A 115,343-nucleotide genomic window follows, 5' to 3' on the forward strand; every position below is an offset into this window, starting at 1 on the left:
GCTATGCGTAAAGCTTTTCAATATCCACCCTATTATTTTTTAGCACTTGTAACGGTTTCTCATGAGAATCAAGTGAAAGCTGTCCAGACAACACAACAAATTGTCCAAATGCTTTCGCAGCATGTCGGAGATGGAACGGTATTATTAGGGCCGACACCGTCTCCTATTCCGCGGATCAAAGATAGATATCGCTATCAATGCATGATAAAATATAGAAACGAACCAAACTTACGAACCTATTTAAATAAATTAAAAGCTATTTTTGCAGACGACATACGGAAAAACGATTTGCTAATTACCGTCGATATGCAACCTTACCATATGATGTAAGACAAGCTATTGAATAGAAAGAAGGCTATAAAATGAAACGAATTGTTTTTATGGGTACACCGGATTTCTCTGTTCCGGTTTTACAAACACTAATTAATTCTGAATATGAAGTTGTGCTAGCTGTTACACAACCAGATCGTCCTAAAGGGAGAAAGCGTGTTATTACGCCTCCTCCAGTTAAAGTAGAAGCAGAGAAAGCAAATATTCCAGTATTTCAGCCAGAAAAACTTAAGGATGAATACGAAGAAATTCTATCCTACAATCCAGATTTGATCGTAACTGCTGCATATGGCCAGTTGCTGCCAAACGAATTGCTTGAAAATCCACCATATGGCTGTATTAATGTACATGCATCATTATTACCAGAATTGCGTGGTGGAGCTCCAATCCATTATGCAATCATGGAAGGAAAGAAAGAAACAGGAATTACCATTATGTACATGGTTGAAAAATTAGACGCTGGAGATATTCTCACGCAACGAGCAGTTCCGATTGAACGAGATGATCATGTTGGGTCAATGCATGATAAATTATCGCAAACAGGCGCATCGCTTTTAATGGAGACCTTGCCAAAGCTCTTCTTAAATGAATTGCAACCAAAAAAACAAGACAACTCAAAAGCTACGTTTGCATCAAACATTAAAAGAGAACAGGAAAAAATTGATTGGAACCAAGATAACATCGCTATTTACAATCAAATCCGCGGCATGCATCCATGGCCAGTTGCATTTACGACATATGAAGGAAATGTGATGAAAATCTGGTGGGGAAATCCCGTTGAGACACTATACGACGGAAGAACTCCGGGTGAAATTGTTGAAAAAATAGGTACAGAAGGATTTGTCGTTGTTTGTGGGAACCAAAAAGGGATAAATGTAACAGAAATTCAGCCCGCAGGCAAGAAGCGAATGTTTGTAAAAGATTACCTGCAAGCTTCAGAAGATCGTATTAAAATTGGAACGGTATTAGGTGAATAATATGACAGTATATCAGCTGCGAAACACAATTCTGGATTTATTACTTCGCATTGAGAAAGATAGTGGATTCAGCCATTTACTAATCGACAATGAGATGAAATCCAAGCGAATTGCTCCAAAAGATGAAGGGCTATTAACAGAAATTGTTTATGGTACAATTCAGCGGAAAATGACTTTAGACTATTATTTAGACAGTTTTGTGAAGAAAAATAAGAAAATGGATGCCTGGGTTCGTATGCTATTACGAATGTCTGTGTATCAAATGGTTTACCTAGATAAAGTTCCTGATTATGCAATAATTCATGAAGCAGTGGAAATTGCAAAACAGCGTGGTCATAAAGGAATTGCTTCTTTTGTTAATGGTGTATTACGTAATATACAGCGTAACGGTGTACCAGATATAAAAGGGATCAAAGATGATGCAAAAAGGCTCTCTATCGGGACAAGCCATCCCGAATGGCTTGTGGAACGATGGATGACAATGTATGACTATGAAACGGTTAAAGCGATGTGTGAAGCCAATCTGACGAAAAAGCCGATTGCCATTCGAATTCAACCGATGAAGATTACGAGAGAGAAAGCGATGCGCAGTTTAGAAGATCTTGGCTTTGAAACAAAAGCATCTCTTTTTTCAGAACAAGGTATTATTGTGGAAAAAGGGAACATTCTGCATACGGAATTGTTTCGACAAGGCTATGTAACAATTCAAGACCAAAGCTCGATGCTTGTTGCAGAAATGTTAGAAGTAGAACCAGGCATGAAAGTACTGGACGCATGTAGCGCACCAGGCGGTAAAGTAACGCACATCGCTGAAAAAATGCGGGATGAAGGGGATATTCATGCATTTGACCTGCACAAAAAGAAAGTTAAGCTTATTGATGATAAAGCGCATCAACTGGATTTGACGATTATTGATGCTAAACCTGGCGATGCTAGAAAGCTTGATGAACTCTATGAGGAAGCTACCTTTGATCGAATTTTGATTGATGCTCCTTGCTCTGGATTAGGAGTAATCCGTGGAAAGCCAGAAATCAAATATCATAAAAACGAAGAAGATATCAAAAGGTTAGCGGTAATTCAATCGGAAATACTTGAACATGTAGCACCATTGCTTAAAAAAGACGGATTGTTGATTTATAGCACATGTACAGTCGATGTGTTAGAAAATGAAAAAGTAGTGCAAAATTTCCTAGCTAATCAGCATGACTTTCAAATCGATGAAACGTTTTTTGAAACATTACCAGCTACATTAAAGTATGCACAAGGAATAACTGATATTGGTCTACAGTTATTTCCTCATGATGGGACGGATGGATTCTTCTTAACACGCTTGAAAAAAAATTAATAAATTTGGTTCTTTTATTGGGAAAATTGTGCAATACTTTAAATGACGTTTTTAACCTGAAAATAACACGTAATTTACGTATATATTACTTGAAAGCAAGGGGGGAATAAGATGGAAGGTTATTTTCTAACAGATCGTGGTAAGATTCGGGCTCATAATGAAGATTCAGGTGGTCTATTTTATAATACAGATGATCAGCTAATTGCGATTATCGCTGATGGAATGGGTGGTCATCAGGCAGGAGATGTAGCGAGTCAGCTTGCTACAAAATTAATGAAACAAAAATGGCAAACAACAGATCGCGTAAATGCTCCAGATAAAGCCGAAGTATGGCTATCGGATACCATTTCAGATGTGAATCAATCTATATATGAACATTCGTTGCAAAACAAGGAATGTGAGGGAATGGGCACGACCATTGTTGCGGCCATTTGTACAGACGAATTTTTAACCATCGCACATGTAGGTGATAGCCGTGGCTACCTTTTAAATGAGAATGGTTTTAAACAAGTGACAGAAGACCACTCATTAGTAAATGAGCTATTACGTTCGGGACAAATCTCAGAACAAGATGCAGAATGGCATCCAAGGAAAAATATAATATTGAAGGCTGTGGGTACGGAAGAAACTGTTTCAGAAGATATATTAACCGTAGAATGGGAGGCAGGAGATAAGCTACTCCTCTGTTCTGATGGTTTGTCCGATAAGCTGAGTGAACAGGAAATGGCTGCTTATTTAACAGCAACGGGAGACTTGAAAGAAACAGGCTTGGAGATGATCAGATTAGCCAATGAACGAGGCGGAGAAGATAATATTACACTTATTCTCTTACAACATGGATCTTCGTTGGAAGCGGGTGAAGATGAATGAGAAGTGGTCACCTTTTAAATGAGCGCTATAAGATAATTGAAAAAATTGGCGGAGGTGGAATGGCGAATGTATTCCTTGCACGGGATACGATTTTAAACCGTGATGTTGCAGTAAAAGCGTTGCGTATGGAGTATATCCATGATGAAGAATTTATTGCACGCTTTGACCGGGAAGCGCAGTCAGCTACAAGTCTCTCCCATCCGAATATCGTTAATATTTTCGATGTAGGTGAAGAGGATCAAGTCCTCTATATGGTTATGGAATATGTGGACGGAATGACACTAAAGGAATACATACAAAATAATGGTCCAATTGATGTGCGTGTTGCATTGGATATTATGAAGCAACTAATATCTGCAATTGCGCATGCTCATGCAAACGATATTGTACATCGCGATATTAAACCGCAAAATATTTTAATTAACAGCTTTGGCCAGGTGAAAGTAACTGATTTTGGTATTGCTATTGCGTTAAGTGCAACATCTTTAACGCAAACAAATTCAATACTCGGATCGGTTCATTATTTATCTCCAGAACAAGCCAGAGGCGGTATGGCAACAAAAAAGTCAGATATCTATTCAATTGGAATTGTTCTCTATGAGCTATTAACAGGTAAACTTCCATTTTCAGGACAATCTCCTGTATCAATTGCATTAAAACATTTACAGACGAATACACCATCTGTAAGAAGGTTTAACCAAGATATTCCACAAAGTGTAGAAAATATTGTTTTGAAGGCGACTGCAAAAGATCCATTTCATCGGTATGAAAATATTTATGAGCTAGAGGAAGCAATTGAAAATGCATTACATCCCGATAAGCTGAATGAGCCTTTATACGCTCCACCAGTCGAGGTTGGAGAAGAAACAAAGGCAATTCCGATTATTACAGATCAGCAAATAGAAGAGGATATGGATCAGGCTACATTAGTTCATCAATTCGATGATGGCACAAAAAATTATCCTGAAGATCATCCAGCAGAAAAGAATGCAGGCAAAAAGGCTAAGAAAACGAAGAAAATAAAGGACAAAAAACCAGCCAAAACGAAGCCGCCTAAGAAAAAACGTGGCAAGAAAAAATGGATTATCATAATCGTTGTGTTACTTCTTCTTGCAGCAGGTATAGCAGCAATGTTCATAATTCCCGATCTGATGCAGCCGAAGGACATTATTGTCAAGGATGTTTCGGAGATGGAAGTTGAAGAGGCACGGGAAGTACTGGAAGCAGATAAATTTATTGTTGAGGAAGAGGAGACATACTCAGATGAAATTGAAGAGGGTCTAGTCGTACAAACGGATCCAAAGGCCGGAAGATCTGCGAAAGAAGGTAGTACTGTTACACTATTTGTAAGCCAAGGAAAAGAACGTGTGACATTTGAAGACTATGTAGGACGCGATTTTAGCCAGGTGAATCGATTACTGGAGGATGAAGGCTTTACGAATATAATAACCATTGAAAAGCATTCTGATAATCCAGAGGGCGAAATTATAACACAAATTCAGCCAGAACCAGGAAGTGAAGTTGTACCAAGTGAAGAAAGAGTTATTTTTGAGGTCAGCATTGGGCCAGAAGCGATTAGATTAAATAACCTCGCAGGAATGACGGAAGATGAGGCAAGGTCTTACTTAGAAGGTGAAAATCTTGTTATGAATGTGATAAAAGAAAATTCTGAAACGGTTCCTGAAGGAGAAGTCATTAGACAAGATCCAGCCTCTGGAGCTGAAGTGGAAGAAGGTTCAACGGTTAACGTGTATATTTCGAGTGGACCTGAAGCAAGGCCACCACGATCACACACAATAAGTCTTACTGTTCCGTACAATCCTGAAACAGAGGACGATGAGGAAGACCAAGGAAACGAAGGTAATCAAGGTAACCAAGGAAACGAAGGAAACCAAGGAAACCAAGGGAACCAAGGGAACCGAGGGAACGAAGGAAATCAGGAAGAAGATTCAGAACCCGTAGAACAGATTGTTCGCATTTATATTGGAGATGCAAACAACGAAATATCAGATGTGTACAGGGAAGAAGTAATTACAGAAGATCGTGAGTTTGAGTTTACATTAACGATTGCCCCTGATAGTGAAGCGGAATATACAATTACTAGAGACGACGAAGTCATACGAAACAGAACGGTTTCCTATGATGGCGAAGAGGAGTGAATCGATGGCAGAAGGAAGAATTGTTAAAGCTTTAAGTGGATTTTATTATGTGAAATCAAATAATATGATTTACTCCTGCAAAGGTCGGGGTGTTTTTCGGAATCGGAAAATCACCCCGCTTGTTGGGGATTTTGTAGAGTTCGAGGAAAGCAATCCCGGCGAAGGATATATTATGGAGATTAAAGAAAGAACGAACGAACTCGTTCGTCCACCGATAGCAAATATCGATCAAGCGATAATTGTTAGCTCTGCTGCTTCTCCGGATTTTAGCACTCTGTTATTGGATCGTTTTCTAGTGTTAATAGAATCGAAGGAAATAGAGCCGGTTATTTTTATCACAAAGATTGATTTAGTTTCTGCAGAAGCACGTCATGACATTGAAGCATATCAAGCTATATATAAGAAAATTGGTTATGCTGTCGAATTAATTTCATCCAAGCAACAAGATTTGCTTCCTGAATTGAAGCATTACTTCAGGAATAAAGTATCTGTTTTTGCAGGACAATCAGGTGTTGGAAAATCAACGCTTTTAAATGTATTAAAGCCATCTTTATTGCTAAAGACCGCAGAGATATCTAAAAGTCTTGGTAGAGGAAAGCATACGACAAGACACGTTGAACTGATGCAGGTAAATGGTGGACTTGTAGCAGATACACCTGGTTTCAGTGTGCTTGATTTTAATGAAATCGAAGCAGAATCATTATCAGATTGTTTTCCTGAAATGAGGGAGATACAAGAGTATTGTAAGTTCCGAGGCTGCATGCATTATAAAGAGCCTAAATGTGCTGTTAAGGAAGCGGTGGAAACGAACGATATTGCGCGCTTCCGTTATGATCATTATTTAAGTTTTCTAGAAGAAATACAATCACGAAAGCCGAGGTATTAATTATGACTAAAATTGCACCATCTATTCTATCGGCAGACTTTGCCAAACTAGGTGAAGAAATAATCGATGTTGAAAAAGGCGGGGCGGATTATATCCATGTTGATGTAATGGATGGACATTTCGTGCCTAATATTACAATTGGACCGTTAATTGTCGACGCAATCAAGCCAGTTACAAGCCTGCCGCTGGATGTCCATTTAATGATTGAAAACCCGGATCCGTACATTCCTGTATTTGCTGAGGCTGGTGCTGCCATCATAACAGTACATCAAGAGGCATGTACACATCTCCACCGTACACTTCAGCTAATTAGAGCAAATGATGTAAAGCCTGGGGTAGTAATTAATCCAGCAACACCAGTAGAAATGCTTAAACCTATTTTAAATGAAGTAGAACTTATATTAATTATGACAGTAAACCCAGGCTTTGGAGGACAGTCATTTATTCACGAAGCAGTAGAGAAAATTGAAAAATTATCCATGTGGCGTAAGGAATTAAATCTAGATTTTGAGATTGAAGTTGATGGGGGTGTAAACCCAGAAACTGCAAAATTGTGTACCGATGCAGGTGCTGATGTTTTAGTAGCTGGCAGCGCTGTTTTTGGACAAGCTGATCGACGTGAAGCGATTCAAGCGATACGTAATGCAACGAAAGGGTAATTATGATGAAAGTAGTAGCAATAGTAGGGAACGGACCATCCGGTTTGGTTCCCAATCTTCATTTGTTTAAAGACAAAATCGATAGCTGGATTGGTGCTGATCGTGGTGCATATTTGATAGCTGAGCAAAAAATTCCGTTAGAATATGCTGTTGGTGATTTTGATTCAATTGATAAACATGAAAGACAAGTAATTTCCAAAAATGCTGCATACATGGAAAGGCATCCAATCGAAAAAGACGAAACAGACATGGAAATTGCATTAAATCGAGCATATGCAATGAACCCCAGTAAAATATATTTATTTGGTGTCACCGGTGGCAGGCTGGATCATGAATTAATTAATATTCAGTTGCTATATACTATTTTAAATAAGGGTATTCAAGCTGTTATTGTGGATCAATCCAATCAAATAGAAATGCTGTCTCCTGGTATACATACAATAGAAAACCATGAAGCATACCCCTATATATCTTTAATCCCTTTTACAAAAGAAGTGGAAGGGATTTATTTATCTGGATTTTATTATCCTTTATCGAATACAACTATTTCATGGGGATCAACACTTTGCATCTCAAACAAGCTTCTTTCAAAAAAAGGTACTTTTTCATTTGATAAAGGCATAGTATTACTAGTAAAGAGTGGTGATACGATTTGAACGGTATGTTTGAATTGTAAAACAGGAGGGGTCCCTACTTATGAAATTCTATACGATTAAACTTCCAAGATTTGTCGGTGGATTTGTAAAAGTTGTAATTGGGATGTTTAAAAAAGAAAAATAATTGCCTAAGCTAGAAGGTTTTCGTTCATCTTTGTACACGCACTTATAGTTTCCTAAACATTAAAAAGCACCAGGTGCATTGCATCCGGTGCTTTTGGTCGTCTAATGTTAAGCTGACGCTCTGGTATATTATACGCGCTCTACTTTACCTGACTTAAGTGCACGAGCAGAAACATAAACTTTTTTAGGTTTACCGTCTACCATAATACGTACTTTTTGTACATTAGCTTTCCAATTACGTTTGTTGGAATTCATAGCGTGAGAACGAAGGTTACCACTGCGAGTTTGACGTCCAGTTACAACACATTTTCTAGCCATAATATTCACTCCTTACTCTATCATGTGTCAGTAATTACTTATACAATTTATCACAAGTAGACTAATAATGCAACGAATCTTTTTTTAAAATGTCAGATGGAGAGAGGATTGTGTCAATGGGATAAAGCGAAAATACTTGACAGATTATACGAAATCATTCATTGTAGTATGAGGTATTTTTAATTTTATTCGTATCATATTATAGTTGCTTTTAAATATGTTCTGTGTATAGTATAATTTGCTTATATTCTGTTTAAAGGTAATAAGAAATCAAAAGTATTAAGTACTATGATTTGCTTTTCATTCGATGCTTTTTGATATGTACGTTAAGGAGGATAATTATGTCCATTGAACTTCATACAACTGATGGTCAAGTAACAATTACAAATGAAGTTATCGCTACAATTGCTGGCGGAACTGCAGTTGAATGTTATGGAATTGTAGGAATGGCATCTAAAAGCCAAATTAAAGATGGGATTGCAGAGATTCTCAGAAAAGAAAATTATGCAAGAGGAATTGTAGTTCGACAAGAAGAGGATAAGTTGCATATTGATATGTATATTATTGTAAGTTATGGGACGAAAATTTCTGAAGTAGCAAATAATGTACAATCACAAGTCAAATATACATTACATCAATCTTTAGGTTTATCCATCGACTCAGTAAATATTTATATTCAAGGAGTCCGTGTAGCAAAAGACTAGTTTTGTTTCGGGTTGTGGAGGAGGAAATTCAGTGACGGTAGAAAAGTTAGATGGCGTTACATTAGCACAGATGATACTCACTGGAGCACATCATTTAGCGAATAATGCCAAGAAAATAGATGCGTTAAATGTATTCCCAGTACCAGATGGTGATACGGGAACGAATATGAATTTATCGATAACTTCGGGTGCAAATGAAGTGAAACAACATACAAGTAATAATGCATCTGAGATAGCCAACGCTTTCGCAAAAGGACTGCTAATGGGAGCAAGAGGCAATTCTGGTGTTATTTTATCCCAAATTTTTCGTGGCTTTGCAAAAGGTATGGAAAAGAAGCAGGCATTGACGGTTGCTGATTTAGCTCAAGCATTCGATGCCGGTGTGGTTAGCGCCTATAAAGCAGTAATGAAACCTGTTGAAGGGACCATTTTAACTGTGGCAAAGGATTCAGCCAAGGAAGCTGTACGCCTGTCTGAGACAGAAAAAGATATTATTCTGTTCATGGAAAAGGTGCTTGCTGAGGCAAAAGCATCTCTAAAGCGTACGCCAGAGTTATTGCCTGTTTTAAAAGAGGTAGGAGTAGTTGACTCTGGTGGACAAGGACTTGTAACAATTTATGAAGGCTTTTTGGCTGCTTTAAAAGGGGAAGCATTACCGGCTGATACAACAGAAGTAAAGATGGAAGAAATGGTGAATGCTGAGCATCATAAAGTTAGCCAAGATTTCATGGATACGTCAGAGATTGAATTTGGTTACTGTACAGAGTTTATGGTGAAATTTGAGGATGATAAATTAGCAGAGTATCCATTTAGTGAAGAAAAATTCCGTAATGAATTAAGTGAGCTGGGAGATTCATTATTAGTAGTGTCAGATGATGAAATTGTAAAAGTTCACATCCATTCAGAAGAGCCAGGAACATGCCTAACAATGGGACAGCGTTTCGGAAGCTTGATCAATATGAAAATCGAAAACATGCGTCAGCAGCATGCGGCAATCGTTGGTGAAAAGTCACAAAATACAAAGAAGCAAAAAAGTAAGTATGGTGTTGTCACAGTAGCTATGGGAAGTGGACTAAAGGCATTATTTGAAAGTTTAGGTGTATCTGTGGTCATTGAAGGTGGACAAACGATGAACCCAAGTACACAGGATATTACGGATGCTATTCAAAAAGCAAATGCTGAGAATGTAATTATTTTGCCAAACAATAAAAATATTTGGATGGCAGCTGATCAAGCAGCAGAGCTTGCTGAGGGAAATGTAGCAGTTGTCGCGACAAAAACAATTCCACAAGGAATAAGTGCAATGTTGGCATTTAATTCGGAAGCTGGCATTAATGAGAATAAAGAAGCGATGGATGAAGCCCGTAAACATGTAAAAACTGGACAAATAACATATGCTGTAAGAGATACGCAAATTGATGGTATTACAATTGAAAAAGACAGCTTTATGGGTATTAATGAAGGTAAAATCGTTACAACACATAAAGATAAAACAGAAGCTGTTAAATTATTATTGAATGAATTAATTACAGATGAAGATGAAATATTGACTGTTTTACAAGGCGAGGATGTAGAAGAAAGTGAAGTTGCGGAGCTTGTGAACTATATTGAAGCAACATATGGGGATATCGAGGTTGAGATTCATAATGGTAATCAGCCCATCTATTCTTATATTTTCTCTGTAGAATAATGTTAAGGATTAAGATCGTGCGATAATGCACGATCTTTTATTGTGGATAAAACACTATAAAATTTGAATGCTGCGAATAATTTAGGAGCTGAGGCTTAGTTGGACTAGAAGCAGCCACACTTATGGACAGTCTGTATGTTGCAACGGCGTGTAAGGCAATAGAGGTGCATAAGACGAATCTTATCGATGAAACGATAAAACGTATCACGATTAAGGATTTTAAATTGTGCTCCTGATGCTGCTCAAATTTCTGCAGTTTTACTAAAGAGAAATGTTCAACATCAAAGAATATCGTTTTTTGTAAACGAAAAGCTTGATTTCTCGCCAAAAATCTGTATCATAGATATAGTATTGAATTAATCATATATTGATTAAAGATTTATTTACACTCTCAAACTATTTTGTCTTTAGTTAATCTACTAACAGACGAAGTAGACAAACCTCTCTTTTCGTTGTTCAGAAGATCCACCGTCTTCATCAGTCCCTAACTGAAAATGAGCGACATGTATGACAAACTTTTATAAACCATTAAAAATTAAATACAGCGTACTACGTGGTTCTCCTATGGAATCGCTTATTTGTGATTGTTTTCACATAGTTTCAAGTATGATCAATAACGATTAATTTAAATACGAAAAAAATCTACTGTCTTTGAAGGGGCCAATATGATTAAAAGATGGTTCTTTGTGAACCAAGATTTCTTACATCTACTTCTGTAAACGGTATGCCTTTTAACTCTGTTAAATAATTTAATTTATAGGTATTAAACAGTGTGAAGGTTCCCAATAATAATACAAACATATTTTTAAAATTTAGTATTTGTTTTGGATTTTGAAGAGGTGGGAAAACTGGTTATAGCACAATGATAGTAAAAGGAGGAAATGAATAGATGCAATTATTACCGCGTGAAATGGACAAGCTCTTAATTGTAGTAGCAGCTGATCTGGCAAGACGCAGAAAAGATCGAGGTCTGAAACTGAATCACCCTGAAGCAATGGCATTGATTACATATGAGCTGTTAGAGGGTGCGCGTGATGGTAAAACGGTTGCTGAGTTAATGGAATTCGGAGCAACGATTTTAACGCGCGAAGATGTAATGGAAGGTATACCGGAGATGATTGATGATATTCAAGTTGAAGCTACCTTTCCTGATGGTACAAAATTAGTAACGGTTCATCATCCGATACGTTAAAAGGAGTGACAAAATGATACCTGGTGAATTGATTTTAAAAGATGAAGAGATCATCTGTAATCAAAATAAAATAAGCTCGAAAGTTACTGTAATCAATACTGGCGATCGACCAGTACAAGTTGGCTCACATTATCATTTTTATGAAGTAAATGAAGCGTTGATATTCAATCGTGAGGAGGCATATGGAAAACGATTAAATGTACCTGCGGGTGCAGCAGTTCGTTTTGAACCTGGTGATGAAAAAGAGATCGAACTAATTGATTATGCAGGTGCGCGCGTTGTATATGGATTCACAAATAAAGTTGATGGGCCATTAGAAGGTAGGGATTCAAAATGAGTTTTAAGATGTCCAGAGAGCAATATTCACAAATGTATGGACCGACAACTGGAGACTCGGTTCGGTTAGCGGATACAGACTTATTCATACAAATCGAAAAAGATTATACGACCTATGGTGAAGAAGTAGTGTTCGGAGGTGGCAAGGTCATCCGAGACGGAATGGGACAGCATCCACTAGCTACTCGTGAAGAAGGAGTTCCAGATACCGTAATTACGAACGTGATTGTGCTCGATTATACAGGGATTTATAAAGCAGATGTTGCATTGCGAGATGGATTGATTTTTGCCATTGGAAAAAGTGGAAATCCGCTTGTTATGGACAATGTAGATATTGTTATCGGAGCTGCAACAGAGGTAATTGCAGGTGAGGGTAAAATTCTGACGGCAGGTGGAATCGATACACATGTTCACTTTATTAACCCTGCGCAAGTAGATGTTGCACTTACAGCTGGATTAACAACTTTAATTGGTGGAGGAACCGGACCTGGTGCAGGTTCGCGAGCGACTACGGTAACGCCGGGCGAATGGAACATGCATCGAATGCTTCAAGCTATTGAGGGACTTCCGATAAATATCGGTTTAACAGGTAAAGGTCACGCTGCAACAGCCGGCCCGCTTGAAGAGCAGATCCGTGCGGGAGCAATAGGTTTGAAGGTACATGAAGATTGGGGAGCAACACCATCTGCATTAGATCATTCATTAAAGGTAGCTGACGAATTTGACGTTCAAGTTGCCCTTCATGCAGATACATTGAATGAGGCAGGTTTTTTTGAAGATACGATGAGAGCAATTAAAAATCGTGTAATTCATATGTACCATACAGAGGGTGCTGGTGGCGGGCATGCACCAGATTTAATTAAATCTGCCGGTATGTTAAATGTGCTTCCATCATCGACGAATCCAACGATGCCATATACAGTCAATACAATTGACGAACACCTTGATATGCTAATGGTTTGTCATCACTTGAATCCATCTGTTCCAGAGGATATAGCATTTGCTGATTCACGCATTCGCAGAGAAACGATTGCAGCAGAGGATATCTTACAGGATATGGGTGTGTTCAGCATGATGAGCTCCGATGCACAGGCGATGGGACGTATTGGTGAAGTTGTCCTTAGAACATGGCAAACTGCTGATAAAATGAAGATGCAAATGGGGACAATGAAAGGCGATAGCAAATATGCGGATAATAATCGTGCTAAACGGTATATCGCCAAATATACCATTAACCCTGCAATTACACATGGAATTTCTGAATATGTCGGTTCGATTGAAGTAGGAAAGTCAGCCGACCTTGTATTATGGGAACCGCGCTTTTTTGGGGTAAAACCAGAGATGATTCTAAAAAATGGTCTTGCTGTACAAAGTTTGATGGGGGATGCCAATGCAACAATTCCAACCCCGCAACCAATGATTTATCGACCGATGTATGCTACAACTGGAAAAGCACTGGCAAAAAGTTCGTTTACTTTTGTATCACAAGCTGCTTATGACGATAACATTCGAGAAAAACTTGGACTGGAAAAAATGGTAAAACCGGTACGTGGGATTCGTCAGCTTACAAAGAAGGATATGAAGCTAAACACAGAAACGCCAGAAATTGATGTTGATCCACAAACGTATGAAGTACGAATAAATGGTGAAATAATTACATGTGATCCTGTTGACACGGTACCAATGGGTCAACGGTATTTCTTATTTTGAGGTGAAATGATTGATAATCGAAAAAATAGTTGGAAATATAAACGAAATGAATCAAGAAGAAATTAGTAAGCGACATAAAGAAAAGGTTTATCTTGAAAGTGCTCACCTAGTCAAGCGGATTCAACGAGTCGAAACAGATCATGGGAAAGAAATTGGAATTCGTCTAAGGGAGCCACGTGATTTAGTAGCTGGTGATGTACTATACATGGATGAAAAAAATATGATAATTATTGATGTGCTGTCAGACGATTTGTTGGTTATTAGTCCAAGAAGTATGCATGAAATGGGAACAATCGCTCACCAGCTTGGAAATCGTCATCTCCCAGCCCAGTTTGAGAAGGATGACATGCTTGTTCAATACGATTACTTAGTAGAGGAACTATTGCAAGAACTTGGCATTCCTTTCAAAAGAGAGGATCGTAAAGTGAACCAAGCGTTCCGACATATAGGACATAGCCATGATTGATCGTGCATTGGCTTTATTTCAGCTATGCGATTCAAATTTTCCTACGGGTTCTTTCAGTCACTCGTTTGGAATGGAAACATATATCCAAGAAAACCTAATTTTTGACAAAGAGTCCTTCTCCAAATGGCTAAAAGTGTATTTACATGAACAGCTCGTCTATTCAGATGGCTTAGCCTCGAAGCTTGCATATGAGGCACTAGTTGAAGACGAGTTGGACAAGGTATGGGAACTGGACCGGCTTTTAACTGTTCAAAATCTTGCGCGTGAATCACGGGTAGGTACACAGCGAATGGGAGAACAGATGATAACTATCGTAGAGGCATTATATAAAATTCCAATTACATCACAATATCGACAACGCATTAAAGAAAAGCGTTCATTTGGTCACTCCGCGCTTGCGTTTACAATCGTTGGTCATTATTTGCAAGTTGATAAGGAAATGACCATTCGATATTACTTATATTCAACCATTGCAGCGCTCGTTCAAAATGCTGTACGTGCGATTCCCTTAGGGCAAACGACAGGACAGCAGATAATCCACGAATTTCAGCAAGAGCTTAGTGTTGCAACGGCTAATGTAATGAAACTTGATAGTATTGATTTCGGAATTGTTTCACCAGGCTTGGAATTAGCTCAAATGCAACATGAACGTGTTAATATCCGAATTTTTATGTCGTAGTTTTAAGTGTGTGTTCAAGAGGAGAAAGAAAAGGTACGAGGTCGGCTAAGTCGCAACGTATTGGGATTTCGATGTTCAACATAGAATGTGGAGGTTTTTAGTCGAAGGTCCTTTGTTCTCGAACTGTCATTTTTACCGGACTTTTTGAACATCCTCTTTAATGAAATTTTATAAAGGAAGTGTTTGTATGGAACCAATTAGAATTGGAATAGGTGGCCCTGTTGGTGCAGGAAAAACGATGCTCGTAGAAAAACTTACACGTGCATTGGATGGAGAAATTAGCATGGCGGTTATTACGAATGATATTTATACGAAAGAGGATGCGAAGTTCCTTGTAGCAAATGGTATTTTGCCAGATGATCGAATCATTGGAGTGGAGACAGGTGGTTGCCCGCATACAGCGATTCGCGAAGATGCATCGATGAACTTCGCTGCAATTGAGGAATTGAAAGAAAAACATCCGGATGTTGAGCTGATTTTCGTAGAAAGCGGTGGTGATAACCTCGCTGCTACATTTAGTCCGGAGCTCGTTGACTTTTCGATTTATATTATTGATGTGGCACAAGGAGAAAAAATCCCGCGTAAAGGTGGACAAGGGATGATTAAATCTGATTTGTTTATAATTAATAAAACAGATTTAGCCCCATTTGTCGGTGCGAACCTTGAAATTATGGAGTCAGATACGAAGGTCTTCCGTGGTGATAAGCCATTTATTTTTACGAATTTGAAGGATAATGAAGGACTTGATAAGGTCATAGATTGGATTAAAAAGCATGCATTGCTTAAGGGATTGGAGCAACATGACTGATTGGACTGGGATTCTCGAGTTAGACTTGGAGAACAGACAAGGAAGAACAGTAGCTAAAAAGGTTTATTTTCAAGGTGCATTAAAAGTGATGCGCCCTGTATATCTTAATAATTATAATTTTCCTTGTTATTACTTGCTAAATCCTGGTGGTGGCTATTTGGATGGCGATACGTACCGTATGAAAGTAACACTTGATGAAGGTGCCGAGGTTACGCTAACAACACAATCTGCAACAAAAGTGTATAAAACACCGAGTAAAGAAGCATACCAGGAAACAGAATTTCATTTGAAAAAAGATAGTTATTTAGAATATCTGCCAGATCCGCTGATTGCTTACCAGGACGCGCGTTACTTTCAGAAAAATACAGTATATATGGAAAAAGGTGCAACATTGCTTTATTCCGATATTTTGACACCTGGATGGTCTCCGGAAGGGAAGCAATTCAGCTATGATCAATTACGGTTAATTAACGAGATTTATATGGATAATGAATTGATTGCCTTTGACCATATTAACTTAAATCCAGGTGCTCAAGAAATTGGTGGTCTGGGATTTATGGAAGGCTATACACATTTAGGCTCGTTAATTGTGATTGGGGAAAAGACAGATTCTGCTCTGCTTGATCTGTTATATGAAACAATTAATGAAGAAACGGCTGATATAAAAGCAGGTTTATCAGAGCTTTATGTACCTGGTTTTACTATAAGATTACTGGCTAATTCTACACAGGTTATTGAACGTGTTTTCACTGCTTGTCATCACGCAATAAGCAATCAATGGTATCAAATGAAGCCGAGTTTTCTAAGAAAATATTAACCTCGTCCGACAATCGAAAAGGTTGTCGGGCTTTTTTCATTGCATTACATTTTAGTATAGATTCATACTATTGGATAAAGAGGGCATTTCTGTTACAAGAAGCACTCTTTTTGTTATTTCAGATTAATAAACGTAAGCAACTAGTTCGTTTTTAAAACTGGTATTTCAAACTTGCTGCGCCTCTACGAACTTTTATCAATAAAGGGATACATATAACGACAACAATTCCTTAAAATAACCTTTTAAAAAATAAATTAAAAATGCGCAAACTTTTTACGCTGTTCGAACGTCTAGTATGTATAAGCTTATTAACCGCCGAAAAAGGAGCTCTTTTAGATGGGTTTGTTTAAAAAATCAAAATTAGAAAAAGAATTAATCGCGTTTATTATAGAGAATAAGGAGAGTTGTTATCGGATTGCCTATAGCTATGTGGGGAATCAAGAGGATGCGCTTGATATCGTACAGGATGCAATTCATAAATCACTAATTCGCATCAACACATTGGAAAATCAAGTTGGTTTAAAAAGTTGGTTTTATAAGATAGTTGTAAACACTTCCCTGGATCATTTGCGAAAGCATAAAAGGCTGAGTGTAGTCGATGATACTGTGATGGAGGTTTTAGCAAATGGCAGAGAAGATGAGTATCACCATTTAGATTTACAAGAGGCGATTGACCACCTTCCAGATAAGTACAAAACAATAATCATACTTAGATATTTTGAGGACATGAAAATAGAAGAAATCGCTAAAATTGTAGGGGAAAATGTTAATACGGTTAAAACAAGGCTATACAGAGCATTGAAAATACTGAAAGTTGAACTGGACGAAGATTCAACAATTGAGGAGGAGGTAAAACGTGGGAAGAAATTTTAAATCCTTAAAGAAAAGGTATGATGAAATCGCGATTCCAAAGGAGCTTGATCGTGTTGTGCAAGATACACTGAAAAAACGAAGAACTAAAAGACTTACAGCTAAATGGTCTGCTGGTGTTGCAGCAGCTGTTTTACTATTTACAATGAGTGTGAATGTCAGTCCAGCAATGGCTCAGGCTTTATCTGAGGTACCTATTGTTGGAGAGGTTGTAAAGGTCATCACAATTACACAATTTGAGGAGGAAGATGAGCTTCTATCAGCAGATATTAAAGTACCGGCAGTGACAGACTTAGAAAACAAAGAACTTGAAGATAGTCTAAATGAGGACTACTTAGAGGAAGGCAAAACCCTTTATAAAGAATTTGAAGCTATTATGAAAAAGGTTAATGAGGGGGAAACTGGGCATTATGCGATTTCTAGTGGCTTCGAAGTGAAGACAGATAATGAGCAGATCTTTGTGTTAGAGAGGTATGTTAATAGAATTGCTGGTTCAGGTTCAACGACGCTTCAATATGACACGATAGATAAAAATAATGAAATATTGCTGTCGCTACCAATGTTGTTCAGTGATGAAAGCTACATTCAGATAATCAGCGAAAATATCAAGGATCAAATGCGTGAACAAATGAATTCAGATACTAATAAAATATATTGGGTGGAAGATGCTGGCTTGGAAGACTTCGGTGATTTCTTTGAAGCAATACAAGCTGAACAGCAATTTTATATTAATAATGATGGAAAGCTTGTTATCTCTTTCGATGAATATGAAGTTGCTCCAGGATATATGGGAACCGTTGAATTCATAATTCCAACTGAAATTTTAAATGAAGTACTCGTTAGTAATGAATACATTCATTAATGACTTTGACCGTAATTGTAATCGAATTGCAAAAAAAGTATAACATGTAGGTAAGGCTATTAGCTCTGCTAATAGTCTGGTAGAAAGGATAAATATAAAATGATTAGGAGAATACGTTGGCCGGGGTGGGTATTAATTATACTTATTGCGTTAACCATTTTTTTCATTTCAGGTGGGTCCGTTGGAAGTAGTACACAAACTGTGTCAACAGTTAAAAAAGAAGCAGATCATGAGTTGAAAGAAATGGTACTGCACGACAAACAGTTTCTGGTACAAAAGGATTCCGAAGTAGTAAATAGTTTGGATCCTAACGAGAAATATATTGCACTTACATTTGATGATGGCCCTAATTCTAACGTTACTCCCCAAGTACTAGAGGCTCTTGCTGAGCATGATGCTAAAGCTACCTTTTTCATGCTTGGCAGTCAAGCGACAGCGAACCCATCGATGGCTAAGGAAATTGCTATGGCAGGTCATGAAATTGGTAATCATACAAATTCACATCAAAATTTAGTTAAGTTAGATACATATGATATTGATGAAGAAATTTCTGAATCAGCTAGAAATATAGAAGAAGCGAGCGGACAGTATCCGACAATGACTCGACCTCCCTATGGTATATTTGATGAGCGTGTTGAAGAAACAGCTACAGCATTAGGAAACTCTCTTATTTTATGGTCCGTCGATTCCCTGGACTGGAAAACGAGAAATGCGAAAAAGATAAAGGAGGAAATTCTGAACAGTATCACTCCCGGTGCAATTGTTTTGATGCACGATATCCACCAAGAAACAGCTGATGCTTTGCCTGAATTATTAACTGCACTTATCAACGAAGGTTATCATTTTGTAACTGTTAGTGAGATTTTATCTTTGCCAGTAGATGTGGGTGCTGGACCATATTACAAAGTGAAATATTAAAACTTAAAGCTAATTCTATGGGGCTGAAGATGGGAACCAATTTATGTACATTATAAAAGTTGCTGGTGCAGTTTTTTTACTTCTGATAAATAAATTACAATAATTGTCATAAATACAATACTTTACAAATGCAATTGAATAGTACATTATTGTTGTTATAAAAATATTGTTATTTAGTTTGAAAGCCGATTTTTTTTATGAGATTCGGGAATATAGTAAGTAAAGAATCAATTCGAGGAGGCGTTGGCGCTGGTCGATAATTTTGAAGTTGAACAAATTTTTGAAGATCGCACGTATGAAAGACATCAATTCAAGTTAAAAGTGCATGGAAACCAATATGTTGGTAATTTCCATGATGGTGAAATTCAATGGCTTAATCCGCATCCACAACAGGATTTGGGAGATGCGTATTTGAAAGCTGTTGAATTAGAAGTGCATCGGCTTTTAGATGAGCATGGAGTAAAAGATGAAACAGATGACATTGAAGTAAAACCCCTGTTTGCTGATCAAACGCACGATGTGCATCAGTTTAAGCTGTCGATCCAAGGGAATGAATATAAAGGAATCTTTCGAGATGATGAGATCAGGTGGTTCCATCCAAAGCCAGAGAGGCATTTAAAAGATGAGCGAGTAGAAAAAGTAGAAGTGATGGTACAAGAAAAAATTCAGAAGCATATTGAAGAATCGAGAGATGATGCGAAATAGACAAAAACCGCCCCGACTTAGAGGATTTAGGCTAATCCATCTAGCATGCCGGGGCGGTTTTTTATATGCCTGTAATTTTCAAGATAAATTCAATGAAAAACAGGGAAGAAATAATAATTAACGGCTTTGTCAATTCCTTTTGTTTTCCTAAAGCTATTTTTACAATCGGATATGCAATAAAACCGAAGGCCATTCCATCTCCAATACTATAGGTGAATGGAATCATAACAACGATTAAGAGAGCTGGAATTGAATCGGCAATGTCATTTAATGGCAAGTGCTTAATATTTTGTGCCATTAAAAATCCAACAATTATTAAGATGGGACTAATGGCAGAATTTGGAACCATTGATATCCAAGGAATGATGAAAATGGTAGCCAAAAAGAAAATACCAGCTGTAATTGCTGCTCGACCTGTTTTTCCGCCAGAAGCTATCACCGCAGCATTTTCAGCGCCAGAAACCGTTGGCGAAGTGCCTAAAAAAGCGGATGTAACAGTTGAAAAAGCAGTAATTCGATATGCCTTATTATAGCTTTCATGGCGTTTTAGCATTCCAAGTTGTCCTGTTAAAATTCCCATATTTTCAAAGATAAGAATCAATGCTAATGGAAATACCGCCAACCAGAACGCAAAGTCTCCGATTGCTGTAAACGAAGGAATAAAAAGTAACTCATTGACATGTACCTGAACCGGCTCTACTTCCGGTTGCTGCAGACCGAAAACAGCAGCAAGTATCGTACCGATAATCATTGTAATTAAAAAGTTTGCAGGTACATTTTTTACGAAAAGAAATATGGCGATAAATAAGGTAAGTAGCCCAACGATTACAGGTGTTGATGTAAAGTCACCGATAGCGACAATTGTGCTACCACCACCAATTACGATTCCGCTTTTTTCCAAACCGATTAAAATTAAGAAAAAGCCGAGACCAACTGTAATTGCATGTGTCAAGGATTCTGGAATCGCATTTTTCAAAATAACGCCGATTTTTGTAAATGCTGTTATAAGAAAGATAAGAGCTGCTACAAGTACTACAGCAAGACCTTCTTGAAACGTAAAGTCGTTATTGTTTATAATCGAATAGGCAAAAAGAGCATTGATACCCATCCCAGGAATTAAAATTAACGGCAGCTTTCCAAAAAGCCCCATCATCATCGTGCCGACAAAGCTGGCCATGATGGTGGCAATCATCCCAGTTTCGAGTGAAATACCTGCTTCACTCAAAATGGAGCCATTGACTACAACAATATAAACAGTTGTAAAATACCCGATGATACCGGCGATTATTTCATTTTTTAATGAAATTTGTTGTTTCATTTGATTTCCTCTAACATTTTACTATCCCTCTCCCACCCGATATATAGAATTGTTATCCCGTTTGAGTCGATTGGTAATACATGGTTAGACTTCTACGAATAAACAATTGTTCTATAATCCACAAATGATTATTATAAACTTTTTTGTTATACTTTACAATAGAGCAAGAACTATGCAATGAAGAGGCGGTGAAATTCATGAAATATAATTCAGTGTTCGATATTATTGGTCCTGTCATGGTTGGACCATCCAGTTCGCATACGGCTGGAGCTGCTCGAATTGGAAAAGCTGCCCGTAATCTCTTTGGTAAGCAACCAACATGGGCGAAAATTTATTTGTATGAATCTTTTGCTAAGACATATAAAGGTCATGGTACAGATTTTGCATTAGCAGGCGGGCTTTTAGGATTAGAAACGGATGACCCGGAGATAAGCAAATCTTTAGATACGGCTAAAGAGAAAGGTCTTGAAATTGAGTTTATTGAGGACAGTGCCTCCGCAGACCATCCGAATACTGCCCGACTCGTTATTGGTGATGATTCCGAACAGTTGGAACTTGTCGGCATTTCTATTGGCGGCGGGAAAGTTGAAATTACAGAGCTGAATGGATTTGCACTCCGTTTATCTGGAAACCATCCAGCTATTTTAATCATGCATAGTGACCGATTTGGTGCAATTGCTTCCGTAACAAAAATCTTAGCAAAACACGAAATTAATATTGGTCATATGGAAGTAAACCGAAAAGATGTCGGAAAAGAGGCATTGATGGTAATTGAAGTTGATCAGAATGTGGAAGATACAATATTAAAAGAGTTGGAAAGTGCTGATCATATCATTCAGATATCAAAAATTGTCAGCTAATTTCCAGAAGGGGGTTAAAGCAATGTTTCGAACAGTAGCCGAATTGGTTGAAATAGCTGAGAAGGAAAATATTTTAATTTCTGAAGTGATGATCCGCCAGGAAATGGATGTACAAGAGAAATCACGTGATGACGTTTTTGCTGAAATGGAAAAAAACCTCCAGGTGATGGAGCGCGCAATTGATGATGCGCTAAAAGGTGTGGAATCAGTAACAGGACTGACTGGTGGCGATGCTGTCCGGATCCAAACGTATATGAAGGAAAAAACACCATTGTCAGGTCATTTGCTATTAGACGCAGTAAGTAAAGCAATGGGAACGAATGAAGTAAATGCAGCAATGGGAATCATCTGTGCAACACCAACTGCTGGCAGTGCTGGCTGTGTCCCAGGCACTCTATTCGCTGTGAAAAATCAGCTGAATCCAACCAGGGAACAAATGATTCGTTATTTATTTACGGCAGGTGCCTTTGGCTTTGTAGTAGCAAATAATGCTTTCATATCTGGAGCCGCTGGTGGCTGTCAGGCTGAGGTTGGTTCTGCTGGAGCAATGGCTTCAGCAGCTATAGTTGAGATGGCTGGTGGAACACCTCAGCAATCAGCAGAAGCTTTTGCAATAACGCTGAAAAATATGCTTGGGCTTGTTTGTGATCCGGTAGCAGGTCTTGTAGAGGTACCTTGTGTCAAACGAAATGCTGCAGGCTCGTCCTTGGCAATTGTTTCAGCTGATATGGCATTAGCTGGTGTTACAAGCAAAATACCATGTGATGAAGTAATTGGAGCAATGTACCGAATTGGTAAACAAATGCCATCGAGCTTGCGTGAAACAGGTGAAGGTGGATTGGCAGATACACCAACAGGGAGATTGCTGAAAGAAAAAATATTTGGAATATCGGTTTAGTGTAACCTTATATAGAAAGAGTGATTTACTGTGCTTAATGAGCCTGTAACACACGTTAAAGGTATCGGAGAGAAGGCAGCAGAAGATTTGGCATTATTAAAAATCTACACCATTGCAGATTTACTGCTGTATTTCCCATACCGCTACGATGTGTATGAAATTAAACCACTTAGTGAATTAATACATGACGATAAAGCAACGATTGAGGGGAGGGTGGTACATGATCCTTCCCTCACTTTTTTCGGTAAGCGAAAATCCCGACTCACGTTTACAGTCGAAGTAGAAGGTGTTGCGATCAAAGCTGTGATGTTTAATCGAGCATTTGCAAAGAAACAAATTCAGGCCGGTGACACAATTACATTAACAGGGAAATGGGATGCGCATCGCCTGCAAATTACGGTTAGTAATTATAAAAAAGGTAGTGCCGATGAACAGGCTGATGTACAACCAATGTATTCAGTAAAAGGTGATGTAACCAATTATAAATTAAAAAAGTATATGCAAGCAGCATTAACAGAGTATGGTGATGCAATTACAGAAATATTGCCGGCGAACCTTTTGGTTTCCTATAAGCTGCCAAGTCGTTCAGAAGCAGTTAAGACAATGCATTTTCCTGCTGATCGAATCGCATTAAAGCATGCACGTCGTCGTTTTACATATGAAGAGTTTCTCGTTTTTCAATTGAAAATGCAGCTATTACGTAAACTGAAACGCGAAGCAACTAAAGGAAATGCGCAACACTATGACGCAGAAAAAGTGAAAGCATTTATTTCTAGTTTCCCTTTTGAATTGACAGGAGCACAACAAAAATCTTTACACCAAATAATGGCAGACTTAAAGTCTCCATATCGAATGAACCGACTGTTGCAAGGGGATGTTGGCTCAGGGAAAACAGCCGTCGCAGCAATTGGTCTCTATGCCGCAATCACAGCAGAAAAACAGGGAGCATTAATGGTCCCGACTGAAATTCTAGCAGAACAGCACTTTCAATCCTTAACAGCATTATTTGGACAGCTAGCAAAAATTGCATTGTTAACAGGTTCGGTAAAAGGGAAAAAACGAAAAGAAATGCTGCAAGCCGTCCAAAATGGAGAAGTAGATATAGTGATAGGAACACACGCATTGATCCAAGATGATGTCTTCTTTCATGATTTAGGCTTTGTTATTGTCGATGAGCAACATCGGTTTGGTGTCGAGCAAAGGAGAACATTAAGGGACAAGGGATTAAATCCGGATGTGTTATTTATGACAGCAACTCCAATTCCGCGAACTTTAGCAATTACGGCATTTGGGGATATGGATGTTTCAATCATTGATGAGATGCCTGCTGGAAGAAAAGAAGTCGAAACCCTTTGGGCAAAGGAAAACACGTTTGAAAGAATCCTGGATTTTATTGCAAAACGTATCGCGGAAGGTGAGCAGGCATATGTCATTAGTCCGCTCATTGAGGAGTCTGACAAGCTTGATATTCAGAATGCAGTAGATTTATTTCACCAGCTCGAAGCATATTATCCAGAAGAAATAAATGTTGGATTAATGCATGGTAGATTATCAGCACAAGAAAAGGATAGTGTGATGAAGGAGTTTGCTGCCAATAATATTCAGGTGCTTGTTTCAACAACCGTAGTAGAAGTTGGCGTGAATGTGCCAAATGCGACCGTAATGGTCATTTACGATGCAGAACGATTTGGTTTGTCACAGCTACATCAGTTGCGAGGCCGAGTAGGACGAGGCAGTAAACAGAGCTATTGCATTTTAATTGCTGAACCAAAAGGTGAAGTTGGAAAAGAACGGATGCGAATTATGACAGAAACAACAAATGGCTTCGAACTATCTGAACAGGACCTTCAATTAAGAGGACCAGGTGATTTCTTTGGCAGAAAACAAAGCGGTGTTCCTGAATTTAAAGTAGCGGATATGATACATGATTATCGTGCCTTAGAAACTGCAAGGAACGATGCACAGGAAATCGTGGAAACAAATCAATTAGAAGAAAATAAAGAATATCGTGCGCTAAAGCATTATTTAGAGCGCGAGTTTTCGTTTGCGGATAAAATTGATTAAAAGTATGCTTGCATAAATAAAGTAGCTATTATATATTACTATTAGTACCAAGTCATAAACGAGTAGTTCTAAAAGTCCGGTTATCCTCATTTAGAACTCTTCAATAAAGTGAAAATATGATGAATGGTGGATGGTGCGGTCAATGAGAAAAACAAAAGTGGAACGTCAGCGACTGTTAAAAGAAAAAATAGAACAGACGCCTTTTATTACGGATGAACACTTAGCAAAAACGTTTCAAGTTAGTATTCAAACGATACGACTCGATCGAATGGAATTAGCTATTCCTGAATTAAGAGAACGAATTAAATATGTTGCGACGAATCAGTGGAATGAAACGGTTAAAGCTTTGTCATTAGACGAGGTTATTGGTGAAATTATTGATTTAGAGTTGGACAAGCGTGCGATCTCTATTCTCGATATTACATCTGATCTTGTTTTCTCAAGAAATAAAATTGCTAGGGGACATCATTTATTCGCGCAGGCAAATTCATTAGCTGTTGCAGTAATTAACGATGAGCTTGCACTTACTGCAAAGTCCGAAGTTAAATTCAGACGTCAAGTAATCGAAGGAGAACGTGTGATAGCTAAGGCGGCAGTGGAAGGTAAAGATGAAAAAAGCCGGACCATTGTTGCGGTCCATAGTTATGTTGATAATGAAAAAGTATTTTCCGGTGTATTTTATATGTACCAATCAAATGAAAATAAAGGGGAAAAAAATAAATGAGATTAGCAATTGACGCCATGGGCGGAGACAATGCGCCCAAAGAAGTTGTATTAGGTGCAATGGATGCTATTTCAGAAATTAAAAATCTGAATATCACCCTTTATGGTGACGAAAAACAAATAAAACCATTTTTAACAAATGATAAAAATATTGAAATTGTACATACGGACGAAGTCATTACTAGCGATGATGAGCCAGTTCGTGCAGTGCGTCGCAAAAAGAATTCCTCACTTGTATTAATGGCGAAGGCCGTAAAAGATGGCTATGCAGATGCATGTATTTCTGCTGGTAATACGGGAGCATTAATGAGTGCGGGATTATTTGTTGTCGGGAGAATACCTGGGATTGATCGGCCTGCATTAAGCCCTACATTGCCGACCGTTGATGGAAAGGGATTTCTAATGCTAGATGTTGGGGCAAATGTGGATGCAAAGCCTGATCACTTAGTACAATATGCAATTATGGGATCCATCTATTCTGAAAAGGTACGACAAATTCAAAATCCAACTGTTGGTTTACTAAATGTTGGTACAGAAGATGGAAAAGGGAACGATCTAACGAAAAAAACGTTTGAATTGCTCGAAAAGGCACCTATAAATTTTATTGGAAATGTCGAAGCGCGTGATATATTAAATCATGCTGCTGATGTAGTTGTTACAGATGGGTTTAGTGGTAATGTCGCATTAAAAACGATTGAGGGAACTGCTCAAACTATTTTTACGTTATTAAAAGAAACCTTTATGGCTTCAGCAAAAACGAAAATTGCCGCAGCACTAGCGAAAAATGATTTACGTGGGCTCAAAGATAAACTGGATTATTCAGAGTATGGTGGTGCTGGTCTATTTGGACTCGCAGCTCCTGTTATTAAGGCTCATGGTTCATCGAATAGTAGAGCAATTTTAAGTGCCATTAAACAAGCTAGCTATATGGTGGAAAATGATGTAACAAATACAATTAAAACAACAGTTGAATCAATTGAATCAGAAAAGGAGTGATTGAATGAAGCGCGTAGCTTTAATGTTTCCTGGTCAGGGCTCACAGGCTGTTGGAATGGGAAAGGAATTCTATGATGAATTTCCACAAGTTAGAGAGCTGTTTCAGAAAGCAAATGATGTATTAGGTAAGGATATAAAGGAAATTATATTTGAAGGTCCTGCAGAAGTGCTGACAGAGACAGAAAACACACAACCAGCATTACTATTAACCAGCATTGCGATCCATCAATTACTCGAGCAGGAAAAGGTCGAAGCAGTGATGACAGTCGGCCATAGTCTTGGGGAATACAGTGCACTAGTTGCTGCAGGAGCATTAACTGTTGAAGATGCATTGCCGCTTGTTGGTGTTCGTGGCAAGTTAATGGAAGAAGCCTTCCCAAAAGGACAAGGTACAATGGCAGCAGTTCTTGGGCTTTCGGAAGCAGAGATTACAGAAGTCTTGTCTGGTATAACAGATGAAATAGCGGATATTGCTAACTTAAATTGTCCTGGACAAGTTGTTATTTCTGGTTCGCAAAAAGGAATTGAGCTTGCTTCTGATCTATTAAAAGAAAAAGGAGCAAAACGTGTCCTGCCGTTAAATGTGAGCGGGCCATTCCATTCTCGATTAATGAAATCTGCGAACGAAGAATTTGCAGGATATTTGGATAAAACACCAATTAAAGATGCTATAATTCCGGTTTTTGCCAATGTTTCAGCAGAGGCTGTAACAGATGAAGCAGCGATTAAGGATTTACTTCTTAAACAATTGTATTCACCAGTTCGATTTGAAGAATCCATTAACCATATGATTGACCAAGGTGTTGACGCATTTGTTGAAGTAGGTAACGGAAAAGTTCTTTCTGGCTTGCTGCGGAAAATTGATAAAAAGGTGAAGACATTTGCGGTTCAGGATTTGAAATCAATGAACGAGTTTATTTCGTGGTATAGGGAGGATGCATAATGTTAAAAGGGAAAAATGCGTTAGTAACAGGTGCATCTCGTGGAATTGGAAGAGCAATTGCATTAGAGCTTGCGCGTCAAGGTGCAAATGTTGCGATTAATTACGCTGGTAGTGAGCAGAAAGCACAAGCAGTTGTAGAAGAAGTTGAACGGCTAGGCGTAAAGGCCTTTAAAATACAAGCTGATGTTGCGGATGAAACTAGTGTAAAAGCTATGGTTAAAGAAGTTGTGACACAATTTGGCAGCTTGGACATCTTAGTCAATAACGCTGGTGTTACAAGGGATAATTTGTTAATGCGCATGAAAGAAGAAGAATTTGATCAAGTTATAAATACAAATTTAAAAGGTGTGTTTATTTGTACGAAAGCTGTTACAAGACAAATGATGAAGCAGCGGGCAGGTAGAATTATTAATGTAGCTTCTATAGTAGGAGTTAGTGGAAATCCTGGACAAGCAAACTATGTTGCTGCAAAAGCAGGAGTTATTGGACTTACAAAAACATCTGCCAAAGAGCTAGCAACACGGAATATTTTAGTAAATGCAGTTGCACCAGGGTTTATTGCAACAGATATGACAGACGAACTAAATGAAGAACAAAAAGCAGCAATCTTAGGAGTGATTCCTTTAGAAAAACTGGGATCACCAGAAGACGTTGCAAAAGTCGTGCGATTCCTAGCCTCCGATGACGCCAACTACATCACCGGCCAAACCATCCACATTGATGGCGGAATGGTAATGTAATTTAGTTGCAAAGGCTGTATATAAAGAAACTAGGAACCAATGTGCAATGAAGGATTTTGCGTATACCTGCTACGAAACATACAACGCTTTGCGGGTGTATACCTTTTATGAATAAAAGGGTTAAATGTGTAGGTGGTTGTTTTAATTCGGTTCCTGCTAGAATTTCTTATCCATATATTTTATACTACTTGAAGGGAGGTGAAGTAAAATGGCAGACGTATTTGATCGTGTTAAAGCTATTATCGTTGACCGTCTTGATGTTGAAGAGTCTAAAATTACAATGGAAGCCTCTTTTAAAGAAGATTTAGAAGCTGATTCACTAGATGTAGTAGAACTTGTAATGGAACTAGAAGATGAATTTGACATGGAAATTGCTGACGAAGATGCTGAAAAAATAAATACAGTGGGTGATGCTGTAAACTACATAAACAGCAAAGCTTAAGCAAATTACTCAAGCAATTACGCTTGTTCGTAATATGAACAGAAAGTCTCGCTCTTCATGCGGGACTTTCTGTATCTATATTAAAAAATGGAGGTGAAAATAATGAACGTAGAACAATTAGAAAAAGAGCTTAATCTTACATTCAATAACCATAACCTGATAAAACAGGCTTTTACACATTCATCGTATGTGAATGAGCATCGAAATGTCGTTTTTTCGGATAATGAACGACTTGAATTTCTTGGCGATGCAGTTCTAGAATTAGGTGTTTCACAATACTTATATCGAAAAAATAAAGAGATGCCAGAAGGTGAAATGACGAAACTACGTGCTGCAATTGTTTGTGAACCATCTTTAGTAAATTTTGCTCAAGAATTAAACTTTGGTAAGTATTTATTACTCGGTAAAGGTGAAGAACAAACGGGTGGGAGAGATAGACCTGCTATTTTGGCTGATGTATTTGAAGCTTTCCTTGGCTCACTTTATTTAGATCAAGGATTTGATGAAGCGATCAATTTTTTAGAAGTTCATGTATTTCCTAAAATCAAAAAAGGTGCTTTTTCGCATGCGATGGATTATAAAAGTCAACTGCAAGAGTTAGTACAGCAAAACAAAAACCAAACCATTGAATACAAAATTATAGATGAGAAGGGACCTTCCCATAATAAGGAATTTGTTGCCCAGGTTGTTATAAAAGGGAAAAATGCTGGGGAAGGAATTGGGAGAACCAAAAAAGAAGCAGAACAACGTGCAGCAAAATATGCGCTTGATTCATTTATTCCACATTAATTAAGAAAGGCTGTTATCCATCAGGTGGACACAGCCTTTTGCATTATTTATTTCCGAATTAATGAAAGTTCCTCTATAAATGCCTGTGTTTCAGATGCACTTAGTCTTCCTTTTTGATTAACCATATCATACATAAATTTTAAATCATCGTATTTTTCAAGATCGTAATCCTCTGGATCCATGATTGTCCGATTAACAACCTGCAATTTATCTGCTAAATCCTCCAGCAATATTTTCATATTTTCTACAGATGCGACTTCTAAACTCATTTTATCCTCCTTTTTTGCAAAACACTTGCGATTCGTTGAAGCCTGAAACAGTTCTGCACTTCTTTTGTTAATAAGTTTATGATAAAATAAATAAGTTAAAAAGCCAAACTATTTTTTTGTTAAGCAATTTCAAATGGAATATAACAACAATGAGAAGCAGGAAGCAGAGGATCTCATTTAAAATAATACTTAAAGTGCGTGTTCAAAAGGAAGATGAAAAGGACCGAGGTAGGCTAAAGCCGAAACGTTCTGGGGCTGCGATTACTTGTCCCACTGAAAAGCTTTGGTGCAAAGCCGACACTAGCACGCCCTTGGCGTCGAAGTTCAAGACGGCAAAGCTCCCCGTACCAGGCTTCCACAGGATATGGTGGCTTCGACTTTCGACACAGGATGGGTCGGTTTTTAGTCGAAGGTCCTTGTTCTCGATGTATGATTTTCACCGGACTTTTAGAACAACTTCTTAAAAATAAAAAAAAGAAATATAGCAAGGAACTAAGGGGAATAGGGTTCTTTTGGAATTAGGAGAATGTATATGTATTTAAAACGATTGGAAAGTGTGGGCTTCAAATCATTTGCAGAACGGATCAATGTGGAATTTGTGCCAGGAGTAACAGCTGTGGTTGGTCCGAATGGAAGCGGGAAAAGTAACATTACCGACGCAATTCGTTGGGTGCTCGGTGAACAATCAGCTAAATCATTACGTGGCTCCAAAATGGAAGATATCATATTCCAGGGCAGTGAATCAAGAAAAGCATTAAATGTCGCTGAAGTTACACTCGTACTCGATAATCAAGATAAACGAGTGCCACTTGATTATGAAGAAATTAGTGTTACACGTCGAGTTTATCGTTCTGGTGATAGTGAGTTCTATATTAATAAGCAGTCATGCCGATTAAAGGATATTATTGATCTTTTCATGGATTCTGGTCTTGGAAGAGAAGCTTTCTCCATTATAAGCCAAGGAAAAGTCGAAGAAATCCTTAGCTCAAAAGCTGAGGAAAGACGAACGATTTTTGAAGAAGCTGCAGGAGTACTGAAATACAAACAGCGCAAGAAAAAAGCGGAATATAAATTAGCGGAAACCCAGGAAAATCTTAATCGGGTTGAAGATATTATCCACGAGATTGAACAGCAGATTAATCCGTTGAAGCAACAGGCTGAAACAGCTGAGAAGTATATAGAGCTAAAAGAAATGCTTAAAGAAAAGGAAATTTCCTATCTATTATCTGAAATTGAACAGCTGCACCAGCAATGGAAAACACAATTAAAGGAGCTTGAGGAAGAAAAGTTATCCGAAAGTGCCCTTAAGTCTATGATCCAAAAAAAGGAAGATGAAATCGAGAACCAGAATAAAGCAATTCAGCATCTGGATGAAAAAATAGAGGAAATGCAAGAAAATCTATTAATTGCTACTGAGCAGCTTGAAAAGTACGAAGGCAAAAAACAACTGCTGGATGAAAGATCGAAGCATTTTGGTGAAAATAAGCATAAATTAGAAATGCAGAAAAAAGAAAGCAATACGAGAATTGCTGCGTTAGAGGATGAGCTGGCAAAAGAAAGGAAGCTACTTGTACAATTGCAGCATGATCGAAAAAAATATAAAGAACAAGCAAACGAGCTAGAAGCTAAATTAAACACAAGTAAAGAAAGTATTTCAGAGCAAATTGAAGATTTAAAATCGGATTATATTGAATTACTTAACAAGCAAGCAGCGAAAAGGAATGAAAAGCAATCTGTCGCCCAGCAATTACACCAGATAAATGGAAAAAAGGAAAAACAGTCAAATAAATTTCAAAGTCTAATTGAGCAAAGAGAGCAATTGACGGAAGAGAAGAATCGATTAGAAGCAAGCTATAGAGCGAGAGAATCTGGCTTTTCAGCAATCGAATCCGATGTCAAGCAATTAAAATTGAACTTAGAAACCGAGCGAAGCCTTTTTCAAGAATCGCAAACAAAACTATACCAAGGCTATCAATATATAGAAAAATTAAAATCAAAAAAAGAAATGCTGGAAGAAATGAAAGAAGACTTTCAGGGGTTTTTCCATGGGGTTAAAGCAATTTTGAAGGCTCGTGAAGAAAAGAAGCTGGAGAATATTTACGGTGCCGTAATCGAATTGATTGATGTTCCGAAAAAATTTATTACAGCAATTGAAACTGCTCTTGGTGGGCAAGCACAGCATATTGTTGTAACAGATGATATGGCAGCAAGAAGGGCAATCGCTTGGTTGAAGCAAACAAATAATGGAAGAGCAACCTTTTTACCGCTTGGTTCTATCCAGGAACGTTTTATTACGCAAGATATGTTAGCGAAAATGGAAGGTCATCCAGGCTTCCACGGAATAGCATCAAAACTCGTACATACAAACGCTACTTACCAGAAGGCAGTTAATCATTTAATGGGACATGTTATTATTGCTGAAAAATTAAAGGATGCAAATGAAATTGCTGCACTCGTTAACCGTCGATTTCGCGTTGTTACACTTGATGGGGATGTCGTAAATCCTGGAGGTTCCATGTCTGGTGGAGCTCAAAAGAAAACGAATCAGTCGCTATTTACAAGAGAAAAGGATTTGCAAGAAGTAACCGAAAAAATCGAAGGATTCCAGCAGAAAATATTTCAATTTGAATCAATTGTCGGGCGTAAGAAGCAATTGATTAAGCAGCTGGAAAATGATCTAAGAACGAAAGAGAGCACGATTTCTTCGGAGCAAAATGCACTACAAGAATTACACTCGGAGTGGAAACAAGTAGAGATGAGACTTTCTTCTATTAACGATAGCCTGTCAATCTATGATCAGGACAAGCAGCAGTTTGTTCAAGATAGTAAAGAACTTACTAAACGAGAGGAAAGTTTAACAGAAGAATTAACTGCACTTAAAGTACAGTTGGATTCCATTCAACAGAAAATCGACTCGCTTACGAATGAAGAAGCTGCATTTAAAGAGAATAAAAAAATGCTGCAGGATAATCTGCATCAATTACAAATCCAACTTGCTGAACAAGAAGAAAGAGTGAAGTATCAGCGCGAAAAAACAAATTCAACTGGTGAGCAATTAGATAAACTAAAAGAGCAGCATCATAACTATGCGAAGGAATTGAGCAATTTATTAGAAATTGAACAATCGAAAGAAACAGAAGAAGAGGTGGCGGCACGGATTGCGGCTGCTAAGCAAGAGAAGGAAATGTTAACGAATGAAATTCATCAGAAACGTACTGAAAGAGCACAACAAACACAGTATGTTCTAGATGAGGAAAAAGAACGGAAAGAAAAAAGTAACAGGCTTCAAATACTGCAACAATCCATTCAGCAAAAAGAAGTTCGTGCAGGTCGCCTTGATGTTGAACTCGAAAACCGATTGAATCATCTACAGACGGAATATACCATCACATACGAGAAGGCAAAACAGCAGTATCAGAAGGCAGAAAATATGATAGAAGCAAAAACAATCGTTAGTGAGTTGAAATTACAAATAGATCGTCTTGGAACCGTTAATCTTGGTGCTATTGAAGAATACGAACGGATATCGGAGCGCTACACTTTCCTGTCTGAACAGCAAAATGACCTTGTCGAAGCAAAAGAAACACTTTATACCGTTATTGATGAAATGGATGAAGAAATGAAAAAGCGGTTTGATGAAACATTTAACAAGATAAAAGATGAATTTCATGATGTATTCAAACAGTTATTTGGTGGCGGCTATGCTGAACTGAAATTAACCAATCCGAAAAATTTATTGGATACAGGTGTTGATATCATCGCACAGCCACCAGGGAAAAAACTGCAGCATTTAGGCTTGCTATCTGGTGGAGAACGTGCACTTACGGCAATTGCTCTACTATTTGCTATTTTAAGGGTAAGGCCAGTTCCATTTTGTATTCTTGACGAGGTTGAAGCAGCGCTTGATGAAGCAAATGTTGCCCGTTTTGCGAAATATGTTAAATTATACAGTGATAACACACAATTTATTGTGATTACACACCGAAAAGGTACAATGGAAGAAGCGGATGTGTTATATGGTGTTACGATGCAAGAATCAGGTGTGTCACGGCTTGTCTCGGTTCGATTAGAGGAGACGAAAGAATTAATAAATTCTTAGGAGGGAAACAAATATGAGCTTTATCAATAAGTTAAAGAATAAATTTAAACAGAATGAAAAAGAGGAAGAGGTTTCTAAAAAATACCAAGAAGGTATGACAAAGACACGTAATTCTTTCTCATCAAAAATTAATGATTTAATTGCTCGATATCGTAAAGTCGATGAAGATTTTTTTGAAGAGCTAGAAGAAGTTCTTATAACTGCAGATGTTGGTGTTACAACTGTAATGGATCTCGTTGAAGAGCTGAAGATGGAAGTGAAACGCCAGAACATTAAAGATACAAACGGGATAAAAGATATTATATCTGAAAAACTTGTGGAGATTTATTATGGTGAAGATCAAGCAGAAATCGAAAAATTGAACATCCAGGAACAAGGTCTTTCTGTTATCCTTGTGGTTGGCGTTAACGGTGTTGGAAAGACGACGTCAATCGGAAAACTAGCACACCAGCTAAAGCAAGAAGGAAAACAGGTAATCTTGGCAGCAGGGGATACATTTCGCGCAGGCGCGATTGAACAGCTGGAAGTATGGGGGGAAAGAGCTGAAGTTGATGTTATTAAACATAATGCAGGCAGTGACCCAGCAGCAGTAATTTTTGATGCAATTAAAGCAGCGAAATCACGCCAGGCAGACGTGTTAATTTGTGATACTGCAGGCAGACTTCAAAATAAAGTGAATTTAATGAATGAGCTTTCGAAGGTGAAACGTGTCATCGAAAGAGAAATACCAAATGCACCGCATGAAGTTCTCCTCGTGTTAGATGCGACAACTGGTCAAAATGCCCTAAGCCAAGCCAAAACATTTTCAGAGGTAACAAATGTATCTGGTATCGTATTAACGAAGCTTGATGGCACAGCAAAAGGTGGGATCGTACTTGCGATACGAAATGAACTTCATATCCCTGTGAAGTTTGTTGGGCTAGGGGAACAAGTGGGAGACTTGCAGCAATTTGATGCCAATGCATTTGTATATGGTTTATTCGCAGATCTTGGAACCGAAGCAAATGCAGAGTAGAATTTGAAATTCCTTGACAATAAACAAAAGCATTCGCTATGATAATGTAAAGGAATTTCACTTAACAAGGGGTGTGAATTATGATTGAAAAAACAACCCGCATTAATTATTTATTCGATTTTTACCAAGCGCTTTTGACGCCGAAGCAACGTAATTACATGGAAATGTATTACTTAGAGGATTATTCTCTCGGAGAAATCTCCGAATTGTTTCATGTGTCCCGCCAAGCAGTATATGATAATATCAAACGTACAGAGGCTATGCTTGAATCATATGAAAAAAAATTGCATTTATATGAGAAATTTGAACAGCGAGCAGCACTTATTGAAAAATTGGAGCAATCAGTTGCAGATCAGTCTGTTTTGAAAATGCTTCATCAACTAAAAGAATTAGATTAGGAGGACACCTTCTATGGCATTTGAAGGATTAGCCGACCGCCTGCAAAGTACAATCAAGAAGATAACTGGTAAGGGGAAGGTTTCTGAGCAAGACGTAAAAGAAATGACACGTGAAGTCCGCCTTGCATTACTGGAAGCGGATGTAAACTTTAAAGTGGTAAAAGATTTGATCGCCCGTATTAAGGAGCGTGCAATTGGCCAGGAGGTAATGGAGAGTTTAACACCTGGTCAACAGGTAATTAAAGTAGTAAAAGAGGAACTGACAACATTAATGGGTGGTGAGCAAAGTAAAATTGCTGTGGCTGACCGCCCGCCAACCGTCATTATGATGGTAGGTTTACAAGGTGCTGGTAAAACAACAACAACCGGTAAACTAGCTAATTTATTACGCAAGAAACATAATCGTTCGCCACTATTAGTCGCATGTGATGTGTATCGTCCTGCGGCAATTAAGCAATTAGAAACACTTGGTACACAACTTGATATGCCTGTGTTCTCAATGGGGACAGAAGCAAATCCAGTAGATATTGCAACAGGAGCGATTGAAAAGGCGAAGGAAGAGCACCGGGATTATGTTATTATCGATACAGCTGGGCGCTTACATGTAGACACAGATTTGATGGATGAATTACAACAAATTAAATCAGCTGTCACCCCAGATGAAATATTTTTAGTTGTTGATTCCATGACAGGTCAAGATGCGGTGAACGTTGCAGAAAGCTTTAATGAACAGCTTGATATTACAGGAGTTGTGCTAACAAAATTGGATGGGGATACCCGTGGCGGTGCTGCATTATCTATTAAAGCCGTTACGGACAAGCCTATTAAGTTTGCTGGGATGGGTGAAAAACTAGACCAGTTAGAGGCATTCCATCCCGATCGAATGGCCTCTCGTATCCTAGGCATGGGTGATGTGCTTTCGTTAATTGAAAAAGCACAAACAAACGTTGATGAAAAGCAAGCGAAAGAACTGGAAGAAAAAATGCGTACGATGTCCTTTACATTTGACGATTTTCTTGAACAGATGGGACAGGTAAAGAAAATGGGACCGCTAGATGATTTGATGTCCATGATTCCTGGCGCAAGTAAAATGAAGGGTCTTAAAAACGCACAGCTGGATGAAAAGCAGCTAACGCAAGTAGAGGCAATCATTCAGTCGATGACAAAAAAAGAAAGAGTAGACCCAAGCATTATTAATGGGAGTCGCAGAAAGCGGATTGCCAAAGGCTCTGGAACATCCGTATCCCAAGTGAACCGCTTGATAAAACAATTCAGTGAAATGAAAAAGATGATGAAGCAAATGACAAACATGCAAAAAGGAAAAAAAGGCAAAGGCATGAAATTTCCTTTCATGTAAATTCGGAAGCAGGAGTGCCTGAGAGGCGTATAGACTGCGCCTCGCACTTTAGGGGGATTCCGACGTTAGGCGTAGCTGATTTTAGTCAGCCATCCTTTTACTTGAAGTCGATGCCCGATTTCACCGCGAGGGTATAAATACGACTAAGCTACATGTCTTGGTAGTCGGCAAATCTTCTACAGATTATCATGAGATGAAGGAAGCCTGGCCTCTGGGAATCGGAGCTGGAAGTAATAAAAAAATACTTTTTAACGTTGTAATGTAAAAACACTTTACAGACCCATTTTTTTCTGTTAGAATCTTAAATTGTGAATAACATTTTATTGGAGGTGCAAATAATGGCTGTTAAAATTCGTTTAAAGCGTATGGGATCAAAAAGAAACCCATTTTATCGTATCGTTGTAGCTGATTCACGTTCTCCTCGTGACGGACGTCAAATCGAACAAATCGGAACATATAATCCGGTAGTCAACCCGGTTGAAGTTAAGATTGATGAAGCAAAAGCACTTGATTGGATGACAAAAGGTGCAAAACCAAGTGATACAGTTCGTAATCTTTTCTCAAAAGAAGGCATCATGAAAAAATTCCACGACCAAAAAAATCAAGTAGAGAAGTAGTGTGATATCATGAAGGCCCTAATAGAATCGATTGTTACCCCATTGGTTGATCACCCGGAAGATATCGTTGTTAAGGAGACAGAAGAAGATACAAAAATTGTATATCATCTTACTGTTCATCAGGAAGATGTCGGAAAGGTAATTGGAAAAAATGGACGTATTGCAAAGGCAATTCGTACAGTTGTCTATGCAGCAAAAACGGATGGTAATAAACGTATTTATTTGGACATTATGTAAAGGGAAAGCGGACCTCCAAAGGGTTCTTCTTTCCCTTTTACACATCTTGAAATGATTGTTTGGCAGATAGTTCTTGACTCTATAAATGCAACTAATGAATCTGTTAAAGACTCGGTGAATACTAACTTTTCACCCCCATTAACGGCAGTAATCCCCACCACCTTTAAGCATGAGAAAAATAAAATGCAAAGTTGTGGGAGGGGCACAAAACTGATCGAAGTTTCATTTTTATAACGGGAGCGAGGAAATCCAGTGAATATCATTAAAAAAGTAGTGATTAAGCAAGTTGTCACAGAGAAAAGTAAAGAAAAGATTTATCGCAATTTCCATGATCATAAATTGCGGCTTGAACAAGAGTGTCAACAGCTCCTTTTTGAAAAAAGAAAATTGCAGAATAAAGCTGGTAGTGCAAAGCAAGAAATTGAACAACGTTTCCAGCAAGAAATAAATAATCGTAAAGAAAAGATTAAACTGCTCGATTTTAAAATAAGTCAATTGGAAACGCTGGAGCTTGGAAGTGAGATTATTGAAAAAGAAGTTGAAGCTCTTGTTGAAGTAAATGTTGGTTCTAACTGGAACGAGATTATGGAAGAACAAATAATCGTCATTAAAGATGATATTGTTGTCCGAATTAATGAATGAATAATGAGTAGGTGAGAAGATGAACGAACGTATGTTTAATGTAGGAAAAATAGTCAATACTCATGGTATCCGAGGTGAAGTAAAAGTATTGCGTATTAGTGATTTTGAAGAACGCTTTGCTCCAGGTGAAAAGCTTTTTGTTGTAAAGGACGAGCAGTCCATCGAACTTGAAATTACTGCCCATCGGATGCATAAGGGTTTTGATCTTTTGCAATTCGAAGGCTACACGAATATTAATGATGTGGAAACATTCAAAGGCTGTAAATTAAAAATTAGTGAAGCGCAATTAACCGAACTACAGCAAGATGAGTATTATTATCACGAAATCATTGGTTGTGAGGTTTTTACTACTGCTGGAGAAAATATAGGAAAAATTAAAGAGATATTATCTCCTGGTGCAAATGATGTATGGGTGGTAAAGCAGCAAGCTGGTAAGGATATTCTCATCCCATATATTGATGACGTTGTAACAGAAGTAGATGTAGCAAATAAGAAAATTGTGGTTGAACTAATGGAAGGACTGCTTGACTAATGCATATCGATATTTTGACCCTTTTTCCAGAAATGTTTACCGGCGTTTTCCAATCATCAATATTAAAGAAAGCCGCTGAAAAAGAAAAGTTTAGCTATAACCTTGTTAATTTCCGAGATTATACCGTGAATAAGCATCTAAAGGTAGATGACTATCCGTATGGCGGTGGAGCAGGAATGGTATTAACCCCGCAGCCTGTATTCGATGCCGTAGCCGCTGTGAAAAAAGAGAGGCAGACAAAACCTCGTGTGATTCTCATGTGCCCGCAGGGTGAATCGTTCACGCAAAGAAAAGCAGAAGAGCTGGCTGAAGAGGAACATCTTATTTTTATTTGTGGTCATTATGAAGGATACGATGAGCGAATTCGAGAAAATCTTGTTACCGATGAAATCTCAATTGGTGATTATGTCCTTACTGGTGGAGAGCTTGGATCAATGGTCGTTGTAGATAGTGTCGTTCGTTTACTGCCTGATGTACTTGGGAATCAAGAATCAGCTCCAGAGGATTCTTTTTCTACGGGGTTATTGGAGCATCCTCACTTCACGAGGCCAGCTGATTTCCGTGGTATGAAAGTTCCAGACGTATTGCTATCAGGAGACCACGCGAGAATAAGAGACTGGCGAAAAGAAGAAGCATTAAAACGAACCTATAAGCGCCGTCGTGATTTACTTGAGCATTATGTTTTAAATGAGACGGAGCAGAAGGTAATAGATAAGCTTAGAGCAAACGAAGAGAAATAAGCATTGCTAAAAAACCTTGCAATTGTCTAAAAAGGGTGTTGAACTATCATTTTCAATATGGTATATTTATTATTGTGCTTAAGTGCGCTTAGGTACATATAAACGATGTTCCGCTTATTACAAAATGAATAATGAGCATTGGTTTGGAAGGAGTGAAGGATAATGCAACAACTTATTGCAGATATCACAAAAGATCAACTTCGTACGGATCATCCTGATTTTCGTCCTGGTGATACGGTAAAAGTTCACGCAAAAGTAGTTGAGGGGACTCGCGAACGTATTCAGGTGTTCGAAGGTGTTGTAATCAAACGTCAAAATGGTGGAATTAGTGAATCATTTACAGTAAGAAAAATTTCTTATGGTGTAGGTGTTGAACGTACTTTCCCATTACATTCACCTAGAGTTGATAAGATCGAAGTTACTCGTCGCGGTATTGTACGTCGTGCGAAACTATACTATCTTCGTAATCTACGTGGAAAAGCAGCTCGTATTAAAGAACGTCGCTAATCGACATGAGCTGACCCGAAAAACGTTATTGGAAAGGAGCTTGGCAAATGTGCGCAAGCTCCTTTTTGCTATTTAGCTTGTATGAATACGTCATGCTAGCTTAAAATAGAGTAAATACATATAGAATCGGTCGGAGGGGAATATATGGCGAAAAAAAAGAAAAACGAATGGTTAGATTGGATAAAAGCGCTATTACTAGCGTTTGGTTTGGCGTTTATCGTCCGCGCCTTTCTATTTGCTCCGATTGTAGTTGACGGACCTTCCATGCTGCCGACACTGCATGACCGAGATCAAATGATCGTTAATAAATTTTCTTACCTAATCCAAGACCCAGAACGATTTGATATTGTTGTTTTTCACGCTTCAGCTCAAAAGGATTTTATTAAACGAATAATTGGCCTGCCAGGTGAACATGTGGCGGTAGAGGATAATGTGCTCTATATCGATGGAGAGCCAGTAGAAGAGCCTTTTCTAGATGAACAAAAGGATCAAATGAAGCCTTATCAAATGCTGACAAACGATTTTACATTAGAAGAGCTTCCTGGAGGATTTGAGGTAGTTCCAGATGGACATGTATTTGTTTTAGGTGACAATCGAGGTAATTCAACAGATAGCAGAATGCTGGGTGTCATACCGATGGATGAAATTATTGGGAAGACCAGTTTAATTTATTGGCCATTCGATCGAATGCAATTAATTGGAAAGGAGGAATAAAATTATGACCATACAATGGTTTCCAGGGCATATGGCAAAAGCGAGAAGAGAAGTAGAAGAAAAGCTGAAACTTGTAGACTTCGTAATGGAATTAGTTGATGCGAGGGCCCCGCTTTCCTCACAGAATCCAATGCTCCAGCAAGTGTTACAACAAAAATCAAAAATGGTTGTTTTGATGAAGAAGGATTTAGCTGACGCCAGACAAACGGAAAAGTGGATAGCACACTTGAGAGAGAAGAAGATTCCTGCAATCGCGGTTGATGTAAATAATAAGGCAGATATTAAAAATGTTATTCAGATGGCGAAAGAACTTGGCCAAGCAAAAATGGATAAGCTTTTGAAAAAGGGAATTAAACCAAGAGCTGCAAGAGCGATGATTGTTGGAATACCAAATGTTGGTAAATCAACACTTATTAATCGGCTAGCGAATAAAAAGATTGCTAAAACTGGAGATCGGCCAGGAATTACAAAGCAACAGTTATGGATTAAAGTAAAAAAGGACTTTGAATTACTTGATACACCTGGTATCCTTTGGCCCAAATTCGAGGAAGAAGCAGTTGGCTACCGATTAGCTGCAATTGGAACAATTAAAGATCAGTTGCTTTCGTTACAAGATATTACTGCATTTGTTATTAACTATATGCAAGTACATTACCCAGTTCAGCTTGAAGATAGGTATGAAATTGACAGAAATATGAATGATATGTTAGAGATATTTAATGCAATCGGAAAGCAACGCGGAGCACTGCTAAGTGGTGGAGATATCAACTTTGATAAAGTTGCTGAAATTGTGTTACGGGATCTTCGTACAGGGAGATTAGGGAATATCACATTAGAAGCACCGCAAGAAGCATAAGGCATACATCTCAGGAGATGTGTGTCCTATTTTTTGTACAAAAGCGTGAGCAAATGCATTTAGCCGAAATAATAGGTAAATGTAAGGTACTAACCCTAAATCAAATAAGAAGATAAGCCGATATAAAAGAGAGTATGGTGATAAGGTGAAAAAGCAATCGATTACTGTTATAAGACAACAAATTAAAAATAACGAAGTAACAGACGAAATGATTCAGGAATTGAAGGCAGACGAACGAAAGGGCGTTCAGCAATTACTGAAAAGCTATGAAAAGCAAAAAGCGAAAGAGAAACAGTTAGCAGATCAGTTTGTCGAGATGTCCCATTATGAGCAAGTTGCTTATTCAAAGGGGTGTCAATACATTGCTGGGGTTGATGAGGCAGGGCGCGGACCTTTAGCAGGACCAGTTGTTGCAGCAGCCGTCATATTACCAGTGGATTTTACATTATACGGCCTAAATGATTCAAAACAGTTAAATCAAGCGACAAGAGATTATTTTTTTACAAAGATTAGAGAACAAGCTGTCAGTTACGGAGTTGCAATCATTGATAATCGAACAATTGATGAAATGAATATTTTTGAAGCGACAAAGCTAGCGATGCGCCAGGCGATAAATCAGTTGAAACCGAGTCCAGATCATGTCCTGATAGATGCTGTTGAGCTAAGGGACTTACCTTATTCTACAGAGTCGCTCATAAAAGGAGATGCCAAAAGCATTTCAATAGCAGCTGCGAGCATACTTGCCAAAGTAACTCGAGATAATTTAATGAGAGAAATGCACGAAGAATACCCTGATTATAATTTTATGTCTAATATGGGTTACGGCACAAAGCATCATCTAGAAAAACTTCGTGAGATTGGTGCTTCACCATATCATCGTAGATCTTATGCACCCGTCAGAAATAGCATTAGTTAAAGAGTTGGAAGGGATGTTCACCAATGAGTATTTATAAGCTTACTGGAGAAAAATTAGCTAAGGTTACACAGACTGAACAGCGATTGAGACCCGGACAAATTGTTCAAGGGAAAATTTTGAAAATATTTCCAGAAAATAAAGCGCAAATACAGCTTGGTGGACAAAACATGATTGCCAAGCTAGAGGCGGCTCTTTCAATTGGTAATACATATCATTTTCAAGTGCAAACCTCAGATGAAATGATTTATTTGAAAGTGCTTAGTGAATACATAAAAAAACAAACAAAAACTAGTTTAGCACCATTAATGAATCAGCTAAACGTGAAACCAAATAAGGCTAACAGTTCTTTTATACAAGCTCTAATTCATGGAAATATACCATTTGATCAATCGCAATTAAAAGAAGCGTTGCATATCTTCGAACAATCGAAGGATAGGTCAGCGGCTAAGCAAATCTTGTTAGAAATGATTGGAAGAAGGTTTCCAATTACCTGGGATGTTTTTCAGGCATTATCGATAAAAAATTCAAGTCAATTCTCGAGTCAAATGAATGAGCTATTAGAAGAAATGAAGTCAACAAACAATAAAACAGAACTTTGGACAAAGCTGGAACAACTGATATCAAGGCCTATTAGTGAAACTGCTTCTTTAACGAAACAGTTTAATCTACTAAATGGACAAAATAAGCAGCAAATATTTCACGTTGTAAAAGGACTAGGGATGCTGAATCAAGATGTTGATTTCAAGGGATGGGTCTCGGAGTGGCAACAAGTTGGACAAGTATTAAAAGAGAACCAACATAATATAAGACTGCCATTTTCTCTTCACTCCAATGATATTGTGGAAGTTTTTGAACAGCTACATTCCAACCAATCTGGATTATTGAATCACTCACAACAATTCTTACAAGCGTGGAAAAATGCGTTGAATCAACCTGTATTAGCACAGCGTGAATTCATTCAGTTAAAAGAACAACTGAATCAAAACATTCTTCCGCTTCTTCCGATTGAACAAACGAAATTTTTACGAGAACTGTCAAACAATCCAGTTCAATTAAATAGTATGATGAATTTAATAGTGTCGCTGGGTAGTCCTATTACCTATAAAGAGATAGATACGCTGCTGAAAACCGCTCAGTTTGATAAACTCTTCCTGTCAAAGGGTCCGAACGAGCAATTTATGCTGCAATTACAGCAAGTGCTCACATATACAGGACTTAATTATGAACATCAGCTTGCACAAAAAAATCTTGAGCAACAAAGTTTAAAATCACTGTTGCTTCAGTATGTACAGCAAAGTGACGGTACTGCGCACGAAAAGGCCGGACAGTTGCTGCATTTTATTAACGGCATGCAACTTAATTCCATAAACGAATCGGATAGTGTGATTCAAGCATCCCTGCAAATTCCAGCTGAGAAGCTTGGACTAGTCAATGATTTAGAGCTTGAATTTGAGAGTAGGAAAACAGAAGACGGGAAGGTTAACCCAGATTACTGTCGTATTCTATTTTATTTGGACTTACATGGATTAAAGCAGACGATTATTGATATGCATATCCAGAAACGCTCCGTTACCGTTACGATTTATAATGATATACAAGAATTAAAGCGTCAGACAGTGAAATTAATACCTGTACTAAGACAGGGATTGGAGGCTTTAGATTATAAGCTGACATCCGTGGACTTTAAAGCGCTGCAAGAATTAAAAAGTCCTGCTAAGGAAACAACAGAAAAAGTATATTCATCCTATCAAGGAGTTGATTATCGAATATGACAGAGGGACGAAAGAAGGCCGCAGCGCTCCGGTATGATCAAGGAAAAGATTTTGCTCCTAAAGTTACTGCAACTGGGAAAGGACTAGTTGCGGAAGAAATTTTAAAAAAAGCAAAAGAAAATAATGTACCGATATTAGAGGATTCTTCACTCGTTGAATTATTGGCAGAGCTAAATATTAATGAAACAATACCAGAGGAATTATTTCAGGCGGTTGCTGAAGTATTTGCATTTGTTTATCGTGCCGATAAGCAATTGAAATAGGAAGATCCAAAGAATCTTCAACTGGAGAACTTCGATTAATTGCACTTGTATGAAACGTTGAAATCAACAAATACGAGAAGCTTGAAGGGTTAGAAAACTTCTATCTTGCCTGTATTTATTTTGGCGAGGTAGAAGTCACCTTTAGCAGAAAATAAAAATAATTACCTACAAACATCCAAGAGGGTGTTTTTTATTTTGCATAAAATAAGAAGGAGGGTTGTTTTTATGCCATTTAAAGGATATCGAGTAACTTCACCATACGGATATCGAACACATCCTATCACGGGGGTAAGAGGTACCTTTCATGCAGGGATTGATCTTGTTAAATACCACAGGGCACCAATTAATGCTTTTACTGCAGGCATCGTTATATTTGCCGGAATGGGGAAAGCTGGGTCAGGCTTTGGCGGATATGGAAATGTAGTGTTTATTCAAGATAAAAATGGAAGAGGGCAGTTATACGCCCACCTGGATAGTGTAAATGTCAGAAGAGGGCAACGCATCAATAAAGGTCACATTATCGGCAGACAAGGTAATACTGGGAATTCTACAGGTTCACACTTGCACTATGAAGTAAGAAAAACGGCACCAAGTACACCACCATATGGCTATACAGCAGATAGGGCAAACGACAGTTTAAATCCTGCCACTTATCTAAAATCGTTTGGTGCATCCGATATTAAAAATAGTTCTAGTCGAATTCGAACAATCCAGTCTACTTTAAATAGAAGATATAATACGGCTTTAAAGGTAGATGGTGTGTATGGACCACAGACTAAAAGAGCGTTGGTAAAAGGCTATCAAACCGAGTTAAATGAGCAATATAATGCAGGATTACCCGTTGATGGCATATGGGGTCCAAGAACGGAAGCGGCTACGGTTACCATCAGAAGAAATGCCAAAGGAAATATAACATGGATATTACAGGCAACTCTGTATGCACTAGGATATAACCCGAATGGACTTGATGGGTTGTTTGGGCCAGGTACAGAAAAAGCAGTGCGAGACTTTCAGCGTGATAGGAAAATAAAAGTCGACGGAGAATCAGGTAAAAATACCTTCGCTAAAATGTTTGGATAAAAGATAAAAAGTGCTCAGTTAGCGACATGCAAAGGTGAGGAAAGTCTCGCTAGTCGCTAACCAGGCGCTAGAACTGGATGTGTCTTTAGCAGTGGTATTTATATATTATAATATTCTAGTGTAGTAAGAAAGCCGTCCTAAAAACGTCCTTCACGTAATTATCAATACTTTCTATAATTTAGTCATTCACACCTTTTCATCATGGACCAATCTATCTATGAAAGCTAAAGCAGACTCGAATTATTTGTTCCCTAAATCGTTTTTGTTAATGAACAAAAATGAAGCATTAAGGTTTAGCAATTCGTAACACGATTTAAACAATTTTCACTAATTCTTGTGAAATTTGTTTTTTTTTAATACAATGGAGATGCATTCAAATTGAATAGGAGGATGGAAGATGAACATTCACGAGTATCAGGGGAAAGAAGTCTTACGCAATTTTGGTGTGAAAGTTCCAACAGGCTATGTAGCGTATACAGTGGATGAAGCGGTAGAAGCAGCGGAAAAATTGGGCACATCTGTAACCGTTGTCAAGGCGCAGATTCATGCCGGTGGAAGAGGTAAGGCCGGAGGAGTTAAAGTAGCAAAAAGTTTGGAAGAAGTTCGTACATATGCGGATGAAATTCTTGGAAAAACATTGGTAACCCATCAAACGGGACCAGAAGGAAAAGAAGTTAAACGTTTACTTATTGAAGAGGGCTGCGACATTAAGAACGAATATTATGTGGGGGTTGTTTTGGACCGTGCAACTTCACGTGTCGTTTTCATGGCATCTGAAGAAGGCGGTACAGAGATTGAAGAAGTAGCAGAAGCAACGCCTGAAAAAATCTTTAAGGAAGTTATTGACCCAGTTGTTGGTTTGACACCTTTCCAAGCTAGAAGACTAGCATTTAACATAAATATACCAAATGAATTAATTGGAAAAGCAGTTCAGTTTATGACAGCACTTTATCAAGCTTTTGTAGAAAAAGATTGTTCTATTGCTGAGATCAATCCACTTGTCACGACTGGAGATGGTGAGGTTTTAGCATTAGATGCAAAGTTAAACTTTGATGATAATGCGTTATACCGTCAAAAAGATATCGTTGAATTACGAGATTTAGAAGAAGAAGATGAAAAAGAAATTGAAGCATCTAAATATGACCTAAGCTACATTTCCTTGGATGGAAATATTGGCTGTATGGTAAATGGTGCGGGGCTAGCGATGTCAACAATGGACATTATTAAGCACTATGGCGGGGATCCGGCTAACTTCCTTGATGTTGGGGGCGGCGCAACTGCTGAAAAAGTAACAGAAGCATTTAAAATCATTCTATCCGACTCGAATGTAAAGGGAATTTTCGTCAATATCTTTGGTGGTATTATGAAATGTGATGTTATTGCCGAGGGTGTTGTAGAGGCAACAAAACAAGTAGGTCTTGAAATTCCATTAGTCGTTCGCCTAGAAGGTACAAACGTGGAAAAAGGGAAGAAAATTCTTGAAGAATCAGGTTTAAATATTACATCAGCGAGTTCAATGGCTGATGGTGCAGAAAAAATTGTATCAATGGTGAACTAATCGAGAGGCTATATTAAACTTTTAATTTTGGGAGGACGGACGAAAATGAGTGTTTATATAAATAAAGATACGAAAGTAATTGTCCAAGGAATCACTGGTGCAACAGCTACATTCCATACGAAGCAAATGCTTGAGTACGGCACGAAAATCGTTGGGGGAGTGACACCAAAGAAAGCTGGTACAGAGGTTGAAGGTGTACCTGTTTTTAATACAGTAAAGGATGCAGTAGATGCAACTGGTGCAACGGCATCGGTAATTTATGTACCTGCTCCATTTGCTGCGGATGCGATTATAGAGGCAACAGATGCAGAGTTAGATTTAGTTATCTGTATTACAGAACATATTCCAGTCTTAGACATGGTAAAAGTAAAGCGTTACATGGAAGGAAAGAAAACACGTCTAATTGGCCCGAACTGTCCGGGTGTTATCACTGCAGACGAATCGAAAATTGGAATTATGCCGGGTTATATTCATAAAAAAGGACACATCGGGGTTGTCTCTCGTTCTGGAACGTTAACATATGAAGCAGTTCATCAATTAACTCAAGCTGGATACGGTCAAACAACAGCAGTCGGTATTGGTGGAGATCCTGTCAATGGGACAAACTTTATCGATGTTCTAAAAGAATTCAATGAGGATCCAGAAACAGAGGCAGTTATTATGATTGGTGAAATTGGCGGTACAGCTGAGGAAGAAGCTGCGGAATGGGTTAAAGCTAACATGAAAAAACCTGTTGTAGGCTTTATCGGCGGTGCGACTGCACCTCCAGGAAAACGGATGGGACATGCTGGTGCAATTATTTCTGGTGGTAAAGGTACTGCCGAGGAAAAGACTCGTATCATGGAGGCGTGTGGCATTACAGTTGCTGAAACGCCTGCCGTAATGGGCGAGACAATGATTAAGGTTCTAAAAGAAAATGGACTTGAAGAAAAGTGTAAAACACATTAAGAACAAAGCTTTTAGGTGAACCTAGAGGAGAGCCGGAAGAGATAGTTTCTTCAGGCTCTCCTACAATTTTAACTGGAGAAAGGATTGGTGTATGCTTGGATACACTTCGCTTAAGGTTAATACATTTGCACCGCTGTCGTGGAATTACGAGAAGGTTTATCCGTAAACTTCTTCAATACGATCCCTCGCTTGAACAGATCTATCATTTTTCTTCTGCAGAGATTACAAATCGATTTACCCTCCCAAATAAAAATGCCGCATTATTTTATTCTGATCTTCATAATTTGGCTATAAGGCAGCAAATAGTACACGATATAAATAAGTATAAAATCATCACAATAGTTGACGAAAGTTATCCTCCTATGTTAAATACAATTAAAGATGCTCCACTTGTACTGTATGCGCTTGGCGATATCTCGTTATTAGCATATAGTCCGGCAATCAGTGTAATTGGAACGAGAAATCCATCAAGTGAGGCCGCTCAAAAGATAGATCATGTAGTAAAGCCGCTTGTAAAAAATGAATGGTTAATTGTAAGCGGTATGGCTAAAGGGATTGATAGTTTAGCACATAAAATCGCCTTAACCTATAAACAGAAAACGATAGCTGTTTTAGGAGGCGGTTTCATGCATGTTTACCCTAAGCAGAATATGAGCCTGTTCCACCAAATTGTGAAACATGGTCTCGTTTTAACCGAATATGCCCCAGATGTTCGGCCAGTAAAATACCATTTCCCAGAAAGAAATCGCATTATTAGCGGCCTTGGATTTGGAACATTAGTGATTGAGGCAACTGAAAGAAGTGGCACACTAATAACAGTTGACCAAGCCCTTGATCAAGGAAGAGAGGTATATGCAGTTCCTGGATCACCTTTACTTTCACAAACAAAAGGTTGTCATCAAATGATTCAGGACGGGGCGAAACTTGTTCATAACGCACAAGATATATACGAAGATTGGATGGCTATTCATAATTTAATGACCAAATAGATTTTAATAATAAAGTATAAAATAAAGTATGTTTGACAAATTCATAGGATAAATTTAGTATTAGTAAAGATTTCAAGTGTAAATTGTCAACCTCATTCTAGGAGGCACGGATCATGTCAGATTATTTGGTAATCGTTGAATCGCCTGCAAAAGCGAAAACGATTGAACGTTATTTAGGAAAAAAGTATACAGTAAAAGCATCGATGGGACACATAAGAGATTTACCGAAGAGTCAAATGGGTGTTGACGTCGATGAAAATTATAAACCAAAATATATTACGATTCGCGGTAAAGGCGATGTATTGAAAGAGCTAAGAAAGTCAGCAAAAAAGGCAAAAAAAATATATCTCGCAGCCGACCCCGATAGAGAAGGGGAAGCAATTGCTTGGCATTTGGCACATATTTTGAGTGTTGATGAAAATTCCAAATGCCGTGTTGTTTTTAATGAAATTACAAAAGATGCAATAAAAGAATCGTTTAAACATCCGCGTGCAATCGATTTAGATTTAGTTGATGCACAACAAGCTAGAAGAATTCTTGATAGGCTCGTAGGTTATAATATTAGTCCGCTTTTATGGAAAAAAGTGAAAAAAGGGCTTAGTGCTGGTCGTGTACAGTCAGTTGCTTTAAAGATGATTCTTGATCGTGAGAAGGAAATTGAGAATTTTGTTCCAGAGGAATATTGGTCCATTGATGCAGCTTTTCAAAAGGATAAAGAAGTATTTGAAGGTTCTTTTTATGGAATTAATGGTAAAAAGACAGAGTTAAAATCGGAAGACGATGTAAAAGAAGTGAAAGCAAAAATGAAAGGGAATTCGTTTGACATTACTAAAGTTAACAAACGTGAACGAAAGAAAAACCCGGCACAGCCTTTTATCACTTCCTCTTTACAGCAAGAGGCTGCTCGAAAGCTGAATTTCCGTGCGAAGAAAACAATGATGATTGCTCAACAGCTGTATGAAGGAATTGATTTAGGTAAAAAAGCAGGCGGGATTACCGGGCTAATCACCTACATGCGTACAGATTCAACTCGTATTTCTGAAACAGCAAAGCAAGAAGCAAAAGGATATATTGAAGAAAACTTTGGTAAAGAATATCTTGGAAATGTAAGAGCTGCAAAAAATAAAGAAGGTGCACAGGATGCCCATGAAGCAATCCGACCAACCTCAACATTAAGAGATCCAAAATCACTAAAGGATGTATTATCACGAGACCAACTCCGATTATACAAACTGGTTTGGGAACGTTTTGTAGCTAGTCAGATGTCACCAGCTGTAATGGATACAATGACAGTACATTTACTAAATAATGATGTAGAGTTTCGTGCAACAGGTTCAAAGGTGAAATTTAAAGGATTTATGAGAGTTTATATTGAAGGAACAGATGACAATAAAAAAGTGGAAGATAAGTTATTGCCTGATTTAGCTGAAGGGATGGTCGTAGAGTCGAAAGAAATTACACCGAATCAGCATTTTACGCAGCCGCCACCAAGGTACACAGATGCAAGGCTTGTACGAGTAATGGAAGAACTCGGTATCGGCAGACCTTCGACCTATGCACCGACTCTAGATACGATTCAGCGCAGAGGCTATGTTACAATGGATAACAAACGCTTTGTCCCAACAGAGCTGGGCACAATCGTATCGGACTTAGTAGAGGAGTTCTTCCCAGAAATTATTGATGCTGATTTTACTGCTAAAATGGAAAACGATCTCGATTCAATTGAAGATGGAAAGATCGAATGGATAAAGATTATTGATGAATTCTATAGCGGATTTAGCAAACGGCTTGAAGTTGCGGAAGAAGAAATGGAAAAAATCGAAATTAGAGATGAACCAGCAGGTATTGATTGTGAAGAATGCGGACATGAAATGGTATATAAAATGGGTCGATATGGTAAATTCCTAGCCTGTTCCAACTTCCCGGATTGTCGTAACACAAAACCGATTTTAAAGGAAATTGGTGTGAAGTGTCCGAAGTGTAAAGAGGGCAATGTCGTTGAAAGAAAATCCAAGAAGCGAAGAGTATTTTTCGGCTGTGACAGGTTCCCTGACTGTGATTTTGTCTCATGGGATAAACCAATCTCAAGACCTTGTCCAAAATGTGAATCTTTGTTGGTAGAAAAGAAGGCTAAAAAAGAGACGCAGGTTCAATGTACGAATTGTGAATATAAAGAAGTAGCGCAAAGTTAGCTGTTCATTACTGGACAGCTAATACTTTTTTGTGCATTAAAAAATCTTCTTCTTAGCTTTTCGATTTTTTTGGATTTTAAGTTTGGTGGAATGCATCAGTACAAGAGTTTTACTTGTCTGTCAAAAGGGAATGCCATCTAACAAGGAGGCTATAATCATGACAGAAAAAAATCATTACTTTGTTGTTGTAAAGGAAAGAGAAATTAGAGAGATCCCAGTGGATGATAATGAAGAGGAATTCGAAATTATCGCAGATGACAGTGAATTAAGTGCAATGCGTGAATTATTTTTAAACATGAAAGACCATGCTAATACTGCAACAAGTTTCATCATTAAAGATCCATTTGATGATCGCAGGGCAGATAGAGAGAGAGAGGCATATGAAAGGAATCTCCAAAAAGTATATCGAAAAATATATGAACTTGGAACAAATGGAACAAAAGCAAAAATTCGAGAAACAGGAATAATTAAGTAGCAATTTGGTTATAAAGGTAATACCCATTGTTCACAAAACTTTCACTGTATTACATTTTTGCAAAAAAAATAATATTTGTTTGTTGACTATACTATTCTAAATAGATATAATTACGCATTGGAAAGGCAATTTACTTTACAGACAATATTAATTTATATTAAATTTAACGAAATAGCATGACAAATCAAATTATTGTGATATAATAAGTGTGGTTTCGATTCTGAATTTTGTTGCAATTTAGTTAAGTTTATTGCATAATTATTCGAAGTATGCTATGATTTATCCGCTGTTTGATGGGGTGAAGAATTGAATACATTCGTAGCGTACAGTGAAGCGTTCATCGAATATTTGCAGATTGAGAAAAATGCTTCACCTTATACGGTAAAGTATTATCAGAATGATCTGGAAGTATTTTTTGATTTTCTTCGTCAAGAGGGGATTGACGATCTAGATGTTGTTTCACAACGAGAAGTAAGGCTTTTTCTAACAAGATTATATGAGCAGAAATTAAACAGAAGGTCAGTTTCAAGGAAGCTTTCATCGTTGCGTAGCTTTTACAAGTTTATGGAGCGAGAGGAATGGGTGTTGGCAAATCCGTTTGTTCATATTCATTTACCAAGGACTGCTAAACCAATACCAGGCTTTTTCTACATGGAAGAATTGGAAAAGTTGTTTGAAGTAAATGATTTGAATAGTCCAACTGGCCAACGTGATCAGGCTATACTAGAAGTGTTATATGGAACGGGTATACGAGTGAGTGAATGTCAAGGTCTAAAGCTTTCGGATATTGATTTTTCGATTGGAACCATTTTGGTTAAAGGGAAAGGTCGCAAAGAGCGGTATGTCCCATTTGGCAGGTTTGCAGAAATAGCATTAGAGACATTCATTCATGACGGCAGAATGAAACTAATGGAAAAATCTCAAGTCTCTGATGCTGTCTTTTTAAATGCTCGAGGTAATCCGCTCACGACAAGAGGTATACGAGTGATTCTAAAAAAATGCGTAGAACGAGCTGCATTAACTGTGGAAATTCATCCACATAAGCTGAGGCACACATTTGCAACGCACATGCTTAATGAAGGTGCGGATCTGCGTACTGTACAGGAATTACTTGGTCATGAAAATCTATCCTCTACCCAAATTTATACCCATGTGACAAAAGATCATTTACGTGATGTGTACATGAAAAGCCACCCAAGAGCGAATGATCAATATCGTAATGAGTGAGGTGAAAGGAATGGCTACTGAAATGCACGCAACCACAATTTTTGCAATTCAGCATAATGGTCAGTGCGCCATGAGTGGAGATGGGCAAGTAACATTAGGAAATGCAGTGGTAATGAAGCATAAAGCCAAAAAAGTAAGAACCTTGTACAATGGGAAGGTGTTGGCGGGCTTTGCTGGATCCGTTGCAGATGCTTTCACACTTTTTGAGAGATTTGAAAGCAAGCTTCAGGCCTATAATGGGAATCTAACTCGAGCATCGGTTGAGTTAGCCAAGGACTGGCGCTCAGATAAGGTGCTCCGTAAATTGGAAGCAATGCTGATTGTCATGAATAAGGAAAATATGTACTTGGTTTCTGGTACTGGCGAAGTTATCGAACCAGATGATGGTATATTGGCCATTGGTTCGGGAGGTAACTATGCATTAAGTGCAGGAAGAGCTTTAGTTAGGCATTCTGGTAACTTGACTGCAAAGGAAATTGCTCAAACAGCCTTGGAGGTTGCAGGTGAAATTTGTGTATACACAAATAATCATATTACATTGCAAGTACTTGATTAATAGTGTGTGTTCAAAAGGAGGATGAAATGGACCGAGGTCGGTTACAGTCGCAACGTCCTGGGGCTGTGTTTACTCGCCCCGCAGAAAACCTTTGTTGCAACGCCGACACTAGCACGTCCTGTGCGTCGAAGTTCGAGGCGGCGAAGCTTTGAGTACCGGAACGTATGCAATTAATACGTGAGGAACGGAAAAGCAAGCCAACGGAGAAATTCGATGTGTCATTTTCACCGGATTTTTTGAACATCCTCTAAATAAGGGAGGTTTTTCCTAAGAATGGGAATTGACTACACTCCAAAACAAATTGTTGGTCAGCTAGATAAATATATTATTGGTCAGCAACAAGCAAAGCGATCTGTAGCTGTTGCTTTGAGGAATCGTTATCGACGAATGCAACTTGAAGATTCAATGAAAGAAGAAATCGTTCCAAAAAATATCTTAATGATTGGACCGACTGGAGTGGGGAAAACAGAGATTGCCAGAAGGCTGGCAAAACTTGTTGGTGCCCCGTTTGTGAAAGTCGAAGCAACTAAGTTTACAGAGGTCGGTTATGTCGGTAGAGATGTAGAATCAATGGTACGTGACCTTGTAGAAATGGCTGTACGAATGGTAAAGGAAGAAAAAATGAGTGGCGTAATGACAACAGCGGAAAAAGAAGCAAATAAACGACTTGTTAAATTGCTTGCTCCATCAGCCAAAAAGCAATCCGGTGTTAAAAATCCATTTGAAATGCTTTTCCAAAATCAAACAGTAAATGATAATGCTGAAAATGATTTTGAAAAAGATGAAGAAATTAAAAACAAACAGCAACGAATTGAACATCAGTTAGCTTTAGGTGAACTGGAAGACCGAATGGTTACCATCGAAATCGAGGAAATTCCTCCTTCCATGTTTGATATGCTGCAAGGTTCGGGTATGGAACAGATGGGAATGAATATGCAAGATGCAATCGGGCAATTCATGCCATCAAAAAAGAAAAAACGTAATCTAACTGTATCTGAAGCTAGAAAGGTATTGACACAACAAGAAGCTCAGAAATTGGTAGATATGGATGAAGTAGCCGGGGAAGCTGTTAAGCGTGCAGAACAAACGGGAATACTTTTTATAGATGAAATTGATAAAGTAGCTGGAAAGCAAGAAGCAACTGCAGATGTTTCCAGAGAAGGTGTTCAGCGTGATATATTACCGATTGTTGAAGGATCAACGGTTGTAACGAAGCACGGGCCAGTGAAAACAGACCACATGCTTTTTGTCGCGGCTGGAGCTTTCCATATGGCAAAGCCCTCTGATCTTATCCCGGAACTACAAGGAAGATTTCCAATTCGTGTTGAATTAGAAAAATTATCTGTAGGGGATTTCAAGCAAATACTTACCGAACCATCTAATGCATTGATTAAGCAATATCAATTAATGTTAAAAACAGAAGGTATAAATGTTGTTTTTACAGACGATGCTATAGAAAGACTTGCAGAAATTGCCTTTCAAGTAAACCAGGATACCGACAATATTGGCGCGAGAAGGCTTCACACCATACTAGAAAAACTTCTTGAAGATTTGTCGTTTGAAGCGCCCGAAATTACGTTGGAGGAAATAGAAATTACTCCTGCCTATGTAGATCAAAAACTCAACAGTATTGTACAAAACAAAGACTTAAGTCAGTTTATACTATAATTCATAATAATGAAATGGAGGATCATCATGGATCTATTAAATCGAGCAAGAAAAATTAACGCAATGTTACAGAAAGCAACAGGTAAATCAGTAAACTTTAATGAAATGTCAGCATCATTAAGAGATGTAATCAAAGGGAATGTATACATCGTCAGCAGACGTGGGAAGTTACTTGGATTTGCAGTAAATCAAGAAATTGAAAACGAGCGTATGAAATCAATGCTTGAGCAAAGACAATTCCCGGAAGAGTATACACAGGGGCTGTACAATATTTATGAGACAACAGCAAACCTTGATATTAATAGTCAGCATTCCGTATTTCCAGTGGAAAATAAAGACTTATTTAAAGACGGTCTGACTACAATTATCCCGATTATCGGCGGTGGAGAGCGTCTTGGTACGTTAGTTCTTGGAAGAGTAAATGAAAGTTTTAACGATGATGACCTTTTACTTGCTGAATACGGTGCAACTGTTGTAGGTATGGAAATACTTCATGAAAAAACAGAAGAAATTGAGATGGAAGCACGTAGTAAAGCTGTTGTACAAATGGCAATCAGTTCACTATCATACAGTGAATTGGAAGCAATTGATCATATCTTTGAAGAATTAAACGGACATGAAGGGCTATTAGTAGCAAGTAAAATTGCAGACCGCGTAGGGATCACTAGATCTGTAATTGTAAACGCGCTAAGAAAATTAGAGAGCGCAGGAGTTATTGAGTCCCGTTCACTAGGTATGAAAGGTACGTACATTAAAGTATTGAATGACAAATTCCTTGTGGAGCTAGAAAAGCTACGTTCAAGATAAGTTTATAAAATAATATAAAAAGACACAAAAAAGCCAAATTATTTGGCTTTTTTTGTGTCTTTTTATAGTTAATTATCCTTATAATTAAATATAGGACTTTCGTATGTAGAGGAATATCAAAACATGGGAAATAGCCAAAAACCAATTGTAAATGCTGTGTAAATGTTTTTGAATTGCTTGTAAATTCCACAAAACTGTACATTCATGTTACTAAATACCTAGTCTTTTTTTACTGTTTTATTTTCTTTTAGGAGAAAATGTCGAAAAGTAATAGACTTTGTCTAATTTATAACTTACAATATTCGTAGTAGATGAAGTAAGTATGACTGTCAATCAAAATTTTCATAGAAATGGAAGCGCAATGTACATATAAGAGGATAAATAGAAACAAGATCTTCTGTTCACGACAGGCCATTTTTACTGGACTTTTAACAACATACATAAGGAGTGCTTGTAATGAATTTATTTGGAGGGACAATTAGTAAGTTAGAAAACTCTCTCAACTACGCTGCAATGAAGAATAATACGATTTCAGATAATATTGCTAATGCAGATACACCTGGTTATAAAGCGAAGGATGTTCAATTTAAAAATATTTTAGATGATACACTTACTTCCTCAATTCAAGCTAAGCGTACAACTGAGAAGCATATCCCCTTTAATTCAAATCAAAATTCATCTTATCGTGTCGTATCACAATCCAATACGATGTACAACCATAATGGAAATAATGTTGATATTGATAAAGAAATGACAGAGCTTGCGAAGAATCAAATCTATTATAATGGTTTGATTGATCGGATCAACGGGAAGTTTGGGAGTTTGCAGACGGTTATAAGAGGGGGGAACTAATCGATGTCAATATTTAATTCTATTAATACAAGTGCTAGTGCATTAACTGCACAAAGACTTCGAATGGACATCGTTTCCTCTAATATTGCGAATGCACAATCAACAAGAGCAGTCATAAATGAGAATGGTGAGTTTGAGCCGTATCGGAGAAAAATGACAGTTTTAGAAACACAGGATAATCGTTTTAAATCGATGCTTGCAAATGCATCTGGTGATATAAAGCATAGTGGTGTGCGAGTTGCTGCCATCGTTGAGGATGAGGAGCCGTTTAAACTTGTCTATAACCCTGTTCATCCAGATGCAAATGAAGCTGGCTATGTAGAGATGCCAAATGTTGACCCCTTGCAAGAAATGGTTGACTTAATGAGTTCAACGAGGTCTTATGAAGCAAACATTACTGCTTTGAATGCAAGTAAAGGTATGTTAATGAAAGCATTAGAAATTGGTAAATAGACGATAAGGAGTTAAAAAAATGGACTTTTCAATAAATAATGTTTCGCAGCCTATTCAATCTTTATCGAAAGTTTCGAATGCTGCAGTGACACCTGGAGAGGCACAAGCTAATTTTGCAGACACGTTAAAAGGTGCAATTGACAACCTTAATTCTGTTCAGATGGAGTCAGATAATAAGACGGAGGCATTAGCTAACGGTAATATTGATGATCTTCATGACGTGATGATCACAGCACAGAAGGCAAGCATTACGCTCGAAACTACAGTGCAGATCCAGAAAAAAGTTATCGATGCATACAACGAAATAATGAGAATGTCGATATAATCTTCGAATAGCAACGACAAGCAATCAATAGTAGTACGTGTTCAACAATGAGGATGATAAGGTCCGAGGAGGCTAAGTAAGCAACGTCCTATTCGTCGAGGTTCGAAGGGGTGAAACTCCCCGTACCGGACTTCCAAAGGATGTGGTGACTTCGACGTTTCGACAAAGGGCTTATCGGTAGTTAGTCGAAGGTCCTCAGTTCTCGGATGTATTACTTTTACCGGATGTTTTGGACATCCTATAGTAGATTAATGATGAAATATCGATTACTTAATGCACTTTGGTGGGGGAAATTATGAAGGAAACTTTGTTGAAATGGAAAGAATCGGTAACTTTGTTTTGGCAGAATCGGTCAAAAAGCCAAAGGGGTCTCTTTCTTGGGTCAGTTATCATAGTAATTTTATTTATAATAGGTATTGCTTTTTTTAGTTCCAATACTCGTTTTGTTCCATTATATAATAATTTGACCATTCAAGAGGTCGGACAAATTAAAGCAGAGCTAGATACAAGAGGCATTCCTTACGAATTAAATAACGGAGGCACGAGCATTAATGTTCCAGAGGAACAGGTAGAATCATTGCTCGTTGATCTAGCTGGAATGGGCTTGCCAAACAGTGGGAATATTGATTATTCCTTTTTTAGTGAGAATACATCTTGGGGAATAACCGACAATGAATTTAATATCATGAAGCTTGATGCAATGCAAACAGAGCTTGCTAATCTGATTCAGAGCATTGAAGGTATCAATAATGCGCAAGTAATGATTAATATGCCTGAAGAACCGGTATTTGTTAGTGATGTGACTGGTGAAGCTAGTGCATCAATCGTGTTAAACACACAGCCAGGCTATCAATTTCAAGGAAATCAAGTAGAAGCGCTCTATCATTTAGTTTCAAAAGCGCTGCCGAATCTTCCATCTGAAAATATTGTTATTATGAACCAATATTTTGAGTACTTTGATCGAAATTCACAAACTGCTTCTGGAGCTCAAGATGCGTACACTCATCAGCAAACCGTGAAGAAGGATACTGAGCGAGATATCCAAAGAAGATTACAACAAATGCTTGGAACAATGGTTGGAATGGATAATGTCATCGTTTCTGTGACTGCAGATATTGATTTCACTCAAGAGAATCGTACAGAGGAACTTGTGGAGCCTGTTGATATTGAAAACGTGGAAGGAATACCTGTTAGTCTGGAAACAATTCAGGAAACCTATACTGGTGATGGTGCTACCGGTGGTATCGGTGGGACAGGTGATGAGGATGTTACCAACTACCCGGCTGGAGATGCTGGATCTGGTGAATATGAGCTAGATAAGGAAACAATAAACTATGAATATAATCGAATTCGTAAGGAAATTGTTGAGAGTCCCTATAAAGTTCGCGACCTTGGAATTCAAGTTGCAATCGATAATACAAGAACAACAGAGGGAAACAATGTAGAGTTTCTAAGCGGGCAAGAACAGAATGATGTGGAACAAGGAGTTTCTTCTATTCTCAGTTCTATCGTAGGAGCGACAATTGACGCAGATTACGGCGAAGTTGTCCCTGAAGACAAGATATCCATTGTGTTTCAGGAATTCACAGAACCTCCTGCAACAGTCAGTGCGTCTTCTCCTGTTATTCCATTATGGATGTATATTGTCGGAGCTGTATTACTTGTTGCTATTATCATACTAATCATTTTATTAGTCCGAAATAGGAGTAGTGAAGAGGAAATAATAGAGGAAACTGTTACAGAAAGTCCAGTACTGGAAGTTCCTGATCTACCACAGGAAGAAGAATCTGAAGCAGTTGTAAGAAGAAAGCAGTTAGAAAAAATTGCGAAAGAAAAACCAGAGGAATTTGCTAAATTGTTGAGAAGCTGGATTGGAGAAGATTAGGAGGGTAAAAAAATGGCAAGGCAAAAAGGCGTTTTAACTGGAAAGCAAAAGGCAGCAATTCTTTTAATCTCCCTAGGTCCAGATGTATCGGCGCAAGTTTATAAGTACTTATCAGAAGAAGAAATTGAAAAGTTAAGCTTGGAAATATCATCGGTTAAAAAAGTAGATACAAATTTGAAAGAAAATGTCTTAGAACAATTCCACCAAATTGCTGTAGCACAAGACTACATAACACAGGGAGGAATTGGTTACGCGAAGACCGTTTTGGAAAAAGCTTTTGGAAAGCAAGAAGCTTCCAATATAATAAACCGTCTAACTTCATCTTTACAGGTAAGACCATTTGATTTTGCAAGAAAAGCGGATCCTCAACAAGTATTGAATTTTATTCAAGGAGAGCATCCGCAAACAATTGCTTTAGTTCTTTCTTACCTTGACTCCGAACAGGCAGGACAGATTTTATCCTCATTGCCCCAGGAGCTGCAAGCTGATGTGGCTAGACGAATAGCTACAATGGATTCCACTTCACCTGAAATTATAAGTCAGGTAGAACAAGTGCTGGAGAAGAATATATCTGCTTCTGTTTCTGAGGATTATACACAAACTGGTGGAATACAGGCGGTTGTTGAAGTGTTGAATGGTGTAGACCGTAGTACGGAGCGAACAATTCTTGATGCTCTAGAGGTTCAAGATCCGGAACTGGCAGATGAAATCAAAAAGCGAATGTTTGTTTTTGAAGACATTGTTGTCCTTGATAATCGAGCGATACAACGTGTAATTCGTGAAGTTGAAAATGAAGATCTGCGATTAGCATTGAAGGTTGCTAGTGATGAGGTTAAAGATGTTGTCTTTACAAACATGTCTCAGCGCATGGCAGAAACTTTCAAAGAAGAAATGGAATATATGGGACCAGTTCGCCTAAGAGACGTAGAAGAAGCACAAATGAGAATTGTAGCTATTATTCGTAGACTTGAAGATATAGGAGAAATTGTCATCGCTAGAGGTGGAGGAGACGATATCATTGTCTGATTCAGAAAATAAACAGCTCTTCAATCAGAAATTGATAAAAATTAAACCGATTCGGTCGATACAGCACACCATTGAAGATGAACCAATTGATAGTAATAAAGAATTGGAGACAATCCAAGATGAGATCGAAAGCATGCAACAGGAATTGCTGGATTTAGCTCAAAAAAAAGAAGTATTACTTGAACAAACCAAGCGAGCAATTGAACAAGAGAAAAACAACTGGGAAGAAACGAAGCATCAGTTGATTGAAAGTGCAAAGCAGGAAGGTTATCAAACCGGTTTTTTTCAAGGAGAGCAAGCAGGTAAAGCTGCATATGAAGAAAAGTTGAATCAAGCTAATTTAATTATTGATGCAACGACGTATGATTACAATAAAACGATTGAAAATAGCGAAGAGACGATATTACAGCTGTCACTTAGTATTGCAGAGAAAATTATCGGTAAGGAAATTTCCAAGGAACCAGCAACATTTTTGGGAATTATACGACAGGCCATCCGGGAATTAAAAGATCAATCAACTGTAACGATTTATTTACATCCTCTAAATTACAGTGAGGTCATAGAGCAAAAAGATGAATTAAATCGAATTATGGAAGATGAATCAACTTTATCTATCTACTTAGATGAAAACTTGAAGAAAAACACTTGCTTAATCGAGCATGCTTTTGGCCAAATTGATGCGAGTGTTGACACACAACTATCAAAAATCCGTGAAGCATTGCAGGATTACCTAATGGAGAAGAAGCAATGAATATATCCGATTACAAATCTGTTATAGAAAAAGCTGCAACATATAAGCATTATGGTAAGGTCCTGCGTGTTGTAGGGTTGATGATTGAATCAGAAGGACCCGCGGCAAACATAGGAGAAGTATGTTACATTCATTCTTCCTCCTCTAATCGAACACCTATTGTATCAGAAGTTGTAGGTTTTAATAATGAAAAAATCCTTCTTATGCCATATGCAGAGGTAACGGAGATAGGATCCGGATGCTTAGTTGAATCTACTGGAAAGCCTTTAACTGTAAAGGTTGGACGATCTTTGATTGGAAATGTTGTGAACTCGCTTGGTCAGCCATTGGATGATCAAGCATCACTTCCAAAAGGGCTCTCTAACTATTTAACCGATCAAGCTCCACCAAATCCAATGACACGACCACCGATACGCAAACCAATTCAAGTTGGCGTGAAAGCAATTGATTCGCTTTTAACAATGGGTAAAGGCCAGAGGGTTGGAATTTTTGCTGGTAGTGGTGTTGGGAAAAGCACACTACTCGGAATGATTGCAAGAAATAGTAATGCTGATATTAACGTTATTGCATTGATTGGTGAACGTGGTCGTGAGGTGCGTGAGTTTATTGAGCACGATTTGGGCGAAGAAGGGCTAAAAAAGACAATTGTTGTAGCGGCAACATCAGACCAACCTGCTCTAATGCGGATTAAAGGAGCATATACTGCGACTGCAATTAGTGAGTATTTCCGCGATCTTGGCTACCATGTTAATTTAATGATGGATTCCGTCACGAGAGTAGCAATGGCACAAAGAGAAATTGGTCTGGCGATTGGTGAGCCACCAACGACAAAAGGATATACACCATCTGTGTTTTCCATTCTTCCCAAGTTATTAGAAAGAACGGGAACAAATAAAGCTGGGACAATCACCGCTTTCTACACTGTACTTGTTGATGGGGATGATATGAATGAGCCGATTGCAGATGCAGTTCGTGGAATATTAGATGGACACTTTGTAATGGATAGAAAGCTAGCAGAGCGCGGTCAATTTCCTGCTATTAATGTACAGAAGTCAGTTAGTCGAGTTATGAATATGGTTGCAACAGCGGAACAAAAACAGATTGCACAAGAGCTTCGGAAGCTGATGGCAGTATACGAGGATAATCGTGAATTAATTAACATAGGTGCTTATAAACGTGGCACCAATCAGGAGATTGATCGGTCAATTTCCTATTATCCAAAAATCCAAGAATTTTTAAGGCAGGATATACATGAAGTAAATACGTTAGAAGAAACGATTCAATTGATGAAATCACTGCTTAATGGAGGAATTGAGTGATGGCCGAGATTGTTGCATTATCAAAAATATTGGATATTCGTGAAAATGAAAAGCAAGTTGCACAGAAAGCGTATAATCAATCACTTGATTCTTTTGAAAAAGTTGCTACAGAGCTGTATCAAATTTTGCGAAAAAAAGAACGTGCTGAGAATTCATATGATCAATTTTTTCACTCACTAACACCGATTGACCGAATAAAAGAGCAAGCCAATTACATTGAGCAACTAAACAGACAAATTAATAATTTGCAGTCTCGTGTTCAAAAGGCTAGAACAGATATGGAATCAAAACAACATCTGCTGTCAGATGCGCACGTGGAAGTAAAGAAATTCGAGAAACTAATTGAAGTAAGAAAAGAAACAAAAGCAACTATACAAAAAAAGATGGAAGATGCTTTTATGGATGAAATTTCAATAACACAATTTTTAAGCCAAAAAAATAGGTGAAATAAATGGTTGAGACTACGAAAAAGAAAAAAAGGAATCCAATTCTCTGGTTTTTATTTGCAGTTGTAATTCCGTTAATCATCATCATTACTCTAGTTGTTATTATCATGGGGGTTGCAGGATTTAATGTTATCGATTGGACGAAGCAACAAGCTAGTTCAATGCCAATCATATCGAATCTAGTAGCATCAGATGAAGCAAAGCCTGTACAAGATGATTCGCGGGCACAAGCAATTGTAAATGAGAAAGATGAAGAGATTACAAGCTTAAATGAAACGATTCGTGAATTGGAAGCTACAATAAATGATCAAAACCAAGATATTGTTCGTTTGGAAAATAGTTTAGAAGATGCACAGGTTGATGAAGAATTGTTAGAGGAAGATTCTTCAGATGAATCTTTTTCTACAATTATTGATTCATTTGAAGAAATGAAGGGCTCTAAAGCAGCCCCTATTATTGAAAATTTAGAGACAGATACGGCGGTTTCAATTTTGCAGGAACTATCTAACGAACATCGTGCAACGATACTAGGTGCGATGAATCCTGAACAGGCAGCAGAGCTAACACAATTGCTTCTCTCAAATGAAAATTAAAAAAGTTATTGGAAGGAGGTGAGAATTTGAATAGTGTCGCGGTGTTTCTACAACAGGTACAGCCAGCGAAGTTGACAAATACGCAAATGAAATCCGGTTTACGAGGGGATGTTTCATCATTTCACCGTATATTAGATGAGAACATTGTTAATGTATCTGAGCATGAAAATCAGGAACTGTCTTCAATGAAAAAAGAGGTTGCTCTACAGAATCTGTTACAACGAATCAACAGTGGAAATGATACAGGAAATGTAGCGAATTCAGCTACTGCAAGCTTAAATAATGAGGTGGAGAATCAAGATGTCTTTATCCTGCAACCTTCATCTGTTTTTCCTGACGTGGAGGAAGAAGTCTCACTATCTAGCGAATTGCATGGATTTCCAATAGTAAATCCTGAAAGTGGAACGAGTAATACAGATGTTGAGGAACAACTAGCCTTTTTGCTTGAGCAGATTGAAAAATTAATCTCCAAATTAGATACAGACGAAGATGTTCGGGATGCCTCATCAAAAGTATTGGAATTGCTTCATCAATGGAAGGATTTAACACGGTTACAAGCAAACCTAACGTCTGTGACAGACAGAGATACAGCAGGGTTTACCTTGTTACAACAAAGACAGCATGTAAATAAAGAGCAAGTAAATCCAAATACATTGATAGCTGGGGTAACGGCAGTAAATGGCGAAGAGATGAATGAATTAACAGCAGGGAATAAGCAAGAAACGAGAGAGTCGAAAATATGGAATTACATATTTGATTCATTCCAAAAGCGAGAGCATTTTTCTGGAATGCAACGGTACAATGCAGATTCAAATGTAACAGTTAAGGATATAGCGAAATGGCTTGGTAGTGCAATTGAAAAAGAAAATTTAGTTGTTATGACAAGTCAGACGAACCAGGCGGTGCCGATTTCAAAACTAGAGCAACATGTTATTCATATTAATCAACTACAACCGACTCAAAGCCCGGATCAGCAGTTAATGGACCAGTTTGAAAAAATTATGGAATCAACTAAATTGTCGGCTTTGCCCAACCAGAGGAACCATTTAACAGTATTGTTAAGACCCGATAATATGGGGGAATTAATGGTTCGTTTTACACAGGTAAATGGTGAAGTATTGGTAAAAATTTTAGTTACCACTGCTACTGCAAAAGAGATGTTAGAATCAAACATACATCAGCTTAAGAATATGTTTTCCCCGCACCAAGTAGTCGTGGAGAAGCAAGATGCAAATGTGCCGCAAACGACAAATTTGCAGGAAGAGCAAGAAAATAGACAGTTAAAAGAACAGGAACAGCAGCAATCGAATCAATCCGATCATAAGGATAATCAACAAACAGAAGATAGCTTTGAGAGACAGTTTGAGGAGCTGCTTCTAAATGAGAAGGTGTAGGTGGAGGAAATGACAACAATTGATCCATCGTTATATTTAAGTAACCAGCCAAAGACCAGAACACCGAGCGCAAGCCTTGGTAAGGATGAATTTTTAAAAATACTAATGACGCAGTTACAAAATCAGGATCCTACAAATCCGATGGACGATCGTGAATTTGTATCACAAATGGCCACTTTTTCATCATTGGAGCAGATGATGAACATGTCTAATTCAATCGAAATGCTCGTACAAAGTCAGTTGGTCTCTCCTGTAATCCAATACAGTCATATGATTGGTCAGGAAGTATCATATATGGATGTGGACCAAGAGACAGGTAAGGAGCTTGGTAAAGTAACTAGTAAAGTAGTGGCTGTTAGTCAACATGAAGGATGGGCAATATTGGAGCTTGAAAATGGAGAAAAAATATACGCGGATGCGATTATTCAAGTTAGCGATCCAGGTACAAAAGAAGAAGCCGGAGATAAGATAACGGAATAAGGGGGAAAGGTTATGGATCATCGGATTCATCAAGTCCCACAGCATGCATTACAGTTTCCAGCAATCAATGGACCTAAGTCTAAGCAATCACCCATTCCATTTAAGGATATTTTATCACAGGAACAAGGATTGAAAATAAGTAAACATGCATCACAGCGAATAGCAGAGCGAAATATTCAAATTGATGAGCAGCAATGGGAAATGATCGGCGAGAAAATGCAGGAAGCTAAGAAAAAGGGGATTACAGATTCACTTATCGTCATGAACAATGCAGCATTGCTTGTTAATGCAAAAAATCATACTGTAGTGACAGCAATGAATCGTGAGGAAGCAACAAGTAGAATTTTTACAAATATCAATGGAACCATTCTAATAAATGACTAGGCTGGACCCTTATGGGAGGCCAATATAAGCTGTTGAATGCTAGATACAGCTAACCAAAATAACCATAAAAAAGGGGATAAAAAAATGTTACGTTCAATGTATGCAGGTATTTCAGGTATGAAAAATTTCCAAACGAAATTAGATGTTATCGGAAATAATATCGCCAATGTGAATACAACAGGGTATAAAAAAGCAAATGTGACTTTTCAAGATCTAATGAGTCAGACAACAACAGGTGCACAAGGTGCAACTGCTACTCGTGGGGGAGTCAATGCTACACAGGTTGGGCTTGGTTCTCAGCTTGGTACAATAAGCAACATTCACACACAAGGATTTCAGCAGGTGACAAATAACCCGCTTGACTTGACAATCGAAGGTGATGGAATGTTTGTATTGCAGGAACAAGGGGGTACAACGTATTATACAAGAGCTGGAAATTTCTATTTAGATGATAATGGCGCGATTGTTAATCCGAATGGATTGTATCTTCAAGGTGCTAATGGAAATATAACAATACCAACTGATGCGCAAAGCTTCAGTATTCAAACAGACGGTACGATAAACTATATTGATGCTGCTGGTGCAACACAAGAAGCTGGGCAAATAACGCTGGCAAGCTTTTCGAATCCTGCCGGGTTAGTAAAAGACGGTAGCAATTTATACTTAGATTCACCTAATGCAGGTTATAACGGTACAGTTACTCCTGAACAGAATGGAGCAGCTTCGATCATAAGTGGCTCACTTGAAATGTCAAACGTTGATCTTTCAGAAGAGTTTACAGAAATGATTACAGCACAGCGTGGTTTCCAGGCAAATACTAGAATTATCACAACATCTGATGAGATTCTTCAAGAGCTAGTAAACTTAAAACGATAATAAGGGGGTAGGGAGTATGCTTAAACCTGTACTCCCGCCATATACATGATTACTTTAAAAAGGCTGAATGACGATGAATTTGTACTAAATGCCGTTTTAATTGAACAGGTTCAGTCGCTGCCAGATACAACGATTTCCTTAATTAATGGAAAGAAAATTGTTGTAAAGAACAAAGCCGATGATGTTATACAAAAAATTACAGAATACTACCAACAAATAGGATTAGCACGAGTTCAAATAAAGGCTGGTGAAGAGGATGAGTAAGTTAGTAAAGACAATGATTACATCACTTGTTGTATTATTAGTTATTGCAATTGCTTCATTAGTAGTTGTATTAAATGTGGCAGGCGAAAATGAAAAAGGTGATGCACAATCGATTGATGACATTGTAAACTATTCCTATGAATCACCTGAAATCACAACCGATTTAGCAGATGGAGCATTTGTTAGAATTCAGTTTCAAATTGTAACGGATGGGAAAGAAACATTAAAAGAGGTTGAAAAGCGTGATTTCCAATTGAAAAATATTATTATTAAAGAGCTTGCAACGAAAACAGAAGAAGATTTTAAATCCGGACTTTCCGAGTTAGAGCAAGTTGTTAAATCAAGTTTAAACGAACTAGTGGAAGAAGGAGAAATCACAGAAGTATATACAATCAACAAAATACTTCAATAGAATGAAAGCTCCTAATAGGAGGTGGGTATGATTAATGGATGAAGTTCTCTCACAAAATGAAATAGATGCACTATTATCTGCGATAACCTCAGGTGAAATGGATGCTGAAGAACTAAAAAAAGAAGAGCAAGAGAAAAAAGTACGCGTGTATGATTTTAAACGCGCATTGCGTTTCTCTAAAGATCAGATAAGAAGCATCTCTAGAATTCATGAAAATTATGCAAGAATGCTAACAACTTATTTTTCATCGCAGCTAAGAACGTATGTTAATATTTCGGTTACATCTGTTGATCAGGTGCCATTTGAAGAGTTCGTACGCTCAATACAAAAAGTGACAATATTAAATATTTATAGTGTTGAACCGTTAGATGGTAATTTAATCATGGAGGTTAATCCAAATATTGGTTATGCATTGCTTGACCGAATTCTAGGCGGAAAAGGTAACACGATTAATAAAAACAACAATTTAACGGAAATCGAAAAGTTATTACTACGTCAATTTTTCGAAAAAGCTGTGTATACATTAGAAGAATCGTGGGCTTCTGTAACAGAAATAAAGCCACGATTAGAAGAGTTTGAAGAAAATCCTCAATTTTTACAGATGGTTGCACCAAATGATACGGTTGTCGTCGTTTCGATGACAGCTGCAATTGGGGAAACAACTGGTATGATTAATATTTGTATCCCACATATAATTTTGGAGCCAATTATTCCGAAGCTCTCTGTGCATTATTGGATGCAAGCGGAGAAAAAAAATCGGGATGCTACAGCATTTAATAAAATGTCGAAGAACTTAAAGCAAACTGAAGTTGAAGTAAAATCGATTCTTGGTGAGGGTGCGATTGCAATCAATGAGTTTTTGGCACTAAAGCAAAATGATGTGATTACACTAGATCAGAAAATCGATTTACCGCTAAGACTTACTATTAATAATGAAGCTAAATTCCTTGTGCAGCCAGGCAAGTATAAAAATAAAATGTCTGTACAAATATTAGATGAAATAAAAAGGGGTGAGCAATATGATGAATGATGGCATGCTTTCACAGGAAGAAATTGATGCGCTATTGAATATTTCTGATGAAGACAAGTCAGATGAAAATAAGCAAAGCTATCTTTCCGATATTGAAATTGATGCACTAGGAGAAATTGGTAATATTTCTTTTGGTAGCTCTGCCACCACACTTTCCACTTTATTAAATCAGAAGGTGGAAATAACAACACCAATAGTAGACGTCATAGAAAGAACGGATATTGGTGATGAATTTACCTTTGAGCCAGTAAGTATTCAAGTGAATTACATAGAGGGATTTACGGGAAAAAACGTGTTTGTTATAAAAGCTGGGGACGCAGCTATTATTGCAAATATTATGCTTGGTGGTGATGGGACAAATCCAGATAGTGAATTGAATGAAATCCATTTAAGCGCAGTTCAGGAAGCGATGAATCAAATGATGGGTGCAGCTGCAACGAGTATGTCAACCGTGTTTAATAAACGCGTTGATATCTCTCCGCCTTCAATATTGGATGAAGAAGTAACTGGAGTTAAAAACGAAGATGTTTTTGATGAAGAAGTCTATGTAAAGGTGTTTTTTAAACTAACTGTTGGGAATCTGATCAATTCGAATATGATGCAATTAATTCCGTTGCGCTTTGCAAAAGAGCTAGTTAATGAGCTGTTAAATGGGTCGGAAGAACACGCAATTGAGAAAAAGGAGAGCGCTGCGACGCTTGAAGCTGAAATCCCGGTTACTGAGAATAGTGTAGCTAAACAGCAGGAGCAGGCTGTTTATAATAACTCCTTACAAGCAGAAACAAGAGATGACCCAGCTGAACCGCAATATTTGGGTCATAAAGTTACAAGCTCACATGCAGAAGTGCATCAGGCAGCTTTCTCTGATTTTGAAAAGGTTGAGCTGAATACTGGTCAGCAACGTAACCTTGATATGTTACTTGATATCCCATTAAAAGTTACCGTTGAACTTGGCCGAACAAAAAAATCAATTAACGACATACTTGAACTGGCTTCAGGTTCTATTATTGAGCTTGATAAGCTTGCAGGTGAACCGGTTGATATTCTAGTAAATGATAAACTTGTAGCTGAAGGTGAAGTTGTTGTGATTGAAGAAAACTTCGGTGTTCGTGTTACAGATATTATTAGTCAGTATGACCGGATTAGGAATTTAAAATAATTAGGGGGAATAACCAAATGGCAGAACGAATTTTAATTGTGGATGATGCAGCATTTATGCGAATGATGATTAAGGATATCCTTACAAAGAATGGTTATGAAATAGTTGGGGAAGCACAGGACGGAGCGCAGGCGGTTGAAAAATACAAAGAATTGACACCTGATTTAGTGACCATGGATATTACGATGCCAGAAATGGATGGAATTACAGCATTAAAAGAAATAAAGAAAGTTAACCCAGACGCTAAAATCATTATGTGTTCTGCGATGGGACAACAGGCAATGGTGATTGACGCTATTCAAGCGGGAGCAAAAGACTTTATTGTAAAGCCATTCCAAGCAGATAGGGTAATCGAAGCGATTCAAAAAGCTTTAAACTAAGAAACGAGTGAGCAGGTTGAAGAAAAAAGTTCTTTACAGTTTCTGTTTGAGTACCATTCTTATTCTATCATTTTTCTCCTTCCAGACGGATGCAGCACCAAACAGTGTGTTGGAATGTCTGGGGGAGGAAGCTGATTGTGAAGATGATGAAATTCCAAAAAACGAATTGGAAGAAAACGAAAATGATAGTGATTTACTAACGGATAATAATAAGTCCAGTTCCATGGCGTTTGAATTAGTTAGAATGTTTTTTGCATTATTACTAGTTCTTGGATTAATTTATGTGCTGCTTAAGTTTTTAAATAAACGAAACAAACTTTTCAACCAGGTGAAGGCACTAGAAAATTTAGGTGGGATATCTGTAGGACAAAATCGTTCTATTCAAATCATTCGAATTGGAAAAAGACTTTATTTAGTTGGTGTAGGAGAAAATGTTGAATTGCTTCAAGAGATTACTGACGACGAAGTAAAGCAAGATATTGTACGTAATAATCAAGATACTCAAGAAAGTTTTCCAATCAGTTCGTTGTTGTCACCTTTTGTTTCTTCCAAAAAAGATCAGACAAATCAATCGTCTAGCAGTGAATTTAAGAAGCTTTTCTCGAATGAACTTAACAATTTGAAGCAAAGCCGAAAAAATATGATTAATAAGCACAAGGAAGATACACATGAATGAATTTATCGATATATTTTCTAGTTCGGATCCAGCTAATGTATCCACGTCTGTTCGGTTAATACTTTTACTAACCATCTTTTCGCTAGCGCCAGGAATATTGATTTTAATGACAAGCTTCACGCGAATAATTATTGTGCTTTCATTTGTTCGGACTTCTTTAGCAACACAACAGATGCCGCCAAACCAAGTACTCATTGGTTTAGCCCTATTTCTTACTTTTTTTATTATGGCTCCTACATTCAGTGAGGTCTATCAAGAAGCGCTACAGCCACTTTTTGATGAAGAAATTACTTTGGATGAGGCATATGAAAATGCCAGTGCACCTTTAAAGGATTTTATGGCAAGGCATACGAGGCAAAAGGATTTAGCTCTATTTCTTGATTATACGCAAACAGAGCCACCTGAAACGGTACAAGATATTCCCCTAACTACATTAGTTCCTGCTTTCGCAATAAGTGAATTAAAAACGGCATTCCAAATGGGCTTTATGATTTTTATCCCATTTTTGATTATTGATATGGCTGTGGCAAGTGTTCTGATGTCAATGGGAATGATGATGCTTCCACCAGTTATGATCTCGTTGCCGTTTAAAATTTTACTCTTCGTGTTGGTGGATGGATGGTATTTAATAACGCAATCCTTACTTAATGGTTTTTAGAGGTTCACGCACTTTAAATGTGAGTATAGTAAAGAAAGGAGCTTCTACTTATGAGCAGTGAATTCGTATTGACCTTGGCTGAGCAAGGAGTTTATACAATATTACTTGTTACAGGCCCATTGCTTATATTAGCTCTTGCGGTCGGTTTGTTGGTAAGTATTTTTCAGGCAACGACGCAAATACAAGAACAAACATTAGCCTTTATCCCAAAGATTGTCGCTGTTTTTATAGGGCTGATCTTCTTTGGACCGTGGATGCTTACGACAATGGTTGAATTTGCATCCTCTATTTTTCAAAATATTAATCAGTTTGTAGGGTAAATCATGCTTGATTTAATTTCTATTACGAGTCTACCAGTTTTTCTGCTTATATTCGTACGGGTATTGGCATTTTTTGTTACGATGCCGTTATTTTCTTATCGAACAGTGCCATTACCATTTAAAATAGGTTTTAGCTTCTTTCTAGCAATGATTATGTTTTATACAGTCGATGCTTCCCAACTGGTCGTCGACGAAATGTATATTTTTCTAATAGTTAAAGAAGTGTTAGTTGGAGTACTAATTGGCCTCATTTCATTTATTATCGTATCTGCAATACAGGTAGCTGGTGGTTTTATTGACTTTCAAATGGGATTTGCGATTGCGAATGTGGTGGACCCACAAACAGGAGCACAAAGTCCATTGACAGGACAATATTTATATATGATTGCACTATTATTTTTATTAGCGGTTGATGGGCATCATTTGATTATTGATGGAATATTTAATAGTTATCGTTTTATTCCGCTGGAAACATTTATTCCATTTCAGAATAATTCAATTGCAGAATTTGTCATTACAGCTTTTAATAGTATGTTTATTATCGCTTTCCAAATTGCAATTCCAATCGTTGGCTGTTTGTTTTTGGTAGATGTGGCACTTGGAATTATTGCGCGTACTGTACCGCAAATGAATGTGTTTGTTGTAGGGCTGCCGCTTAAAATATTAGTTAGTTTTCTTGCGATCCTAGTGTTTCTAGCTTTGTATGTGACGCTGGCAAGAAACCTTTTTACAGCAATGTTTGAAACGATGCGTGGACTAATGCAGCTTTTCGGAGGTGCTTAATTTGCACGTGAAACTTGATTTACAATTTTTTGCAGGTGAAAAAACAGAAAAAGCTACTCCAAAAAAGCGTCTCGATGAACGAAAAAAAGGAAAAGTAGCAAAAAGCCAGGACATAAATACAGCAATTTTATTATTATTTTGTTTTTCTACATTGTTTTTGTTTGGCGGATTTATTTTGGAGCATATGACAGGAATATATGAGCGTACTTTTATTGAATTTATCGACTGGGAATTAACGGAGAATACTGTTCAGCAAATACTGAACAGCGCAACGGTCGAAGCAGCAAAGATGCTTGCACCTATAATGTTAATCGCAATTGTCGCAGGTTTCGCCTCTAACTTAATGCAAGTAGGTTTTTTGTTCACAACAGAGCCATTAAAGTTTGATCTAAAGAAAATTGATCCGATTCAAGGAGCAAAACGGATTTTTTCAATCCGAGCACTTGTTGAGCTATTAAAATCCTTATTAAAAATCACCTGTATTGGCGGGATAACATTCTCTGTGATTTGGCTTTATAAAGATGAAATGCTGATGACGGCATTTACGAACGCTGAAAATGCATTAGCTTTCTTTGGAAGAGTTACGAGTGTTATGGCGTTTGCAGCAATTATAGCTTTATTATTATTAGCGGTGTTTGACTATGCTTATCAACGGTTTGATTTCGAAAAAAATATGCGGATGTCCAAGCAGGATATTAAGGACGAATATAAGAATGTTGAAGGGGATCCTTTAATTAAATCGAAAATCAAGGAAAAACAAAGGCAGATTGCAACGAGAAGAATGATGAGTGAGGTACCAAATGCGGATGTTATTATTACAAACCCTACGCATTATGCAGTAGCAATTAAATATGACGAAGAAAAGGCTAATGCTCCTTATATACTTGCAAAAGGTACAGATCAAATAGCATTAAAAATAAAAGAAATAGCTAAAGCAAATGACGTAATTACCGTTGAAAACAGGCCATTAGCAAGAGGGCTGTATCGTGCGGCAGAGATAGGGGATATCATACCGGAAGAATTCTTTAAGGCTGTTGCAGAAGTACTAGCATATGTATATCGATTAGAGAAAAAGATTTAAAAAGTATATAAACGACTGGGCGTGGCTGTCTTGGGAACTAAGCTATACACAGCTTTAAAATTTCGGGCACACCAAACAGCAAGTAAGGAGAGACATAAATGAAAGCGCGGGATTTATCAGTACTTTTAGCAGTTATATTAGTAATCATCATGCTGGTCATCCCGCTACCGGGTTGGCTGTTAAGTGTGCTGATTTTAGTAAATATTATTATAGCGCTAATGGTTATCTTAGTATCGATGAATACACAGGAGCCATTACAGTTTTCGGTATTTCCAACAATTATCTTACTCGTAACTTTATTCAGGCTTGCGTTAAATGTTTCGACCACAAGGTCAATTCTAGCGGAAGCAGATGCTGGTGGAGTAGTTGATACCTTTGGATCATTTGTAATTGGAGATAATCCACTTGTTGGTTTTGTTGTATTTATCATATTGGTTATTATAAACTTTCTTGTTATTACAAAAGGTTCGGAACGTGTCTCTGAAGTAGCTGCGCGATTTTCACTTGATGCGATGCCAGGTAAACAAATGAGTATTGATGCAGACCTAAATGCTGGTTTGATTTCCGAAAGTCAAGCTAGAGAGCGACGTGAAAAAGTGGAAAGGGAAGCCGATTTCCATGGTTCGATGGATGGTGCGAGTAAATTTGTTAAGGGTGATGCAATTGCAGGAATCATTATTGTTCTAATTAATGTTGTATTCGGTTTAATAATTGGGATTGTACAAATGGGAATGCCTTTTGGAGAAGCTGTTAATACTTTTATTCGTTTAACTGTGGGAGACGGTTTAGTCAGTCAGATTCCAGCATTACTTATGTCAACCGCTACAGGAATTGTTGTGACGCGATCAGCTGGTAATGGAAATCTTGGCTCAGAAGTAACAGGCCAATTACTGCAATACCCAAAATTATTATATATTGCGGCGGGTACGATTTTTCTTCTTGGCCTAACTCCGATTAATTTCTTTTTAACGACAATGTTAGCGTCTATATTAGCATTGAGCGGTTACTTTCTGGAAAAGCAATCCAAGATGCCGCCGGAAATACAAACAGAAGAAGAAGAGGATCAAACAGAGAGCTCTGCGATGAAGTCTTCTGAAAATGTTGTCAGCCTTCTAAGTATGGACCCAATTGAATTTGAATTCGGTTATGGACTAATTCCTCTGGCAGATACGAATCAAGGCGGCGATTTACTGGACCGAGTTATTATGATTCGAAGACAGCTTGCAATTGAACTTGGTATTGTTATTCCAGTTGTCCGGATTCGAGATAATATTCAACTAAACCCAAATGAATATCGATTAAAAATTAAAGGAAATGAAGTCGCATCGGGTGAACTTTTACTAGATCACTATTTAGCGATGGCTCCAGATTTCAGCGATGATACTCTTGATGGAATAGATACGAAGGAACCGGCATTTGGTTTGCCTGCAAAATGGATTAGTGAAGAAAACAAGGATGAAGCAGAACTATCCGGTTATACGGTGGTAGATCCACCATCTGTTGTATCGACACACATTACAGAAGTAATTAAGCGACAGGCACATACATTGTTAGGCAGACAGGAAACGAAACAATTAATCGATCATTTGAAGGAAAGCTATCCAATTTTGGTTGACGAGGTAACCCCTGAACCACTTGCAATAGGCGATGTGCAAAAAGTTCTTGCTAAATTGCTGAGAGAAAATATTTCCATTCGTAATTTGCCAATTATCTTTGAAACATTAGCTGATTTTTCGAAAATGACGAATGACACAGAGCTTCTTGGGGAATACGTGAGACAAGCACTTTCTTCACAGATTACGAATCAGTATGCAGGTGAGGATATGCAGATGAAGGTGATTACAGTTTCAGGTAAAGTTGAAAAGCTGATAGCTGATCATATACAGCAAACGGAACATGGCAATTATTTAGCGCTTGATCCAGACTCCCAGCAAGAAATTATTAAGACGATTCATACAGAGGCAGAGAAACTTGCACTTCAAGAAGAGTCTACCATTGTACTTTGCTCACCTGCCATTCGAATGTATTTAAAGCAATTGCTTGATCGATTCTTACCGCAAGTAATTGTGCTTTCTTATAACGAACTTGAACCAGATGTACAGGTACAAAGTGTTGGGGTGGTGAATGTAGCATGAAGGTAAAAAAATATATAGCAGACACTATGCCTGAGGCAATGAATCAGGTTCGAAAAGAACTTGGTCCTGATGCAGTAATTCTTAATTCAAAAGAAATTCAACAACGTGGGATGTTTGGTTTTTTTAAGAAGAAACAGATTGAAGTTGTGGCGGCTCTTGATCCTAGTCCACTAACACCTAAGAAAAATCCTGAGCAAGTGGCAGAACAACCTCGAATGAATAAAACAAATAAACCAAAGTTAGAAAATGAGCATGTACTACTGGAAATTAAAAACCTGAAAAAAATGATTGAAGTTCAGTCTCGACAGGGAGGGTTAAGTTTCTCCCCTTCTTATCAAGTAGCTTATGAACATTTGATTGATCAAGAGGTTCACCCTAAGCTGGCCAAGGAAATTGTGGAATTGGTGTTAGAGAAGCAAGGTGACACAGAAATAGATGTTATCATGAATAATATCGGTTTAATAATAGAAGAGAGACTAAGCAACGTTTTAGCACCCATTCCATTAAACAAGAAGATTATTCAATTTGTAGGTCCAACAGGAGTAGGGAAGACGACTACGATTGCAAAGGTTGCGGCTAAGATGATGCTTGAAAGTGATAAAAAAGTTGCTTTCGTAACAGCTGATACGTATCGAATTGCTGCAGTGGAGCAATTAAAGACCTATGCGCGAATTTTAAATGTGCCACTTGAGGTTGCCTACAGTATTGATGATTACCATCAGGCGATTACTAAATTTTCGAGTTATGATGCAATTTTTGTTGATACAGCTGGTAGGAACTTTCGTGATCCGAAATATATTAATGAATTGAAAAAAACGATTGATATGTCCATGATGGAAACCTATCTTGTGTTATCTTTAACAACAAAGCCTAAGGATATTGTAGAAATCTACGAGCAATTCGAGCACCTTTCGATAGCGGGTGTCATTTTCACAAAACTGGATGAAACAAGACAATATGGCAGTTTACTAAATATTGCTCTAGAAAAGCAAGTTGGAATTGCTTATTTGACAAATGGTCAAGATGTTCCTGATGATTTGCTCGAAGCAGATAAACGAGTAATACGTAATCTTCTGGTAGGTGATTATGATGAAGCATGATCAAGCAGAGGGGCTGAGGAGAAAGCTTGATAGTCGCAACCATCCAAATAACGCAAAAACGGTCGCAGTTATAAGTGGAAAAGGTGGCGTAGGTAAGTCCAATTTTGCGTTAAATTTCTCTTTGCAACTCATAAACAACGGCAAAAAGGTATTACTCTTCGACTTGGATGTTGGAATGGGAAATATCGATATTTTGCTAGGTAGCCGAGCAGAGAAAACGATTGTTAATTTGTTTAAAGAACGTTTATCTATACTTGATGTAATTGAACAAGGACCAAAAGGGCTAGCGTATATTGCAGGAGGTTCTGGATTGTCAAATTTCTTCCAGATGGACGAATCAGACCATGATTATTTTTACGAACAATACAAGGAATTGTCCTTAATTTATGATTATATTTTATTTGACATGGGTGCAGGTGTTACGGAGGACAGCTTATTTTTTATTCTTGCCTCAGATGAATGTATTGTGATTACAACACCGGAACCAACATCCGTTACAGATGCATACGGGATGATAAAGCATGTCGTCAATCGCAAACAGGATATGCCTTTACATGTCATATTAAATCGTGCATCCAATTATCAAGATGGTTTGAAAGCATTAGAACGATTTAAAGCTGTTGTGACCAAGTTTTTAAAAGTAGAAATTCAATCGATTGGGATTATTCCTGATGATAGGGTTGTTACACAGGCAATTGTAAGACAGATTCCTTACACGTTATATAATGAAAAATCCAAAGCAGCTAAAGCATTAAAAGATATTACATACAATTATGTAACACATACAAAACAAGTGAACCGAACACCTTCTTCCTTCGTTCAACGATTAAAACATTTGATGGAGAGGTAGTTATTATGAAGCAAATTCGCGTTATTGTTATCGATGATTCTGCTTTTATGAGAAAAGTGATTTCCGATATTCTTGCAAGCGATCCTAGAGTGAATGTGATCGCAACTGGTCGTAATGGAGAAGATGGAATAAAGAAGATTATAGAACTACAACCAGACGTCGTAACGTTGGATGTGCATATGCCAGTAATGGATGGGATCGAAGCACTTTCGATTATTATGAGGGAAAATCCAACTCCGGTTGTGATGCTTTCAAGTGAAACGAAAGAGGGTACAACAAAAGCGATTCAGGCTATATCGAATGGCGCCGTTGATTTTATTACAAAACCATCTGGAGCTATCTCATTAGATATACGAAATATCCAACAGGAAATTATTTCGAAAGTTGTTACGGCTTCACAAGTTAATTTGAATAAGAAGCAATTGCACAAAGCGACTGATTGTCAGATGGAAGCTCCGATCCAAAAATACTATGATAAATCAATCATAACGATTGGTACATCGACAGGAGGGCCTAGGGCACTTCAACAAGTGCTTACAAGTATTTCAGATTCATTTACTGTACCAATCTTAATTGTCCAGCACATGCCTGCCCGCTTTACAAAATCGTTAGCTGAACGTCTTAATACACTTAGTCCAATTCGTGTGAAAGAAGCGGTGCACGGTGAAATTATTGAAAACAGTACTGCTTACATTGCTCCTGGTGATTTTCATATGACAATTAATAAAATTGGCACTTCACTTGCAATCAGTTTATCAAAGGATGCTCCTGTCAAAGGGCACCGTCCATCAGTAGATACATTATTTTGCTCGATAGCTGGTCTGAAACGAATAAACAAAATCGCAATTGTATTGACTGGAATGGGAAATGATGGATCGGCCGGTATTATCGAAATGAAAAAGCAGGATCCCAATACGATTGTCCTAGCTGAATCGGAAGAAACATCGATTGTATATGGTATGCCGAAAGCAGCTGTTCAGACAGGATATGTTAACCAAGAACTTTCATTAAATCAATTTGGCTCAATACTTGCTAACTTAACAAAATAGAGATTTACTAGGAGGAATAAAATTGGAAAAGGCATCGACACAAGATCGAAAAATGATTGTATTTCAATTGCAGGATGAAGAATATGCGGTTCCTGTTAATCAAATTGGGTCTATCGAGAGGCAACAACCAATAACTAGGGTACCCCAAACTTTACCATATGTGAAGGGAGTAATAAATCTTCGCGGAGTCGTAATTCCGATTATTGACTTACGATTACGATTTGGTATGGAAGAAACTGATTTTGATGCAAATAAACGGATTATTATTGCTCAAATAAACGAGATGGAAGTAGGTCTGATTGTTGACGTAGCAAATGATGTTATTGATATTCCTGAAGAACTAATTGAGCCTGCACCAGAGGTTATTGGTACCGTTAATGCTGATTATATTGAAGGTGTTGCCAAAGTAGATAACCGTTTACTTATTCTACTTGATCTGCAAAAAGTACTATCCTTCCAGGATATTGATGTGCTTAATGCAGTGGAAGGCTAAGCAATGGAATTTGTACAGTTAACAACGATGCAGAAAGATGTGCTTAGAGAAATAGGAAATATTGGTGCGGGAAATGCAGCTAGTTCGCTCTCTATCCTATTAAACAAAAAAATTGAGATGAAGGTACCCTCTGTTCGTATTGCTGGATTTGATGAAATCATGGAATTAACTGGTGGCTCTGAGAACACAATTGTTTGCTTATTATTTCGCATTCAAGGAGAGGCTCCAGGTACAGTTTATTTAATATTTACAATTGAAGAAGCTGAGTATTTTGTAAGAGAATTGACAAATGATCCGGGGTTTAACTTGCTCCAATCAGAGCAAGAAAATGAAATAGCGCTTTCAGCATTACAAGAAATCGGCAATATTGTAACAGGATCATATCTAACAGCTCTATCAGATTTTACAAATATTAATATGCAGCCTTCTGTCCCATATCTTGGAATCGATATGGCAGGAGCGGTGTTAACGGTTGGTTTGCTGGAGCTCTCGCAAGTTTCTGATTATGCCATTGTTATTAATACAGAAATTAGTCATGATGGAACAAATCAAGGTATTCAGGGGAATTTCTTTTTATTACCAGACCCTGAATCTTTCGCTAAAATATTTGATGCGTTAGGAATAAATGATTATGAATGAAACAGGTTTAGTAGTCAAAGTTGGAATTGCTGACTTAAAAGTTGTGCAAGTTCCTGATTTAATTCGAACCTCAGGTTTAGGTTCATGTGTTGGTGTGATCGTCTACGATTCTTCGAAAAAAATTGCGGGGCTTTCTCATATCTTGCTTCCGGATTCAGCCTTGGCAAAGCAAGCTAAATTGAATGTGTACAAATATGCAGATACAGCAATTCCTTATCTCATTAACTTGCTGCTTGAAAGAGGTGCAAGAAAATATGCACTAAAAGCGAAACTGGCAGGTGGTGCTCAGATGTTTCAATTAAGTTCAGGTTCAGATATTATGCGAATTGGACCAAGAAATGTTGAAGCGGTCGAAAAACAACTGGCAGAACTTAAGATTCCTGTTGTTGCATCCGACGTAGGCGGAAATGCTGGAAGAACAATTGAGTTCGATCCAGAAACAAGTCAATTAAAGATACGACAAGTGAATAAAAAGGAATTTTATATTTAAATTCTCAACTTTCATAATGAGAAATAGACGTTTGTTTTTGATCAAATTAAGCAAGTTAACTATATCCGTTTCACTTGTTTTTGGTTTAGGTTAACTTTTTAAAGTCGCGGTTGGTAGAAACTACGGACTAATGATTATTTGCTTAATCTGAGCAATGATCGCCGTCCGGGATCGCTCCGGGCGGAGGCTCACCAGCCCCCCCCTAAGGCGTGCGAAGTATATTTTCGGAGCGGATATACGCACAAACATTATGTGTTAATTCGAAGTTTATATATTTTATGCTGTAAACAATAACTATTGTAATGGAAACATATCCAGTCTGATATTTAGAAAAGAACGTTCGTTTTATAAGGATCTGATAAGCTATTTATTGCACGAATGATTGAGTGAATACTTATTTATTAACGGAAAAGGAGGAGCGTAGAAAAAATGAAATCAGGAAATTCCCTTCTTGAAGATAAGCTTTGGAATGACTGGATAACGAATAAAAGCAGTGAAGCAGCGAATGAATTAATTGTCAATTACATGTATCTCGTCAATTTCCATGCGGAACGTATTTCAAGCCAACTCCCAAAAAGCGTAAGTAAAGAAGATGTCAAAAGCTTGGGACTTCTTGGGCTTTATGACGCGTTGAAAAAATTTGACCCAACTCGTGATTTGAAATTCGATACGTATGCCTCCTTTCGAATTAGAGGTTCGATTATTGATGGATTAAGAAAAGAAGACTGGCTTCCTAGATCAATACGAGAAAAAGCAAAAAAAGTTGAACAAGCAGCAGAGCAATATGAACAAAAACATCATAGAGAAGCGACTGCAGGTGAAATAGCCGAAATGTTGGGGATGTCGATAGAAGAAGTGGAAACCGCTATTAAAGACTCACTCTTTGGTAACATTCTTTCAATTGAAGAAAAGCCAAAAGGTAATTCGAGTGAATTGAAAGAAGGAATTGGTTATTCGATTCCCGATAATTCCACGATATTACCCGAGAGTCATCTAACGAAAAATGAATTAAATAACGAACTCGTTCAAGGGATAAAAATGTTAAACAAAAATGAACAGCTTGTTGTCAGTCTGTTTTATAATGAAGAATTAACCTTTACAGAAATAGGACAGGTTCTTGGGCTAACAACCTCCAGAATATCGCAAATCCACAAACGGTCTATTTTTAAGCTGCGAAAAACGTTAAATAAAATGCAAGTATTTGCTAATTGAATTGAAAACATATCAAGAATCTCCAGTGCAAACAACATATTGATGGAAGTACAGATGCACACAGCTTCTTTACGACAAAAATTAAGATTCAACCTTAGCGTTACGACTAAACAAAAAGGAATGATAGCTTCTGAGTTGGAAATCCATTGAAATGCAGGTTGCACTTCCTAGAACGCAGGATGCTGGGAAGATGCAGGATAATATGGTAAAGCAGGGACAGCATTTCCAGGAATCATTGGCACAGACTCAAAGGAAACAAGAAGAACGAACCCGGAAGCGGGTTAATGAATTTGAAAAAACCGAGAAAGTAAAGAATAAAGAACAGCATTCGAAAAACCTCGTTAACAAAAAGACTCAACTGGAGCAAAGTGAAGAAGAGTACAAAATGAACCATCCTTATTTAGGAAGTCAGATCGATTTTAACGGATAGAAGGAGAAAGAATATGGTTTCATTCTTAATCATTATCAGTTTTTTATTGCATTTTATTACGTTTATTGCAATCTATATGTTTTTCAAACAGTTACAAAACGTAAAGACACAAGATCTGAATGAGGTAATAGCGTTATTTGATACGTACTTACAAGAGGTTAAAGCAGAAAACAACCGATTACAGCAACTATTAGAGGATCGCAATAAAAAGACTGATCAAACGCATACAAAGCAGGAAGAACCAGAAACTGAGGAATACGAAAAATCTCACGATATTCCTATCCCAGACGATGTTGGAGATACCGTGGTTGCATCTCTGGAATCCAGGGTTTTGCAACTGCATAATCGGGGTGTTCCAGTTGATGAAATAGCTAAAGAATTAAATTGTGGTAAGACAGAGGCAGAAATAATTATAAAATTACATGAAAAGATGCAGTAAAAGCTTGATATCAACAAATCATTATGGTATAGTAACTTTTGGTGTAAATACTATGTTTATTTTCATAGAATGAACAAGTTTTATAAAACACACGTTCAGTAATTTGTATGTTTGGTGCTATTTTATAAATAGTCTACATACAAAAATGACCTGAACGGAGGAAAAAAACCATTAGGAGGAATTAAAATGTCAGCAATTTCTATGAAGCAATTGTTAGAAGCAGGTGTACACTTTGGACACCAAACACGCCGTTGGAATCCGAAAATGAAAAAATACATTTTCACGGAGCGTAACGGTATCTATATCATCGACTTACAGAAAACAGTTAAAAAGGTTGATGAAGCATACAACTATGTAAAGGATATCGCTGCAAATGGCGGAACTATTCTTTTTGTTGGAACAAAAAAACAAGCACAAGATTCTGTAAGAGACGAAGCAATTCGTTCTGGTATGTACTATGTTAACCAACGTTGGTTAGGTGGTACACTTACTAACTTCCAAACAATCCGTAAACGTATCAATCGTTTGAAATCAATTGAGCGTATGGAAGAAGACGGAACTTTCGAAGTTCTACCGAAAAAAGAAGTTGTTAATTTACTAAAAGAAAAAGATCGCTTAGTGAAATTCTTAGGTGGAATTAAAGAAATGACAAAGCTTCCAGATGCATTGTTCGTTATCGATCCACGTAAAGAGCGTATTGCTATCGCTGAAGCGCATAAATTGAACATTCCTATCATCGGAATTGTAGATACTAACTGTGATCCAGATGAAATTGATTATGTTATCCCTGCAAACGATGACGCAATTCGTGCGGTTAAACTTTTGACTTCAAAAATGGCAGATGCTATTTTAGAAGTAAAACAGGGTGAAGAAACTGAAGTTGTAGAAGAAAAAGCAGAAGATGCTACAGAAGAAGTTGTAGAAGAAGCTGCTCAAGCTGCTGCAGATTCAACTCAAGAGTAATCTTAGAAAAGGTGGGGTGATAAGAGGATGGAAACCTTTTATCACCTTTTTTAAAGACAGAAATCAACAGGGTTAATATTCAAAGGAGGACAATGCAATGGCTATTACTGCTCAAATGGTTAAAGAATTACGTGAAAAAACTGGTGCTGGAATGATGGATTGTAAAAAGGCACTACAAGAAACTGACGGTAACATGGATAAAGCAATTGACTACCTACGTGAAAAAGGTATTGCAAAAGCTGCTAAAAAAGCAGATCGTATTGCTGCTGAGGGACTTACACATATTGAAATTGATAACAATACAGCTGCAATTCTTGAAGTGAACTGTGAAACAGATTTTGTTACAAAAAATGATCAATTTAAAACGCTACTTACTCAATTAGCACAACATATTGTGAAGCAAAAACCTGCAACTGTTGAAGAAGCACTTGGACAAGAGCTAAACGGTGAAGGTGAGTCATTAGAAACGATTATTAACAGAGCCGTTTCAACAATTGGTGAAAAAATCTCCTTACGTCGTTTTGCAGTTGTAGAAAAAACAGATAGCGATGCATTTGGTGCGTACCTTCATATGGGTGGCCGTATTGGTGTTTTATCTTTAATTGAAGGAACAACAGATGAGCAAGTTGGAAAAGATGTTTCCATGCATGTTGCAGCTGTAAACCCTCGTTATGTTTCACGTGATGCAGTTTCTGAAGAAGAAGTAAATCGTGAGCGTGAAGTATTAAAAACACAAGCACTAAATGAAGGAAAACCTGAAAATATCGTTGAAAAGATGGTTGAAGGTCGTTTAGGGAAATTCTTTGAAGAGATCGTCCTTTTAGAACAAAGCTTTGTTAAAGATCCAGACCAAAAAGTGAAAAAATATGTTGCGGATAAAGGTGCAACTGTTAAATCATTCGTTCGCTATGAAGTAGGAGAAGGAATGGAAAAACGCGAAGAAAACTTTGCAGATGAAGTAATGAGCCAAATTAAAAAATAAGACTTAGGGTGCGTGTTCAAAAAGGAGGCTAAAAAGGACCGAGAAGTTCAAGGCGGCGTAGTTTTGAGTACCGGGTTACACAGGATGTGTTGACTTCGACGTTCGATACAGGATGTGTCGGTACTTAGTCAAAGATCTACTGCTCTCGACGTGTCTTTATTACCGGACTTTTTGACATCCTCTTAAATGATTATGTATACAAGGTTAAAATTGGGAACATGTATGTGTTCCCTATTTTATAACCGTTTTACAAACATTTTTAGACATAATTAGCAAAATAATTATTAATTTTCTATGGAGGTTATTATGACAACAGCACGGTACCGTAGAATTGTGTTAAAATTAAGTGGTGAAGCCTTAAGTGGTGAGCAGGGTTATGGAATTGATCCAAAAACAATCGCGTCCATCGCAGAACAAGTTAAAGAAGTAGCAGAACTAGGTGTTGAGGTTGCTATTGTTGTCGGTGGAGGGAACATTTGGCGTGGTAAAGTAGGAAGCGAAATGGGAATGGATCGTGCTTCAGCTGACTATATGGGAATGTTAGCAACAATAATGAATTCACTCGCATTGCAAGATGGCCTTGAAACGATTGGAATTCAAACAAGAGTGCAAACTTCCATTGAAATGCGCCAAGTTGCGGAACCATACATAAGGAGAAAAGCAATTCGCCATTTAGAGAAAAAGCGTGTTGTCATTTTCGCAGCAGGAACAGGCAATCCTTATTTTTCAACTGATACAACTGCAGCATTAAGAGCTGCTGAAATTGAAGCAGAAGTAATTCTAATGGCTAAAAATAATGTTGACGGTGTGTACACGGATGATCCTAAAACAAATAAGGATGCCAAAAAGTATGAAAGCCTAACATATTTGGAAATGCTTAATGAAGGTCTTGGGGTAATGGACTCCACAGCATCCTCATTATGTATGGATAATGATATCCCATTAATTGTATTCTCTATAACGGAAGAAGGAAATATTAAACGAGTTGTCGAGGGTGAAACCATCGGCACGACAATAAGGGGGAAATAGAATATGTCACAAACAATTCTAAAACAAATGAAAGAAAAGATGGAACAAGCTGTCCAAGCGTTTTCCAAAAATCTAGCATCTGTTCGAGCTGGCAGAGCAAACCCTAGTCTGTTAGACAGTGTTTATGTAGACTATTATGGTGCATCAACTCCATTAAACCAGTTAGCGAATGTCGGAGCTCCGGAAGCAAGACTCTTAACAATCACTCCTTATGACAAAACAGCACTTGCTGATATCGAAAGAGCAATTCAAATTGCCGACCTTGGTTTATCACCATCAAATGATGGAAATATGATTCGTATTAGCATTCCACCACTAACAGAAGAGCGAAGAAAAGACTTAGTTAAAGTTGTTGGGAAATATGCGGAAGAATCACGAGTTCAGATTCGTAACATAAGACGTGATACGAATGATAGCTTGAAAAAAACTGAGAAAAATGGTGAAATCACAGAAGACGATCTACGCGGTCTGCAGGATGATGTTCAAAAATCAACCGATGATCATATTAAACAAATTGATCAGCTTGCAAAAAACAAAGAAAAAGAAATTATGGAAGTTTAACGGTTGTCTGTTAAACGTTTATATCCATTCTTTTCATGGATGTATTATTAAATTTCAGAGTAAGTTGTAAAAGCTCTCTTATTTAAGAGAGCTTTTGTATTCTATCCAAATTATCGGTATAATAAAAAAGTATGATCAAGTTATAATGTAGATTCATCTTGTTGGCACTATGTAATCATTCCTTTTCGTTCGTAATAATTATGTTAAAAGGATTGTATAGATGAACAACATTCGGGGGACAGACTATGTCGATGAAAATTCCTTTTTTTAATAAACAATCAAAAGAAACAGAAATGGCAAACCTAGAAAGCGCTCCGGATCATGTTGCAATTATTATGGATGGAAATGGACGCTGGGCACAAAAACGCGGGCTTCCACGTATAGCAGGGCACAAAGAAGGCGTTAGTACTGTTAATAAAATTGTGAAAGCTGCAGTGAAAGCTAATATTAAAATCCTTACATTATATACGTTTTCCACAGAAAATTGGAAAAGGCCGAAATCGGAAATTGATTTTATTTTGAGACTCCCGAAAGAGTTTCTGCATATTTATTTACCGGGGCTTATTGAAAATAATGTTCGTATTGAAACAATTGGCGATTTTGATGCACTTCCTAAGCATACAAAGGATGCAGTTCAATATGCAAAGGAAAAAACAAAAAATAATGACGGCCTGCTTTTAAACTTTGCTTTGAATTATGGAAGTAGGCTTGAAATTATGCATGCCGTTAAACGTATAATGAGTGATTTAGATTGCTCGAAAATATCGATTGATTCACTGGATGAAAACCTATTTTCAACGTATTTATATACAAATGGTATTTCTGATCCTGACTTGCTTATTCGTACTGGCGGCGAACAAAGACTGAGTAATTTCCTTCTTTGGCAGCTGGCATATACAGAATTCTGGTTTACAGATGATCTTTGGCCAGATTTTAATGAAACAACCTTCTTAAACGCATTGTATGAATATCAGCAGCGAAAAAGACGATATGGAGGTATTTAAGGTGATGAAAGGTTTATGAAGCAACGAACAATAACCGCGTTAATTGCACTAGCCATATTTTTACCCTTCGTCATTTTTGGCGGACTTCCGTTTACAATATTTGTATATGTATTGGCATCTGTAGGGTTAGTGGAATTGATTAGGATGCGCAACATAGGGAGCTATTTTGTACCTTATCTATTAGCTGTATTATTATTATGGCTAATCTTAATACCTAGCTCATCTATCCTACTTACAATAAGTTGGTTTTCTAAATTTGAAATGATTGCATTAATCATTTTATTGTTACTAGCATATACGGTACTAGTTAAAAATCAATTTACATTTGATCAAGTAGGTTTTATTCTTTTAGCCTGCTTTTATGTAGGTCTTGGTTTCTATTATTTACTGGAGACGAGAGATGGAAATCAAGCATTAAGTAATATTCTTTACGCATTTTTCATAATTTGGTCTACTGACACAGGTGCGTATTTATTTGGCAGAGCTTTTGGAAAGCGTAAATTATGGCCAACGATTAGCCCGAATAAAACAATTGAAGGTGCATTAGGTGGGATTGTGCTCGCTTGTACTGTCGCTATCATTTTTCACCTCGTGGAACCATTCCGCCATTCAATGCTAACAGTAGTTGGTGTCACGATTCTTGCTTCCATATTTGGACAAGTTGGTGATCTAGTTGAATCTGCATTGAAACGCAATTATGGAGTTAAAGATTCCGGTAAAATATTACCTGGACACGGTGGTATTTTAGATCGATTTGACAGCATGCTATTTGTTATTCCATTGCTCCATTTTATTCACTTTGTTTAGAATAATTGATAAGGTGACAAGCTTGTTTCACACAAAAACTTGTACAACTTATGAAAAAGAGGTTAAACTTAACTAAAAGTAAGAATATAATTTTATCGGAGTACTAGTTTCATTTCAAATGTGTTCAAAGAAAAGAGGGTGAAAAGAATCGAGGTTGTCTAACATCTCAACGTACTATTGTATGCTGATATTGGATGTCTAAGCCAGATCTCGATGTTCATTTTCTTCACATTTTTTGAATTTCATTTACTAAAAACAGATTTGCTCCAATAAAGGAAGGTGCTTCTATTGACCACTGTAATTGCATTTATTTTTATGTTTGGATTACTCGTTTTTATCCACGAATGGGGCCATATGATCTTTGCAAAACGAGCAGGTATGCTTGTTCGGGAATTTGCAATTGGATTTGGGCCGAAAATTTTCTCCTTTGTAAGGAATGAAACGTTATACACAATTCGTCTCATTCCGGCGGGTGGCTATGTACGAGTAGCAGGTGAAGATCCTGAAATCATAGAGTTAAAGCCGGGACACCACATCGGGCTTGAATTTAATGATGAAGGTAAGGTAAATAAAATAATCGTCAACAACAAATCCAAACATCCAAATGCCAGAGTGATTGAAGTAGAGCATGTTGATCTTGATCATCGATTGATTATTCAAGGATATGAGATCGGTGATGAAGATGAGAAGCTACACTTTGAAGTTGACCAAAAAGCATTTTTTATTATGGACGAGCGTGAGACACAAATTGCACCATATGATCGTCAATTTGCATCGAAATCTATTGGTCAGCGAGCAATGCAATTGTTTGCAGGACCTATGATGAACTTTATCTTAGCGATTGTTATTTTTATTATCTTAGGAGTTGCACAAGGGACTCCGGTTGATGAAGCAATAATGGGTGAGATACAAGCTGATTCACCAGCTGCAGAAGCAGGATTTCAAGCAGATGATGAAGTGATTCGAATTGGGGAAACTGCAGTTTCTACATGGGAAGAGTTTACTTCAGTCGTAAGAGAAAATCCAGGACAAGAATTAAGCATGGTTGTCCTGCGAGATGGTGCTGAAGAGCAATTAACTGTTGTTCCCAATACAGCTGAAACAGTGGATCAACAAGGAGAACCAATTTCTATTGGTCAAATAGGAGTCCGTCAAGCATTTGAGAAAACAGTTCTTGGAACATTGACATATGGCTTTGAACAAACCTATGAAATAACAAGATTAATCTTAACGAATTTATTGATGCTTGTAACTGGTCAGGTTTCGCTTGATTTACTGTCAGGTCCCGTTGGAATCTATGATGCAACAGATCAAGTTGTACAGACTGGCTTTATGAACCTCTTGTTGTGGACAGCAATGTTAAGTGTTAATCTCGGAATAGTGAACCTAGTTCCTCTGCCTGCCCTTGATGGTGGAAGACTCTTGTTTGTTGGTTTGGAAGCTTTACGCGGAAAACCAATTGCGCCAGAAAAGGAAGGTATCTTCCATTTCGTCGGATTTGCATTATTAATGCTTTTAATGATTGTTGTAACATGGAACGACATTCAACGGTTATTTTTATAAAAGAAAACTTTCGGTTATTGTAGCCAGTTGATGCATGAGAAAATAAATAGGTACGTTACGAAGTGAAAACCCTTGTCTTATTTCTGACAAGGGTTTACATTGTTCCTGTAAGGGTTGTTCAAGATAAGATAAACAACCTATGTAATTGTTTAGCTGGAGGAGGCATAATAAATGGATATATCGAAAAAAGAAAAAATGAGTTTATTATTGAAGCAGCTGCAATTATCCGATGATTACATAGTAGACTATTTTCAAGATAGCTACCTAGATAAATTAGAAGTTTATAAAAATACAAAGACTTGGCATTTTTATATTTGTGTTGCGCGTATCTTACCAATTGATGTATATCAAGTTTTCTCGGTTAAATTGAAGGAGTCGTTCCAACAGATAGCAAATGTAGAGCTAACAGTGCTGGCAAATGAACAAGCTTGCGATAGTAATACGATTAGTGGTTATTGGAAACACTTTGTTACTTCAATGACGCAAATATCACCTGCTTATAAGGAGCTTGTACAAACTCAGAATCCAGAAGTTAACAATAATAAGATTATGTTAACTGCGAGAAATGATGCGGAAGCAAGTGCGCTCAAACGAAGATTAGAACCAGAGTTTAAAACATTTTGTTCGCGCGTTGGTGCACTTTCCTATAGTCTTGATATCCATGTAAAAGCAGATGCGATGGATATGCAGAAATTTAGAGAACAAAAAGCACTTGAGGATCAGCAGCTTGTTCAAAAGACCGTACAAGAGAAAGTGAAACGGGACAAGCAAAAAGACAGTGAAGATAATGGACCGTTCATGATTGGATATAATATTAAAGACGATGCGATTACGATGGAACAGATTCTGGAAGAGGAGCGTCGTATAACGGTACAAGGTTATATTTTCTCAGCAGAAGTACGCGAATTACGTTCTGGAAGAAGTCTTTTAATTATAAAGGCAACGGACTATACAGATTCATTACAAATAAAAATGTTCTCTAAAAACGATGAGGACGCAGCTAAATTTGCATCTGTTAAGAAAGGGATGTGGGTTAAAGCAAGAGGTAGTATTCAAACAGATATGTATACCAATGAACTTGCAATGATGGCTAATGATATCCATGAGATTAAGGTCGATGAACGGATGGATAATGCACCTGCTGATGCAAAACGAGTTGAACTGCATGCGCATACGACGATGAGTCAAATGGATGCTGTTATTTCTCCAGAAACATTAGTTACACAGGCTGCAAAATGGGGACATCGTGCGGTTGCAATTACAGATCATGCTGGTGTGCAGGGATTCCCTGAAGCACATGCAGCAGGGAAGAAAAATAATATTAAAGTCCTTTATGGTGTTGAAGTGAACCTTGTTGATGATGGTGTGCCGATAGCATATAACGATTCGGACAGAGACTTGGAAAATGATACATTTGTAGTCTTTGATGTTGAAACAACAGGGCTATCAGCTGTTTACGATACCATAATTGAACTTGCAGCAGTGAAAATCCATAAAGGTGAAATTGTTGACCGATTTGAGGCATTTGCAAACCCACACCATCCGTTATCACAAACGACCATCGAATTAACTGGGATAACGGATGATATGGTCAAAGATGCACCAGAAGTCGAAGAGGTTTTAAAGGATTTCCATGCTTGGATGGGAGAAGATATACTCGTTGCCCATAATGCAAGCTTTGATATGGGGTTCTTAAACCAGGGACTGAAACGAATTAATTATGAAAAAGCGGTAAATCCGGTTATGGATACACTGGAGCTTGCTAGATTCCTTCTGCCCGAATTAAAGAATCACCGATTAAATACATTGTGTAAGCATTTGGATATTGAATTAACACAACATCACCGCGCTATCTACGATGCAGAAGCCACTGGTTACCTGCTCTGGAAGCTTGTTCAAAAATTGTTAGAAAAAGATATTCGAAATCACAATCAATTAAATAACCATATGGGAGAGGGTAATGCTTATCAGCGTTCTCGTCCATTTCACGCTACGCTTCTAGCTAAGACACAAGAGGGCCTGAAAAACTTATATAAACTTGTTTCCTATGCACATATTAATTATTTTTATCGAGTACCACGGATACCAAGATCACTTTTACAAAAGTTTCGCGAAGGGCTTATCGTCGGAACAGCATGTGATAAAGGTGAAGTTTTTGAAACAATGATGCAAAAATCTACGGAGGAAGCAGAAGAGGTTGCTGAGTTTTATGATTACATTGAAGTTCAGCCGCCAGCCAATTATGCTCATCTCGTGGAAAAAGATCTTGTGCAAAACGAGTCGCAGATTATTGATATAATTAAAAAGCTTGTTGATTTAGGAAACAGGATGAACAAAAAAGTTGTTGCAACAGGCAATGTGCATTATAGGGACGATCATGATAAATTATACCGGCAAATCTTAATTGCCTCACAGGCTGGTAATCCATTGAACAGACAAACGTTACCAGACACCCCTTTTCGAACAACAAATGATATGTTAGACTGCTTTAAGTTTCTTGGCGAAGAAGTAGCACGTGAAATTGTTGTGACCAATCCAAATGCATTGGCGGATGAGTTAGAGGACTTATCACCTGTGAAAGATGGTTTATTTACACCAACCATTGAGGGTGCAGAACAAGAAATGCGGGACCTCTGCTATACACGAGCGAAGAAAATATATGGGGAGCCTGCACCACAGATTGTAGTCGATCGACTTGAGAAAGAATTGGAAAGTATCATAGGGAATGGGTTCGCGGTTATTTACCTAATCTCCCATAAGCTAGTTAAGAAGTCTTTAGATGATGGCTATCTTGTTGGTTCGAGGGGATCTGTTGGATCGTCCTTTGTTGCAACAATGACAGAAATTACGGAGGTAAATCCACTTCCTGCCCATTATATTTGCGGAGAATGTCATTACAACGAATTTATTACAGATGGTTCTGTTGCAAGTGGATTCGATTTACCAGATAAGAACTGTCCGAAATGTGATACAGCATTGAAAAAAGATGGTCAGGATATACCGTTTGAAACATTCTTAGGATTTAAAGGTGATAAAGTTCCAGATATCGATTTAAACTTCTCCGGTGCATACCAGCCAAGGGCACATAACTATACGAAGGAACTATTCGGAGTCGATAACGTATATCGTGCTGGTACGATTGGTACAATTGCTGAAAAAACGGCCTATGGATATGTAAAAGGTTATGCTTCTGATAAACAGTTAGTTTATAAAAATGCAGAGGTGGACCGTCTTGTACAAGGATGTACTGGTGTAAAACGGACTACTGGACAGCATCCCGGCGGAATTATTGTAGTGCCAGATGACAAAGAAATTTACGATTTTACACCAATTCAATTTCCAGCAGATGATCGTAACAGTGAATGGCGAACAACGCATTTTGATTTCCATTCTATTCATGATAATTTGTTAAAACTAGATATTCTCGGACATGATGATCCAACAGTTATCCGTATGCTGCAAGATTTGAGCGGCATTGATCCAATGACGATTCCGACAGATGATGCTGAAGTAATGAAAATTTTCTCGGGAACAGAGTCACTTGGAGTCACACCACAACAAATTAATTGTAAGACTGGAACCCTCGGGGTACCTGAGTTTGGGACAAAATTTGTTAGGCAAATGCTTGAGGACACGAAGCCAAGTACTTTTGCCGAGTTGCTTATTATCTCAGGTCTATCACATGGTACGGATGTATGGTTGGGCAATGCTCAAGATCTGATTAATGATGGTATTTGTGAATTACCAGATGTTATTGGTTGCCGAGATGATATTATGGTTTATTTAATGCATAAAGGCTTGGAACCATCACTTGCATTTAATATTATGGAGTTTGTTCGTAAAGGAAAGGGACTCAAAGACGAATGGATTACCGAAATGAAGAAGCATAGTGTTCCGGACTGGTATATCGAGTCATGTAAAAAGATTAAATATATGTTCCCGAAAGCTCACGCAGCTGCATATGTACTAATGGCAGTTCGTATCGCGTATTTCAAAGTACACCATCCCATTCTGTTTTATGCTGCTTATTTTACAGTTCGTGCAGATGATTTTGAATTGGATACAATGATTAAAGGGTCTGAAGCAATTCGGAATCGGGTCGATGAGATTGTTGCTAAGGGGAATGATGCTGCACCAAAAGAAAAAAGTTTACTTACTGTATTAGAAATCTCTCTTGAGATGTGTGAGCGTGGTTTCTCATTCCAAAAAGTAGACCTTTATAAATCGAGTGCAACTGACTTTATTGTAGATGGGAACTCTTTACTTCCACCATTTAATGCAGTGGATGGACTAGGAACAAACGCTGCCTTAAATATAGTGAAAGCACGTGAAGAAGGGGAGTTTTTGTCAAAAGAGGATTTAAGAGAAAGAAGTAAAATCTCTAAAACAGTATTAGAATACCTTGATAATCATGGATGTCTTGAAGGAATGGAAGAAAAAAATCAGCTTTCTTTATTTTAGTCGTAAAGCAATGTAGTTATTCTTGCACAAGCTAAGACTTTATGCTATACTATTTTTTGGAAAGTAAGGATACGAACGGTCTAAAGAGTGGGTGCACACCCACTCTTTCTTCATATCTGATTATCCACCTGGACAATTCCCCTCGCCCCAATTTTAGGCAGGGGTTTTATATTGATTTGGATGTACACAGATGAATTTGGGGAAGATAGTTCATAATAAGTAATATAGTTACAGTTAATAAAGGAGGATGGAAATTGAGCTCCCAAGTAATTAAAACGACAGAAGAATTGGTACTCCCTATTGTTGAGGAAAAGGACCTTGAACTAGTAGATATCGAATATGTAAAAGAGGGTAAAAATTGGTTCCTTCGTGTATATATCGATAAAGCTGGCGGTGTTGATATTGCTGAATGCGGAGAAGTCTCTGAACAGTTAAGTGAAAAATTGGATGAAACAGACCCGATTAAAGAAGCATATTTCCTGGAAGTTTCCTCGCCTGGAGTGGAACGTCCGCTTAAAACGACAGAAGACTTTGAAAAAAATATCGGAAAGAATGTATTCGTCAAGTTATACGAGCCTATTGATGGGGAAAAACAATTTGAAGGTATTCTAAAAACCTTCCATGACAATATAGCTACGATTGAATACAAAGTAAAAACGCGTACAAAGCAGGTAGAAATATCATTTGACAAAATAGCAAAAGCTAGATTAGCGGTAACGTTCTAGTAAATGTTAAATAGCTTGTCAGGAAATCATTTACGTACAACGAAGGCTTTCGTTATCAGGCTTGGTAATCGGCCAAGTTTTCAACTAATTTAAAAGGGGGAAAAAACAGGTGAGCAATCAGTTGTTTGATGCGATTGATAATTTAGCAAAGGAAAAAGGAATTGAAAAGGAAATTTTAATGGAAGCATTGGAAGCCGCTTTGATTTCTGCATATAAGAAAAACTTTAAATCTGCTACAAATGTTCGAGTTGAACTTAATGAAGTATCAGGTAAAATGAGTGTTTACGCTAGAAAGACAGTCGTAGAAGAAGTGGAAGATACTCAGCTGGAAATTTCAGTTGACGAAGCAAGAAAAATTGACCCAAATTACGAGGTTGAAGATATTATTGAAGTAGAAGTAACACCGAAGGATTTCGGACGTATTGCTGCCCAAGCTGCAAAGCAAGTTGTTACACAACGAGTTAGGGAAGCAGAGAGAGGCGTCATCTTCTCTGAATATATTGACCGTGAAGAGGATGTTATGACGGGTATTATTCAACGGAAAGACGCACGATTTGTCTATGTTAATCTTGGCAAAATTGAAGCAAAGCTAGCAGAGGCTGAACAAATGCCAACAGAAGAATATCATGTACACGATCGTTTAAAAGTATTCGTTACGAAAGTAGAGAATACAAGCAAGGGACCACAAATTTATATTTCAAGATCACATCCTGGTCTTCTAACACGTTTGTTTGAAATGGAAGTACCAGAGATATTTGATGGAACAGTCGAAGTTAAATCGGTAGCCAGAGAAGCCGGTGACCGCTCTAAAATCTCCGTATATGCCGGTGACCCGGAAGTAGATCCGGTTGGTTCCTGTGTCGGCCAGCGCGGCCAGCGTGTGCAAGCAATTGTTGATGAATTAAAAGGAGAAAAAATCGATATTGTGGAGTGGTCAGAAGATCCAGTTGTCTATGTTTCGAACGCGCTTAGTCCTTCTAAGGTTATTAAAGTATTAGTTAATGAAGAAGAAAAATCTACAACTGTTATTGTACCTGATTACCAACTATCCCTGGCAATTGGGAAACGTGGTCAAAATGCGAGACTCGCTGCTAAGTTGACAGGCTGGAAAATCGACATTAAAAGTGAAACAGAAGCACGAGAAGAAGGTCTATTAAAAACGGAAACAGAAGAATCCTATTCTGACAATAATGAGGATTTGTTTGAATAAGGGGGACTCCAATATGGTGAAGAAAAGAAAAGCACCTGAAAGAAAATGTGTTGTCACTAATGAAACGAAACCGAAAAAGGATCTTATTCGGATTGTCCGAAACAAAGAAGGAGAGGTCTTTGTGGATCCCACTGGAAAGAAAAATGGTCGTGGCGCATACCTTTCGCGTAATTTGGATGTTGTTTTAAAAGCAGAGAAATCAAATATACTGAATCGAACGTTAAATACAGAAGTAAATCCGGCTATTTTCGAAGAACTGAAACAATTAATTGATGGTAAACCCAATGAAAAATAACTATTTAAATATGATTGGTCTTGCTTATCGTGCTGGAAAATGTTCTCTTGGAGAAGAAACGATTCTGAAAGATATTCGCTCCAATCGTGCAAAGCTTGTTATCATAGCTTCGGATATTGGGCCACAGACGAAAAAAAAGCTAACAGACAAATGTAATTACTATGAAGTACCTTATAGAATAGCAGATGATCGAGAAACATTGTCAAATGCTATTGGAAAATCCCACAGAGTGGCGATTGCAATCTTAGATACGGGATTTGCTGCGAAAATAAAATCGTTACTCGGGTAATCAAATTCGGGGGTGAACGTATGAGTAAAATACGTGTATATGAATATGCTAAACAAAATAATACGTCAAGCAAGGAAATAATCAACTATTTAACGAACTTAAATATAGAAGTGTCAAATCACATGTCAACGATTTCAGATGATACAGTTCGAAAATTAGATGAAAAATTCAATGCTAGTAAATCGAAGCAAGCTCAACCAGATGTGAAAAATTCGAAAAATAATCCAGGAAGTAATCAAGCGAAAAAGCACTCTAATCCATCGGCTAAACAAGGGAAAAATCATTCCCAGCCTAAAGGCCAGCAACAAAAGCAACAGCAAACGAATAAAAAGAAACAAAAAGGTCCAAGAAGAGGTAATCAGCCGGTTCAAAATGAACAAAAAGTTGTCATCAAAGAAACACCATCAAAAATTGTCTATAACGATACGCTGACGGTAAGTGAACTTGCATCTAAATTAAATAAAGAAGCTGCAGAAATTATTAAAAAGTTAATGTTTCTTGGCGTCATGGCAACAAAAAACCAAGACTTAGATGATGATGCAATCGAATTAATCTGTGGTGAATATAATGTAGAAGTAGAAAAAGAAATTATTTTAGAAGATACTGATTTTGATAAATATGTTGTGGAAGAAAAAGAAGAGGATCTAATTGAAAGACCAGCCGTTGTAACGATAATGGGTCACGTTGACCATGGAAAAACGACAACACTTGATTCAATCCGCCACACAAAAGTTACAGCAGGAGAAGCTGGTGGGATTACACAGCACATCGGTGCATACCAAGTTGAAACGAATGGGAAGAAAATCACATTCCTTGATACACCAGGTCACGCAGCGTTTACAAGCATGCGTTCCCGTGGAGCACAGGTTACAGATATTGCTATTCTTGTAGTAGCAGCAGATGATGGTGTTATGCCTCAAACTGTAGAAGCAATTAATCACGCAAAAGCTGCAGAGGTTCCAATTATTATTGCGGTAAATAAAATTGATAAAGAAGCGGCTAACCCGGATCGCGTGATGCAAGAGCTAACGGAATATGAATTGGTTCCTGAGGCTTGGGGCGGAGATACAATATTTGTTAATATTTCTGCAAAAAATAATCAAGGTATCGATGATTTACTAGAGATGATTCTGCTCGTTGCCGAAGTAGAAGAGTTAAAAGCAAATCCAAAAGCAAATGCCTTTGGTACCGTTATTGATGCGCAATTAGATAAAGGTAGAGGATCTGTATCGACATTACTTGTTCAAAACGGAACTTTACGAGTAGGAGATGCAATTGTTGTTGGAAATACGTATGGACGTGTACGTGCAATGGTAAATGATATCGGTAAGCGTGTGAATGAAGTTGGTCCATCTACACCGGTTGAAATTACGGGACTGCATGATGTGCCACAGGCTGGAGATCAATTCCTTGTGTTTGACGATGAAAAGAAAGCACGTCAAATTGGGGAAGCTCGCCAGCAGCAACATTTGATTGCTAGCCGCGGCGAACAGTCAAAAGTTAGCTTGGATGATTTATTCGAACAAATTAAGCAAGGTGAAATGAAAGACTTGAATATTATTGTAAAAGCAGATGTACAAGGATCTGTTGAAGCACTAGCCTCCTCATTACGTAAAATTGAAGTCGAGGGTGTAAAAATTAAAATCATTCACACAGGTGTAGGGGCTATAACGGAATCCGATATTATTCTTGCATCTGCATCCAATGCAATTGTAATTGGGTTTAATGTTCGACCAGATGTTAATGCGAAAAAAGCAGCAGAATCAGAGAAAGTAGATATCCGTCTGCACCGTGTTATTTATAGTGCGATTGAAGAAATTGAAGCAGCGATGAAAGGTCTACTGGATCCTGAATTCGAAGAAAAAGTTATCGGACAGGCAGAAGTCCGAGAAACGTTTAAGGTTTCTAAAATTGGTACCATTGCAGGAAGCTATGTTACAGACGGTAAAATCACACGAGATGCAAGTGTAAGGATAATCCGTAATGGTGTTGTCCTCTATGAAGGAGAACTACTTGCGTTAAAACGTTTTAAAGACGATGTAAAAGAAGTTGCACAAAACTATGAGTGTGGAATTACAATTAAGAATTTCAATGATATTAAAGAAGGCGATATTATTGAAGCTTTCGTTATGGAGGAAATTGAGCGCAAATGATTGTCTATGCTGAAGTAGAGTGTATCATGTATGGTGGGCATTCTCTAATGGCTAAACGAACGATTATCAAAAAAGTGCTTGCAAAACTACAGAACAATTTTAATGTCGCTGTTACAGAATTGGATTACCATGACCTGTGGCAGCGAACAAAAATTGGTATTGTAACAATTTCTACAGATTATGTTCATGCAGAAAAAGTAATCCACGCTGCTCTTGGGACGATTGATGGATTTACCGAACTTGAACGTACGATTACCAATGTGGAAAGACTTTAAGAGTGAAACCCACTTTAAAGTCTCACGTTATTCTAGAGGTGAATAAAATGGCTGAATTAAGAGCAAACAGAATAGCTGAACAAATGAAAAAAGAATTAAGTGACATTCTAGCAAGAAAGATTAAAGATCCTAGAGTTGGTTTTGTTACAGTAACAGACGTAGAAGTAACGGGTGATCTCCAACAAGCAAAGGCTTTTATTTCTGTATTAGGTGATGAGAAACAAAAACAGGATACTTTGCTTGGTTTAGCAAAAGCAAAGGGATTTATCCGTTCTGAAATTGGTAGTCGCATTCGTCTACGTAAAACACCAGAACTTACATTTGAATTTGATGAAGCATTCGAGTATGGAAATCGAATTGATTCCATTTTAAAAGACTTAAATAAAGAATAATTCTCGAAATCTGACCTGTCCACTTAGAAACAGGTCAGATTTTCCCATATTCGAATACATACAAAGAAGTTAGTGGAGGCTAGTGCAGTGGAAGGCATTTTACCATTATGGAAGCCAAAAGGGTATACATCTCATGATTGTGTTATGAAATGTAGAAGGTATTTTAAAACAAAGAAAGTGGGTCACACAGGTACACTTGATCCAGAAGTGGAAGGCATATTACCAATTTGTATAGGACAAGCTACGAAAATTGTTCCCTTCCTTACGGATACAAAAAAAACGTATATTGCTGAAGTGAAGCTTGGGTTTGCAACAGACACAGAAGATGCGCACGGAAGCATCGTTGATCAAAAAGAAGTAATGGAATTTCCAGCTGAATCGATAATTAATCAGACACTTAAAGATTTTTCAGGTGAAATTACGCAAATCCCACCGATGTATTCTGCTGTAAAAGTGAATGGAAGAAAGCTATACGAGTATGCTCGAGCAAATGAAACAGTAGAACGTCCAAAGCGCAAAGTTACAATTTACGAAATTGAAAGACTGTCAATTGATCCGATAGCTCATACAATTCGTTTAAAAGTAGTTTGTTCTAAAGGAACGTACATTAGAACGCTTTGTGTTGATATTGGGGCAAAGCTTGGATATCCTGCACATATGTCTGCACTTGTCCGAACTAAAACTGGGACATTTTCCGAGAAAAATGCAATTTCATTTGCTATGATAGAAGAGGCGGTTGAACAGAACGAACAGAATCGTTTGTTACACCCAATTATAGACGGACTTTCTCATTTGAATCGGCTATATGTTAATGAGGAGACGAAACGGAAAGTAATGAATGGACAAAAACTAGCTAAACCAAAGGATACTGAGCTCGAAGATCCTTTCGTCGTAATGCATCACAATGAATTATTAGCAATCTATCAACATCATCCTGATAAAGCTGAACAAATAAAACCTGTTCGCGTTTTCAGTGAAAGATCATAAAGTGCAGGTGAAAAAGTATGAGAACAATTGAATTAACCTACCCGCATACATTAGCGTTAGGGGAATTGCCGGAGACAGTTTGTGCAATTGGCTTTTTTGATGGTATTCACCGAGGACATCAACAAGTGATTCAAACAGCTGTCGATGAAGCGAAAGCTAGAAATATGGAAAGTGCTGTTATTACATTTCATCCACATCCGTCAGTCGTTTTAAAAAAGGGGACAGAGCGTGTACAATATATTACCCCGATGAAGGAAAAGCAGGAGTTATTGCAAAAGCTTCAGGTGGATCGGGTATATATTATTCAATTTAATCAAGAGCTATCAAAATTATCACCACAAGCTTTTATTGACCATTTTATTATAGGACTTAATATAAAACACCTAGTAGGTGGTTTTGATTATTCATTTGGTCATAAAGGGCAAGGTAATATGGAAAATATTGAAGAGTTTACTCGTGGACAATTCAGTTATACAATAATTGATAAAATAATATCCAATGATGAAAAGGTAAGCTCTACAAGAATCCGTAAATTACTGCAAAATGGGTTAGTAGATGAGGCAAATCATTTACTAGGCCACCCGCTGAAATTTAGTGGAATTGTGATTAAAGGGGCCCAAAGAGGACGAGAGCTAGGTTATCCTACAGCCAATTTGGAACTGCACGCAGAAGTGTTGCTGCCAAAACCCGGAATCTATGCTGTTTGTGTCATGTATAAGAATGAAGTATATGAAGGCATGGCGAGTATTGGTACGAACCCGACTTTTACAGCTGACAGGAAAGATTTATCAGTCGAGGTTAATATTTTCGATTATAGCAATGATCTATATGGCGAAGAATTACAGGTTGAATGGCATAAATATATTCGAGAAGAAGTGAAATTTGATAATGCTGAAGCATTAATTGCGCAGATAGAGCTAGACGAGAAGAATATTCGTGACTATTTTTCGGACTAATATTTATGAAAGAAACTAGCTTGAACACTTGATTTTTTCTTGCGGAAGCGTTATGCTTAGTAAGGTAAAACCATCCCTTGGCAAATCGTAACTCCGACGTTTGCTAGGAGACTGGGGTTATTATATTTTATTAGGAGGTGCGCCAAATGGCTATCACACAAGAACGTAAGAACGAGATTATTAATGAATACAAAGTTCACGAAACAGATACTGGTTCTCCAGAAGTACAAATTGCTGTACTAACGGAAGATATCAATGCGCTGAACGAACATTTACGTGTTCACAAAAAGGATCATCATTCACGTCGTGGTCTTTTGAAAATGGTTGGTAAACGTCGTAACTTGCTTACTTATCTACGTAACAAAGACGTTACTCGTTACCGTGAATTAATTAAAAAACTTGGCTTACGCCGATAATTTTAAAAAGCAGGAGAAATCCTGCTTTTTCTATTCATTCAAAGTTGTATTTTTACATGTCAAGCTACATGAATAGTAATAGTATATGTATAATAGGGTTTGGTTATATTTCTTAATTTACCTATTATTGACTATTTAGATTACATAAAGCTAAACATAGTATAAATAGGGATTCTTCTAGTATATCAAGTGCTTTCTCGCATTTGATTCCTTAACATCTTTAGTTTATTCTAAAGGAGGAAACCTATTTATAGGATGATATCTATTAATAATGCTTATAAGGAAAGTTGTATTGAAAGGAGCACTACGACTAATGGCTGAAGAAAAACAAGTCTTCTCTACTGAAATTTCTGGTAAGAAATTCACAGTAGAAATTGGAGAACTAGCAAAGCAAGCGAATGGTGCATGTATGGTTCATTATGGCGATACTTCGGTACTAGCTGTTGCCACTGCATCGAAAGAACCTAAGGATTTACCTTTTTTCCCTTTAACCGTTAACTATGAAGAACGATTATATGCGGTAGGTAAAATTCCAGGAGGATTTATTAAACGTGAGGGACGTCCGAGCGAGAAGGCAATCTTAGCATCTCGTTTAATTGACCGTCCAATTCGTCCACTTTTCCCAGATGGCTTCAGAAATGAAGTTCAAGTGATCAGTACAGTTATGAGTGTGGATCAGGATTGTTCATCTGAAATTGCAGCAATGGTTGGATCATCGATTGCACTAAGCGTTTCGAATATCCCGTTTGCTGAACCAATTGCAGGTGTTCATGTAGGTAGAGTAAATGGTGAATTTATTATTAATCCAACTGTTGAGCAAGAAGCGCAGAGCGACATTGAATTAACGGTTGCAGGTACAAAAGATGCGATCAACATGGTAGAGGCTGGGGCAAATGAAGTACCGGAAGAAGTAATGCTAGAGGCGATCATGTTTGGTCATGAGGAGATTAAACGTCTTGTTGCATTTCAAGAGCAAATCGTTAAATCTGCTGGCGTAGAAAAATCAGAGATTACCTTATTTGAACTAGATGAAGCTCTGCAAGCCAAAATTGAAGCAGATGCAAAGGATAAGCTAATTGCTGCAATTCAAGTACAAGAAAAGCATGCAAGAGAAGATGCCATTAACGAAGTAAAACAAGAGGTGTTAGCGGCATATGAAGAGGCTGAGCCTGAGGAAATTAAACAGGTGAAGAACATTTTAGATAAAATGGTAAAGGAAGAAGTGCGTAGACTGATTACGAAAGAAAAAGTTCGTCCAGACGGTCGTAAGCCAGATGAAATTCGTCCGCTTTCTTCACGTATTCATGTCCTTCCAAGAACGCATGGTTCAGGATTGTTTACACGTGGACAAACCCAAGCGCTTAGTATTTGTACATTAGGAGCTTTAGGTGACGTACAAATCTTAGATGGTTTAGATCTAGAAGAGACGAAACGCTTTATGCATCATTATAACTTCCCACAATACAGCGTTGGAGAAACTGGCCCAATTAGAGGACCTGGTCGTCGTGAAATAGGTCATGGTGCATTAGGTGAACGAGCACTTGAAAAAGTTGTTCCTTCAGATAAAGATTTCCCTTATACGATTCGTCTCGTATCCGAGGTTTTAGAATCGAATGGTTCTACTTCCCAAGCAAGTATTTGTGCTAGTACGTTAGCGATGATGGATGCCGGTGTACCAATTAAGGCACCAGTTGCTGGAATTGCAATGGGACTTGTTAAATCAGGAGAAGACTACACAATTTTGACAGATATCCAAGGAATGGAAGACGCTTTGGGGGATATGGACTTTAAAGTTGCCGGAACAGCAGAAGGAATTACAGCATTGCAAATGGATATTAAAATTGAAGGCTTATCTAGAGAAATTTTAGAAGAAGCATTAACCCAAGCTAAAAAAGGACGTCTGCAAATTTTAGATTCCATGCTTGCTACAATCGGTGAACCAAAAACAGAGCTCTCTGAATTCGCGCCGAAAATTTTAACCATGTCTATTAACCCGAATAAAATCCGTGATGTTATTGGACCAAGCGGTAAGCAGATTAATCAAATTATTGATGAAACTGGTGTTAAAATTGATATCGAGCAAGACGGTAGTGTATTCATTTCATCTATAGATGCTTCTATGAATGAAAAAGCGAAAAAAATCATTGAAGATCTTGTTCGTGAGGTAGAAGTAGGTCAAATGTATTTAGGTACAGTTAAACGTATTGAAAAATTTGGTGCCTTTGTAGAGCTATTTAAAGGTAAAGATGGATTAGTCCATATATCTGAACTAGCGGAAGAACGTACCAATAAAGTCGAAGACGCCGTATCGATTGGTGATCAGATTATGGTAAAAGTAAAAGAAATTGATCGCCAAGGTCGAGTAAATCTTTCCCGTAAAGCTGTACTGCTAGAAGAAAAGGAAAGAGCAGAAAAAGCAAAATAAAGATAATTGTAAAAGAAGGAAGCTGAGATTTCAGTTTCTTTTTTTATATTCTAGCATTATTATTTGATGGATAGTGGTTAAACTAATAAGTACCTCACCACGTTAAGTGTACGCAAAAATAATGGCGATATGCTTCTTTCTATTTAAGAGTTCGCTTTTTCGAGATTTATTTTTTCATACTTGTCCCACTTTTGCATAGAAATGTAAGGGGAGGGGTGTCTATGAGAAGCTATCGTAAATATGTAAATCTTTGTGTCTTTTTATTAATTTTAGCGACAGCATTTCAAGTCGATTATAATCCATTTACTATAAATTTAGCTGCAATGGGATCTCAAGTGATTAACCAAAAAGATGCTTTATACCAGGAAATACAAGAAAAGAAAGAATTATATTCAGTGAAGCCACAAGATGCTTATATTGATCGAGTTTGGAAAAAAACTGCAGGTCGAAATGGTTTAGAAGTAAACATCGAAAAATCTTATGAAAAGATGAAAGAAACTGGAATATTCGATGAGTCAAAGCTCGTATTTGATCAAATATCTCCAGAAGTTAGCCTTATGGATCTCGATGGCTCGCCTATATATCGTGGTCATCCAGAGAAGGATATGGTGGCCTTTTTCATAAATGTGTCTTGGGGTGAAGAGCATATACCGGAAATGCTACGCATATTGAAGGAAAATCAAGTTAAGGCTACTTTTTTTATTGAAGGTAAATGGGCACAACAGAATTCAGAAATCGTAAAGATGATAGATGAACAAGGTCATGTCATTGGTAACCATGCTTATAATCATCCTGATATGGCTAGACTTTCTAATCAAGCGATGATTGATCAAATAAGTCAAACAAACCAGATTCTAACTGCTATTACTGGTAAGAAGGCAAAATGGTTTGCCCCGCCTAGTGGAAGTTATAATGACCAAGTTGTCTATTCTGCAGAAGACTTAAATATGGAAACGATTCTCTGGACAGTGGATACGATTGATTGGAAGAATCCGTCAGTTTCTGTTATGATTAACCGGGTGAAGGATAAAATTCACCCTGGTGCTACAATATTGATGCACCCTACACCTGCCACAGCAAATGGATTAGAACAGCTAATTCAATTAGTAAGAGAAAGTGGTTACAGATTAGGAACAATTGACATGCTGCTTAGTGAAGAAAGGTAAGGCGTTGGTTTTCACGTTTTGGTGCTTAAACAGGGAAATGCCAAAGCGATAAATTAGTCCTGGAGTGTTATGATGTTTCGCTCCTTTGATAGATCTCGTTACTTTAGGAGGAAGAATATTGATAGATAAACACATTAGTAAAAATGGTGTGCGAATTGTGTTAGAAAAAATACCAGCAGTTCGTTCAGTTACGATTGGTATTTGGGTATTAACTGGTTCTAGAAATGAATCAGTTGAAAATAATGGGATATCCCATTTTTTAGAGCATATGTTTTTTAAAGGTACAAAAACAAGAACTGCTCAAGACATCGCAGAAGCGTTTGATTCCATCGGCGGGCAAATAAATGCATTCACATCCAAAGAATATACGTGTTTTTATGCAAAAGTATTGGATACACATAAGGATTATGCGTTAGAAATTCTTGCAGATATGTTCTTCAATTCAACATTTGATGAAGCGGAAATGGAACGCGAGAAAAAAGTTGTATTTGAAGAAATCAAAATGTATGAAGATACGCCAGATGATATTGTCCATGATTTGTTGGCAAAGGCTTCTTATGGAGATCATCCATTAGGGTATTCCATTCTTGGGACAGAAGCACATTTAAAATCATTTAAGCCAGAAACATTAAGAGAGTATGTAAAACAACGCTACACTCCTGAAAATGTGGTGGTTTCCGTAGCGGGTAATGTGGATGATTCCTTCATTTATAAGATTGAGGATTACTTTGGTGCATATGAATCACCAGCAGAGAAAACAAAAATTTTAAAACCAGCTTTCTATGCAAATTCTATTGAGCGCAATAAGGACACGGAGCAAGCACATCTTTGTTTCGGTTTTGAAGGGCTTCCATTAGGGGACGAACATATTTATAGCCTTATTATAATGAATAATGTACTTGGTGGAAGTATGAGCTCCAGATTATTCCAGGATGTCCGTGAAAAACAAGGATTAGCGTACTCTGTATTCTCTTATCATTCCACTTTCCTTGATAATGGTTTGCTTACAATTTATGCGGGTACTGGCAAGGAACAGCTTTCTTTATTAAAGGATACAATTAATCAAACAATGGAGATATTGATAAATAAAGGTTTAACCGATAAGGAACTACGAAACAGCAAAGAGCAATTAAAAGGCAGTTTAATGCTTGGTTTAGAGAGCACCAATAGTAGAATGTCAAGAAATGGCAGAAATGAATTGTTATTACAACGTCATCGCACACTAGATGAAATTATTCGTGAAATTGACGCAGTGAATCACGATTCTATTGGGAAAGTTATCAAAAAAATATTTAATAAACCAGCTTCAACTGCATTAATCGCACCTGCCAGTGTTCTTTAAGCTATTCGAACATGTGAGAATTTTTCTAAGCTATACATGAGACATAGTAAGCTACTATGAAACGTAAGATGTATTTACTTATTGAGCGAGAATTTTTGTGAATTTACGTCTTTCAAACGAGCATTTCCCCCGTGAGAGGAGGAATGCTCGTTTTTATTATAAACATACTGTGTAATGACAATAGAGTCATTAAAACTTTTTCTGTCCAATCCAGATTCTACTCACATTTTTCTTCCGTTATATTCTTTTATTATTAGTTGCCGTTTTCCACTAGATCGCCTAATCCCAGATAGAAAGAATGATGTTTTAAACATCTACATGATCATACATAGCTTGCTTCAAACAACATATATATGAAGTATAAAGGAAAAGGAGAAGGTGATTAGATGCGGTTTCGTGATATGGGTGATAAAGAAATAATCAATGTTAATGAGGGTACAAGATTAGGCATGCTTGGGCAGACAGATTTGGAAATCGATGAATCAACTGGACAGATAGAAGCATTTATTATTCCAAATTATAAGTGGTTTGGACTTGTAAAAGAAGGGGAAGAAACGAAGATCCGCTGGAACTCAATTAAGAAAATCGGAGAAGATATGATTATGATTGAAACAGATAAGCTAGAATAGTTAGTTTTGTTGCAAGAGCAGGTATCAAATAGATGATGCCTGTTTTTGTTTAGCGTAGCAGCCGAAACAGCCACAAGGCACTTCTATCCATAGCTACCCTTACTCTATTGTATGCACGTGATAGAGCAAATAGAACCGATTAATCGAAAAAACTTGTATTTGTAATTTAAGACATATACTCTTAAACAAGCCGTAACCGCACATAATCCGTCCCCGTGGTACGATTACGTTACAGTAATTAAAACGAGGGGGACTACATAATGAAAAAGATAGTAGCTCTAATTATTGGTTTAATTATTACAGGTGTAACTGCGACAACAGTTTCGGCAGCAACTGATTATGAAGTTAAAAAAGGAGATAACCTTTGGACAATAGCACATCATAACAATACGACTGTAGAAAAATTAAAGGATATTAATGAATTGGATTCTTCGCTGATTCATCCAAAGCAAATGTTAAAGTTGGATGAGACAGAACCAGAATATTACATCGTAGAAAAAGGAGATAGTTTGGGTGAAATTAGTAGAGGTTATGGTGATGAAGTTACAGTTGAAAATTTGAAGGCTTGGAATAATCTTAATTCAGATTTAATCATCATTGGGCAGCAGTTGGTTGTTAATGATGCTAGTGAGTTGAACACGGAACAAGTGGCAGCCGAACAAGCAAATGCCGATTCAACAATTGAAATGAAAGAGGCAGAATCAGTGCCAGAGAATGAAACAGAAGAGGCAACGGAAGATGAAGTTGTAACGCTGGAAGCAGAAGAAGAGGTCAATTCTACCGCTGAATCCGAATCAACACAGCCGAATGGCAAAACAATTTCAGTTGAAGCAACTGCTTACACTGCATATTGCTCTGGATGCTCAGGAATTACAGCTACAGGTATTGATTTAAAAGCAAATCCTTATGAAAAGGTGATTGCGGTTGATCCAAATGTTATTCCACTCGGTACGAAGGTTTTCGTAGAAGGTTATGGTCATGCAGTAGCTGCTGATACTGGAGGAGCAATAAAAGGTAATAAAATAGATATTCATGTACCTACAAAGGATCAAGCGTATAACTGGGGAAGAAAAGTAGTGGAAGTAACGATTTTGGAATGATTAGAGAATAACATACAAAAGAGAGCTTTCCATAACATAGAAGGCAATTAAGCTGTTAGAAAAGGTTTGAAATAAAGGTGTAGACAGATATCGTATAAGGATATCTGTCTTTTTGCTTTCTTTTTTTATTCAGACAATCACTCTCACTGCGAGTTCACATAAGCTATAAAGAAAATGAAAACAGGAAGTATGTCTGGAGGGTCTATATAATAATGAGTCAATTTATAGCTGTAATTGGCGGAGACGCACGCTATTTAGAATTAATCAGGCAACTAAAGACATTACCTGATACCACTTTGATGTTAGTTGGCTTTGATAAACTGGAACAGGGATTTACAGGATCAAATCAAATGGACTTTGAAGAACTCGAACCGTCTAAGTTAGATGCAATTATATTACCAATAACTGGTACAGATATGTCCGGAAATATCGAAACTGTATTTTCAGATAAACAGATCCAAATAGAAAAGTCGTGGTTTAAGAAATTTAAAAGCAATACCCTGGTTTTTACCGGAATAACAAATGAGTATTTAACTTCAGCTACAACGGCAGCAAATATTGATTTGGTACCGTTACTGGATAGGGATGACGTAGCAATTTATAATTCAATACCTACAGCAGAAGGTGCAATAATGATGGCCTTTGAAGAAACAGATTATACAATCCACTCGTCACGTGTTGTTGTAGTCGGGTTCGGCAGGGTTGGGAATACAGTGGCAAATAAGTTTTCAGCTTTGGGAGCGAAGGTTTCGGTATGTGCAAGAAGTATTAGAGATTTAGCAAGAATCACCGAAATGGGATTACATGCGATTCCGTTGGAAAAGCTTTCTGATCATACCCATGACTGTGATTTACTTATTAATACAATTCCAGCCCCGATTGTAACGAAGGATGTAATCCAAAATTTGCCGCCAAATGGAATTATCATCGATTTAGCATCCAAACCTGGTGGAACGGATTTTGATTTTGCAGAAAAACGTGGAATCAAAGCAATTCTAGCGAGAAGCTTACCTGGAATTGTTGCCCCAAGAACAGCTGGGAGAATACTTGCGGATGTTATAACACAGATTCTTGATGAAACGAGGGAGTCCGAATGAGTTTAGCAGGGAAACGAATTGGATTCGGTTTAACTGGATCCCATCATACACATAGTCAGGTTTTCCCGCAGATTGAGAAGCTCATCGAGGAGCAGGCAGAAGTTATTCCAATTGTATCCTACACGGTTCAAACCACCGATACGAAATTTGGTAAAGCAACAGAGCATATTGAAAGACTTGAGGCTATCACAGGGAAAAAAGTAGTCAAAACAATTCCGGAAGCTGAGCCGTTTGGACCGAAAAATCCGCTTGATTGTATGGTAGTCGCACCACTTACAGGAAATTCGTTAAGTAAGCTTTCGAATGCATTAACTGATAACCCAGTTTTAATGGCTGCTAAGTCAACAATGAGAAATCAAAATCCGGTTTTACTCGGTGTAACGACCAATGATGCACTTGGGTTAAATGGGATAAACTTAATGCGGCTATTAAACAGTAAATATATTTATTTTATTCCCTTTGGTCAAGATGACCCGTTTAAAAAACCAAACTCATTAGCAGCTAAATTAGATTACCTTGTAGATAGTGTGAAATACGCATTAAACGGAAAACAACTTCAACCACTTATTATTCCTTATATGGATGAAAATATGGTAAAATAAAATGCTATAAGATAAAAAAGATATATTCGATTTTGGAGGGAGTTATTGTAAATGGTACAGAAAACAGCATTTAATGTCGCAGTAGTAGGAGCAACAGGGGCAGTAGGACAAAAAATCATGCAATTATTAGAGGAGAAAAATTTCCCAATCAATAGAATTAAATTGCTCTCATCTAAAAGGTCTGCAGGTAAAAAGGTAGTATTTAACAATAATGAGGTTACAATTGAAGAAGCGAAGCCGGAAAGTTTTGAAGATGTGGATATTGCTTTATTCTCAGCTGGAGGCTCAATATCCAAGGCGCTTGCACCAGAAGCAGTTAAGCGTGGGGCAGTTGTAATTGATAATACAAGTGCATTTCGAATGGAAGAAAATGTGCCACTTGTTGTGCCGGAAGTAAACAATGAAGATATAGCGAAGCATAACGGAATTATTGCTAATCCAAATTGTTCAACTATTCAAATGGTTGCTGCATTAAAGCCGATAAAGGATGCTTATGGAATTAATCGTATTATTGTTTCTACGTATCAAGCAGTATCGGGTGCAGGAGCGCAAGCGGTTGAAGAGCTAAAGACTCAATCGGCACAATACCTGAATGATGAAAAAATGGAAGCAAACTTACTTCCTGTTTCAGGTGATGAGAGACATTATCCAATTGCATTTAATGCTCTGCCTCAAATCGATATATTCGAAGAGAATGGGTATACGTTTGAAGAAATGAAGATGATTAATGAAACAAAAAAAATTCTGCATGATACGGAACTATCTGTAGCTGCTACATGTGTAAGGCTTCCATTCTTTACCTCCCATGCAGAAAGTATTTATATAGAAATCGAGCAAGAGAATGTTCGTGTTGAGGATATTTGGAAACAACTTGAGAATGCTGATGGAGTGGAACTTGAAGACAATCCCAAAACACAGACATATCCAACACCGTTAAGTGCTGCAGATAAAGAAGAGGTCTTTGTTGGCCGCGTTCGTAAAGATATCGATAATGCCAAAGGATTCCATCTTTGGGTCGTATCTGACAATCTTCTTAAAGGCGCTGCTCTTAACACGGTTCAAATTGCCCAATCTTTAATAAAAAATAATTGGCTTTAAGGGGTCATAATTTCAATGTTTAAATCGAAACCAATTGAGGGAATCTGTATGTAAATACAGTTCCTTCTGTTTATGACCTCCTAAGTATCCGGTATTTAGTAATAATAGAGGTGTGATCATGCAAATATTGGTTCAAAAATTTGGCGGAACTTCTGTTCAATCAGAAGAAAATAGAGAGTATGTAATGAAACATATTAAAGAGGCTTTAATAAAAGGTTATAAATTAGTTGTTGTTGTTTCCGCTTTAGGAAGAAAGCCGGATCCATATGCTACAGATACGCTATTAGGGCTAGTTGATTATCCGCGTAATCAAAACTCCGCCCGAGAATTGGATCTCCTAATGTCTTGTGGAGAAATAATTTCTGCTGTTGTACTTTCAAATGAGCTTCAAAAATTCAGCATATCAGCAACTGCATTAACTGGATCACAAGCAGGCTTTTTAACGTCAGAGGATTTCAATAAAGCACGTATTAAAGAAGTAAATCCAACACGTATTTTAAAAGAATTTGAAACGCATGATGTTGTTGTTGTTGCAGGCTTTCAAGGTCAAAGCTATGCTGGTGAGATTACAACGATTGGTCGTGGGGGCAGCGATACAACTGCAGCTGCACTAGGAGTCGCACTTGATGCAGAGCGAATTGAGATTTTTACTGACGTAAATGGCATTATGACTGCAGATCCCCGTGTAGTTAAGAGCGCACGTCAACTTAAAATCGTCACATATACGGAGATATGTAATTTAGCATATCAAGGTGCAAAGGTTATTCATCCCCGCGCAGTGGAAATCGCGATGCAAGGGAAAATTCCGATGCGAATAAGATCAACGTACTCTGAAGATCTAGGCACGTTGGTTACTTCATCAAGAGTACTTGAAATGGGTGTAGATATACCAGATCGAATGATTACTGGAATTGCTCATATGTCCTCCATTACACAAATCAAAGTAAAAACAAAGGAATCAGCCTATCGATTACAGTCTGAAGTCTTTAAGTCAATGGCTGAAGCAGGTATTTCAGTTGATTTTATCAATATATCTCCAACAGGTGTTGTTTACACGGTTCCTGAAGCACTAACTGAGAAAGCTGTTCATATCTTGGAAGTATTAGGATTCTACCCAGAAGTAACAGAGGGTTGTGCGAAAGTCTCGGCTGTTGGGGCAGGAATGACGGGTGTTCCAGGAGTAGCTTCTAAAATCGTTCAGGCTTTAACGAATTCAGGTGTTCAAATATTACAGTCCGCCGATAGCCATACAACCATTTGGGTTCTTGTGCATCAAGTTGATTTAATTACAGCTGTAAATGCACTACATGATGTATTTGAGCTAAGTCATATAAATGAACTCCAAAGATAGATAAGATACCAAATTTAGATAAGAAAGGTGATCGATCATTCATGAATTTTGGCGAAGTATTGACGGCGATGGTCACTCCGTTTGATAAAAATGGGCAAATTGATTTTGCGCAGACGAACGTATTGATTGATTATTTAATCGATAATGGGACTGATGCACTTGTAATAGCAGGAACGACTGGAGAATCACCCACACTGCGTACAGAAGAAAAAATTAATCTGTTTAAGTATGTCGTGAAGAAGGTGGATAGGCGAGTACCTGTTATTGCTGGAACAGGGAGCAATAGCACAGAGGCATCCATTGATTTGACAAAAAAGGCAGATGAATGTGGTGTTGACGGGATCATGCTTGTTACACCTTATTATAATAAGCCTGATCAACGCGGAATGTATACACATTTCTCTGCAATTGCCCAGGAAACGAATTTGCCTATAATGCTTTATAATATACCAGGACGTTCAGTGGTAAATTTAACTGCAGAAACTGTTATTAATTTAAGTCAAATTGACAATATCGTATCCATGAAAGAAGCAAGTGGAGATCTTGATCAAGTTGCGGAAATTATTGAACATACACCGAATGATTTCAGTGTGTACAGTGGAGACGACGGATTAACGATACCAATGTTGGCAATTGGTGCTGATGGAGTCGTTTCAGTTGCTTCCCATGTTATTGGTAATGAAATGCAGACAATGGTTCAGCAATTTAAAAATGGTCAGGTTCAGGAAGCGGCAGCGCTACATCGTGAATTGCTCCCGATTATGAACGGGCTTTTTACAGCGCCAAGCCCCAGCCCTGTTAAAGCAGCACTGCAATTGAAAGGAATCGAAACTGGCGGTGTACGTATGCCACTAGTTCCTTTAACAGATGAAGAGATAAGTAAGTTGAAGCTTCTATTAGATAAATAACAATACCGGCTATGGTTTTAGCCGGTATTTTTTGTATGTTTACGTTCATACTACCTTTATAGGTGAGTTTTTAAAAAGGAGTGTTCGTAAATGAATAACAATCCAGAAGAAAATGAAAATCAAGAGGACAAGCCCAATGCATCGTCGATTGTTGAGAAAATCCAACAGTTAGGTCAATCTAATATTCCACAAGCACCTGATTCAAATATTCACGTTCTGTCAATCATTGGTCAAGTAGAAGGACATATCCAGCTGCCGCCGCAAAATAAGACAACTAAATATGAACATTTATTACCACAGCTTATTGCTATTGAACAAAATCCAAAAATTGAAGGATTAATTATTTTGCTGAATACAGTAGGGGGAGATGTTGAGGCAGGGCTTGCTCTCGCTGAAATGATTGCTTCGATTTCAAAACCAACGGTATCAATTGTACTTGGCGGTGGCCATTCGATTGGCGTACCGATAGCAGTAGCCACAGACTATTCCTTCATTGTTCCAACGGCTACGATGACGATTCATCCAGTTCGGTTAACTGGCTTAGTTATTGGAGTACCACAAACCTTCGAATATCTAGATAAAATGCAAGAAAGGGTCATCCAATTTGTCGTCCAGCATTCAAACATAAAGGAAGAGAAATTTAAAGATCTTATGTTTGCAAAAGGGAATTTAACGAGAGATATTGGTACAAATGTAGTTGGAAAAGACGCTGTAGAATACGGATTAATTGATCAGGTCGGTGGTGTAAAAGATGCCATGAGTAAATTAACAGCGTTTATTGGAAGTAATAATGGTGCAGAAGGCGGTGTCATACAATGATATTGTATACGCCATTAGCTCAACATGATATCTTTCCAGTAGAACAAGGAGGATTTTCAAATGTGGAGCATATCGCTTACGATGGAAGAATGATATATGCTATAAAAACGAAGGATGGCTCTTATCAAATTCAGCAGCTTGTTTCAACTGATCCACAAGATTATTTGCGGAAAGAATTTTCTCCTGGCAGTATTCTTTCATAAACATGCTATTGAAATTTAAACCCTAATATGCGAAGTAGGACTTAGCCTATCTTCTAGAGCGAATATTATATGATAGGAAATAGTCTCCACTGAATGAGGCTCTACTTTTATGGTATAATTAAGTTATTCAGTAAACCCTTGCCATTTTGTTGGTGAGGGTTTACTATTCATATATGTTGGAGTAGATAGAGGTGAAAAAATGGCGAAAAAAAGAAAGCGAAAAAGCACTAAAAAAACGAGGTCTATGCGGTTGGAACTTTTAGGTCTGCTGTTTATCTTTTTATCCATCTTCGGGAGTGGAGCAAGTGCAATAAGCGATGGTGCAATACCTGGATGGATGGAGCATTTCTTCCAATTCTTTCTTGGAATTTGGTATTTTGTTGCATCTGTTTTTCTGTTTATTACTGGTGTTCTGCTACTAGTTAAACGAAAATACCCGAATTTCTGGAGTAGGAAAATGGTAGGTTTTTATATTCTATTTGCTGGTATTCTACTATTGTCACATATACAAACGGTTGAGAGTTTACTAGTAACAGCTGGAAATGTGTCCATTATCGGAACAACTTGGAATAATTTCTTAGACTATGTTAGTGGTGCCGGTACTGTGGTGCAAACGGGCGGAGGAATGATAGGAGCAGTCATTTTTACATTTTGTAATTTTTTATTTTCATTAGCTGGCTCAAAAATCGTTGCTGTTTTTTCTATATTAATTGGTCTTATATTTATTACCGATATATCCGTTGGCGACTTATTTTCTAAACTCTTTTCGAGAATGAAAAAGAGTGCTGAGAATCAGTTTGTCAAATGGAAGGATGTTCGAGCAGCGAAAAAGCAGCAAAAGGAAGAACGGAAACTACAGGACGA

General features: G+C 37.7%; 123 protein-coding genes (2 of these 123 running past the window's edge). 120 read left to right on the forward strand and 3 right to left on the reverse strand.

Annotated features, from left to right (window positions below; all coding sequences use genetic code 11):
* From priA to spoVM, 9 genes are all read left to right on the forward strand, one after another.
* Window positions 1-330, forward strand: partial view of a primosomal protein N' gene (gene priA, locus NST46_RS14630; protein ID WP_341137410.1) — the 3' end only. It extends 2,079 nt beyond the left edge of the window; the window shows 330 of its 2,409 coding nt (coding positions 2,080-2,409); the start codon falls outside the window, past its left edge; its stop codon occupies window positions 328-330.
* A gap of 32 nt (window positions 331-362) precedes the next feature.
* A complete protein-coding gene (fmt, locus tag NST46_RS14635) occupies window positions 363-1,307 on the forward strand; it encodes a methionyl-tRNA formyltransferase (RefSeq protein WP_095308544.1) in 945 nt (314 codons plus the stop codon).
* A gap of 1 nt (window position 1,308) precedes the next feature.
* Window positions 1,309-2,652: a 16S rRNA (cytosine(967)-C(5))-methyltransferase RsmB gene (rsmB, locus tag NST46_RS14640; protein ID WP_341137411.1), complete on the forward strand. Its 1,344-nt coding sequence runs from the start codon at window positions 1,309-1,311 to the stop codon at window positions 2,650-2,652.
* A gap of 111 nt (window positions 2,653-2,763) precedes the next feature.
* Window positions 2,764-3,522, forward strand: coding sequence for a Stp1/IreP family PP2C-type Ser/Thr phosphatase (locus NST46_RS14645; RefSeq protein WP_095308546.1), 759 nt, complete (start codon window positions 2,764-2,766; stop codon window positions 3,520-3,522).
* Window positions 3,519-5,681 (forward strand): Stk1 family PASTA domain-containing Ser/Thr kinase, encoded by a 2,163-nt coding sequence (gene pknB, locus NST46_RS14650; protein ID WP_118888946.1) that lies wholly within the window; start codon window positions 3,519-3,521, stop codon window positions 5,679-5,681. Before NST46_RS14645 ends, pknB begins: the two co-directional genes overlap by 4 nt.
* A gap of 4 nt (window positions 5,682-5,685) precedes the next feature.
* The gene (rsgA, locus tag NST46_RS14655; RefSeq protein WP_118888945.1) at window positions 5,686-6,567 is read left to right on the forward strand and encodes a ribosome small subunit-dependent GTPase A; all 882 of its coding nucleotides are present in this window, start codon (window positions 5,686-5,688) and stop codon (window positions 6,565-6,567) included.
* A 2-nt stretch (window positions 6,568-6,569) separates the two neighbouring features.
* The gene (gene rpe / locus NST46_RS14660; protein ID WP_118888944.1) at window positions 6,570-7,226 is read left to right on the forward strand and encodes a ribulose-phosphate 3-epimerase; all 657 of its coding nucleotides are present in this window, start codon (window positions 6,570-6,572) and stop codon (window positions 7,224-7,226) included.
* Window positions 7,227-7,228: 2 nt separating this feature from the next.
* Window positions 7,229-7,882 carry a thiamine diphosphokinase gene (locus tag NST46_RS14665; protein ID WP_339316601.1) on the forward strand — a complete coding sequence of 218 codons (654 nt, stop codon included), beginning with the start codon at window positions 7,229-7,231 and terminating at the stop codon, window positions 7,880-7,882.
* 40 nt (window positions 7,883-7,922) lie between these two features.
* On the forward strand, window positions 7,923-8,006 hold the full coding sequence (gene spoVM / locus NST46_RS14670) for a stage V sporulation protein SpoVM (protein ID WP_095308552.1): 84 nt from the start codon (window positions 7,923-7,925) through the stop codon (window positions 8,004-8,006).
* Between the two features lie 128 nt (window positions 8,007-8,134).
* Here spoVM and rpmB read toward each other — a convergent pair whose 3' ends face one another.
* Complete coding sequence (rpmB, locus tag NST46_RS14675) at window positions 8,135-8,323, reverse strand: 50S ribosomal protein L28 (RefSeq protein ID WP_095308553.1); 189 nt, start codon at window positions 8,321-8,323, stop codon at window positions 8,135-8,137.
* Between the two features lie 341 nt (window positions 8,324-8,664).
* Here rpmB and NST46_RS14680 point away from each other — a divergent pair, with 341 nt between their 5' ends.
* From NST46_RS14680 to NST46_RS14740, 13 genes are all read left to right on the forward strand, one after another.
* Window positions 8,665-9,027: an Asp23/Gls24 family envelope stress response protein gene (locus tag NST46_RS14680; RefSeq protein WP_095308554.1), complete on the forward strand. Its 363-nt coding sequence runs from the start codon at window positions 8,665-8,667 to the stop codon at window positions 9,025-9,027.
* A 31-nt stretch (window positions 9,028-9,058) separates the two neighbouring features.
* Window positions 9,059-10,717, forward strand: a complete 1,659-nt coding sequence (locus tag NST46_RS14685) for a DAK2 domain-containing protein (protein WP_095308555.1) — start codon at window positions 9,059-9,061, stop codon at window positions 10,715-10,717.
* A gap of 889 nt (window positions 10,718-11,606) precedes the next feature.
* The gene (locus tag NST46_RS14690) at window positions 11,607-11,909 is read left to right on the forward strand and encodes an urease subunit gamma (protein ID WP_095308556.1); all 303 of its coding nucleotides are present in this window, start codon (window positions 11,607-11,609) and stop codon (window positions 11,907-11,909) included.
* 13 nt (window positions 11,910-11,922) lie between these two features.
* Entirely contained in the window at window positions 11,923-12,246 is a 324-nt protein-coding gene (locus NST46_RS14695) for an urease subunit beta (RefSeq protein ID WP_095308557.1), read from the forward strand.
* Window positions 12,243-13,955: an urease subunit alpha gene (ureC, locus tag NST46_RS14700; protein ID WP_341137412.1), complete on the forward strand. Its 1,713-nt coding sequence runs from the start codon at window positions 12,243-12,245 to the stop codon at window positions 13,953-13,955. Before NST46_RS14695 ends, ureC begins: the two co-directional genes overlap by 4 nt.
* Window positions 13,956-13,965: 10 nt before the next feature.
* Complete coding sequence (ureE, locus tag NST46_RS14705; RefSeq protein WP_095308559.1) at window positions 13,966-14,421, forward strand: urease accessory protein UreE; 456 nt, start codon at window positions 13,966-13,968, stop codon at window positions 14,419-14,421.
* Window positions 14,414-15,100 (forward strand): urease accessory protein UreF, encoded by a 687-nt coding sequence (locus NST46_RS14710; protein WP_095308561.1) that lies wholly within the window; start codon window positions 14,414-14,416, stop codon window positions 15,098-15,100. Before ureE ends, NST46_RS14710 begins: the two co-directional genes overlap by 8 nt.
* 187 nt (window positions 15,101-15,287) lie before the next feature.
* Entirely contained in the window at window positions 15,288-15,908 is a 621-nt protein-coding gene (gene ureG, locus NST46_RS14715) for an urease accessory protein UreG (RefSeq protein WP_095308562.1), read from the forward strand.
* Complete coding sequence (locus NST46_RS14720; protein WP_095308563.1) at window positions 15,901-16,725, forward strand: urease accessory protein UreD; 825 nt, start codon at window positions 15,901-15,903, stop codon at window positions 16,723-16,725. Before ureG ends, NST46_RS14720 begins: the two co-directional genes overlap by 8 nt.
* Window positions 16,726-17,061: 336 nt before the next feature.
* A complete protein-coding gene (locus NST46_RS14725; RefSeq protein WP_095308564.1) occupies window positions 17,062-17,598 on the forward strand; it encodes an RNA polymerase sigma factor in 537 nt (178 codons plus the stop codon).
* Window positions 17,582-18,457, forward strand: a complete 876-nt coding sequence (locus tag NST46_RS14730) for an anti-sigma-V factor rsiV (RefSeq protein ID WP_118888941.1) — start codon at window positions 17,582-17,584, stop codon at window positions 18,455-18,457. The genes NST46_RS14725 and NST46_RS14730 overlap by 17 nt, the downstream gene beginning before the upstream one ends.
* A gap of 99 nt (window positions 18,458-18,556) precedes the next feature.
* Entirely contained in the window at window positions 18,557-19,375 is an 819-nt protein-coding gene (locus tag NST46_RS14735; RefSeq protein WP_118888940.1) for a polysaccharide deacetylase family protein, read from the forward strand.
* 243 nt (window positions 19,376-19,618) lie between these two features.
* Window positions 19,619-20,080 carry a HicA family toxin-antitoxin system gene (locus NST46_RS14740; RefSeq protein WP_095308567.1) on the forward strand — a complete coding sequence of 154 codons (462 nt, stop codon included), beginning with the start codon at window positions 19,619-19,621 and terminating at the stop codon, window positions 20,078-20,080.
* A gap of 61 nt (window positions 20,081-20,141) precedes the next feature.
* On the opposite strand, the gene NST46_RS14745 is transcribed toward NST46_RS14740, so the two are convergent.
* A complete protein-coding gene (locus NST46_RS14745) occupies window positions 20,142-21,398 on the reverse strand; it encodes an NCS2 family permease (protein WP_340001992.1) in 1,257 nt (418 codons plus the stop codon).
* Window positions 21,399-21,595: 197 nt separating this feature from the next.
* Between NST46_RS14745 and sdaAB the strand changes: the two genes are divergently transcribed.
* The 9 genes from sdaAB to rnc all read left to right on the forward strand — a co-directional run bounded on the left by sdaAB (window position 21,596) and on the right by rnc (window position 29,853).
* A complete protein-coding gene (sdaAB, locus tag NST46_RS14750) occupies window positions 21,596-22,258 on the forward strand; it encodes an L-serine ammonia-lyase, iron-sulfur-dependent subunit beta (RefSeq protein ID WP_095308570.1) in 663 nt (220 codons plus the stop codon).
* Window positions 22,259-22,280: 22 nt separating this feature from the next.
* A complete protein-coding gene (gene sdaAA / locus NST46_RS14755) occupies window positions 22,281-23,156 on the forward strand; it encodes an L-serine ammonia-lyase, iron-sulfur-dependent, subunit alpha (RefSeq protein WP_095308571.1) in 876 nt (291 codons plus the stop codon).
* A 30-nt stretch (window positions 23,157-23,186) separates the two neighbouring features.
* On the forward strand, window positions 23,187-25,220 hold the full coding sequence (recG, locus tag NST46_RS14760) for an ATP-dependent DNA helicase RecG (RefSeq protein ID WP_118888938.1): 2,034 nt from the start codon (window positions 23,187-23,189) through the stop codon (window positions 25,218-25,220).
* Window positions 25,221-25,362: 142 nt separating this feature from the next.
* Window positions 25,363-25,944 carry a transcription factor FapR gene (gene fapR / locus NST46_RS14765; protein ID WP_095308573.1) on the forward strand — a complete coding sequence of 194 codons (582 nt, stop codon included), beginning with the start codon at window positions 25,363-25,365 and terminating at the stop codon, window positions 25,942-25,944.
* Window positions 25,941-26,939, forward strand: a complete 999-nt coding sequence (gene plsX / locus NST46_RS14770) for a phosphate acyltransferase PlsX (protein ID WP_095308574.1) — start codon at window positions 25,941-25,943, stop codon at window positions 26,937-26,939. The genes fapR and plsX overlap by 4 nt, the downstream gene beginning before the upstream one ends.
* 4 nt (window positions 26,940-26,943) lie before the next feature.
* A complete protein-coding gene (gene fabD, locus NST46_RS14775) occupies window positions 26,944-27,882 on the forward strand; it encodes an ACP S-malonyltransferase (RefSeq protein ID WP_341137413.1) in 939 nt (312 codons plus the stop codon).
* On the forward strand, window positions 27,882-28,622 hold the full coding sequence (gene fabG / locus NST46_RS14780) for a 3-oxoacyl-[acyl-carrier-protein] reductase (RefSeq protein ID WP_095308577.1): 741 nt from the start codon (window positions 27,882-27,884) through the stop codon (window positions 28,620-28,622). The genes fabD and fabG overlap by 1 nt, the downstream gene beginning before the upstream one ends.
* Window positions 28,623-28,830: 208 nt before the next feature.
* Window positions 28,831-29,064 carry an acyl carrier protein gene (acpP, locus tag NST46_RS14785; protein WP_095308578.1) on the forward strand — a complete coding sequence of 78 codons (234 nt, stop codon included), beginning with the start codon at window positions 28,831-28,833 and terminating at the stop codon, window positions 29,062-29,064.
* 102 nt (window positions 29,065-29,166) lie between these two features.
* The gene (rnc, locus tag NST46_RS14790; protein ID WP_095308579.1) at window positions 29,167-29,853 is read left to right on the forward strand and encodes a ribonuclease III; all 687 of its coding nucleotides are present in this window, start codon (window positions 29,167-29,169) and stop codon (window positions 29,851-29,853) included.
* A gap of 47 nt (window positions 29,854-29,900) precedes the next feature.
* On the opposite strand, the gene NST46_RS14795 is transcribed toward rnc, so the two are convergent.
* The gene (locus NST46_RS14795) at window positions 29,901-30,122 is read right to left on the reverse strand and encodes a DUF1128 domain-containing protein (protein ID WP_095308580.1); all 222 of its coding nucleotides are present in this window, start codon (window positions 30,120-30,122) and stop codon (window positions 29,901-29,903) included.
* Between the two features lie 532 nt (window positions 30,123-30,654).
* Between NST46_RS14795 and smc the strand changes: the two genes are divergently transcribed.
* From smc to NST46_RS15240, 89 genes are all read left to right on the forward strand, one after another.
* The gene (gene smc / locus NST46_RS14800; protein WP_118888937.1) at window positions 30,655-34,221 is read left to right on the forward strand and encodes a chromosome segregation protein SMC; all 3,567 of its coding nucleotides are present in this window, start codon (window positions 30,655-30,657) and stop codon (window positions 34,219-34,221) included.
* 13 nt (window positions 34,222-34,234) lie between these two features.
* On the forward strand, window positions 34,235-35,236 hold the full coding sequence (gene ftsY, locus NST46_RS14805; RefSeq protein WP_095308582.1) for a signal recognition particle-docking protein FtsY: 1,002 nt from the start codon (window positions 34,235-34,237) through the stop codon (window positions 35,234-35,236).
* Window positions 35,237-35,316: 80 nt separating this feature from the next.
* Entirely contained in the window at window positions 35,317-35,634 is a 318-nt protein-coding gene (locus NST46_RS14810; RefSeq protein WP_095308583.1) for a putative DNA-binding protein, read from the forward strand.
* Between the two features lie 13 nt (window positions 35,635-35,647).
* Window positions 35,648-36,991: a signal recognition particle protein gene (ffh, locus tag NST46_RS14815; protein WP_095308585.1), complete on the forward strand. Its 1,344-nt coding sequence runs from the start codon at window positions 35,648-35,650 to the stop codon at window positions 36,989-36,991.
* Between the two features lie 338 nt (window positions 36,992-37,329).
* Window positions 37,330-37,608, forward strand: a complete 279-nt coding sequence (gene rpsP, locus NST46_RS14820; protein ID WP_095308586.1) for a 30S ribosomal protein S16 — start codon at window positions 37,330-37,332, stop codon at window positions 37,606-37,608.
* 9 nt (window positions 37,609-37,617) lie between these two features.
* Complete coding sequence (locus NST46_RS14825) at window positions 37,618-37,845, forward strand: KH domain-containing protein (RefSeq protein ID WP_095308587.1); 228 nt, start codon at window positions 37,618-37,620, stop codon at window positions 37,843-37,845.
* Between the two features lie 252 nt (window positions 37,846-38,097).
* Complete coding sequence (locus NST46_RS14830) at window positions 38,098-38,487, forward strand: YlqD family protein (protein ID WP_095308588.1); 390 nt, start codon at window positions 38,098-38,100, stop codon at window positions 38,485-38,487.
* A gap of 19 nt (window positions 38,488-38,506) precedes the next feature.
* Window positions 38,507-39,019 (forward strand): ribosome maturation factor RimM, encoded by a 513-nt coding sequence (gene rimM / locus NST46_RS14835; RefSeq protein ID WP_095308589.1) that lies wholly within the window; start codon window positions 38,507-38,509, stop codon window positions 39,017-39,019.
* Window positions 39,019-39,759 (forward strand): tRNA (guanosine(37)-N1)-methyltransferase TrmD, encoded by a 741-nt coding sequence (trmD, locus tag NST46_RS14840; protein WP_341137414.1) that lies wholly within the window; start codon window positions 39,019-39,021, stop codon window positions 39,757-39,759. The genes rimM and trmD overlap by 1 nt, the downstream gene beginning before the upstream one ends.
* Window positions 39,760-39,921: 162 nt before the next feature.
* Window positions 39,922-40,266 carry a 50S ribosomal protein L19 gene (gene rplS / locus NST46_RS14845; RefSeq protein ID WP_095308591.1) on the forward strand — a complete coding sequence of 115 codons (345 nt, stop codon included), beginning with the start codon at window positions 39,922-39,924 and terminating at the stop codon, window positions 40,264-40,266.
* Window positions 40,267-40,410: 144 nt separating this feature from the next.
* Window positions 40,411-40,980, forward strand: coding sequence for a signal peptidase I (gene lepB / locus NST46_RS14850; RefSeq protein ID WP_095308592.1), 570 nt, complete (start codon window positions 40,411-40,413; stop codon window positions 40,978-40,980).
* Between the two features lie 4 nt (window positions 40,981-40,984).
* Window positions 40,985-41,836, forward strand: a complete 852-nt coding sequence (gene ylqF / locus NST46_RS14855) for a ribosome biogenesis GTPase YlqF (protein WP_251658728.1) — start codon at window positions 40,985-40,987, stop codon at window positions 41,834-41,836.
* Window positions 41,837-41,981: 145 nt separating this feature from the next.
* Complete coding sequence (locus tag NST46_RS14860) at window positions 41,982-42,752, forward strand: ribonuclease HII (RefSeq protein ID WP_303448209.1); 771 nt, start codon at window positions 41,982-41,984, stop codon at window positions 42,750-42,752.
* A 23-nt stretch (window positions 42,753-42,775) separates the two neighbouring features.
* Window positions 42,776-44,524 (forward strand): hypothetical protein, encoded by a 1,749-nt coding sequence (locus NST46_RS14865; protein ID WP_341137415.1) that lies wholly within the window; start codon window positions 42,776-42,778, stop codon window positions 44,522-44,524.
* Complete coding sequence (locus NST46_RS14870; protein WP_095308597.1) at window positions 44,521-44,787, forward strand: EscU/YscU/HrcU family type III secretion system export apparatus switch protein; 267 nt, start codon at window positions 44,521-44,523, stop codon at window positions 44,785-44,787. The genes NST46_RS14865 and NST46_RS14870 overlap by 4 nt, the downstream gene beginning before the upstream one ends.
* Window positions 44,788-45,012: 225 nt before the next feature.
* Window positions 45,013-45,867 (forward strand): peptidoglycan-binding protein, encoded by an 855-nt coding sequence (locus NST46_RS14875; RefSeq protein WP_341137416.1) that lies wholly within the window; start codon window positions 45,013-45,015, stop codon window positions 45,865-45,867.
* 397 nt (window positions 45,868-46,264) lie between these two features.
* Window positions 46,265-47,425 carry an ADP-forming succinate--CoA ligase subunit beta gene (gene sucC / locus NST46_RS14880; protein WP_095308599.1) on the forward strand — a complete coding sequence of 387 codons (1,161 nt, stop codon included), beginning with the start codon at window positions 46,265-46,267 and terminating at the stop codon, window positions 47,423-47,425.
* Window positions 47,426-47,470: 45 nt separating this feature from the next.
* Window positions 47,471-48,373, forward strand: coding sequence for a succinate--CoA ligase subunit alpha (gene sucD, locus NST46_RS14885; RefSeq protein ID WP_095308600.1), 903 nt, complete (start codon window positions 47,471-47,473; stop codon window positions 48,371-48,373).
* A gap of 284 nt (window positions 48,374-48,657) precedes the next feature.
* Entirely contained in the window at window positions 48,658-49,362 is a 705-nt protein-coding gene (dprA, locus tag NST46_RS14890; protein ID WP_275669469.1) for a DNA-processing protein DprA, read from the forward strand.
* 113 nt (window positions 49,363-49,475) lie between these two features.
* Window positions 49,476-51,554 carry a type I DNA topoisomerase gene (gene topA / locus NST46_RS14895; RefSeq protein ID WP_339316617.1) on the forward strand — a complete coding sequence of 693 codons (2,079 nt, stop codon included), beginning with the start codon at window positions 49,476-49,478 and terminating at the stop codon, window positions 51,552-51,554.
* A gap of 157 nt (window positions 51,555-51,711) precedes the next feature.
* Window positions 51,712-52,029, forward strand: a complete 318-nt coding sequence (locus NST46_RS14900) for a hypothetical protein (protein WP_095308606.1) — start codon at window positions 51,712-51,714, stop codon at window positions 52,027-52,029.
* A 306-nt stretch (window positions 52,030-52,335) separates the two neighbouring features.
* Window positions 52,336-53,256, forward strand: a complete 921-nt coding sequence (gene xerC / locus NST46_RS14905; protein WP_341137417.1) for a tyrosine recombinase XerC — start codon at window positions 52,336-52,338, stop codon at window positions 53,254-53,256.
* Window positions 53,257-53,266: 10 nt separating this feature from the next.
* On the forward strand, window positions 53,267-53,812 hold the full coding sequence (hslV, locus tag NST46_RS14910) for an ATP-dependent protease subunit HslV (protein ID WP_095308610.1): 546 nt from the start codon (window positions 53,267-53,269) through the stop codon (window positions 53,810-53,812).
* A 273-nt stretch (window positions 53,813-54,085) separates the two neighbouring features.
* A complete protein-coding gene (hslU, locus tag NST46_RS14915) occupies window positions 54,086-55,480 on the forward strand; it encodes an HslU--HslV peptidase ATPase subunit (protein WP_095308612.1) in 1,395 nt (464 codons plus the stop codon).
* A gap of 27 nt (window positions 55,481-55,507) precedes the next feature.
* Complete coding sequence (gene codY / locus NST46_RS14920; RefSeq protein ID WP_095308614.1) at window positions 55,508-56,287, forward strand: GTP-sensing pleiotropic transcriptional regulator CodY; 780 nt, start codon at window positions 55,508-55,510, stop codon at window positions 56,285-56,287.
* Between the two features lie 456 nt (window positions 56,288-56,743).
* Window positions 56,744-57,139 (forward strand): flagellar basal body rod protein FlgB, encoded by a 396-nt coding sequence (flgB, locus tag NST46_RS14925; RefSeq protein WP_118888934.1) that lies wholly within the window; start codon window positions 56,744-56,746, stop codon window positions 57,137-57,139.
* Between the two features lie 3 nt (window positions 57,140-57,142).
* The gene (gene flgC / locus NST46_RS14930) at window positions 57,143-57,592 is read left to right on the forward strand and encodes a flagellar basal body rod protein FlgC (protein WP_095308618.1); all 450 of its coding nucleotides are present in this window, start codon (window positions 57,143-57,145) and stop codon (window positions 57,590-57,592) included.
* Between the two features lie 19 nt (window positions 57,593-57,611).
* Window positions 57,612-57,917: a flagellar hook-basal body complex protein FliE gene (gene fliE, locus NST46_RS14935; protein WP_118888933.1), complete on the forward strand. Its 306-nt coding sequence runs from the start codon at window positions 57,612-57,614 to the stop codon at window positions 57,915-57,917.
* A 295-nt stretch (window positions 57,918-58,212) separates the two neighbouring features.
* Window positions 58,213-59,802 (forward strand): flagellar basal-body MS-ring/collar protein FliF, encoded by a 1,590-nt coding sequence (gene fliF / locus NST46_RS14940; RefSeq protein ID WP_341137418.1) that lies wholly within the window; start codon window positions 58,213-58,215, stop codon window positions 59,800-59,802.
* Between the two features lie 12 nt (window positions 59,803-59,814).
* Window positions 59,815-60,828 (forward strand): flagellar motor switch protein FliG, encoded by a 1,014-nt coding sequence (gene fliG, locus NST46_RS14945; RefSeq protein ID WP_095308624.1) that lies wholly within the window; start codon window positions 59,815-59,817, stop codon window positions 60,826-60,828.
* Entirely contained in the window at window positions 60,821-61,579 is a 759-nt protein-coding gene (gene fliH, locus NST46_RS14950) for a flagellar assembly protein FliH (protein ID WP_341137419.1), read from the forward strand. Before fliG ends, fliH begins: the two co-directional genes overlap by 8 nt.
* The gene (fliI, locus tag NST46_RS14955; protein ID WP_341137420.1) at window positions 61,576-62,898 is read left to right on the forward strand and encodes a flagellar protein export ATPase FliI; all 1,323 of its coding nucleotides are present in this window, start codon (window positions 61,576-61,578) and stop codon (window positions 62,896-62,898) included. The genes fliH and fliI overlap by 4 nt, the downstream gene beginning before the upstream one ends.
* On the forward strand, window positions 62,898-63,344 hold the full coding sequence (gene fliJ, locus NST46_RS14960) for a flagellar export protein FliJ (RefSeq protein ID WP_341137421.1): 447 nt from the start codon (window positions 62,898-62,900) through the stop codon (window positions 63,342-63,344). The genes fliI and fliJ overlap by 1 nt, the downstream gene beginning before the upstream one ends.
* A 5-nt stretch (window positions 63,345-63,349) precedes the next feature.
* Window positions 63,350-63,937, forward strand: coding sequence for a MotE family protein (locus NST46_RS14965; RefSeq protein WP_341137422.1), 588 nt, complete (start codon window positions 63,350-63,352; stop codon window positions 63,935-63,937).
* A gap of 26 nt (window positions 63,938-63,963) precedes the next feature.
* Window positions 63,964-65,331 (forward strand): flagellar hook-length control protein FliK, encoded by a 1,368-nt coding sequence (locus NST46_RS14970; RefSeq protein WP_341137423.1) that lies wholly within the window; start codon window positions 63,964-63,966, stop codon window positions 65,329-65,331.
* Between the two features lie 9 nt (window positions 65,332-65,340).
* A complete protein-coding gene (flgD, locus tag NST46_RS14975) occupies window positions 65,341-65,811 on the forward strand; it encodes a flagellar hook assembly protein FlgD (protein WP_341137424.1) in 471 nt (156 codons plus the stop codon).
* 12 nt (window positions 65,812-65,823) lie between these two features.
* Window positions 65,824-66,195, forward strand: coding sequence for a TIGR02530 family flagellar biosynthesis protein (locus NST46_RS14980; protein WP_095308638.1), 372 nt, complete (start codon window positions 65,824-65,826; stop codon window positions 66,193-66,195).
* Window positions 66,196-66,279: 84 nt separating this feature from the next.
* Window positions 66,280-67,071, forward strand: a complete 792-nt coding sequence (flgG, locus tag NST46_RS14985) for a flagellar basal body rod protein FlgG (protein WP_095308640.1) — start codon at window positions 66,280-66,282, stop codon at window positions 67,069-67,071.
* 45 nt (window positions 67,072-67,116) lie between these two features.
* Complete coding sequence (locus NST46_RS14990) at window positions 67,117-67,335, forward strand: flagellar FlbD family protein (protein ID WP_095308642.1); 219 nt, start codon at window positions 67,117-67,119, stop codon at window positions 67,333-67,335.
* On the forward strand, window positions 67,328-67,747 hold the full coding sequence (gene fliL, locus NST46_RS14995) for a flagellar basal body-associated protein FliL (RefSeq protein WP_095308644.1): 420 nt from the start codon (window positions 67,328-67,330) through the stop codon (window positions 67,745-67,747). Before NST46_RS14990 ends, fliL begins: the two co-directional genes overlap by 8 nt.
* Window positions 67,748-67,781: 34 nt before the next feature.
* Window positions 67,782-68,777 carry a flagellar motor switch protein FliM gene (gene fliM, locus NST46_RS15000; RefSeq protein ID WP_341137425.1) on the forward strand — a complete coding sequence of 332 codons (996 nt, stop codon included), beginning with the start codon at window positions 67,782-67,784 and terminating at the stop codon, window positions 68,775-68,777.
* On the forward strand, window positions 68,767-69,936 hold the full coding sequence (fliY, locus tag NST46_RS15005; RefSeq protein ID WP_118888922.1) for a flagellar motor switch phosphatase FliY: 1,170 nt from the start codon (window positions 68,767-68,769) through the stop codon (window positions 69,934-69,936). Before fliM ends, fliY begins: the two co-directional genes overlap by 11 nt.
* A gap of 17 nt (window positions 69,937-69,953) precedes the next feature.
* Window positions 69,954-70,316, forward strand: coding sequence for a response regulator (locus tag NST46_RS15010; RefSeq protein WP_095308650.1), 363 nt, complete (start codon window positions 69,954-69,956; stop codon window positions 70,314-70,316).
* A 7-nt stretch (window positions 70,317-70,323) separates the two neighbouring features.
* A complete protein-coding gene (locus tag NST46_RS15015; protein ID WP_341137426.1) occupies window positions 70,324-70,992 on the forward strand; it encodes a flagellar biosynthetic protein FliO in 669 nt (222 codons plus the stop codon).
* A complete protein-coding gene (gene fliP / locus NST46_RS15020; protein ID WP_095308654.1) occupies window positions 70,985-71,650 on the forward strand; it encodes a flagellar type III secretion system pore protein FliP in 666 nt (221 codons plus the stop codon). The genes NST46_RS15015 and fliP overlap by 8 nt, the downstream gene beginning before the upstream one ends.
* A gap of 50 nt (window positions 71,651-71,700) precedes the next feature.
* Window positions 71,701-71,970 (forward strand): flagellar biosynthesis protein FliQ, encoded by a 270-nt coding sequence (gene fliQ, locus NST46_RS15025; protein WP_095308656.1) that lies wholly within the window; start codon window positions 71,701-71,703, stop codon window positions 71,968-71,970.
* A gap of 3 nt (window positions 71,971-71,973) precedes the next feature.
* Window positions 71,974-72,753, forward strand: coding sequence for a flagellar biosynthetic protein FliR (gene fliR, locus NST46_RS15030; RefSeq protein WP_118888920.1), 780 nt, complete (start codon window positions 71,974-71,976; stop codon window positions 72,751-72,753).
* 1 nt (window position 72,754) lies between these two features.
* Window positions 72,755-73,834: a flagellar biosynthesis protein FlhB gene (flhB, locus tag NST46_RS15035; protein WP_341137427.1), complete on the forward strand. Its 1,080-nt coding sequence runs from the start codon at window positions 72,755-72,757 to the stop codon at window positions 73,832-73,834.
* A gap of 98 nt (window positions 73,835-73,932) precedes the next feature.
* On the forward strand, window positions 73,933-75,969 hold the full coding sequence (gene flhA, locus NST46_RS15040; protein WP_303448198.1) for a flagellar biosynthesis protein FlhA: 2,037 nt from the start codon (window positions 73,933-73,935) through the stop codon (window positions 75,967-75,969).
* Entirely contained in the window at window positions 75,966-77,069 is a 1,104-nt protein-coding gene (gene flhF, locus NST46_RS15045; RefSeq protein ID WP_251658739.1) for a flagellar biosynthesis protein FlhF, read from the forward strand. Before flhA ends, flhF begins: the two co-directional genes overlap by 4 nt.
* Window positions 77,059-77,919 (forward strand): MinD/ParA family protein, encoded by an 861-nt coding sequence (locus tag NST46_RS15050; RefSeq protein WP_341137428.1) that lies wholly within the window; start codon window positions 77,059-77,061, stop codon window positions 77,917-77,919. Before flhF ends, NST46_RS15050 begins: the two co-directional genes overlap by 11 nt.
* A gap of 5 nt (window positions 77,920-77,924) precedes the next feature.
* Entirely contained in the window at window positions 77,925-78,968 is a 1,044-nt protein-coding gene (locus NST46_RS15055) for a protein-glutamate methylesterase/protein-glutamine glutaminase (protein WP_095308668.1), read from the forward strand.
* Window positions 78,969-78,990: 22 nt separating this feature from the next.
* Window positions 78,991-79,461 carry a chemotaxis protein CheW gene (locus NST46_RS15060; protein WP_379601044.1) on the forward strand — a complete coding sequence of 157 codons (471 nt, stop codon included), beginning with the start codon at window positions 78,991-78,993 and terminating at the stop codon, window positions 79,459-79,461.
* A 3-nt stretch (window positions 79,462-79,464) separates the two neighbouring features.
* Window positions 79,465-80,100 carry a chemotaxis protein CheC gene (locus tag NST46_RS15065; protein ID WP_341137429.1) on the forward strand — a complete coding sequence of 212 codons (636 nt, stop codon included), beginning with the start codon at window positions 79,465-79,467 and terminating at the stop codon, window positions 80,098-80,100.
* Window positions 80,093-80,590, forward strand: a complete 498-nt coding sequence (locus NST46_RS15070) for a chemotaxis protein CheD (protein ID WP_095308672.1) — start codon at window positions 80,093-80,095, stop codon at window positions 80,588-80,590. The genes NST46_RS15065 and NST46_RS15070 overlap by 8 nt, the downstream gene beginning before the upstream one ends.
* Window positions 80,591-81,019: 429 nt before the next feature.
* Window positions 81,020-81,802: a FliA/WhiG family RNA polymerase sigma factor gene (locus tag NST46_RS15075; RefSeq protein WP_095308674.1), complete on the forward strand. Its 783-nt coding sequence runs from the start codon at window positions 81,020-81,022 to the stop codon at window positions 81,800-81,802.
* A gap of 190 nt (window positions 81,803-81,992) precedes the next feature.
* Complete coding sequence (locus tag NST46_RS15080; protein ID WP_341137430.1) at window positions 81,993-82,232, forward strand: hypothetical protein; 240 nt, start codon at window positions 81,993-81,995, stop codon at window positions 82,230-82,232.
* Window positions 82,233-82,245: 13 nt separating this feature from the next.
* Window positions 82,246-82,671: a DUF6115 domain-containing protein gene (locus NST46_RS15085; protein WP_341137431.1), complete on the forward strand. Its 426-nt coding sequence runs from the start codon at window positions 82,246-82,248 to the stop codon at window positions 82,669-82,671.
* 186 nt (window positions 82,672-82,857) lie between these two features.
* Window positions 82,858-83,634, forward strand: a complete 777-nt coding sequence (rpsB, locus tag NST46_RS15090; RefSeq protein WP_095308679.1) for a 30S ribosomal protein S2 — start codon at window positions 82,858-82,860, stop codon at window positions 83,632-83,634.
* Window positions 83,635-83,731: 97 nt separating this feature from the next.
* Window positions 83,732-84,616 (forward strand): translation elongation factor Ts, encoded by an 885-nt coding sequence (gene tsf / locus NST46_RS15095; RefSeq protein WP_095308681.1) that lies wholly within the window; start codon window positions 83,732-83,734, stop codon window positions 84,614-84,616.
* A 306-nt stretch (window positions 84,617-84,922) separates the two neighbouring features.
* Entirely contained in the window at window positions 84,923-85,645 is a 723-nt protein-coding gene (gene pyrH / locus NST46_RS15100; protein ID WP_095308683.1) for a UMP kinase, read from the forward strand.
* A gap of 3 nt (window positions 85,646-85,648) precedes the next feature.
* Window positions 85,649-86,206, forward strand: coding sequence for a ribosome recycling factor (frr, locus tag NST46_RS15105; protein ID WP_095308685.1), 558 nt, complete (start codon window positions 85,649-85,651; stop codon window positions 86,204-86,206).
* 245 nt (window positions 86,207-86,451) lie between these two features.
* Window positions 86,452-87,210, forward strand: coding sequence for an isoprenyl transferase (locus NST46_RS15110; RefSeq protein WP_095308687.1), 759 nt, complete (start codon window positions 86,452-86,454; stop codon window positions 87,208-87,210).
* A 15-nt stretch (window positions 87,211-87,225) separates the two neighbouring features.
* Window positions 87,226-88,017: a phosphatidate cytidylyltransferase gene (locus NST46_RS15115; protein ID WP_095308689.1), complete on the forward strand. Its 792-nt coding sequence runs from the start codon at window positions 87,226-87,228 to the stop codon at window positions 88,015-88,017.
* Window positions 88,018-88,305: 288 nt separating this feature from the next.
* The gene (rseP, locus tag NST46_RS15120) at window positions 88,306-89,580 is read left to right on the forward strand and encodes an RIP metalloprotease RseP (protein ID WP_095308691.1); all 1,275 of its coding nucleotides are present in this window, start codon (window positions 88,306-88,308) and stop codon (window positions 89,578-89,580) included.
* A 171-nt stretch (window positions 89,581-89,751) separates the two neighbouring features.
* Window positions 89,752-94,041 (forward strand): PolC-type DNA polymerase III, encoded by a 4,290-nt coding sequence (locus NST46_RS15125; protein ID WP_095308693.1) that lies wholly within the window; start codon window positions 89,752-89,754, stop codon window positions 94,039-94,041.
* 254 nt (window positions 94,042-94,295) lie between these two features.
* Complete coding sequence (gene rimP / locus NST46_RS15130) at window positions 94,296-94,766, forward strand: ribosome maturation factor RimP (protein ID WP_095308696.1); 471 nt, start codon at window positions 94,296-94,298, stop codon at window positions 94,764-94,766.
* Between the two features lie 109 nt (window positions 94,767-94,875).
* Window positions 94,876-95,976, forward strand: coding sequence for a transcription termination factor NusA (gene nusA / locus NST46_RS15135; protein WP_095308698.1), 1,101 nt, complete (start codon window positions 94,876-94,878; stop codon window positions 95,974-95,976).
* Between the two features lie 13 nt (window positions 95,977-95,989).
* Window positions 95,990-96,271: an RNase P modulator RnpM gene (gene rnpM, locus NST46_RS15140; RefSeq protein WP_095308700.1), complete on the forward strand. Its 282-nt coding sequence runs from the start codon at window positions 95,990-95,992 to the stop codon at window positions 96,269-96,271.
* Window positions 96,261-96,560 carry a L7Ae/L30e/S12e/Gadd45 family ribosomal protein gene (locus tag NST46_RS15145; RefSeq protein ID WP_095308702.1) on the forward strand — a complete coding sequence of 100 codons (300 nt, stop codon included), beginning with the start codon at window positions 96,261-96,263 and terminating at the stop codon, window positions 96,558-96,560. Before rnpM ends, NST46_RS15145 begins: the two co-directional genes overlap by 11 nt.
* 20 nt (window positions 96,561-96,580) lie before the next feature.
* A complete protein-coding gene (infB, locus tag NST46_RS15150; RefSeq protein WP_095308704.1) occupies window positions 96,581-98,713 on the forward strand; it encodes a translation initiation factor IF-2 in 2,133 nt (710 codons plus the stop codon).
* Window positions 98,710-98,988, forward strand: a complete 279-nt coding sequence (locus NST46_RS15155) for a DUF503 domain-containing protein (protein ID WP_341137432.1) — start codon at window positions 98,710-98,712, stop codon at window positions 98,986-98,988. The genes infB and NST46_RS15155 overlap by 4 nt, the downstream gene beginning before the upstream one ends.
* Window positions 98,989-99,035: 47 nt before the next feature.
* Window positions 99,036-99,380: a 30S ribosome-binding factor RbfA gene (gene rbfA / locus NST46_RS15160; protein ID WP_095308708.1), complete on the forward strand. Its 345-nt coding sequence runs from the start codon at window positions 99,036-99,038 to the stop codon at window positions 99,378-99,380.
* Window positions 99,381-99,467: 87 nt separating this feature from the next.
* On the forward strand, window positions 99,468-100,367 hold the full coding sequence (gene truB, locus NST46_RS15165) for a tRNA pseudouridine(55) synthase TruB (protein WP_095308710.1): 900 nt from the start codon (window positions 99,468-99,470) through the stop codon (window positions 100,365-100,367).
* 17 nt (window positions 100,368-100,384) lie between these two features.
* Window positions 100,385-101,323, forward strand: a complete 939-nt coding sequence (locus NST46_RS15170; RefSeq protein ID WP_095308712.1) for a bifunctional riboflavin kinase/FAD synthetase — start codon at window positions 100,385-100,387, stop codon at window positions 101,321-101,323.
* A gap of 146 nt (window positions 101,324-101,469) precedes the next feature.
* Window positions 101,470-101,739: a 30S ribosomal protein S15 gene (gene rpsO, locus NST46_RS15175; protein ID WP_067730023.1), complete on the forward strand. Its 270-nt coding sequence runs from the start codon at window positions 101,470-101,472 to the stop codon at window positions 101,737-101,739.
* Between the two features lie 313 nt (window positions 101,740-102,052).
* Window positions 102,053-104,164: a polyribonucleotide nucleotidyltransferase gene (locus NST46_RS15180; protein WP_341137756.1), complete on the forward strand. Its 2,112-nt coding sequence runs from the start codon at window positions 102,053-102,055 to the stop codon at window positions 104,162-104,164.
* Between the two features lie 221 nt (window positions 104,165-104,385).
* A complete protein-coding gene (locus NST46_RS15185; protein WP_095308714.1) occupies window positions 104,386-105,330 on the forward strand; it encodes a polysaccharide deacetylase family protein in 945 nt (314 codons plus the stop codon).
* A gap of 118 nt (window positions 105,331-105,448) precedes the next feature.
* Complete coding sequence (locus tag NST46_RS15190) at window positions 105,449-106,672, forward strand: M16 family metallopeptidase (protein ID WP_095308716.1); 1,224 nt, start codon at window positions 105,449-105,451, stop codon at window positions 106,670-106,672.
* A 386-nt stretch (window positions 106,673-107,058) separates the two neighbouring features.
* On the forward strand, window positions 107,059-107,301 hold the full coding sequence (locus tag NST46_RS15195; RefSeq protein ID WP_095308718.1) for a YlmC/YmxH family sporulation protein: 243 nt from the start codon (window positions 107,059-107,061) through the stop codon (window positions 107,299-107,301).
* Between the two features lie 260 nt (window positions 107,302-107,561).
* Window positions 107,562-108,401, forward strand: coding sequence for a LysM peptidoglycan-binding and 3D domain-containing protein (locus NST46_RS15200; RefSeq protein ID WP_341137433.1), 840 nt, complete (start codon window positions 107,562-107,564; stop codon window positions 108,399-108,401).
* A gap of 212 nt (window positions 108,402-108,613) precedes the next feature.
* Complete coding sequence (gene dpaA / locus NST46_RS15205; protein ID WP_341137434.1) at window positions 108,614-109,498, forward strand: dipicolinic acid synthetase subunit A; 885 nt, start codon at window positions 108,614-108,616, stop codon at window positions 109,496-109,498.
* Window positions 109,495-110,100, forward strand: coding sequence for a dipicolinate synthase subunit B (dpaB, locus tag NST46_RS15210; protein WP_341137435.1), 606 nt, complete (start codon window positions 109,495-109,497; stop codon window positions 110,098-110,100). Before dpaA ends, dpaB begins: the two co-directional genes overlap by 4 nt.
* A gap of 51 nt (window positions 110,101-110,151) precedes the next feature.
* Window positions 110,152-111,198 carry an aspartate-semialdehyde dehydrogenase gene (locus tag NST46_RS15215; RefSeq protein ID WP_095308726.1) on the forward strand — a complete coding sequence of 349 codons (1,047 nt, stop codon included), beginning with the start codon at window positions 110,152-110,154 and terminating at the stop codon, window positions 111,196-111,198.
* 118 nt (window positions 111,199-111,316) lie between these two features.
* Window positions 111,317-112,549, forward strand: coding sequence for an aspartate kinase (gene dapG / locus NST46_RS15220; protein ID WP_095308728.1), 1,233 nt, complete (start codon window positions 111,317-111,319; stop codon window positions 112,547-112,549).
* Between the two features lie 41 nt (window positions 112,550-112,590).
* The gene (gene dapA / locus NST46_RS15225; protein WP_095308730.1) at window positions 112,591-113,457 is read left to right on the forward strand and encodes a 4-hydroxy-tetrahydrodipicolinate synthase; all 867 of its coding nucleotides are present in this window, start codon (window positions 112,591-112,593) and stop codon (window positions 113,455-113,457) included.
* 90 nt (window positions 113,458-113,547) lie between these two features.
* Window positions 113,548-114,276, forward strand: a complete 729-nt coding sequence (locus NST46_RS15230) for a ClpP family protease (protein WP_251658749.1) — start codon at window positions 113,548-113,550, stop codon at window positions 114,274-114,276.
* Window positions 114,273-114,479, forward strand: a complete 207-nt coding sequence (locus NST46_RS15235; protein WP_095308734.1) for a YlzJ-like family protein — start codon at window positions 114,273-114,275, stop codon at window positions 114,477-114,479. Before NST46_RS15230 ends, NST46_RS15235 begins: the two co-directional genes overlap by 4 nt.
* Before the next feature lie 199 nt (window positions 114,480-114,678).
* Window positions 114,679-115,343: the beginning of a DNA translocase FtsK gene (locus NST46_RS15240; protein WP_118888908.1), read on the forward strand. It continues 1,612 nt past the right edge of the window; 665 of the gene's 2,277 nt are visible here — the first part of the coding sequence; the start codon lies at window positions 114,679-114,681; its stop codon lies off the right edge, out of view.

Origin of the sequence: Oceanobacillus sp. FSL W7-1309 (assembly GCF_038002145.1) — a bacterium.
GTDB classification, from domain to species: Bacteria; Bacillota; Bacilli; order Bacillales; family Amphibacillaceae; genus Oceanobacillus; species Oceanobacillus profundus.

What these genes read in the sequence shown, in the direction of transcription:
- tsf (WP_095308681.1), top strand. Translation starts at nt 83,732, where the DNA reads ATGGCTATTACTGCTCAAATGGTTAAAGAATTACGTGAAAAAACTGGT.
- NST46_RS14720 (WP_095308563.1), top strand. Translation starts at nt 15,901, where the DNA reads ATGACTGATTGGACTGGGATTCTCGAGTTAGACTTGGAGAACAGACAA.
- rpsO (WP_067730023.1), top strand. Translation starts at nt 101,470, where the DNA reads ATGGCTATCACACAAGAACGTAAGAACGAGATTATTAATGAATACAAA.
- NST46_RS15200 (WP_341137433.1), top strand. Translation starts at nt 107,562, where the DNA reads ATGAAAAAGATAGTAGCTCTAATTATTGGTTTAATTATTACAGGTGTA.
- ylqF (WP_251658728.1), top strand. Translation starts at nt 40,985, where the DNA reads ATGACCATACAATGGTTTCCAGGGCATATGGCAAAAGCGAGAAGAGAA.
- rplS (WP_095308591.1), top strand. Translation starts at nt 39,922, where the DNA reads ATGCAACAACTTATTGCAGATATCACAAAAGATCAACTTCGTACGGAT.
- rnpM (WP_095308700.1), top strand. Translation starts at nt 95,990, where the DNA reads ATGGTGAAGAAAAGAAAAGCACCTGAAAGAAAATGTGTTGTCACTAAT.
- NST46_RS15215 (WP_095308726.1), top strand. Translation starts at nt 110,152, where the DNA reads ATGGTACAGAAAACAGCATTTAATGTCGCAGTAGTAGGAGCAACAGGG.
- NST46_RS14690 (WP_095308556.1), top strand. Translation starts at nt 11,607, where the DNA reads ATGCAATTATTACCGCGTGAAATGGACAAGCTCTTAATTGTAGTAGCA.
- fliE (WP_118888933.1), top strand. Translation starts at nt 57,612, where the DNA reads ATGGACTTTTCAATAAATAATGTTTCGCAGCCTATTCAATCTTTATCG.
- rpsB (WP_095308679.1), top strand. Translation starts at nt 82,858, where the DNA reads ATGTCAGCAATTTCTATGAAGCAATTGTTAGAAGCAGGTGTACACTTT.
- NST46_RS14870 (WP_095308597.1), top strand. Translation starts at nt 44,521, where the DNA reads ATGACAGAGGGACGAAAGAAGGCCGCAGCGCTCCGGTATGATCAAGGA.
- fliY (WP_118888922.1), top strand. Translation starts at nt 68,767, where the DNA reads ATGATGAATGATGGCATGCTTTCACAGGAAGAAATTGATGCGCTATTG.
- NST46_RS14680 (WP_095308554.1), top strand. Translation starts at nt 8,665, where the DNA reads ATGTCCATTGAACTTCATACAACTGATGGTCAAGTAACAATTACAAAT.
- NST46_RS14810 (WP_095308583.1), top strand. Translation starts at nt 35,317, where the DNA reads ATGATTGAAAAAACAACCCGCATTAATTATTTATTCGATTTTTACCAA.
- NST46_RS14900 (WP_095308606.1), top strand. Translation starts at nt 51,712, where the DNA reads ATGACAGAAAAAAATCATTACTTTGTTGTTGTAAAGGAAAGAGAAATT.
- rpsP (WP_095308586.1), top strand. Translation starts at nt 37,330, where the DNA reads ATGGCTGTTAAAATTCGTTTAAAGCGTATGGGATCAAAAAGAAACCCA.
- NST46_RS14710 (WP_095308561.1), top strand. Translation starts at nt 14,414, where the DNA reads ATGATTGATCGTGCATTGGCTTTATTTCAGCTATGCGATTCAAATTTT.
- ftsY (WP_095308582.1), top strand. Translation starts at nt 34,235, where the DNA reads ATGAGCTTTATCAATAAGTTAAAGAATAAATTTAAACAGAATGAAAAA.
- NST46_RS15010 (WP_095308650.1), top strand. Translation starts at nt 69,954, where the DNA reads ATGGCAGAACGAATTTTAATTGTGGATGATGCAGCATTTATGCGAATG.
- NST46_RS15155 (WP_341137432.1), top strand. Translation starts at nt 98,710, where the DNA reads ATGATTGTCTATGCTGAAGTAGAGTGTATCATGTATGGTGGGCATTCT.
- flgC (WP_095308618.1), top strand. Translation starts at nt 57,143, where the DNA reads ATGTCAATATTTAATTCTATTAATACAAGTGCTAGTGCATTAACTGCA.
- trmD (WP_341137414.1), top strand. Translation starts at nt 39,019, where the DNA reads ATGCATATCGATATTTTGACCCTTTTTCCAGAAATGTTTACCGGCGTT.
- fliR (WP_118888920.1), top strand. Translation starts at nt 71,974, where the DNA reads ATGCTTGATTTAATTTCTATTACGAGTCTACCAGTTTTTCTGCTTATA.
- NST46_RS14645 (WP_095308546.1), top strand. Translation starts at nt 2,764, where the DNA reads ATGGAAGGTTATTTTCTAACAGATCGTGGTAAGATTCGGGCTCATAAT.
- topA (WP_339316617.1), top strand. Translation starts at nt 49,476, where the DNA reads ATGTCAGATTATTTGGTAATCGTTGAATCGCCTGCAAAAGCGAAAACG.
- NST46_RS15180 (WP_341137756.1), top strand. Translation starts at nt 102,053, where the DNA reads ATGGCTGAAGAAAAACAAGTCTTCTCTACTGAAATTTCTGGTAAGAAA.
- flgG (WP_095308640.1), top strand. Translation starts at nt 66,280, where the DNA reads ATGTTACGTTCAATGTATGCAGGTATTTCAGGTATGAAAAATTTCCAA.
- dpaB (WP_341137435.1), top strand. Translation starts at nt 109,495, where the DNA reads ATGAGTTTAGCAGGGAAACGAATTGGATTCGGTTTAACTGGATCCCAT.
- NST46_RS14980 (WP_095308638.1), top strand. Translation starts at nt 65,824, where the DNA reads ATGGATCATCGGATTCATCAAGTCCCACAGCATGCATTACAGTTTCCA.
- NST46_RS14825 (WP_095308587.1), top strand. Translation starts at nt 37,618, where the DNA reads ATGAAGGCCCTAATAGAATCGATTGTTACCCCATTGGTTGATCACCCG.
- frr (WP_095308685.1), top strand. Translation starts at nt 85,649, where the DNA reads ATGTCACAAACAATTCTAAAACAAATGAAAGAAAAGATGGAACAAGCT.
- flhF (WP_251658739.1), top strand. Translation starts at nt 75,966, where the DNA reads ATGAAGGTAAAAAAATATATAGCAGACACTATGCCTGAGGCAATGAAT.
- NST46_RS15230 (WP_251658749.1), top strand. Translation starts at nt 113,548, where the DNA reads ATGAATAACAATCCAGAAGAAAATGAAAATCAAGAGGACAAGCCCAAT.
- fliJ (WP_341137421.1), top strand. Translation starts at nt 62,898, where the DNA reads ATGGCCGAGATTGTTGCATTATCAAAAATATTGGATATTCGTGAAAAT.
- flgB (WP_118888934.1), top strand. Translation starts at nt 56,744, where the DNA reads ATGAATTTATTTGGAGGGACAATTAGTAAGTTAGAAAACTCTCTCAAC.
- NST46_RS15115 (WP_095308689.1), top strand. Translation starts at nt 87,226, where the DNA reads ATGAAGCAACGAACAATAACCGCGTTAATTGCACTAGCCATATTTTTA.
- plsX (WP_095308574.1), top strand. Translation starts at nt 25,941, where the DNA reads ATGAGATTAGCAATTGACGCCATGGGCGGAGACAATGCGCCCAAAGAA.
- NST46_RS14745 (WP_340001992.1), bottom strand. Translation starts at nt 21,398, where the DNA reads ATGAAACAACAAATTTCATTAAAAAATGAAATAATCGCCGGTATCATC.
- NST46_RS15145 (WP_095308702.1), top strand. Translation starts at nt 96,261, where the DNA reads ATGAAAAATAACTATTTAAATATGATTGGTCTTGCTTATCGTGCTGGA.
- dpaA (WP_341137434.1), top strand. Translation starts at nt 108,614, where the DNA reads ATGAGTCAATTTATAGCTGTAATTGGCGGAGACGCACGCTATTTAGAA.
- ureG (WP_095308562.1), top strand. Translation starts at nt 15,288, where the DNA reads ATGGAACCAATTAGAATTGGAATAGGTGGCCCTGTTGGTGCAGGAAAA.
- sucC (WP_095308599.1), top strand. Translation starts at nt 46,265, where the DNA reads ATGAACATTCACGAGTATCAGGGGAAAGAAGTCTTACGCAATTTTGGT.
- sdaAA (WP_095308571.1), top strand. Translation starts at nt 22,281, where the DNA reads ATGTTTCGAACAGTAGCCGAATTGGTTGAAATAGCTGAGAAGGAAAAT.
- flhA (WP_303448198.1), top strand. Translation starts at nt 73,933, where the DNA reads ATGAAAGCGCGGGATTTATCAGTACTTTTAGCAGTTATATTAGTAATC.
- fliG (WP_095308624.1), top strand. Translation starts at nt 59,815, where the DNA reads ATGGCAAGGCAAAAAGGCGTTTTAACTGGAAAGCAAAAGGCAGCAATT.
- ureC (WP_341137412.1), top strand. Translation starts at nt 12,243, where the DNA reads ATGAGTTTTAAGATGTCCAGAGAGCAATATTCACAAATGTATGGACCG.
- NST46_RS14865 (WP_341137415.1), top strand. Translation starts at nt 42,776, where the DNA reads ATGAGTATTTATAAGCTTACTGGAGAAAAATTAGCTAAGGTTACACAG.
- hslV (WP_095308610.1), top strand. Translation starts at nt 53,267, where the DNA reads ATGGCTACTGAAATGCACGCAACCACAATTTTTGCAATTCAGCATAAT.
- NST46_RS15125 (WP_095308693.1), top strand. Translation starts at nt 89,752, where the DNA reads ATGGATATATCGAAAAAAGAAAAAATGAGTTTATTATTGAAGCAGCTG.
- sucD (WP_095308600.1), top strand. Translation starts at nt 47,471, where the DNA reads ATGAGTGTTTATATAAATAAAGATACGAAAGTAATTGTCCAAGGAATC.
- rpmB (WP_095308553.1), bottom strand. Translation starts at nt 8,323, where the DNA reads ATGGCTAGAAAATGTGTTGTAACTGGACGTCAAACTCGCAGTGGTAAC.
- NST46_RS14795 (WP_095308580.1), bottom strand. Translation starts at nt 30,122, where the DNA reads ATGAGTTTAGAAGTCGCATCTGTAGAAAATATGAAAATATTGCTGGAG.
- sdaAB (WP_095308570.1), top strand. Translation starts at nt 21,596, where the DNA reads ATGAAATATAATTCAGTGTTCGATATTATTGGTCCTGTCATGGTTGGA.
- dapG (WP_095308728.1), top strand. Translation starts at nt 111,317, where the DNA reads ATGCAAATATTGGTTCAAAAATTTGGCGGAACTTCTGTTCAATCAGAA.
- flgD (WP_341137424.1), top strand. Translation starts at nt 65,341, where the DNA reads ATGACAACAATTGATCCATCGTTATATTTAAGTAACCAGCCAAAGACC.
- rpe (WP_118888944.1), top strand. Translation starts at nt 6,570, where the DNA reads ATGACTAAAATTGCACCATCTATTCTATCGGCAGACTTTGCCAAACTA.
- fliI (WP_341137420.1), top strand. Translation starts at nt 61,576, where the DNA reads ATGAATATATCCGATTACAAATCTGTTATAGAAAAAGCTGCAACATAT.
- NST46_RS15065 (WP_341137429.1), top strand. Translation starts at nt 79,465, where the DNA reads ATGGAATTTGTACAGTTAACAACGATGCAGAAAGATGTGCTTAGAGAA.
- NST46_RS15070 (WP_095308672.1), top strand. Translation starts at nt 80,093, where the DNA reads ATGAATGAAACAGGTTTAGTAGTCAAAGTTGGAATTGCTGACTTAAAA.
- spoVM (WP_095308552.1), top strand. Translation starts at nt 7,923, where the DNA reads ATGAAATTCTATACGATTAAACTTCCAAGATTTGTCGGTGGATTTGTA.
- acpP (WP_095308578.1), top strand. Translation starts at nt 28,831, where the DNA reads ATGGCAGACGTATTTGATCGTGTTAAAGCTATTATCGTTGACCGTCTT.
- NST46_RS14875 (WP_341137416.1), top strand. Translation starts at nt 45,013, where the DNA reads ATGCCATTTAAAGGATATCGAGTAACTTCACCATACGGATATCGAACA.
- NST46_RS15050 (WP_341137428.1), top strand. Translation starts at nt 77,059, where the DNA reads ATGAAGCATGATCAAGCAGAGGGGCTGAGGAGAAAGCTTGATAGTCGC.
- NST46_RS15195 (WP_095308718.1), top strand. Translation starts at nt 107,059, where the DNA reads ATGCGGTTTCGTGATATGGGTGATAAAGAAATAATCAATGTTAATGAG.
- NST46_RS14725 (WP_095308564.1), top strand. Translation starts at nt 17,062, where the DNA reads ATGGGTTTGTTTAAAAAATCAAAATTAGAAAAAGAATTAATCGCGTTT.
- hslU (WP_095308612.1), top strand. Translation starts at nt 54,086, where the DNA reads ATGGGAATTGACTACACTCCAAAACAAATTGTTGGTCAGCTAGATAAA.
- smc (WP_118888937.1), top strand. Translation starts at nt 30,655, where the DNA reads ATGTATTTAAAACGATTGGAAAGTGTGGGCTTCAAATCATTTGCAGAA.
- NST46_RS15055 (WP_095308668.1), top strand. Translation starts at nt 77,925, where the DNA reads ATGAAGCAAATTCGCGTTATTGTTATCGATGATTCTGCTTTTATGAGA.
- NST46_RS15075 (WP_095308674.1), top strand. Translation starts at nt 81,020, where the DNA reads ATGAAATCAGGAAATTCCCTTCTTGAAGATAAGCTTTGGAATGACTGG.
- NST46_RS15085 (WP_341137431.1), top strand. Translation starts at nt 82,246, where the DNA reads ATGGTTTCATTCTTAATCATTATCAGTTTTTTATTGCATTTTATTACG.
- rsmB (WP_341137411.1), top strand. Translation starts at nt 1,309, where the DNA reads ATGACAGTATATCAGCTGCGAAACACAATTCTGGATTTATTACTTCGC.
- rbfA (WP_095308708.1), top strand. Translation starts at nt 99,036, where the DNA reads ATGGCTGAATTAAGAGCAAACAGAATAGCTGAACAAATGAAAAAAGAA.
- NST46_RS15185 (WP_095308714.1), top strand. Translation starts at nt 104,386, where the DNA reads ATGAGAAGCTATCGTAAATATGTAAATCTTTGTGTCTTTTTATTAATT.
- fabG (WP_095308577.1), top strand. Translation starts at nt 27,882, where the DNA reads ATGTTAAAAGGGAAAAATGCGTTAGTAACAGGTGCATCTCGTGGAATT.
- fliF (WP_341137418.1), top strand. Translation starts at nt 58,213, where the DNA reads ATGAAGGAAACTTTGTTGAAATGGAAAGAATCGGTAACTTTGTTTTGG.
- pyrH (WP_095308683.1), top strand. Translation starts at nt 84,923, where the DNA reads ATGACAACAGCACGGTACCGTAGAATTGTGTTAAAATTAAGTGGTGAA.
- ffh (WP_095308585.1), top strand. Translation starts at nt 35,648, where the DNA reads ATGGCATTTGAAGGATTAGCCGACCGCCTGCAAAGTACAATCAAGAAG.
- codY (WP_095308614.1), top strand. Translation starts at nt 55,508, where the DNA reads ATGGATCTATTAAATCGAGCAAGAAAAATTAACGCAATGTTACAGAAA.
- fliM (WP_341137425.1), top strand. Translation starts at nt 67,782, where the DNA reads ATGGATGAAGTTCTCTCACAAAATGAAATAGATGCACTATTATCTGCG.
- NST46_RS14695 (WP_095308557.1), top strand. Translation starts at nt 11,923, where the DNA reads ATGATACCTGGTGAATTGATTTTAAAAGATGAAGAGATCATCTGTAAT.
- rsgA (WP_118888945.1), top strand. Translation starts at nt 5,686, where the DNA reads ATGGCAGAAGGAAGAATTGTTAAAGCTTTAAGTGGATTTTATTATGTG.
- NST46_RS15170 (WP_095308712.1), top strand. Translation starts at nt 100,385, where the DNA reads ATGAGAACAATTGAATTAACCTACCCGCATACATTAGCGTTAGGGGAA.
- NST46_RS14665 (WP_339316601.1), top strand. Translation starts at nt 7,229, where the DNA reads ATGATGAAAGTAGTAGCAATAGTAGGGAACGGACCATCCGGTTTGGTT.
- dapA (WP_095308730.1), top strand. Translation starts at nt 112,591, where the DNA reads ATGAATTTTGGCGAAGTATTGACGGCGATGGTCACTCCGTTTGATAAA.
- NST46_RS14990 (WP_095308642.1), top strand. Translation starts at nt 67,117, where the DNA reads ATGATTACTTTAAAAAGGCTGAATGACGATGAATTTGTACTAAATGCC.
- infB (WP_095308704.1), top strand. Translation starts at nt 96,581, where the DNA reads ATGAGTAAAATACGTGTATATGAATATGCTAAACAAAATAATACGTCA.
- rnc (WP_095308579.1), top strand. Translation starts at nt 29,167, where the DNA reads ATGAACGTAGAACAATTAGAAAAAGAGCTTAATCTTACATTCAATAAC.
- fmt (WP_095308544.1), top strand. Translation starts at nt 363, where the DNA reads ATGAAACGAATTGTTTTTATGGGTACACCGGATTTCTCTGTTCCGGTT.
- pknB (WP_118888946.1), top strand. Translation starts at nt 3,519, where the DNA reads ATGAGAAGTGGTCACCTTTTAAATGAGCGCTATAAGATAATTGAAAAA.
- fabD (WP_341137413.1), top strand. Translation starts at nt 26,944, where the DNA reads ATGAAGCGCGTAGCTTTAATGTTTCCTGGTCAGGGCTCACAGGCTGTT.
- rimM (WP_095308589.1), top strand. Translation starts at nt 38,507, where the DNA reads ATGAACGAACGTATGTTTAATGTAGGAAAAATAGTCAATACTCATGGT.
- NST46_RS15110 (WP_095308687.1), top strand. Translation starts at nt 86,452, where the DNA reads ATGTCGATGAAAATTCCTTTTTTTAATAAACAATCAAAAGAAACAGAA.
- fliL (WP_095308644.1), top strand. Translation starts at nt 67,328, where the DNA reads ATGAGTAAGTTAGTAAAGACAATGATTACATCACTTGTTGTATTATTA.
- fapR (WP_095308573.1), top strand. Translation starts at nt 25,363, where the DNA reads ATGAGAAAAACAAAAGTGGAACGTCAGCGACTGTTAAAAGAAAAAATA.
- NST46_RS14965 (WP_341137422.1), top strand. Translation starts at nt 63,350, where the DNA reads ATGGTTGAGACTACGAAAAAGAAAAAAAGGAATCCAATTCTCTGGTTT.
- NST46_RS15235 (WP_095308734.1), top strand. Translation starts at nt 114,273, where the DNA reads ATGATATTGTATACGCCATTAGCTCAACATGATATCTTTCCAGTAGAA.
- NST46_RS15080 (WP_341137430.1), top strand. Translation starts at nt 81,993, where the DNA reads ATGCAGGATAATATGGTAAAGCAGGGACAGCATTTCCAGGAATCATTG.
- fliQ (WP_095308656.1), top strand. Translation starts at nt 71,701, where the DNA reads ATGAGCAGTGAATTCGTATTGACCTTGGCTGAGCAAGGAGTTTATACA.
- lepB (WP_095308592.1), top strand. Translation starts at nt 40,411, where the DNA reads ATGGCGAAAAAAAAGAAAAACGAATGGTTAGATTGGATAAAAGCGCTA.
- NST46_RS14735 (WP_118888940.1), top strand. Translation starts at nt 18,557, where the DNA reads ATGATTAGGAGAATACGTTGGCCGGGGTGGGTATTAATTATACTTATT.
- fliP (WP_095308654.1), top strand. Translation starts at nt 70,985, where the DNA reads ATGAATGAATTTATCGATATATTTTCTAGTTCGGATCCAGCTAATGTA.